At 62.4% G+C, this 108573-nt stretch carries 106 protein-coding genes, 2 tRNA genes and 1 pseudogene; 39 read left to right on the forward strand and 70 right to left on the reverse strand.

The annotated features are described in order from the left end of the window. Positions 1-107: 107 nt before the first annotated feature. Entirely contained in the window at positions 108-1235 is a 1128-nt protein-coding gene (locus QYE47_RS14095; RefSeq protein ID WP_019439126.1) for a GNAT family N-acetyltransferase, read from the reverse strand. Positions 1236-1497: 262 nt separating this feature from the next. Between QYE47_RS14095 and QYE47_RS14100 the strand changes: the two genes are divergently transcribed. Beyond that, positions 1498-2742, forward strand: a complete 1245-nt coding sequence (locus tag QYE47_RS14100; RefSeq protein WP_003254615.1) for a putative porin — start codon at positions 1498-1500, stop codon at positions 2740-2742. Positions 2743-2940: 198 nt separating this feature from the next. Here the strand turns inward: QYE47_RS14100 and QYE47_RS14105 are convergent, their stop codons facing one another. Both QYE47_RS14105 and hrpA read right to left on the reverse strand, forming a co-directional pair. Further along, entirely contained in the window at positions 2941-4062 is a 1122-nt protein-coding gene (locus QYE47_RS14105; protein WP_014590060.1) for a beta-ketoacyl-ACP synthase III, read from the reverse strand. Positions 4063-4236: 174 nt separating this feature from the next. After that, positions 4237-8142 (reverse strand): ATP-dependent RNA helicase HrpA, encoded by a 3906-nt coding sequence (gene hrpA, locus QYE47_RS14110; RefSeq protein WP_014590059.1) that lies wholly within the window; start codon positions 8140-8142, stop codon positions 4237-4239. Positions 8143-8713: 571 nt separating this feature from the next. Between hrpA and QYE47_RS14115 the strand changes: the two genes are divergently transcribed. Together QYE47_RS14115 and QYE47_RS14120 are read left to right on the forward strand one after the other, a co-directional pair. After that, positions 8714-10078 carry a glutamine synthetase family protein gene (locus QYE47_RS14115; RefSeq protein ID WP_003254618.1) on the forward strand — a complete coding sequence of 455 codons (1365 nt, stop codon included), beginning with the start codon at positions 8714-8716 and terminating at the stop codon, positions 10076-10078. Between the two features lie 24 nt (positions 10079-10102). Continuing rightward, the gene (locus QYE47_RS14120; RefSeq protein ID WP_014590058.1) at positions 10103-11410 is read left to right on the forward strand and encodes an FAD-binding oxidoreductase; all 1308 of its coding nucleotides are present in this window, start codon (positions 10103-10105) and stop codon (positions 11408-11410) included. 286 nt (positions 11411-11696) lie between these two features. On the opposite strand, the gene fadD1 is transcribed toward QYE47_RS14120, so the two are convergent. After that, a complete protein-coding gene (fadD1, locus tag QYE47_RS14125) occupies positions 11697-13394 on the reverse strand; it encodes a long-chain-fatty-acid--CoA ligase FadD1 (RefSeq protein ID WP_014590057.1) in 1698 nt (565 codons plus the stop codon). A 331-nt stretch (positions 13395-13725) separates the two neighbouring features. After that, complete coding sequence (gene fadD2 / locus QYE47_RS14130) at positions 13726-15414, reverse strand: long-chain-fatty-acid--CoA ligase FadD2 (protein WP_014590056.1); 1689 nt, start codon at positions 15412-15414, stop codon at positions 13726-13728. Between the two features lie 218 nt (positions 15415-15632). On the opposite strand from fadD2, the gene QYE47_RS14135 reads away from it, so the two are divergent. After that, on the forward strand, positions 15633-16577 hold the full coding sequence (locus QYE47_RS14135) for an alpha/beta hydrolase (protein ID WP_014590055.1): 945 nt from the start codon (positions 15633-15635) through the stop codon (positions 16575-16577). Positions 16578-16611: 34 nt separating this feature from the next. Then, positions 16612-17082 (forward strand): MaoC family dehydratase, encoded by a 471-nt coding sequence (locus QYE47_RS14140; RefSeq protein WP_003254624.1) that lies wholly within the window; start codon positions 16612-16614, stop codon positions 17080-17082. A gap of 119 nt (positions 17083-17201) precedes the next feature. On the opposite strand, the gene QYE47_RS14145 is transcribed toward QYE47_RS14140, so the two are convergent. The 5 genes from QYE47_RS14145 to QYE47_RS14165 all read right to left on the reverse strand — a co-directional run bounded on the left by QYE47_RS14145 (position 17202) and on the right by QYE47_RS14165 (position 20209). Beyond that, on the reverse strand, positions 17202-18440 hold the full coding sequence (locus tag QYE47_RS14145; protein WP_070383567.1) for an RNA polymerase sigma factor: 1239 nt from the start codon (positions 18438-18440) through the stop codon (positions 17202-17204). Then, positions 18440-18925 (reverse strand): SRPBCC family protein, encoded by a 486-nt coding sequence (locus QYE47_RS14150; RefSeq protein WP_014590053.1) that lies wholly within the window; start codon positions 18923-18925, stop codon positions 18440-18442. Before QYE47_RS14150 ends, QYE47_RS14145 begins: the two co-directional genes overlap by 1 nt. Before the next feature lie 21 nt (positions 18926-18946). Then, on the reverse strand, positions 18947-19291 hold the full coding sequence (locus QYE47_RS14155; RefSeq protein WP_014590052.1) for a YciI family protein: 345 nt from the start codon (positions 19289-19291) through the stop codon (positions 18947-18949). A gap of 44 nt (positions 19292-19335) precedes the next feature. After that, on the reverse strand, positions 19336-19761 hold the full coding sequence (locus QYE47_RS14160) for a nuclear transport factor 2 family protein (RefSeq protein ID WP_014590051.1): 426 nt from the start codon (positions 19759-19761) through the stop codon (positions 19336-19338). Positions 19762-19951: 190 nt separating this feature from the next. Further along, positions 19952-20209, reverse strand: a complete 258-nt coding sequence (locus QYE47_RS14165; RefSeq protein WP_003254632.1) for a DUF2790 domain-containing protein — start codon at positions 20207-20209, stop codon at positions 19952-19954. A gap of 318 nt (positions 20210-20527) precedes the next feature. On the opposite strand from QYE47_RS14165, the gene QYE47_RS14170 reads away from it, so the two are divergent. Further along, positions 20528-20932: a GNAT family N-acetyltransferase gene (locus QYE47_RS14170; RefSeq protein ID WP_041166860.1), complete on the forward strand. Its 405-nt coding sequence runs from the start codon at positions 20528-20530 to the stop codon at positions 20930-20932. On the opposite strand, the gene def is transcribed toward QYE47_RS14170, so the two are convergent. From def to QYE47_RS14185, 3 genes are all read right to left on the reverse strand, one after another. Next, complete coding sequence (gene def, locus QYE47_RS14175) at positions 20887-21423, reverse strand: peptide deformylase (RefSeq protein WP_014590050.1); 537 nt, start codon at positions 21421-21423, stop codon at positions 20887-20889. The genes QYE47_RS14170 and def overlap by 46 nt on opposite strands. Beyond that, positions 21423-22379: a YihY/virulence factor BrkB family protein gene (locus QYE47_RS14180; RefSeq protein ID WP_014590049.1), complete on the reverse strand. Its 957-nt coding sequence runs from the start codon at positions 22377-22379 to the stop codon at positions 21423-21425. The genes def and QYE47_RS14180 overlap by 1 nt, the downstream gene beginning before the upstream one ends. Positions 22380-22531: 152 nt before the next feature. Continuing rightward, the gene (locus QYE47_RS14185; protein ID WP_012051514.1) at positions 22532-22711 is read right to left on the reverse strand and encodes a CsbD family protein; all 180 of its coding nucleotides are present in this window, start codon (positions 22709-22711) and stop codon (positions 22532-22534) included. 235 nt (positions 22712-22946) lie between these two features. Between QYE47_RS14185 and QYE47_RS14190 the strand changes: the two genes are divergently transcribed. Next, positions 22947-23327 carry a hypothetical protein gene (locus QYE47_RS14190; protein ID WP_014590048.1) on the forward strand — a complete coding sequence of 127 codons (381 nt, stop codon included), beginning with the start codon at positions 22947-22949 and terminating at the stop codon, positions 23325-23327. A 5-nt stretch (positions 23328-23332) separates the two neighbouring features. On the opposite strand, the gene QYE47_RS14195 is transcribed toward QYE47_RS14190, so the two are convergent. Next, on the reverse strand, positions 23333-24169 hold the full coding sequence (locus QYE47_RS14195) for a S1-like domain-containing RNA-binding protein (protein WP_010955234.1): 837 nt from the start codon (positions 24167-24169) through the stop codon (positions 23333-23335). 130 nt (positions 24170-24299) lie between these two features. Here QYE47_RS14195 and QYE47_RS14200 point away from each other — a divergent pair, with 130 nt between their 5' ends. Beyond that, positions 24300-25160: a DUF6279 family lipoprotein gene (locus tag QYE47_RS14200; protein ID WP_070383566.1), complete on the forward strand. Its 861-nt coding sequence runs from the start codon at positions 24300-24302 to the stop codon at positions 25158-25160. A 19-nt stretch (positions 25161-25179) separates the two neighbouring features. Here the strand turns inward: QYE47_RS14200 and aceK are convergent, their stop codons facing one another. Continuing rightward, positions 25180-26895, reverse strand: a complete 1716-nt coding sequence (aceK, locus tag QYE47_RS14205; RefSeq protein WP_070383565.1) for a bifunctional isocitrate dehydrogenase kinase/phosphatase — start codon at positions 26893-26895, stop codon at positions 25180-25182. Between the two features lie 205 nt (positions 26896-27100). On the opposite strand from aceK, the gene QYE47_RS14210 reads away from it, so the two are divergent. Together QYE47_RS14210 and QYE47_RS14215 are read left to right on the forward strand one after the other, a co-directional pair. Then, the gene (locus QYE47_RS14210) at positions 27101-27976 is read left to right on the forward strand and encodes a DMT family transporter (RefSeq protein ID WP_019436819.1); all 876 of its coding nucleotides are present in this window, start codon (positions 27101-27103) and stop codon (positions 27974-27976) included. Positions 27977-27989: 13 nt separating this feature from the next. Next, positions 27990-28448 carry a DUF4265 domain-containing protein gene (locus QYE47_RS14215; RefSeq protein ID WP_019436818.1) on the forward strand — a complete coding sequence of 153 codons (459 nt, stop codon included), beginning with the start codon at positions 27990-27992 and terminating at the stop codon, positions 28446-28448. A 3-nt stretch (positions 28449-28451) separates the two neighbouring features. Here the strand turns inward: QYE47_RS14215 and QYE47_RS14220 are convergent, their stop codons facing one another. The 4 genes from QYE47_RS14220 to cysK form a co-directional block, all read right to left on the reverse strand. Further along, on the reverse strand, positions 28452-29333 hold the full coding sequence (locus QYE47_RS14220; RefSeq protein WP_070383564.1) for a DMT family transporter: 882 nt from the start codon (positions 29331-29333) through the stop codon (positions 28452-28454). A gap of 116 nt (positions 29334-29449) precedes the next feature. After that, positions 29450-29611, reverse strand: coding sequence for a hypothetical protein (locus tag QYE47_RS14225; RefSeq protein ID WP_154070663.1), 162 nt, complete (start codon positions 29609-29611; stop codon positions 29450-29452). A gap of 156 nt (positions 29612-29767) precedes the next feature. Beyond that, a complete protein-coding gene (locus QYE47_RS14230; RefSeq protein ID WP_014590045.1) occupies positions 29768-30703 on the reverse strand; it encodes an aspartyl/asparaginyl beta-hydroxylase domain-containing protein in 936 nt (311 codons plus the stop codon). A gap of 173 nt (positions 30704-30876) precedes the next feature. Then, on the reverse strand, positions 30877-31851 hold the full coding sequence (gene cysK / locus QYE47_RS14235; protein WP_070383563.1) for a cysteine synthase A: 975 nt from the start codon (positions 31849-31851) through the stop codon (positions 30877-30879). 133 nt (positions 31852-31984) lie between these two features. Between cysK and QYE47_RS14240 the strand changes: the two genes are divergently transcribed. From QYE47_RS14240 to QYE47_RS14250, 3 genes are all read left to right on the forward strand, one after another. Then, positions 31985-33058, forward strand: coding sequence for a DUF748 domain-containing protein (locus tag QYE47_RS14240; protein ID WP_070383562.1), 1074 nt, complete (start codon positions 31985-31987; stop codon positions 33056-33058). Between the two features lie 201 nt (positions 33059-33259). Next, the gene (locus tag QYE47_RS14245) at positions 33260-34105 is read left to right on the forward strand and encodes a MoxR family ATPase (protein ID WP_003254658.1); all 846 of its coding nucleotides are present in this window, start codon (positions 33260-33262) and stop codon (positions 34103-34105) included. Between the two features lie 13 nt (positions 34106-34118). After that, positions 34119-35297 (forward strand): VWA domain-containing protein, encoded by a 1179-nt coding sequence (locus QYE47_RS14250; RefSeq protein WP_010955243.1) that lies wholly within the window; start codon positions 34119-34121, stop codon positions 35295-35297. 66 nt (positions 35298-35363) lie between these two features. Here the strand turns inward: QYE47_RS14250 and QYE47_RS14255 are convergent, their stop codons facing one another. From QYE47_RS14255 to QYE47_RS14270, 4 genes are read right to left on the reverse strand one after another with little or no spacing between them, the layout of a single operon-like run. Further along, on the reverse strand, positions 35364-36281 hold the full coding sequence (locus QYE47_RS14255; protein WP_014590042.1) for a biotin-dependent carboxyltransferase family protein: 918 nt from the start codon (positions 36279-36281) through the stop codon (positions 35364-35366). Then, positions 36278-36964: a 5-oxoprolinase subunit PxpB gene (gene pxpB, locus QYE47_RS14260; RefSeq protein WP_014590041.1), complete on the reverse strand. Its 687-nt coding sequence runs from the start codon at positions 36962-36964 to the stop codon at positions 36278-36280. The genes QYE47_RS14255 and pxpB overlap by 4 nt, the downstream gene beginning before the upstream one ends. Then, positions 36964-37740 carry a 5-oxoprolinase subunit PxpA gene (locus QYE47_RS14265; protein ID WP_019436814.1) on the reverse strand — a complete coding sequence of 259 codons (777 nt, stop codon included), beginning with the start codon at positions 37738-37740 and terminating at the stop codon, positions 36964-36966. Before QYE47_RS14265 ends, pxpB begins: the two co-directional genes overlap by 1 nt. Positions 37741-37749: 9 nt before the next feature. Then, positions 37750-39036, reverse strand: coding sequence for an MFS transporter (locus tag QYE47_RS14270; protein ID WP_010955247.1), 1287 nt, complete (start codon positions 39034-39036; stop codon positions 37750-37752). Between the two features lie 130 nt (positions 39037-39166). Between QYE47_RS14270 and QYE47_RS14275 the strand changes: the two genes are divergently transcribed. Continuing rightward, positions 39167-40078 (forward strand): LysR family transcriptional regulator, encoded by a 912-nt coding sequence (locus QYE47_RS14275; RefSeq protein ID WP_041167130.1) that lies wholly within the window; start codon positions 39167-39169, stop codon positions 40076-40078. 134 nt (positions 40079-40212) lie between these two features. Here the strand turns inward: QYE47_RS14275 and QYE47_RS14280 are convergent, their stop codons facing one another. Genes QYE47_RS14280 through QYE47_RS14290 form a run of 3 tightly spaced genes read right to left on the reverse strand, consistent with a single transcriptional unit; the run spans position 40213 to position 42029 of the window. Continuing rightward, positions 40213-40734 (reverse strand): DUF2937 family protein, encoded by a 522-nt coding sequence (locus QYE47_RS14280; RefSeq protein ID WP_014590038.1) that lies wholly within the window; start codon positions 40732-40734, stop codon positions 40213-40215. A 9-nt stretch (positions 40735-40743) separates the two neighbouring features. Continuing rightward, complete coding sequence (locus QYE47_RS14285) at positions 40744-41517, reverse strand: class II glutamine amidotransferase (protein WP_014590037.1); 774 nt, start codon at positions 41515-41517, stop codon at positions 40744-40746. 14 nt (positions 41518-41531) lie between these two features. After that, a complete protein-coding gene (locus tag QYE47_RS14290) occupies positions 41532-42029 on the reverse strand; it encodes a hypothetical protein (protein ID WP_019436812.1) in 498 nt (165 codons plus the stop codon). A gap of 199 nt (positions 42030-42228) precedes the next feature. Here QYE47_RS14290 and QYE47_RS14295 point away from each other — a divergent pair, with 199 nt between their 5' ends. After that, the gene (locus QYE47_RS14295; protein ID WP_019436811.1) at positions 42229-44271 is read left to right on the forward strand and encodes a S9 family peptidase; all 2043 of its coding nucleotides are present in this window, start codon (positions 42229-42231) and stop codon (positions 44269-44271) included. A 196-nt stretch (positions 44272-44467) separates the two neighbouring features. Here the strand turns inward: QYE47_RS14295 and QYE47_RS14300 are convergent, their stop codons facing one another. Then, complete coding sequence (locus QYE47_RS14300) at positions 44468-44746, reverse strand: hypothetical protein (protein ID WP_019436810.1); 279 nt, start codon at positions 44744-44746, stop codon at positions 44468-44470. A gap of 132 nt (positions 44747-44878) precedes the next feature. Here QYE47_RS14300 and QYE47_RS14305 point away from each other — a divergent pair, with 132 nt between their 5' ends. Both QYE47_RS14305 and QYE47_RS14310 read left to right on the forward strand, forming a co-directional pair. Continuing rightward, on the forward strand, positions 44879-45250 hold the full coding sequence (locus tag QYE47_RS14305) for a YajD family HNH nuclease (RefSeq protein WP_003254676.1): 372 nt from the start codon (positions 44879-44881) through the stop codon (positions 45248-45250). A gap of 71 nt (positions 45251-45321) precedes the next feature. After that, positions 45322-45792: an RNA methyltransferase gene (locus QYE47_RS14310; protein ID WP_070383561.1), complete on the forward strand. Its 471-nt coding sequence runs from the start codon at positions 45322-45324 to the stop codon at positions 45790-45792. 64 nt (positions 45793-45856) lie between these two features. Here QYE47_RS14310 and QYE47_RS14315 read toward each other — a convergent pair whose 3' ends face one another. Genes QYE47_RS14315 through QYE47_RS14325 form a run of 3 tightly spaced genes read right to left on the reverse strand, consistent with a single transcriptional unit; the run spans position 45857 to position 47777 of the window. Continuing rightward, the gene (locus tag QYE47_RS14315) at positions 45857-46075 is read right to left on the reverse strand and encodes an aldehyde dehydrogenase family protein (protein WP_110159592.1); all 219 of its coding nucleotides are present in this window, start codon (positions 46073-46075) and stop codon (positions 45857-45859) included. Positions 46076-46077: 2 nt separating this feature from the next. Continuing rightward, positions 46078-47286, reverse strand: a complete 1209-nt coding sequence (locus QYE47_RS14320) for a hypothetical protein (protein WP_014590032.1) — start codon at positions 47284-47286, stop codon at positions 46078-46080. Positions 47287-47327: 41 nt separating this feature from the next. After that, complete coding sequence (locus tag QYE47_RS14325) at positions 47328-47777, reverse strand: YcgN family cysteine cluster protein (protein ID WP_070383560.1); 450 nt, start codon at positions 47775-47777, stop codon at positions 47328-47330. 145 nt (positions 47778-47922) lie between these two features. Between QYE47_RS14325 and QYE47_RS14330 the strand changes: the two genes are divergently transcribed. Further along, positions 47923-48516 carry a nitroreductase family protein gene (locus QYE47_RS14330; RefSeq protein WP_014590030.1) on the forward strand — a complete coding sequence of 198 codons (594 nt, stop codon included), beginning with the start codon at positions 47923-47925 and terminating at the stop codon, positions 48514-48516. A gap of 114 nt (positions 48517-48630) precedes the next feature. Here QYE47_RS14330 and QYE47_RS14335 read toward each other — a convergent pair whose 3' ends face one another. From QYE47_RS14335 to QYE47_RS14350, 4 genes are all read right to left on the reverse strand, one after another. After that, positions 48631-49563, reverse strand: a complete 933-nt coding sequence (locus QYE47_RS14335; protein WP_019436808.1) for a D-2-hydroxyacid dehydrogenase — start codon at positions 49561-49563, stop codon at positions 48631-48633. A gap of 2 nt (positions 49564-49565) precedes the next feature. Then, positions 49566-49859, reverse strand: coding sequence for a YcgL domain-containing protein (locus QYE47_RS14340; protein WP_003254683.1), 294 nt, complete (start codon positions 49857-49859; stop codon positions 49566-49568). Continuing rightward, positions 49856-50989, reverse strand: a complete 1134-nt coding sequence (rnd, locus tag QYE47_RS14345; protein ID WP_014590028.1) for a ribonuclease D — start codon at positions 50987-50989, stop codon at positions 49856-49858. The genes QYE47_RS14340 and rnd overlap by 4 nt, the downstream gene beginning before the upstream one ends. Positions 50990-51178: 189 nt before the next feature. Continuing rightward, positions 51179-52816 carry a phosphoethanolamine transferase gene (locus tag QYE47_RS14350; protein WP_070383559.1) on the reverse strand — a complete coding sequence of 546 codons (1638 nt, stop codon included), beginning with the start codon at positions 52814-52816 and terminating at the stop codon, positions 51179-51181. Positions 52817-53068: 252 nt separating this feature from the next. Between QYE47_RS14350 and QYE47_RS14355 the strand changes: the two genes are divergently transcribed. Then, positions 53069-53305: a YdcH family protein gene (locus QYE47_RS14355; RefSeq protein ID WP_014590026.1), complete on the forward strand. Its 237-nt coding sequence runs from the start codon at positions 53069-53071 to the stop codon at positions 53303-53305. A gap of 226 nt (positions 53306-53531) precedes the next feature. On the opposite strand, the gene QYE47_RS14360 is transcribed toward QYE47_RS14355, so the two are convergent. Next, positions 53532-54713, reverse strand: coding sequence for a PLP-dependent aspartate aminotransferase family protein (locus tag QYE47_RS14360; RefSeq protein WP_070383558.1), 1182 nt, complete (start codon positions 54711-54713; stop codon positions 53532-53534). A 92-nt stretch (positions 54714-54805) separates the two neighbouring features. Between QYE47_RS14360 and QYE47_RS14365 the strand changes: the two genes are divergently transcribed. Then, entirely contained in the window at positions 54806-55267 is a 462-nt protein-coding gene (locus QYE47_RS14365) for an Lrp/AsnC family transcriptional regulator (RefSeq protein ID WP_014590024.1), read from the forward strand. Positions 55268-55371: 104 nt separating this feature from the next. Here the strand turns inward: QYE47_RS14365 and QYE47_RS14370 are convergent, their stop codons facing one another. Further along, complete coding sequence (locus tag QYE47_RS14370) at positions 55372-57702, reverse strand: FdhF/YdeP family oxidoreductase (RefSeq protein ID WP_070383557.1); 2331 nt, start codon at positions 57700-57702, stop codon at positions 55372-55374. Positions 57703-57924: 222 nt separating this feature from the next. Between QYE47_RS14370 and moaA the strand changes: the two genes are divergently transcribed. Together moaA and QYE47_RS14380 are read left to right on the forward strand one after the other, a co-directional pair. Further along, positions 57925-58929 carry a GTP 3',8-cyclase MoaA gene (moaA, locus tag QYE47_RS14375; RefSeq protein WP_003254695.1) on the forward strand — a complete coding sequence of 335 codons (1005 nt, stop codon included), beginning with the start codon at positions 57925-57927 and terminating at the stop codon, positions 58927-58929. 20 nt (positions 58930-58949) lie between these two features. Continuing rightward, a complete protein-coding gene (locus tag QYE47_RS14380) occupies positions 58950-59849 on the forward strand; it encodes a bestrophin family protein (RefSeq protein WP_070383556.1) in 900 nt (299 codons plus the stop codon). Positions 59850-59895: 46 nt separating this feature from the next. On the opposite strand, the gene moaB is transcribed toward QYE47_RS14380, so the two are convergent. Next, complete coding sequence (moaB, locus tag QYE47_RS14385; RefSeq protein WP_003254698.1) at positions 59896-60414, reverse strand: molybdenum cofactor biosynthesis protein B; 519 nt, start codon at positions 60412-60414, stop codon at positions 59896-59898. 141 nt (positions 60415-60555) lie between these two features. Between moaB and QYE47_RS14390 the strand changes: the two genes are divergently transcribed. After that, positions 60556-61443, forward strand: coding sequence for a LysR family transcriptional regulator (locus tag QYE47_RS14390; protein WP_014590020.1), 888 nt, complete (start codon positions 60556-60558; stop codon positions 61441-61443). On the opposite strand, the gene QYE47_RS14395 is transcribed toward QYE47_RS14390, so the two are convergent. Further along, positions 61431-62213, reverse strand: a complete 783-nt coding sequence (locus QYE47_RS14395; RefSeq protein ID WP_003254703.1) for an AraC family transcriptional regulator — start codon at positions 62211-62213, stop codon at positions 61431-61433. The genes QYE47_RS14390 and QYE47_RS14395 overlap by 13 nt on opposite strands. 377 nt (positions 62214-62590) lie before the next feature. Here QYE47_RS14395 and QYE47_RS14400 point away from each other — a divergent pair, with 377 nt between their 5' ends. From QYE47_RS14400 to QYE47_RS14420, 5 genes are all read left to right on the forward strand, one after another. After that, on the forward strand, positions 62591-64204 hold the full coding sequence (locus QYE47_RS14400) for an APC family permease (protein WP_014590018.1): 1614 nt from the start codon (positions 62591-62593) through the stop codon (positions 64202-64204). A 23-nt stretch (positions 64205-64227) separates the two neighbouring features. Then, on the forward strand, positions 64228-65154 hold the full coding sequence (locus QYE47_RS14405; protein WP_070383555.1) for a 4-hydroxyproline epimerase: 927 nt from the start codon (positions 64228-64230) through the stop codon (positions 65152-65154). Positions 65155-65200: 46 nt separating this feature from the next. Beyond that, positions 65201-66148, forward strand: a complete 948-nt coding sequence (locus tag QYE47_RS14410) for a dihydrodipicolinate synthase family protein (protein ID WP_003254709.1) — start codon at positions 65201-65203, stop codon at positions 66146-66148. Positions 66149-66299: 151 nt separating this feature from the next. Next, positions 66300-67877 carry an aldehyde dehydrogenase (NADP(+)) gene (locus QYE47_RS14415; protein ID WP_070383554.1) on the forward strand — a complete coding sequence of 526 codons (1578 nt, stop codon included), beginning with the start codon at positions 66300-66302 and terminating at the stop codon, positions 67875-67877. 2 nt (positions 67878-67879) lie between these two features. Beyond that, positions 67880-69127 carry an FAD-binding oxidoreductase gene (locus tag QYE47_RS14420; RefSeq protein WP_070383553.1) on the forward strand — a complete coding sequence of 416 codons (1248 nt, stop codon included), beginning with the start codon at positions 67880-67882 and terminating at the stop codon, positions 69125-69127. A 123-nt stretch (positions 69128-69250) separates the two neighbouring features. Here the strand turns inward: QYE47_RS14420 and xenA are convergent, their stop codons facing one another. Continuing rightward, on the reverse strand, positions 69251-70342 hold the full coding sequence (xenA, locus tag QYE47_RS14425) for a xenobiotic reductase XenA (RefSeq protein ID WP_010952388.1): 1092 nt from the start codon (positions 70340-70342) through the stop codon (positions 69251-69253). 49 nt (positions 70343-70391) lie between these two features. On the opposite strand from xenA, the gene QYE47_RS14430 reads away from it, so the two are divergent. Beyond that, positions 70392-70727 (forward strand): helix-turn-helix transcriptional regulator, encoded by a 336-nt coding sequence (locus QYE47_RS14430; RefSeq protein WP_041166859.1) that lies wholly within the window; start codon positions 70392-70394, stop codon positions 70725-70727. 131 nt (positions 70728-70858) lie between these two features. Here QYE47_RS14430 and mqo read toward each other — a convergent pair whose 3' ends face one another. Next, complete coding sequence (gene mqo / locus QYE47_RS14435; RefSeq protein ID WP_014590013.1) at positions 70859-72496, reverse strand: malate dehydrogenase (quinone); 1638 nt, start codon at positions 72494-72496, stop codon at positions 70859-70861. 328 nt (positions 72497-72824) lie between these two features. Next, a complete protein-coding gene (locus QYE47_RS14440; protein WP_003254720.1) occupies positions 72825-73016 on the reverse strand; it encodes a YhfL family protein in 192 nt (63 codons plus the stop codon). A gap of 190 nt (positions 73017-73206) precedes the next feature. On the opposite strand from QYE47_RS14440, the gene QYE47_RS14445 reads away from it, so the two are divergent. After that, on the forward strand, positions 73207-73824 hold the full coding sequence (locus QYE47_RS14445; RefSeq protein WP_301159092.1) for a LysE family transporter: 618 nt from the start codon (positions 73207-73209) through the stop codon (positions 73822-73824). Between the two features lie 99 nt (positions 73825-73923). Here the strand turns inward: QYE47_RS14445 and QYE47_RS14450 are convergent, their stop codons facing one another. From QYE47_RS14450 to QYE47_RS14460, 3 genes are read right to left on the reverse strand one after another with little or no spacing between them, the layout of a single operon-like run. Next, positions 73924-75132: a hypothetical protein gene (locus tag QYE47_RS14450; protein WP_014590011.1), complete on the reverse strand. Its 1209-nt coding sequence runs from the start codon at positions 75130-75132 to the stop codon at positions 73924-73926. Positions 75133-75142: 10 nt separating this feature from the next. Continuing rightward, positions 75143-77044, reverse strand: a complete 1902-nt coding sequence (locus tag QYE47_RS14455; protein WP_014590010.1) for a hypothetical protein — start codon at positions 77042-77044, stop codon at positions 75143-75145. A gap of 8 nt (positions 77045-77052) precedes the next feature. Further along, a complete protein-coding gene (locus QYE47_RS14460; RefSeq protein ID WP_003254727.1) occupies positions 77053-77913 on the reverse strand; it encodes an SH3 domain-containing protein in 861 nt (286 codons plus the stop codon). Between the two features lie 646 nt (positions 77914-78559). On the opposite strand from QYE47_RS14460, the gene QYE47_RS14465 reads away from it, so the two are divergent. Then, positions 78560-78817 (forward strand): hypothetical protein, encoded by a 258-nt coding sequence (locus tag QYE47_RS14465; RefSeq protein ID WP_054889139.1) that lies wholly within the window; start codon positions 78560-78562, stop codon positions 78815-78817. Positions 78818-78953: 136 nt separating this feature from the next. Continuing rightward, the gene (locus QYE47_RS14470) at positions 78954-79226 is read left to right on the forward strand and encodes a DUF3077 domain-containing protein (protein ID WP_012051485.1); all 273 of its coding nucleotides are present in this window, start codon (positions 78954-78956) and stop codon (positions 79224-79226) included. Between the two features lie 53 nt (positions 79227-79279). On the opposite strand, the gene QYE47_RS14475 is transcribed toward QYE47_RS14470, so the two are convergent. The 5 genes from QYE47_RS14475 to dapA all read right to left on the reverse strand — a co-directional run bounded on the left by QYE47_RS14475 (position 79280) and on the right by dapA (position 82985). Then, positions 79280-79369 (reverse strand) — tRNA-Ser (locus QYE47_RS14475). Between the two features lie 91 nt (positions 79370-79460). After that, positions 79461-80171 carry a phosphoribosylaminoimidazolesuccinocarboxamide synthase gene (purC, locus tag QYE47_RS14480; RefSeq protein WP_003254733.1) on the reverse strand — a complete coding sequence of 237 codons (711 nt, stop codon included), beginning with the start codon at positions 80169-80171 and terminating at the stop codon, positions 79461-79463. 30 nt (positions 80172-80201) lie between these two features. Beyond that, positions 80202-80960, reverse strand: coding sequence for an MBL fold metallo-hydrolase (locus QYE47_RS14485; protein ID WP_070383552.1), 759 nt, complete (start codon positions 80958-80960; stop codon positions 80202-80204). Beyond that, positions 80961-82082: an outer membrane protein assembly factor BamC gene (gene bamC, locus QYE47_RS14490; protein ID WP_070383551.1), complete on the reverse strand. Its 1122-nt coding sequence runs from the start codon at positions 82080-82082 to the stop codon at positions 80961-80963. A gap of 15 nt (positions 82083-82097) precedes the next feature. After that, a complete protein-coding gene (dapA, locus tag QYE47_RS14495; RefSeq protein ID WP_003254739.1) occupies positions 82098-82985 on the reverse strand; it encodes a 4-hydroxy-tetrahydrodipicolinate synthase in 888 nt (295 codons plus the stop codon). Positions 82986-83244: 259 nt separating this feature from the next. On the opposite strand from dapA, the gene QYE47_RS14500 reads away from it, so the two are divergent. Beyond that, a complete protein-coding gene (locus QYE47_RS14500) occupies positions 83245-83805 on the forward strand; it encodes a glycine cleavage system protein R (protein ID WP_003254741.1) in 561 nt (186 codons plus the stop codon). 11 nt (positions 83806-83816) lie between these two features. Next, the gene (locus QYE47_RS14505) at positions 83817-84290 is read left to right on the forward strand and encodes a peroxiredoxin (protein ID WP_003254742.1); all 474 of its coding nucleotides are present in this window, start codon (positions 83817-83819) and stop codon (positions 84288-84290) included. Between the two features lie 98 nt (positions 84291-84388). Here QYE47_RS14505 and QYE47_RS14510 read toward each other — a convergent pair whose 3' ends face one another. Continuing rightward, positions 84389-85459 (reverse strand): AI-2E family transporter, encoded by a 1071-nt coding sequence (locus tag QYE47_RS14510; protein ID WP_003254744.1) that lies wholly within the window; start codon positions 85457-85459, stop codon positions 84389-84391. A gap of 20 nt (positions 85460-85479) precedes the next feature. Then, entirely contained in the window at positions 85480-85719 is a 240-nt protein-coding gene (locus QYE47_RS14515; protein WP_003254745.1) for a sulfurtransferase TusA family protein, read from the reverse strand. Positions 85720-85841: 122 nt separating this feature from the next. Here QYE47_RS14515 and QYE47_RS14520 point away from each other — a divergent pair, with 122 nt between their 5' ends. Then, positions 85842-87278 (forward strand): M48 family metalloprotease, encoded by a 1437-nt coding sequence (locus QYE47_RS14520; protein ID WP_014590004.1) that lies wholly within the window; start codon positions 85842-85844, stop codon positions 87276-87278. A gap of 108 nt (positions 87279-87386) precedes the next feature. Here the strand turns inward: QYE47_RS14520 and nadA are convergent, their stop codons facing one another. Next, positions 87387-88445: a quinolinate synthase NadA gene (gene nadA, locus QYE47_RS14525; protein ID WP_014590003.1), complete on the reverse strand. Its 1059-nt coding sequence runs from the start codon at positions 88443-88445 to the stop codon at positions 87387-87389. A 273-nt stretch (positions 88446-88718) separates the two neighbouring features. Further along, positions 88719-90227, reverse strand: coding sequence for a YdgA family protein (locus QYE47_RS14530; protein WP_026031963.1), 1509 nt, complete (start codon positions 90225-90227; stop codon positions 88719-88721). A 446-nt stretch (positions 90228-90673) separates the two neighbouring features. Here QYE47_RS14530 and QYE47_RS14535 point away from each other — a divergent pair, with 446 nt between their 5' ends. From QYE47_RS14535 to QYE47_RS14545, 3 genes and pseudogenes are all read left to right on the forward strand, one after another. Further along, positions 90674-92026: an APC family permease gene (locus QYE47_RS14535; protein WP_010952372.1), complete on the forward strand. Its 1353-nt coding sequence runs from the start codon at positions 90674-90676 to the stop codon at positions 92024-92026. A 66-nt stretch (positions 92027-92092) separates the two neighbouring features. Continuing rightward, a pseudogene (gene mcpU / locus QYE47_RS14540) lies at positions 92093-94158 on the forward strand (methyl-accepting chemotaxis protein McpU). A gap of 142 nt (positions 94159-94300) precedes the next feature. Beyond that, complete coding sequence (locus QYE47_RS14545) at positions 94301-95260, forward strand: cation diffusion facilitator family transporter (protein WP_014589999.1); 960 nt, start codon at positions 94301-94303, stop codon at positions 95258-95260. A 96-nt stretch (positions 95261-95356) separates the two neighbouring features. On the opposite strand, the gene QYE47_RS14550 is transcribed toward QYE47_RS14545, so the two are convergent. The 17 genes from QYE47_RS14550 to QYE47_RS14630 form a co-directional block, all read right to left on the reverse strand. Then, positions 95357-95432 (reverse strand) — tRNA-Lys (locus QYE47_RS14550). A gap of 60 nt (positions 95433-95492) precedes the next feature. Further along, positions 95493-96185: a 7-cyano-7-deazaguanine synthase QueC gene (gene queC / locus QYE47_RS14555; RefSeq protein ID WP_076403786.1), complete on the reverse strand. Its 693-nt coding sequence runs from the start codon at positions 96183-96185 to the stop codon at positions 95493-95495. Next, positions 96185-96832: a 7-carboxy-7-deazaguanine synthase QueE gene (gene queE / locus QYE47_RS14560; RefSeq protein ID WP_003254753.1), complete on the reverse strand. Its 648-nt coding sequence runs from the start codon at positions 96830-96832 to the stop codon at positions 96185-96187. The genes queC and queE overlap by 1 nt, the downstream gene beginning before the upstream one ends. Positions 96833-97000: 168 nt before the next feature. Further along, a complete protein-coding gene (gene ybgF, locus QYE47_RS14565; RefSeq protein ID WP_003254754.1) occupies positions 97001-97807 on the reverse strand; it encodes a tol-pal system protein YbgF in 807 nt (268 codons plus the stop codon). A 6-nt stretch (positions 97808-97813) separates the two neighbouring features. Continuing rightward, positions 97814-98314, reverse strand: coding sequence for a peptidoglycan-associated lipoprotein Pal (pal, locus tag QYE47_RS14570; RefSeq protein ID WP_003254755.1), 501 nt, complete (start codon positions 98312-98314; stop codon positions 97814-97816). A 54-nt stretch (positions 98315-98368) separates the two neighbouring features. Further along, a complete protein-coding gene (gene tolB, locus QYE47_RS14575; RefSeq protein ID WP_012051477.1) occupies positions 98369-99640 on the reverse strand; it encodes a Tol-Pal system beta propeller repeat protein TolB in 1272 nt (423 codons plus the stop codon). A gap of 26 nt (positions 99641-99666) precedes the next feature. Beyond that, positions 99667-100761, reverse strand: a complete 1095-nt coding sequence (gene tolA / locus QYE47_RS14580) for a cell envelope integrity protein TolA (protein WP_070383550.1) — start codon at positions 100759-100761, stop codon at positions 99667-99669. Further along, complete coding sequence (tolR, locus tag QYE47_RS14585) at positions 100761-101213, reverse strand: protein TolR (protein ID WP_003254760.1); 453 nt, start codon at positions 101211-101213, stop codon at positions 100761-100763. The genes tolA and tolR overlap by 1 nt, the downstream gene beginning before the upstream one ends. 14 nt (positions 101214-101227) lie before the next feature. After that, the gene (gene tolQ / locus QYE47_RS14590; RefSeq protein WP_010952367.1) at positions 101228-101923 is read right to left on the reverse strand and encodes a protein TolQ; all 696 of its coding nucleotides are present in this window, start codon (positions 101921-101923) and stop codon (positions 101228-101230) included. 2 nt (positions 101924-101925) lie between these two features. Next, entirely contained in the window at positions 101926-102378 is a 453-nt protein-coding gene (gene ybgC, locus QYE47_RS14595; RefSeq protein WP_003254764.1) for a tol-pal system-associated acyl-CoA thioesterase, read from the reverse strand. A 125-nt stretch (positions 102379-102503) separates the two neighbouring features. Next, positions 102504-103550, reverse strand: coding sequence for a Holliday junction branch migration DNA helicase RuvB (ruvB, locus tag QYE47_RS14600; protein WP_003254766.1), 1047 nt, complete (start codon positions 103548-103550; stop codon positions 102504-102506). Beyond that, positions 103547-104164, reverse strand: coding sequence for a Holliday junction branch migration protein RuvA (ruvA, locus tag QYE47_RS14605; protein ID WP_003254768.1), 618 nt, complete (start codon positions 104162-104164; stop codon positions 103547-103549). Before ruvA ends, ruvB begins: the two co-directional genes overlap by 4 nt. 109 nt (positions 104165-104273) lie before the next feature. Continuing rightward, positions 104274-104798 (reverse strand): crossover junction endodeoxyribonuclease RuvC, encoded by a 525-nt coding sequence (gene ruvC / locus QYE47_RS14610; protein ID WP_003254769.1) that lies wholly within the window; start codon positions 104796-104798, stop codon positions 104274-104276. Positions 104799-104983: 185 nt separating this feature from the next. Then, positions 104984-105730, reverse strand: coding sequence for a YebC/PmpR family DNA-binding transcriptional regulator (locus QYE47_RS14615; RefSeq protein ID WP_014589996.1), 747 nt, complete (start codon positions 105728-105730; stop codon positions 104984-104986). A 114-nt stretch (positions 105731-105844) separates the two neighbouring features. After that, positions 105845-107620 (reverse strand): aspartate--tRNA ligase, encoded by a 1776-nt coding sequence (gene aspS / locus QYE47_RS14620; protein WP_301159093.1) that lies wholly within the window; start codon positions 107618-107620, stop codon positions 105845-105847. Between the two features lie 93 nt (positions 107621-107713). Further along, positions 107714-107935 (reverse strand): FmdB family zinc ribbon protein, encoded by a 222-nt coding sequence (locus QYE47_RS14625; RefSeq protein WP_003254776.1) that lies wholly within the window; start codon positions 107933-107935, stop codon positions 107714-107716. A gap of 94 nt (positions 107936-108029) precedes the next feature. Continuing rightward, positions 108030-108359 (reverse strand): ribbon-helix-helix domain-containing protein, encoded by a 330-nt coding sequence (locus QYE47_RS14630; RefSeq protein WP_014589995.1) that lies wholly within the window; start codon positions 108357-108359, stop codon positions 108030-108032. Between the two features lie 29 nt (positions 108360-108388). Here QYE47_RS14630 and QYE47_RS14635 point away from each other — a divergent pair. Beyond that, positions 108389-108573, forward strand: a 185-nt coding sequence (locus tag QYE47_RS14635) for a hypothetical protein (protein WP_301159094.1), incomplete at its 3' end; no start/stop codon positions are given.

Raw genomic sequence — 108573 nt, forward strand, 5'->3', positions numbered from 1 at the left:
GACACCTGCGCGGCCTTTTCGCGGGTAAACCCGCCCCTACAACGATAGCGAACCTGTGTAGGAGCGGGTTTACCCGCGAAAAGGCCAGCACAGGCAACACAGATCTCTCAGTCCCGGCGGTAGGGCAACATCCCCCGCGCCTCCTCGGCATACCCCTTGACCCCTTCCCGTTCCTGCAGCAGAAAATCCTCCACCGCCCGCCGCAACCCCGGGTGCAGCAGGTAATGCCACGACCGCGTCAACACCGGCTCAAACCCGCGTATCAATTTGTGCTCGCCCTGTGCCCCGGCATCGAAACGCTGGTAACCCTCGGCAATGGCAAAGTCCATGCCCTGGTAGAAACACGTCTCGAAATGCAGCCGATCGAACTCATCGAGGCAGCCCCAATAGCGGCCAAACAGGCTGTCGCCACCCACCAGGCTCAGGGCCATGGCCACATCTCGACCACCCTGGCGAGCCATTACCACGCGCACCGCCTCGGGCATGCGCTCGGCCAGCAGACTGAAAAAATCGCGCGTCAGGTAAGGGGCACGACGGCGCACCGCATAGGTGTTGGCATAGCACAGAAAGACGAAATCCCACTGTGCCTCGTCCAGTTCATCACCGCGGTACCAGCGGAAGTCGATACCCTGCCCCGCCACCTGCTCGCGCTCCTTGCGCATCTGCTTGCGCTTGCGCGAGCTGAGGCTGTCGAGAAAGTCCTGGAAGTCGCGATACCCCCGGTTTTGCCAGTGAAACTGGCAACCCAGGCGTTCCATCCACCCAGGCAGGCCCGCCAACTGCGCGTCCAGCGCCGGGTCGGTGAAGTTGATGTGCGCTCCGGAAAGCCCACCCTTGCCCAAATACTCCGGCAGGGCCTGCAGCATCAACAAACCGTCAGCCGGATCGGCCGCCAGCAGCCGTGGGCCGCTGACCGGACTGAACGGCACAGCGCCAAGCAGTTTTGGGTAGTAGGCGATACCAGCCCGCTCACAAGCATCGGCCCAACCATGATCGAACACATACTCGCCAAACGAGTGCCACTTGCGGTACGCGGGCAACAGCGCTCGTACCTGTCCGTCACGCTCCAGCACCAGGTGCTCGGCGGCCCAGCCAGTGTTGCGCGCCACGCTGCCGCTGTCCTCCATTGCACTGAGAAAAGCATGGCGCAGGAAGGGTTGGCCGGCTGGCACAAGGGCATCCCAGGTGGCCGTCGAAAGATCACGCAGGTGGGCAAGGCTGTACAGGCTGGTCACGTTTTCGGCTCGCTGTCTGAAGACCGTCAGTATCCCCAAGGAAGGCCCGTCGCTCAAATGACGAACGCCGGGTGGGTCCTTCAATACTCAATTACTTAACAACAGTGCCACTAATCAGACATTAATCTGTCATTGGCCCCCGCAATACTTGCGCCTGTTTTCCGGAACCCTAGAACCTGTCTATTCAGGCCCTTTCCGAAGACATGCCAACGCAGGGGCAGGCGCTTGAGCCTCCCCCATTTTTTTCAGTAGGGAGAACCTTATGCGTCTTGTTTCCACACTTACCGGAGTAAGCCTCACCGGCATGATGCTGGCCCTGAGTGCCCCGGCCAGTGCTGCTGTCGACGCCAAGCTGCTCGAAATGCTCCGCGCCAATGGCTCGATCAATCAGGCGCAGTACAACGAACTGCAGGGCGACCTGGCAAAAGAAACCAAGGAAAAGGCCGACCAGAAAGCTCAGTCCGAACGCATGAGCTCCTTTGAACAAAAAGTGGCATGGGCCGCCAAGACCCAGATCAAGGGTGACGTGCGCCTGCGCTACGAAGACGTCAACGTCGACGATCCGAACAGCAGCAGCGGCAACCAGGACCGCCAGCGAGTACGTGCCCGTGTCGGTTTCTACAGCGAGATCAACCCGCAGGTCGACGCTGGGGTCCGTATCGCCACTGGCAGCAGCGCTGACCGACGTTCGACCAACCAGAGCTTCGACAACTACTTCGACAAGAAGTCGCTGTGGGTCGACCTGGCCTACCTCGACTGGCACCCGACTGCAGTCCCTAACCTGCACCTGATTGGCGGCAAGATGCAACAGCCTTGGGTGAGCATGGGCGACATCATCTGGGATAGCGACATCAACCCGGAAGGTGTGGCGGCCACTTACAAGGCTGACCTGGGCGGGGCCGAAGTGTTTGCCAGCGCCGGTCAGTACACCTTGAAGGACAACGTCGATGGTGACGGCGTCCAGTACAAGCACGATGCACAGGTCTACCACGGCCAATTGGGTGCCAAGTTCGCGCCGGCCGACGTGCTCAAGCTCACCGTGGGTGCCAGCATCTATGGTTACGACAACGACAAGGAAGCAGCCATCCTGCAGTCGTTCGGCAACACCACCAACGAGTTCAATCTGGTGGAAGGCTTTGGCCAGATCGACTTCACTGGCTTGGCCATTCCGTTGTCGGCCTATGGCCAGTACGTTAAGAACACCGACAGCACCGACGGCGAAGATCAGGCCTGGCTGGCTGGCCTGAAAACCAAAATGGGTGCCTGGAGCCTGGACTACAACTACCGCGATGTGCAGCGTAACGCGGTGGTCAGCCTGTTCACCGATTCGGACTTCGGCAACGGCTACACCGGTTCGCGTGGTCACAAGTTCAAGGTCGGTTACGAAATCGACAAGAACTTCTCCCTGGGTGCTGCCTACCTGATGGCCAAGACCGACCTGTCGCAGTTGCCGAACAGCAATGCTGACGTCGACACCCTGCAGGTAGATCTGGAAGCCAAGTTCTAAGCGACACCCTGCTCTGCTTCACCTGAAGCGGGAAACGCCGACCCCATCCGGCGTTTCCCGCTTTTTTGCCTGTGTGAAATGCGCCGGCCCCTTCGCGGGCTTGCCCGCTCCCACAGAATCACCACAGACCTTGAGAACTGTGCTGTACCTGTGGGAGCGGGCAAGCCCGCGAAGAGGCCGTAACAGGCGCCTGATGAATCAGCGCTTGCGCAGAATCACGCTACCAATCGAATACCCCGCACCAAACGAGCTCAACACGCCCAACGAGCCTTTGGCCAGGTCATCCTGGTACAGGTGGAAGGCAATCACCGACCCCGCCGAGCTGGTATTGGCGTAACGGTCCAGAATCACCGGTGCCTCTTCCTCGGCCACTTCACGCCCCACCAGTTTCTTGACGATCAACTGGTTCATGCTGAGGTTGGCCTGGTGCAGCCAGAAGCGCTTCACGTCGCCCGGTTGCAGCCCATTCTCCTGCAGGTGTTCACCGATCAGTTCGGCCACCTTCGGGCACACCTCGCGGAACACCTTGCGGCCTTCCTGGATGAACAGCTTGTCCGCAGCGCCTTCACCCTCTTCCGCCGCACGGTTGAGGAAGCCGAAGTTGTTGCGGATGTTGTTGGAGAACTCAGTCCAGAGCTTGCTGCTGACGATGTCGAACTGGTGCGCCGAAGTGGCCTGGTCGGCACGCTCCAGCAACACGGCGGTGGCGGCATCGCCAAAAATGAAATGGCTGTCGCGGTCACGGAAGTTGAGGTGGCCGGTGCACACTTCGGGGTTGACCATCAGCACCGCCCGCGCCTGGCCCAGCGCTACGCTGTTGGCGGCGGTCTGGATACCGAAGGTGGCCGACGAGCAGGCCACGTTCATGTCGAAGGCAAAGCCCTGGACACCCAGTGCCTGTTGCACTTCGATGGCGATGGCCGGGTAAGGGCGCTGCAAGTTGGAGCAGGCGACGATCACCCCGTCGACATCGGCCGCCGTTCGGCCTGCGCGCTCCAGGGCCTGGCGGGCAGCGGCCACGGCCATTTCACACAGCACCGACGGTTCATCGTTGCTGCGCTCGGGCAGGCGCGGCTTCATGCGCTGCGGGTCGAGGATACCGGCCTTGTCCATGACAAAGCGGCTCTTGATGCCCGAGGCCTTTTCGATAAACGCCGCGTCGGAGAGCGGCGCCGCCTCGACTTCACCGCGCTCGATGGCGGCAGCGTTGTCCTGGTTGAACTGCTGCGACCAGGCGTTGAAGGAAGCCACCAGCTCTTCGTTGGAAATGCTCTGGGCCGGGGTGTACAGGCCGGTGCCGCTGATCACGACGTTATGCACGGTCGTTCCTCTGGTCAAAGGCCATCGCCACAGGGCGCTGGCTGGAAACATGACAGGTTAATGGCACTTTAGTGCCAATTCAGGGGCATACGTTTACCCCTGCGCGGCGGGCTTATCCGCCAAGGGCCGCAAAGCGGCCCCAAACGCCCCAAAGTTTGCCACAAATAATGGAGGTTAGCCTTCCACCTGACTCCATTGTTTGCTCAATCGCTTGTCAGAAATCGGCACCTTGGTCCCCAACTGCTGGGCAAACAGCGATACGCGATATTCTTCCAGCCACCAGCGGTACACAGTCAGTTGCTCATCGCGCTTGCCTTCCTGGGCATGCTTGTCGGCACGGGCCTTGTACTGCGCCCACAGGTTGGCCAATTCGCCGCTCCACACCCGGTCCTTCTGTACTTGCGAGCCGAGTTTTTCGAGGCGCAATTCAACCGCCTTGAGATAACGCGGCAACTCCTTGAACCACACCCCAGGCGTTTCGCGTACGAAGCCCGGGTACACCAGGTTGCCTAGCTGCTGCTTGATGTCGTTCAGTGCCACCGCTTGGCTCAGGTCGATCTTGCCCTTGAAGCGTTTCTGCAGACCATGCCACAGCTTCAGCACTTCCAAGGTCTGCCTTGCCAGGCGCTCGGCATGCTCGGCCCAGCTGCCGCGCTTGCGTTCAGCCAGCGCGGCCAAGGCCGCGCCATCACGTGGCAACGGTTGTTCGCCTTCAAGGATGCAACTGTCCAGGCTGGCCAGCAGAATGTCTTCGACCAGCGCCTCGACCCGCCCCATTTCACGGTACAGCAGGCCCAGCTCGGTCAGCCCCGGCAGCTTGCCGCGCAGGAACTTGGCCGGCTCGGCCAGTTGCTGCAGCAACAGCCGTTGCAAGGCGCGGCGGTGCTGAAACTCGGCTTCGGCCTGGGTCGAGAAGCGCCCTTCACGCACAGTGCCGTTGTCTTCCACCAGTGCCGGGTACACGGTCATCGACAGGCCGGCGATCTTCTGCTGGGCGGTCTGCTTCACTTCGCTGAAGGCCTTGGCCTGCACCGGCTGCTCACCCTTGGCGTCACGTGGCACGGCCAGGGCAGCCTGACTGGCGGCAGCAAAGCGCGCGGTCAGCTCCGCCAGGTCGCGGCCTTCGCCAAGGAACTTGCCCTGGCCATCGACCACTTCGATGTTCATGCGCAGGTGGCCCTCGACCTGGTTGACCGACTCGTCCCAGGCCTCGTCCGACACACGTGCACCGGTCATGCGCAGCAGTTCCTGGCCCAGGGCCTGTGGCAGCGCCCCTTGGCCGAAGGTCATGCGCGCCAGCGAAGCCTTGACGAAGTCTGGCACCGGGACAAAGTTCTTGCGCAGGGCCTTGGGCAGGTTGCGCACCAGCGCCACGCACTTGGCCTCCAGCAGGCCCGGCACCAGCCACTCCAGGCGCTCGCCCGGCAGGCTCGGCAACAGCGGCGCCGGCACCCGCACCGTCACACCATCGCGGGGGTGGCCGGGCTCGAAGTGGTAGCTCAGCGGCAGGCGCAAATCGCCCACCTGCATACTGTCGGGGTACTGTGCGGCGGTCACTTCGCTGGCCTCGCGGGCCAGCACGTCCTCCTCGCGCATGATCAGCAGGTTGGCGTCCTTCTGGCTGCCCATGCGGTACCAACTGTCGAAGGTCGCCGTCTGGTGGATTTCCGCCGGCAGGCGCGCTTCGTAGAAAGCGTACAGCGTTTCTTCGTCAGCCAGAATGTCACGCCGGCGAGCCTTGGCTTCCAGCTCGTCCAGCTCTTCAAGCAGGCGTTTGTTGGCCGCCAGGCACTTGGCCCGCGACTGGATTTCGCCACCCACCAGGCCTTCACGGATAAACAGCTCGCGCGAGGTTGCCGGGTCGATCGGGCCGTAGTGCACCGGCCGACGGCCGACCAGGATCAGCCCGTAGAGCGTGATCTGCTCGTAGGCCACCACCTGCCCGCGCTTCTTCTCCCAGTGCGGCTCGAAATGGTTTTTCTTGATCAGGTGGCCGGCCAGCGGCTCGATCCAGTCCGGCTCGATCTTGGCCACCATGCGCGCATACAGCTTGGTGGTTTCGACCAGCTCGGCAGCCATGACCCACTGCGGGCGCTTGCGCCCCAGGCCCGACGATGGATGCACCCAGAAACGCCGCTGGCGGGCGCCCTGGTAGTCGCCCTCTTCGGTCTTCTGGCCAATCTGGCTGAGCAGCCCGCTGAGGATTGCCTTGTGCATCTTCTGGTAATCGGTCGGTTCCTTGTTCACCGTCAGCTGCAGGTCACGGCAAATCAGCGCCAACTGACGATGAGCATCGCGCCACTCGCGCAGCCGCAAGTAGTTCAGGAACTGCTTGCGGCACCAGTTGCGCAGCGGGTTGGCAGTCAGCGCCTGACGTTGTTCCTCGAAGCCGCGCCACAGGTTGACCAACGCAGCGAAGTCCGAGTCCACGTCCTTCCACTGTGCGTGCGCCTGATCGGCGGCCTGCTGGCGTTCTGGAGGGCGTTCACGCGGGTCCTGCACCGACAGCGCACTGGTGACGATCAGCACTTCCTGCAGGCTGCCCAGGCGCGCGCCTTCAAGCAGCATGCGGCCCAGCCGCGGGTCGATCGGCAAGCGCGCCAGCTGGCGGCCAATTGGCGTCAGCTGGTTCTCGCGGTTAACCGCCGAAAGCTCCTGCAACAGGTTGAAGCCGTCGCTGATGGCTTTGCCATCCGGCGGCTCGATGAACGGGAAGGCATCGATTGCGCCCAGGCGCAGGTGCAACATCTGCAGGATCACCGCCGCCAGGTTGGTGCGCAGAATCTCCGGGTCGGTAAACGCTGGCCGGCTGTTGAAGTCCTCTTCGCTGTAGAGACGCACGCAAATGCCCGGCTCGACCCGGCCGCAACGGCCTTTACGCTGGTTGGCACTGGCCTGTGACACCGCCTCGATCGGCAGGCGCTGGACCTTGGCGCGGTAGCTGTAGCGGCTGATGCGCGCGGTCCCGGTGTCAATCACATAGCGGATGCCAGGCACGGTCAGCGAGGTTTCGGCGACGTTGGTGGCCAGCACCACGCGGCGCCCGGTGTGCGGTTGGAAGATACGCTGCTGCTCAGCCGGCGACAGGCGCGCGTACAGCGGCAAAATCTCGGTATGGCGCAGTTGCGCCTTGCGCAGGATCTCGGCGGCATCACGGATTTCCCGCTCGCCCGGCAGGAAGATCAGCACATCGCCCGGCCCCTTGCCCTCGCTACGCTCGTGCTGCGCCAGCTCGTCGAGGGTGGCAAGGATGGCCTGATCGACGGTGAGGTCGTCCTCGATCTGGTTGCCCTCTTCGTCCTGTTCGCTGGTCAGCGGGCGGTACCAGGTGTCCACCGGGAAGGTGCGCCCGGACACCTCGATGATCGGCGCACCGTCGAAGTGCCTGGAGAAGCGCTCCAGGTCGATGGTGGCCGAGGTGATGATCAGCTTCAGGTCCGGTCGACGATGCAGCAACGTTTTCAGGTAGCCGAGCAGAAAGTCGATGTTCAGGCTGCGCTCGTGCGCTTCGTCGACGATGATCGTGTCGTAGCGTTCAAGGAAGCGGTCGTGCTGGGTTTCGGCCAGGAGGATGCCGTCGGTCATCAGCTTGACCAAGGTATTGGAATCGCTCTGGTCTTCGAAACGCACCTGATAGCCGACCAGCGCGCCCAAGGGCGTGCCCAGCTCTTCGGCGACTCGCGCGGCCACGCTACGCGCTGCGATCCTGCGTGGCTGGGTATGGGCGATCAACCCATGGCTGCCACGGCCAAGTTCCAGGCAGATTTTCGGCAACTGGGTCGTCTTGCCAGAGCCGGTCTCGCCGGCGATCACCAACACCTGGTTTTCGGCCAGGGCCTTCTTGATTTCGTCACGCTTGGCGGCGATGGGCAGGTTGTCGTCGTAGCGTACGGTCGGCACGCTCTGCTGACGCGCGGTGACCTGGGCGCAGGAGGCCTGGACCTTCTCCACCCACTGCGCCAGCTTCGCCTCGTCGGGGCGCTTGCGCAGTTCGTGCAGTTGCCGGCGCAGGCGATGGCGGTCGGCAATCATGGCGTGGTCGAGGTTTTGCAGCAGTTTGTCGATGGCGTGGTCAGTCATGGGGCTTTTTAATGATGCAGGTGAGCCTGCTTTTTCATGATCGGCATTCGGAAAGTCGGGCGATTGTCGCAGATTTGCGGATTCTCTGCTGCTTGCACGCTCACTGTGGGAGCGGCCTTGTGTCGCGATAGGGCCGCAAAGCGGCCCCAGCAATTTCTGAGTGGTCGCTGATGGCCGGGGTCCGCTACGCGGCCCTTTCGCGACGCAAGGCCACTCCACATTGACCGTGATGCTTTCAACACGAATGTTTAGCCAAGTGCGATGTAAAGGTTGCCATTCACTGCTTTAATCAACCTTACGCCGCATGTGAGTATCAAAGGCATGACTCCCGCCCAGCCCATCGCCCCACCGTCGTCCCGCCCTTCGCTCCCGAAGGCCCGGAGCCGTGCCGGGGAAAATCCGCTGGTCCACATCATCCTTGCCTTCTGGGCCTTGTGGCACTGCCGTCACGCGCGCCCACCGGACACCTCGCTCACGCCATTGTGACCACACCCGGCCACCGTCTGGCCGTTTGACTCAACTGGGCCGCCTGCTTGCGCGGTGGCCCTGCGCGCCTATGAGCGAATTGATCATGCACTTTGCCCCTGTAGAGCAGGCTACCCGTTTTCTGGCCGACAACCCCGATATCGAGCTGTTCGAACTGTTCATCCTCGACGCCAACGGTGTGCCACGCGGCAAGCTGTTGCACCGCGAGGAACTGCTGGCCGTGTACCAGACAGGCCGGCCACTGCCCAGCACCATCCTTGGCCTGACCCTCAATGGCGACGACGTGGAAAACTCCGGCCTGGTGTGGGACGTAGGCGATATCGACTGCCGTGCCTACCCGCTTGACGGCAGCCTGGTGCGGCTGCCCTGGCGACGGGTGCCAACCGCTGCAGTGCAGGTGAGCATGCACCCCAGCGAGGGGCTGCCGGCCAGCATCGCTGACCCACGCCATGTGCTGCTGCGCACCATCGAAGCGTTGAAGGCCGATGGTTACCACCCGGTGATGGCCTGCGAGCTGGAGTTCTACCTGCTTGACCAGCAGCGTGATGCCCAGGGCCGCCCGCAACCGGCACTGGACAACGATGGCGGTCGCCCACGCAGCACCCAGGTCTATGGCCTGCGCGAACTGGAGCAGATCGAACCGTTCCTCGCCGACCTGTACGCTGCCTGCAAGGCCCAGGGCATCCCGGCGCGCACGGCCATTTCCGAGTACGCCCCGGGCCAGGTGGAAATCACCCTGGAGCATGGCGATGCGCTGCAGGCGATGGACCAGGCGGTGCGCTACAAGCGCCTGGTAAAAGGTGTGGCCCATGCCCACGGCATGCAGGCCTGCTTCATGGCCAAGCCATTTGCCCAACTGGCCGGCACCGGCATGCACATGCACCTGAGCCTGGCCGACAGCGCCGGCAACAACCTGTTCGCCAGCGAAGACAAGGCCGGTACCCCGCTGCTGCGCCAGGCCGTGGCCGGCATGCTGCGGCACCTGCGCGACTCGCTGTTGCTGTTCTGCCCCAACGCCAACTCGTACCGACGTTTCCAGGCCAACAGCTATGCGCCCCTGGCGCCAACCTGGGGCGTGGACAACCGCACCGTGAGCCTGCGTGTGCCAGGAGGCCCTGCCAACAGTCGCCATGTGGAGCACCGCATCTGTGGCGCAGATGCCAACCCTTACCTGGCTGCAGCGGCGATCCTTGCTGCCAGCCACCGCGGCATCCGCGAACAGCTTGACCCAGGTGCCCCCGTTGAAGGCAACGGTTACGCTCAGGCCACCGAACACCTGCCCACCGACTGGCTGACCACCCTCGACGCCCTGCAACATTCCGAATGGGCCCGTGAAGCATTGGGCGAAGACTTCCTTGGCGTGTACCTGAAGGTCAAGCGCGCCGAGTACCGCCAGTTCATGGCTGAAGTCAGCGAACAGGACTGGCGCTGGTACCTGCACCAGGCCTGAGCCCCTACAAAACAAGGAACACCCATGAACGCAGCATTGAACAACGGCCCGGCAAAGCGCGCGCCGTCCTATTACAGCGCCACCCTCAACGACCACAGCGAGTACCCGCAACTCAAAGGCACGGTGCAGGTGGATGTGGCGATCATCGGCGGTGGCTTTACGGGCGTGGCCACGGCGGTTGAACTGGCCGAGCGCGGCCTGAAGGTCGCCATCGTCGAAACCAACCGTATCGGCTGGGGCGCCAGCGGTCGCAACGGCGGCCAGGTCACCGGCAGCCTGTCGGGCGACGAGGCCATGCGCTCGCAGATGCGCAACCACTTGGGCGCCGAAGTGGACGATTTCATCTGGCACTTGCGCTGGCGCGGGCACCAGGTGATCGAACAGCGCGTGGCGCGCTATGGCATCGATTGCGACCTCAAGCGTGGCCATCTGCATGCAGCCATGAAGCCTTCGCACATGAACGAACTGCGTGCGTTCGAGGCCGAAGCACAGCGCCGCGGCATGGGCGAGCAGGTGCAACTGCTCGATCGCGCTGCAGTGGCCGAGCATCTGCAAAGCCCGCTTTATCTGGGTGCGTTGAAGAACCTGCGCAACCTGCACCTGCACCCACTCAACCTGTGCCTGGGGGAAGCCCGTGCCGCGCATGGCCTGGGTGCACTGATATTCGAAAATTCCGAAGTGCTGGACATCGTCCATGGCCCGCGCCCGGCGGTGGTTACCGCCCACGGCCGGGTCGAGGCACGCCAGGTGATGTTGGCCGGCGATGTGTATCACAAGCTCGAAAAGCGCCAGCTCAAGGGCAAGATCTTCCCGGCCATGGGCGGTATCGTCACCACCGCGCCGCTGGGTGAGCTGGCCGAGCAGATCAACCCGCAGGACCTGGCGGTGTACGACTGCCGCTTCGTCCTCGACTACTACCGCCTGACGGCCGACAAGCGCCTGCTGTTCGGCGGCGGCGCCAACTACTCAGGCAAGGATTCACGCGACATCGAAGGCGAATTGCGCCCCTGCATCGAACGCACCTTCCCGGCATTGAAGGGGGTGCCGATCGAGTTCCAGTGGAGCTGCGCCATGGGCATCGTGGTCAACCGCATCCCGCAGCTGGGCAAGCTGTCGGACAACGTGTGGTACTGCCAGGGTTACTCGGGGCACGGTATTGCCACCAGCCACATCATGGGCGAGATCATGGCCGAAGCGTTGACCGGGACGCTGGAGAAGTTCGACACCTTCGCCCAGTGCAAGCATGTGCGGGTGCCGATGGGAGACTTGCTGGGGAACCCGCTGCTGGCGGCGGGGATGTGGTATTACCAGATGCTCGAGAAGCTGCGCTGAGTTGCGCGGGTGTAGGAGCGGGTTTACCCGCGAAAGGGCCGGCCCTGCTGGCCAATCTCCACCCGCCATTCACCGTTTTCGCCACTACCGTATTCGCGGGTAAACCCGCGCCTACAGGGGCTCACAATGTCTGAAGACGGCGCCGCATCTTATTGTGGGGCCTCATGTCGCGAAAGGGGCGCCTAGCGCCCCCAGCCATCGTTGCATTACCGCCGAAATCCCAGGGCCGCGTCGCGGCCCTTTCGCGACACGAGGCCGCTCCCACACTGAGCGTGCAGGCCTGTGGTCAGGCGATCTTCTTCAAGCCTTGCTTCTTGAGCTCTTCATCACGCAGTTCGCGGCGCAGGATCTTGCCCACGTTGGTGGTAGGCAGCGAATCGCGGAACTCGATGTGGCGCGGTACCTTGTAGCCGGTAACGTTGGCGCGCATGTGCTCCATCACCTGCTCCTTGGTCACGGTCATGCCCGGCTTGACCACGATGAAGACCTTGATCACTTCACCCGACTTCTCGTCCGGCACACCGATGGCTGCGCACTGCAGCACGCCCGGCAAGGCCGCCAACACGTCTTCCAGCTCGTTGGGGTACACGTTGAAGCCCGAGACCAGGATCATGTCTTTCTTGCGGTCGACGATGCGCATGTAGCCGTCCGCCTGGATCACGGCGATGTCACCGGTCTTCAGCCAGCCTTCGCTGTCGAGAATCTCGGCCGTGGCGTCTTCACGCTGCCAGTAGCCCTTCATCACCTGCGGGCCCTTGACACACAGCTCGCCCACTTCGCCAAGCGGCAGCTCATTGCCGGCATCGTCGATGACCTTGCACAGGGTCGACGGCACCGGAATACCGATGGTGCCCACCTGGTTCGCTTCCGACGGGTTCACCGCCGCCACCGGGCTGGTTTCGGTCATGCCGTAGCCTTCGCAGATGGCGCAACCGGTAACGGCCTTCCAGCGCTCGGCCACGCTTAGCTGCAAGGCCATGCCGCCCGACAGGGTGATTTTCAGCGCCGAGAAATCCAGGGCTCGGAACGCCTCGTTATTGCACAGGGCAACGAACAGGGTGTTGAGGCCCACAAAGCCGCTGAACTTCCACTTGCCCAGTTCCTTGACCATCGCCGGCAAGTCTCGCGGGTTGCTGATCAGCACGTTGTGGTTGCCGATCAGCATCATCGCCATGCAATGGAAGGTAAACGCATAGATGTGGTACAGCGGCAGCGGGGTGATGAGGATTTCGCAGCCTTCGTGCAGGTTGGAGCCCATCAGTGCCCGGCACTGCAGCATGTTGGCCACCAGGTTGCGGTGGGTCAGCATGGCGCCTTTGGCCACACCGGTGGTACCGCCGGTGTACTGCAGCACCGCCACGTCGTTGGCCTGCGGGTTGGCTTCGGTCACTGGCTGGCCCTTGCCCAGCGCCAGGGCGTCATTGAAACGCACAGCCTGTGGCAGGTTGTAGGCCGGCACCATCTTCTTCACGTACTTGATCACGCTGTTGATCAGCAGGCGCTTGAGTGGCGGCAGCAGGTCGGCCACTTCAGTGACGATAACGTGCCTGACCTTGGTTTTGGGCACCACTTTCTCGGCCAGGTGGGCCATGTTGGCCAGGCACACCAGGGCCTTGGCACCCGAGTCGTTGAACTGGTGTTCCATCTCCCGCGCGGTGTACAGCGGGTTGGTGTTGACCACGATCAGCCCGGCACGCATGGCACCGAAGACCGCGACCGGGTATTGCAGGACATTGGGCAGTTGCACGGCAATGCGGTCACCCGGCTTGAGGTCGGTATGCTGTTGCAGCCAGGCGGCAAACGCCCCCGACAACGCATACAACTCGCCATAAGTGATAGTCTTGCCCAGGTTGCTAAAGGCCGGTTTGTCGGCAAAGCGTTGGCAGGATTGCTTGAGTACTGCCTGGATATTGGGGAATTCGTCAGGATTGATTTCCGCCGTAATCCCGGCTGGGTACTTATCCTTCCAAAAATTTTCGATCATGGAAGCCCACTCCTTCAGCAACAGCGAAGTTCGATTCACGCGTCGATGCGCTTATTATTGATATGAGATGACGGTTCGTTGCAAACCGGATCATCTGGAAGCGGGCCGAGAGTAACAGCTTTGTCTGGGGTCGCCTAGAGGCCAAAACAGGCCTCTCGGTCACAAAAATGACTCAATGAACAATACAGGTCATTTTTAGAGTAATTATCCAAAATGTCGCAGATAAGGCTGTATATGGCCTGTTAGAGCGGTTTGAGGCGTTCGCGGGTAAACCCGCTCCTACATTGGGCGGTGTAGGAGCGGGTTTACCCGCGAAGAAGCCATCCCGGTATCACGCTATATCGCGCAACTCCCGCCGCAAAATCTTGCCCACCGGCGTCATGGGCAACGATTCACGCAGCACGATGTGCTTGGGTACTTTGTAGCCAGTGAAGTTGGCCTTGCAGTAGGCCTTCAGCTCATCAACGCTCAGCCCCCCCTCGCGCGGCACCACGAACAGCTTGACCGCCTCGCCGGAACGCTCGTCCGGCACGCCGATAGCCGCACAGTTGGCGACCTTGGGGTGCCCCATCACCACATCCTCGATTTCGTTGGGGTAAACATTGAAGCCCGAGACGATGATCATGTCCTTCTTGCGGTCGACAATGCGGGTGAAGCCGTCCGGGTCGATCACCGCGATATCACCGGTCTTGAACCAGCCTTCTGCATCCAGTGCCTGGGCCGTTGCCTCGGGCTGCTGCCAGTACCCCTTCATGACCTGCGGGCCTTTGATGCAAAGCTCGCCCCGCTCGCCCAGCGGCAGTTCGTTGCCGTCATCATCGATGACCTTGAACGCAGTACCCGCCACGGGGATGCCCACCGTCCCCAGACGCGCCAGCTGGCCGTATGGGTTGGTGCTGGCTACCGGCGAGGTTTCTGTCAGGCCGTAGCCTTCAACGATACGGCACCCGGTAAGGTTTTCCCAACGCTCGGCGGTCGCTTTGACCAGCGCTGTGCCACCAGAGTTGGTGACCTTCAGCGCCGAGAAGTCCAGCTGACGGAAACCCGGGTGGTCCATCAGTGCGACAAACAGGGTATTGAGGCCCAGCAAGGCAGAGAAACGCCACTTGCCCAGTTCCTTGATGAAGCCGGGAATATCCCGCGGGTTGGTAATCAGCACGTTATGGTTGCCGGTGACCATCATGCACATGCAATTCGCGGTGAAGGCATAGATGTGGTACAGCGGCAGCGGCGCGATCATCACTTCCTGGCCGTCCTTCAGCAGCTTCTGCCCATCGGGGCCGTGCTGCGAGAAGCAGGCCAGCACCTGCAGCATGTTGGCCACCAGGTTGCCATGGGTGAGCATGGCGCCCTTGGCCAGGCCGGTGGTGCCGCCGGTGTACTGCAGCACGGCGATGTCATCGAGGTTCAGCGACACCGGTTTGGGCGACAGCCCGCGGCCCTCGCGCAGCACCTGCTTGAACGGCACCGCCTGGGGCAACTGGTAGGCCGGCACCATCTTCTTCAACTTGTCGACCACGGTGTTGACCAGCCAGCCCTTGGCGGCCGGCAGCAGGTCGCCCATCTTTGCCTCGATCAGGTACTCGATACCGGTATCGGGCAGCACCTCCTGCACGCGCTTGCCGAACATGTTCAGGTACACCAGCGCACGCGCGCCACTGTCCTTGAACTGGTGGCGCATCTCGCGCTCGGTGTACAGCGGATTGGTATTGACCACGATCAGCCCGGCGCGCATGGCACCGAATACGGCGATGGGGTACTGCAGCACATTGGGCATCTGCACGGCAATGCGCTCACCCGGTTTGAGGTCGGTGTGCTGCTGCAACCAGGCAGCGAAGGCTGCCGAATGGCGCTCCAGTTCCGCGTAGCTGAGGGTCACGCCCAGGTTGCTGAACGCCGGGCGGTCGGCAAAGCGCTTGCAGGAGCGCTCGAACACCTCGACGACCGAGGCGTAGGCATTGATGTCGATGGTAGAAGGCACGCCTGCCGGGCGCTTGTCATTCCAGAAGTCGGCTTGCATTTATTATTGTTCCTCTGCCTGGACCTGCACTGCGTCCTTTAGTCCTTTACCTGACCGCCTGCTGGCGAAAAGGCGTTGATTCGACGTTAGCAGGTAAACCCAAGGTGGCATATACGCCAAGTGCCGCCATTAACATTGTGAATCTTATTTGTGCCCCTCCTGCAATCCGGCCGGTTGTGCATACACTGTTCGGGTAACCGCGCGCACAAGGACCCGCCATGCCTCACGATGCCTTCTGGCTGCCCGCCAGTGAGCACTGCAGCCTGTACGTACACCAATGGCTGCCGGCCACACCGGTAAAGGCCGTGGTGCTGCTGGCCCATGGCATGGCCGAGCATGCCGGGCGCTACCACCGTCTGGGCCAGGCCCTGAGCGAGGCCGGCTTTGCCCTGTTCGCTGCCGATCAGCGTGGCCACGGGCGCACTGCCGAACTGGGCAGTCTCGGCCTGTTTGCCCGTCATCATGGCTGGAATGCCGTGGTCAATGACCTGGGGTGTGTGGCCCAGCACATCGGCCAGCAGTTCCCGTGCACGCCGCTGTTCCTGTTCGGCCACAGCATGGGCAGCTACATCGCCCAGGCTTACCTGCTGCATCACAGTGGCAGCCTGCACGGGGCGATCCTCAGCGGCTCCAACTATCAACCGGCCGTGCTGTACCGCTTTGCGCGGCTGATTGCCCGGCTGGAGTCCTGGCGCCAGGGGCCACTGGGCAAGAGTGCACTGATCGAATGGTTGTCCTTCGGTTCGTTCAACAACGCCTTCAAGCCCAACCGCACGGCCTTCGACTGGCTCAGCCGCGACCCGGGCGAGGTCGATCAGTACGTGAATGACCCGTTGTGCGGCTTTCGCTGCACCAACCAGTTGTGGCTCGATCTGCTGCAAGGCTTGGCGCAGATCAGTCAGCCGGGTAACCTCGCGCAGATCGATCCCAACCTGCCGATGCTGGTGATCGGCGGTGAATGTGATCCGGTCAGTGCCGGCAAGCGTCTCACCCATCTGGCCGACGCCCTGCGCGCGACCGGCAACCGACATGTACAGCTGCGCATCTATCCTGAGGCGCGGCATGAAGTACTCAACGAAACCAACCGTGGCGAGGTCATCGCCGATATTCTCGGCTGGCTGGAACAGGCGCTGGCCCTTGGCCGCCCTGCGCGCAGTGAATGATAGCCGCCCTCGCCCAACGCTTAAGGAAGCATCGATGTCCCAGGTCACCAACACGCCTTACGAAGCCCTCGAAGTCGGCCAGAAGGCCGAGTACAAGAAGTCCGTTGAAGAACGCGACATCCAACTGTTCGCTGCGATGTCCGGTGACCACAACCCGGTTCATCTGGATGCCGAGTTCGCCGCCAAGAGCATGTTCCGCGAACGTATTGCCCATGGCATGTTCAGCGGCGCGCTGATCAGTGCTGCAGTGGCCTGCACCCTCCCTGGCCCTGGCACCATCTACCTGGGCCAGCAGATGAGCTTCCAGAAACCGGTGAAAATCGGCGACACCCTGACCGTGCGCCTGGAAATCCTCGAGAAGCTGCCCAAGTTCAAGGTGCGCATCGCCACCAATGTGTACAACCAGAACGACGAGCTGGTGGTCGCGGGTGAAGCCGAGATCCTGGCGCCGCGCAAGCAGCAGACCGTCGAGCTGGTGTCGCCGCCGAATTTCGTGGCGAGCTGAGGTGTGATGCAGCCAGCATCTTCTTCAAGGCTGCTCTCCTGGGTAACCCGCTAACGCGTTGATTTGGCAGGCATCCTGTGGGAGCGGGCTTGCCCGCCAAGAGGCCGGCACACCTCACATCATTCGATAGCCTGCAAACGCCGCTCGATATACCGCCGCTCAGGCGCCTGCCGGGTCAAGGCCAGCGCCTGCCGCCAGGCCGCCCGCGCCTCTTCCACCTGTCCCAGCTGGCAATGCAACTCGGCGCGTGCCGCATGTGCCACGTGATAGTCCAGCAACTCCCCCCGTGCCAGAATCCCTTCGACTTCCCGCAAGCCAGCCTCCGGCCCATCCCGCTTCGCCAGCGCCACCGCCCGGTTAAGCGCCACCACCGCTGATGGCCAATACCGCTGCAACACGTCATACAGCCCGACGATCTCTCCCCAGTCCGTCTCTTCAGCCGTCACCGCTTCGGCATGCACGGCAGCAATCGCCGCCTGGATGGTATAGGCCCCGAATGCACGGCTCTGCAGGGCCTGGCGCACCAGAGCACAGCCCTCGGCAATGAACTGCCGGTCCCACAAGCTACGGTCCTGCTGCTCCAGAACCACCAAATCGCCTTTGCCATCGATGCGCGCCCGCTGCCGGGACGCCTGCAACAACATCAACGCCAGCAGGCCGACCGCCTCCGGGTCGGGCAGCAACTGCACCAGCAACCGCGCCAGGCGAATGGCTTCATCGCTCAGCGCCTGCTGCAGCAGTGTCTCGCCCGATGACGCCGAATAGCCCTCGTTGAACACCAGGTAGATCACCCGCAACACACTTTCCAGGCGCTCGGGCAGTTCACTCAGCTCCGGTACCTGGTACGGTATGCCCGCGTCACGGATCTTGGCCTTGGCGCGCACAATACGCTGGGCGATGGTGGCCGGGCTTTGCAGAAAGGCGCGGGCGATCTGCTCGGTCGTCAGGTCGCAGACTTCGCGAAGCGTCAATGGCACCTGAGCGTCGGCCGACAGGGCCGGATGGCAACAGGTGAAGATCAGCCGCAGGCGGTCATCCACCAGCAGCTCTTCTTCACTGGGATCCTGCGCCTGGTCATCCAGCAGCATGCTCAAGTCCGCCTGGGAGCGGTCGAAGCGGACGCGCCGGCGCAGCGCGTCGATGGCCTTGAAGCGCCCGACAGAAACCAGCCACGCTCGCGGGTTGGCGGGAATACCGTCGCGTTGCCAGCGTTCGACGGCAATGAAGAAGGCATCATGCATGGCCTCCTCGGCCAGGTCGAAATCACCCAGCAAGCGGATCAGTGTCGCCAGTATGCGCCGCGACTCCTGCCGATACACAGCCTCGACTTCGGCGCGCACCTTGGCCAGTGCGGCCATCAGTCGGGCATCCGCTGGGTCACCACCTCCACCAGGCGGTCCAGGCTTTCTCCCCAGCCTTGGTGGAAGCCCATTTCTTCATGGGCCCGGCAGTCGGTGGCATTCCAGTGCCAGGCCCGGGCGGTGTAGCGGGTTTTGCCCTGTTCCTCGTCAAAGCTGATCACGGCGGTCATGAAGGCCTTGTCCGACGGTACCCAACCGGGGCCGAAGGCATCAGTGAACACCAGCCGGCGTGGCGCGGCAATTTCCAGAAAAACGCCCTGGTTGGGGTACTCGCTGCCATCCGGCGCCCGCATCAAGGTGCGAAACAGGCCACCGGCCCACAGCTGCATTTCACACTCCGGGGTGGTCATGCCGTGCGGCCCCCACCACTGCATCAGCCACTGAGGTTCGGTCCAGGCGCGAAATACCTTGGCCGGTGGGGCGTCGATCAGGCGGCTGATGGATAACTCGTGTTGCGCCTGGGCAATGGGGGCAAGGCTCATGCTGATTGTTCTCCTTGGCTGTCAGGGTTGCAGCTCACGCACCGGTCGCACCTCGACACTGCCGACCCGCGCGGCAGGGATGCCTTTGGCGATATTCAGCGCTTCGTTTAGGTCGCGGGCCTCCACCAGGTAAAAGCCGGCCAGTTGCTCCTTGGTTTCGGCGAACGGGCCGTCGGTCAGGCTCATGTGTCCGTTGCGCATGCGTACCGTGGTGGCCGTCTGCACCGGCTTCAGCGCCTCGGCCGCCAGCATGCGCCCGGAACCCTGAATGGCTTCGGCGTAGGCCATGCATTCGGCGTCTGCCGGGCTGTCGGGCAGGCTGTGCAACAGCCCCTCGTCACAATAGACCAGGCACAGGTATTTCATGGTCGCCTCCAGGGTATTGGCAAAGTGCGTTTGGCGATAACGGCTCAGGGCTTGAGATCGAACAGGGCTTTTTGCGTTTCCATATCGAAAGGCGCCGACCAGTGTTCGTGAATTACCTGCCACTGGCCGCCTTGACGACGATAGCCCACCGTGGCGCGCATGAAGCCGCACTGGCTTTCGTCGTCGCCCGGGCCGCAGCGGTTCAGCCAATGGGCCAGGGCCAGATCGCCAGCGGCGTGCACGGTGAGTTGGGCAAGTTCGAACACCATGGGGCCGGGACACATGCCCATGCACATTTCCCAGTGCGCCGTGTAGGCTGACTTGCCTTTGAATTGCAGAGCCTGGATGGCATCGAAGGCGACGATATCGTCGGCGTAGGGGGCGATGATGCCCGGGATGTCGCGATCGCGCACGGCTTGCATCCAGCGCTCGATCAATTGACGGATTTCGGATTCGGCTGCGGTGCTCATCGGGGTACCTCCGAAAGATCATAGGGGTGGGGCACGGTGTGAAGCGTGCCTTCAGCTATGGTCGAACGGTAAGCGGAGGATTCGACAGGCGGGGGAAATTATTCTGTATTGGCGGAGCACCTGTGAGATCGCATCAGGGCTAGCAAGTGCCCGCCACAGCGTTTTCAGACCCTGTGGCGGGCACCGCCAGTCAACCCTGCTGGCAACCTTCACCCATGGCCCGGTACTGAATGGTGTGCACCTGGCCCTGATGGTCTTCATAGGTCATGGTCGCAGGTACCACTTCGCAGACATTGGGGATGGTCGACAGGTTGATCACCCGCTTGATGTCCAGGTTCATCGAGTAGTCATACTGCTGAGCCACAGGCTCGCTGGAGACGGGTTTGGCCTCATCGGCGAGGGCGAACGAGGACATACCGACCAATGCAAGAATCAGTAATGGTTTCATGTGGTTTTGCCTTTTGAGCGTTCAAGCTGATCGATTGACTTCTATTGCCGTATCCGGCGCGGAGAAGTTGTCATCTAGGGTCTAGATGGCACGAAGTACCGATCCCGCTTCGTACTGCCAGGGGGGATGAACAAAATTCTACTCCCGGCCAGTAATAGTTGAACCCCGGAGTCGGATATTCACCCTTGCCGGTTTTGCAACAATCTGCGACAAAGTGGCCGCAAATCATTAGGCCAGAGCCTCTGGCCACGTTTCAGGGTAGGACTCGCCATTTCTGAAAAATTGTCCTGTACGACGCTTTCGGACACAGAACGCCGTTTGCTGGACCACTTCTACCGCCAGCACAGCTCACGCATGCGCGCTGCAAGCGACGCCGAACTTTGGGTAGCACGGGCCCCTGGCATCATCGCCGGGCTGAGCCTGAGTGCGGTGGGTGAGGGATTCTGGCTGACGGGCCTGTTCGTCGCCCCGCAGCGGCGCAACCAAGGGGTGGCTGCACGGTTGGTCGAGGCAGCGCTGGCGCAGGTTGACGGGCCCGTCTGGCTGTTCTGTCATCCCGACCTGACGCCCTTCTACCAGCGCCTGGGTTTCGACCTGGCCCAACAGCTGCCAGAACCCCTGGCCAGCCGCCTGCAACGCTATCAGCGCAACAAACGCCTGGTAGCCCTGCAGCGAGGTCAGTCGTCGCTGGCCTCAAGCCCAGGGAACAGCACCTCGGTGTAGCCGAACCTGGCAAAGTCCTGGATGCGCGAGGGGTATAGCCGGCCGATCAAGTGGTCGCACTCGTGTTGCACCACCCGCGCATGGAAGCCATCGGCAAAGCGGTTGATCGGGCTGCCCTGGGGGTCGATCCCTTGGTAGCAGATATGCTTGAAGCGCGGCACCACGCCGCGCAAACCAGGCACCGACAGACACCCCTCCCAGCCGTCCTCGACCTCGCTGGAGGTCGGGGTGATGACCGGATTCAGCAGAATGGTCTGCGGCACCGCCTCGGCATCGGGGTATCGCTCGCTGCGCTCGAAGCCGAAGATCACCAACTGCAGGTCGATGCCGACCTGCGGGGCGGCCAGGCCCACACCGCCGACGTGACGCATGGTTTCGAACATGTCGTCGATCAATTGCTGCAGTTCGGCACTGCCAAGCATGTGCTCGGGCACTGGCGGAGCGATGCGCAGCAGGCGTTCGTCGCCCATCTTGAGAATGTCACGGATCATCAGGGGTTCGGCTCGACGCTATGAGGCTTGCTCGGGTTCGGGTGCTCGTGACCCAGTACAGTCAAGGTTTCCTTGGGTTTTTCCCCGTCGAAGTCTTTCTCGCCCGGGTTCTTGCCTTCGGCTGACATGTGCTCGATCACCGCATTCATTTCGGCGCCGAGCAGCAGCACGGCAGCCGAAATATAGAAATACAGCAACAGCACGATGATTGCACCAATGCTGCCGTACATGGCGTTGTAGTCGGCAAAGGTCTTCACGTAGTAGGCAAAGCCCAGTGAGGCCACGATCCACACTACAACCGCCAGCACCGAGCCCGGGGTGATGAAGCGAAACTGCTGTTCCACATCAGGCATCACGTAATAGATCAGGGCCACTGCCACCATCAGCAGAATGATGATCACCGGCCAGCGCAGGATGGTCCACAGTGTGACGATGAACTCCTGCATGCCGATCTGGGCAGCTATCCATTCCATCACCTGCGGGCCGAGCACCATCAGCGCTGCGGCCGCCAGCAGCATGCCAGCCAGGCCCACGGTGTAGAAAATGGAAAGCGGGATACGCTTCCACACCGGGCGACCTTCGGGCACATCGTAAGCGGCGTTCATGGCGCTCATCATCAGGCGCACGCCGGCGGAGGCGGTCCACAGGGCGATCACGATACCCACCGACAGCAGCCCACCCTTGGATTGTTGCAACTGGTCGATCACCGGATTCACCTGCTCCAGCGCCTGGGGCGGCAATACCAGTTCCGATTGCAGACGCAGCCAGGAGAAAAAGTCCGGCAAGTGCAGGAAACCGATCAGGGCAATCAGGAACAACAGGAAGGGAAATAGCGAGAACAGCGCCTGGTAGGCCAGCGCTGAGGCATAGGTGGACATCTCGTCGTCGAGGAATTCCTTGACGGTGCGAACCAGCACGCGGTGCAGGGGCAAGCCGCGCAGGTCGGGGAAAATCATAGCGTCTCCTTTCGCCGCTTGATCGTTACACAGGCAAGTCTAATAGACCCTGTCCGTGCTGTGCTGCTCCCGGCCGTGGTTGAAGAATTTGCTTGCCAATAGTGCGGGTCTCTTCGCGGGTTCGCCCGAGAAGAGACCCGCACCGCCTCAAGTCAAGGTTTCTTCACCGCATCCTTCACATTGCCCTTGACCTGCTGCGCCTCGCCTTTGAGCTCCTGCGCCTTGCCTTCGGCCCGCAGCTTGTCGTTGTCGGTCACCTTGCCAACACCCTGTTTCACGTTGCCGATCGCTTCGTTGGCCAAGCCTTTCGCTTTGTCTTTAGTACCGCTCATGGCAAAACTCCTGCAAATGGAGACACGTGAACCGTGTCGACAGAAGGTTGACCCAACGCCTGGGCCAGGAGTTTCAACGGATTTCCCGGCCAGAAGCCGAACGGTAAAACTGCAGGCGAATACCGTCCAAGCCCGCGAAGAGGCCGGCACTGGCACCGCAAGTCACAAACCTTGCTCCGCCCCGTGCCACCCCTCACAATGCAGGCCTTCATAGCGTCAACGCGCAGGAACCTGCATGAAACTCGACAAACCCGCCGCCATCGCCCGGCGCAACGAAGCACTGGCACGGCCGGTGCTGACCAGCAGCAATACTCTGTTCGCCACTCTGGACAGCAAACGCAACCTGTGGTGGTTCGAAGTGCCAGTGGCACTGCTGGGCAAGGGCCAGGCCGACTGGGTCAACCTGCTGCTGCACACGCCGGAAAGCGATGAGCTGCAGCACCTGAAGGTGCCCACCAATTTCCTCAAGGCTCACCTTGAGCAAATGGAAGTGCGCAAGCCTGGCAAGCGCCGCTCCACCATCAGCCTGGCCCTCAGCGCCGACCGTGACTCGCTGCTGCGCGACACCCGTCCGGGTGGCGAGCAGCTGGACTTCCGCAACTTCGTACAGGCGTAAGGCCGTCAGGCTTTCTCGATGCGATCGTCATGGATGACGATCAGGCCCTGCTTGAACAACCCGCCAATGGCCTTCTTGAAGTTGCCCTTGCTGACGTTGAACAGCTTGCTGATCAACGCAGGGTCACTCTTGTCGCACACCCCCAACACCCCGCCTTCGGCTTCCAGGCGCGCCATGATCTGCTCTTGCAGGGTGTCCGCCAGGGCGGCGCCTACCGGCTGCAGGCTCAGTGAAATCTTGCCGTCCTGGCGCACTTCCTTGATGAAGCCCTTCTCGTGCATGCCCGAGCGCAAGAACTTGAACACCTCGTTCTTGTGGATCAGGCCCCAGTGGCGGTTGTTGATGATGGCCTTGAAGCCCATCGGCGTCTCGCCGGCCACCAACAGCTCGACCGGCTGGCCAACCTTGTAGTCGGCCGGGGTGACATCGAGGTAGCGGTCCAGGCGCGACGTGGCAGTGATCCGGCGGGTGCGCTTGTCGAGGTACACGTGCACCACGCAGTAATCACCGATCTTCAGAGGCCGTGCCTCTTCCGAGTACGGCATCAGCAGGTCCTTGGACAGGCCCCAGTCCAGGAAGATACCGGCACCGTTGATGTCCTTGACCTTCAGGCTGGCGAACTCGCCAACCTGCACCTTGGGCTTCTCGGTGGTGGCGATCAGCTGGTCTTCGCTGTCCAGGTAGATGAACACGTTCAACCAGTCATCGACTTCGGTCTCGGCGTTTTTCGGGATATAGCGCCCGGGCAGCAGTATTTCGCCATCGGCGCCGCCGTCCAGGTACAGACCGAAGTCCACGTGTTTCACGATTTGCAAACTGTTGTAACGCCCAAGCAGAGCCATTTCCGATGATCCTCAAGACAAGGCGGCTATTCTACACCTGAAGCCACCACATGGCCCGACCACTCATGCAGTGGAACCGCCAGGCCGCTCTTGCATCTACCTTCTGACCAGCCTGAGGAAGGAACAGCACATGCCGCTACGCCTGCCCAAAGCCCTGCTTATCGCCATCGGCTTCGCCCTGGCCTTGGCCGCCTGCAGCCGCATCGACCTGGCCTATCGCAACCTCGACCGCCTGGTGCCGTGGTCGCTGAGCGACTACCTGGACATGAACCGCGAGCAAAGGGCGCTGCTGGACGATCGGTTGCGCGAGCACCTGGCCTGGCATTGCAAGACTCAACTGCCCGGCTACCTCGACTGGCTCGACCGGCTACGTGAGATGGTCGCCGACGACCAGGTCACCGACCAGGCCCTGCAGCAGAGCACCCGCGAGGTCCGTGAGGCAATTGGTCGAGTGGCCGAGGAAATCACCCCTTCGGCCACCGAACTGCTGCGCGGCATGAGCGACAACCAGGTAGCGCAGATGCGTGAAGCCTTCCGCGATGACATCAGTGAACGGCAGAAGCAGTATGTGGATACGCCATTGCCGAAGCAGATGGCCCGCCGTAGCGAACGCATGGAAAAACGCCTGACGCCATGGTTTGGCGAGTTGACGGCGGTACAGAAGCAACGCATCCAGACCTGGTCTCAAGCGCTGGGTGACCAGAACCGTGAATGGATCGCCAACCGTGCCCACTGGCAGCAGCAATTACTGTTGGCAATGAACCAGCGCAACGACTCCAGCTTCCAACCGCGCCTGGCGACCTTGTTGCAACGCAAGGAGAGTTTGTGGACACCCGAATACCGGGCGGCATATCAGAATGCCGAGCAGCAGGCACGCAGCCTGCTGGTGGACCTGGTGCGACAAAGCACCCCGCAGCAGCGGAGATTCCTGCAGGAACGGCTGGGCAAGGTGCGGACCCATTTGAGCGAGATGAAGTGTTTGAAGGAGTGACAGGCCTGTTCGCGCTGACTCACCGGGCCTTGCGCCGATACGGAAACACATCGATCACTTTCCCTTCACTTATCGCCGCCTGCAGCCCCTTCCAGTAATCCGCGTCATACAGTTCCCCATGCAAGCGGCTGAACAACCGCCGCTGGCCCATATCGGCAAACAGAAACGGCGGAAACTCTTCGGGAAACACATCATGCGGCCCGATCGAGTACCACGGCTCGCCCGACATTTCGTCCTCCGGGTAACGCGGTGGCGGGATGTGGCGGAAATTCACCTCGGTCAGAAAGCTGATTTCGTCATAGTCGTAAAACACTACCCGGCCATGACGGGTCACACCAAAGTTCTTCAGCAACATGTCGCCGGGGAAGATGTTCGCCGCCGCCAACTGCTTGATGGCCAGGCCGTAGTCCTCCAGCGCCTCCAGCACCTGGCCCTCGGTGGCCTGCTCCAGGTACAGGTTCAACGGCGTCATGCGCCGCTCGGTCCAACAGTGGCGAATCAGCACCGTGTCGCCCTCCAGCGCCACCGTCGACGGTGCCACCTCCAGCAACTCGGCCAGGCAATCCGGCTCGAACTTGCTGCGCGGAAAGCGAAAATCGGCAAACTCCTGGGTGTCGGCCATACGCCCCACCCGGTCGACGCTCTTCACCAGCCGGTACTTGTCGATCACCGTGGCGCGGTCCACGGTTTTCGATGGCGAGAAGCGGTCCTTGATGATCTTGAACACCGTATTGAAGCCGGGCAAGGTGAACACGCTCATGACCATGCCCCGTACCCCTGGCGCCATGACAAAGCGGTCATCACTGCTGGCCAGGTGGTTGATCAGTGCGCGGTAGAACTCCGACTTGCCCTGCTTGTAGAACCCGATCGAGGTATACAGCTCGGCAATGTGCTTGCCCGGCAGGATGCGCTTGAGGAAATTGACGAACTCGGCGGGCACCGGGACATCGGCCATGAAGTAAGAGCGGGTGAACGAAAAGATGATCGACACCTCGGCCTCGTCGGTAATCAGCGCATCGGCCTCGATGCCGTGGCCCTCGCGGTGCAGCAAGGGAATCACCAACGGCCACTGCTCATCGCTGTTGTACAGGCGGCCGACCAGATAGGCCCCCTTGTTGCGGTAAAGCACGGGTACAAAAAGCTCCACGGCCAGCGCCGGGTCCTTGCACACCCAGTCGGGCAGGCATTCGCGCAGTTGTTCTTCCAGCCGCGCCAGGTCGCCTTCCAGGTCGCCATAAGGCATGTCGAACGGGTAATCGGCGAACACCGCACGCAGCAAGTTCCTGAGACTGCCGTCAAGCCGATAGGTGCGGGTTTGCGCGGCGCGCTCGCGGCCGCGCATGGAAGGCCGGGTAGTGTGGATGAACATGCAGCCGTCGCTGATCAGGTCATGGCTGAACAGGCTGCAAAACAGCGAGTTGTACCAGGTCTCTGCCAACTCGTCGTCCAGGCGGGGGTCAATCAGGTGGATATAGGCGTTTTTCACCAGAGGCCACTGTTCCACGTCCAGCAGCACCTCTGCGGCAAAGGCCTGGCGCAGCCAACCGTTGACTTCGGCGACTTTCTCTTCATAGAGATTGATGCGGGCAGCGGCGGCCTGCTGAATATCCTGCCAACGCGCCTGCTCGAAGCGCTGGCGAGCACCAAGGGTGATGCGCTGGAAATGATCGCGGTAGTCGTCGAAGCCGGCGAGGATCATCCGGGCGATTTCGACAGCGGGCCAGGGCTGGGACATGCGTGGTGCCTCGGAGCTGGGATTGAGTACAGAGCTTAGCCGCCCTTGGCTTCATGGGTTACTGCCATTGAAGGCCAGAGCTGTAGTTGCAGCTGCCTTGCCCAGAGCCCCGCAGCCCCAAGAGGAATTACACAGCAAGAAAGCACAAGAATCCCCCCGCCCCCTGGCGTACACTCGCGCCCCTGCCTTACCTCCGGAGACCGTTGTGAGCCCCATCGCCCTAGCCCGCCTGCTGACCCTTGCCGCCGTCTGGGGAGCGAGTTTCCTGTTCATGCGCATCATCGCCCCCGAACTGGGTACGGTGCCGACCGCGTTCTTCCGGGTCTCCATCGCCTGCCTGGGCCTGATCGTGATACTGGCCGCCGCCCGTGTGCGCTGGGACTTCCAGGGCAAGCTCGGCGCGTGCCTGGTGCTGGGCATGATCAACTCCGGCATCCCCGCCACCTTCTACTCGGTGGCGGCCCAGGTGCTGCCGGCCGGCTATTCGGCAATCTTCAACGCCACCACCCCGTTGATGGGCGTGCTGGTCGGCGTACTGTTCTTCCGCGAGCCAATGACCCTGGCCAAACTCTGCGGCATCTTCCTTGGCCTGTTCGGCGTCGGCATCCTTAGCGGCGCCGGCCCGGTGGCACTGGACATGGCCCTGCTGCAAGGCGCCCTCGCCTGCCTGGCGGCCACCACCTGCTACGGCTTTGCCGGGTTCCTCGCCCGCCGCTGGATCAGTGGCCTGGACAGCCGTCTTTCCGCGCTGGGCAGCATGCTCGGCGCAACGCTCATGCTGACCCCGCTGTTCGGCTGGAGCGCACTCACCCAACCACCCGCCAGCTGGGGGGGCTGGGAGGTGTGGTTGTCGTTGCTGGGGCTGGGTTTGCTGTGCACCGCCTTTGCCTACATCCTGTACTTCCGCCTACTGGCCGAGATCGGACCGGTCAAAGCCAGTACCGTGACCTTCCTGATCCCGGTATTCGGCGTATTGTGGGGGGCATGGCTGCTGGATGAGCCGTTGTCGATGGCGCACCTATACGGCGGCCTGCTGATTGGCCTGGCCTTGTGGCTGGTGCTGCGCCCGGCGCGCAGCTGAAGCGGAGTACGGCATGAACAGCGCGTACAAAAAGGTCCTGTTCCGCCTGGAACAGGACGAGAACGGCTACCCACCGGCCTCGGTCGAGGGCCTGTGGGCCAAGGCTGTGGAAGGCGGCTATGCCATCGACAACATACCCTTCCATGTCTATGGCATCGCCCCGGGCGACGTGATCGACACTCGCGAGGAAGCAGGCGAAACCTGGTTCGCAGAACTGCGCCACAGCAGCGGCAGCTCGGTGTTCCGGGTGGTCGTCAAACCACCGGAAACCCTCGACCAGGTACGCGCAGCATTGCTGGATTTCGGCTGCGCCTGTGAAACCGAACAAGCAGTGAAGATGTTGGCGGTCGAGGTCCCGCCGCAACGCTCGCTCGATACCCTGCTCTACTACCTGCTCACCCAGCGCGAAGCCGGCCTGCTGGACTTCGAGGAAGGCGTGTTGCGCCACGCCATCCCCGAAGAGTTCCGCTAGGGCCTACGCTTCCGCCAGGCCCGCGGCGGGCTTGCGAAACACGAACAGCAGCCCTACCACGATCAGCCCCATGCCCAGCAGGCTGAGCGGTGCCAGGCGGTTACCGAAGATCAGCAAGTCCATCACCGCAGTCACTGCCGGCACCAGGTAGAACAGGCTGGTGACATTGACCAGGTTGCCCTTGGCGATCAGCCGGTACAGCAGCAAGGTTGCCAGCAGCGAGACCACCAGGCCCATCCACAGCAGCGCACCGACGAAGCTGCCGGTCCACTCGACATGAAGCGGTTGCAGAGGTGCGAACAGCGCGCACATGGCAAAGCCGGCCAGGTACTGCAGCGGCAGTGTGCCCATGGGGTTGTCGGTAATGCGCTTCTGCAGGATCGAGCCAAAGGTCATGCTGACCAGCGCCAGCAGGGCGAACAGCATGCCCGCCAGCGATACCCCGCCCAGGTTGATGCCCTGGTAGACCACCATGATCAAGCCGCCCAACCCCAAACCCAGGCCGAACAAACGGCTCCAGGAGCGCTGGCGTTCCATCAGCACCACGGTGAGGATCGGTTGTACCCCCATCACCGTGGCCATGACACCGGGGGTGACATGGGTATCAAGCGCCAACAGATAAAAGATCTGATAGGCACCGAGCAGCACACACCCTGTACCAAGGGCGCGCAGAATGCTCCCGCGAGTACGCGGCCAGCGCAGCCCTAGCAACGGGCCGATCAGCAACAGGCCAGCCAGGGCCAGCGCCGAGCGCAACAGCAGGAAGGCGAACGGGCTGGCATGCGCCAGGCCGAGCTTGGAGACGATCGCCCCGCTGCTCCACAGCAGGACGAACAGGCAGGTAGTGGCCGCAGAGGCCACGGACGTTTTGGTAAAGACAGACATGAATTGCCACCTGATAGTAGGCAGATAAGCCAAACGGACGGCGTGCGCTTCAACGTGAGCAGTGGCCGACCGTGTTCAGTAGGTTGCGCGTGTGAAGGGGTACGGCAAGAAGCCGATCAGCCCAGCACGACCACGCAATGAGGCGGAGCTACGCCGCCTACGACGCCACTGACAGGTGGTGGGGAGTGACAGATCATGACCGGCTGCTGGCTACCACGCACGACCATGCCCGCGACTGGCGCGATGGCAAAGCGTGTGGTGGAAGGGATGGCGGGCATGACAGGGTTCTTTGCAGAAGTGAATGTTCTGGAATATAGCGAGTGATTCTTCGCAGCACAACCCCGCTTCCACGCGCGCGCCCTCGTCCTTGAAGGATGAGGCGCACAGGTGGCAGCGGGCTGGCCCCGCAAAGATGCCGGTTAGACCAGAAAAAATCAGAACAACCAGCGATACAACAGATACGCCACCACCACCGCCAGTACCGGCCGCAGCACGCGGTAAGCCTTGGGGTTGGCGCGCTTGAACTGCTTCACGTGGTTGCTGATCCTGTTGCTGAAGCGCTTGCTCCAGGCGTACGCCTGGTTGATCCCGCCCACGCGCTCGTCGTCGGTGTTCTGCGGCGCGGTGGCGCGGCCGAGGAAGGCACTGACCTTACGGTTGATGCGCGTCATCAGCGGGCTACTCAGCGGGCGCTCGATGTCGCAGAACAGGATCACGCGGGTAACGTCGGTTTCGTTCTTGACCCAGTGCACGTAGGTTTCGTCGAACATCACGTCTTCGCCATCACGCCAGGCGTACTGCTCACCGTCCACGTAGATGCGGCATGCGTCGGAGTTGGGCGTGGACAGCCCCAGGTGATAACGCAGCGAGCCTGCGAACGGGTCGCGGTGCGGGTTCAGGTGGCTGCCGCCGGGCAGCAGGGCAAACATTGCGCCCTTGACATTGGGGATGCGGCTGACCAGCTCGACAGTGCGCGGGCACAGGGTTTGCGCCGAAGGCAGAGGTTTGTCGTACCACTTCAGGTAAAAGCGCTTCCAGCCCTTCTTGAAGAACGAACCGAAGCCGGCGTCGTTATCTTTCTCAGCGGCACGGATATAGCCTTCGTCGAACAGGCGCATGGCCTCTTCGCGGATTTCCTGCCAGTTGTCCTTCAATACGTCCAGCTCGGGGAAGCGCTGGCGATCCAGGTAGGGCTTGGACGGCACGCCGGAAAACAGGTACATCAACGCGTTGTAGGGGGCGAACAGCGCCGAATGGTTGACGAACTGGCGCAACACCGGCAAGCGGGCCTTGCCACGCAAGTGCACGAACAGCACGCTGCCGAAAAACACCAGCAAGACACCCGCCTTGGCTGCAAAGGAAAAGGTCATGCTTTCACTCCTTGAGGAAGAGTCAGGGCTGCGCTGCCTGCTCTCCAGAAAATCATCCTGCCATCATAAACCGATCCCGCCGCGGTAAAAACAACCCGGGCGGGATCGCATTCATGAAGATTTTGCAATAAACCAGGCCGCCGATTGTTGCGCCGGATCAGCGGCAAGGCCGATTACTGCTGGTTTTCCTGCTCGCTGAACATGTCGCTGAACAGCATGCTCGACAAATATCGCTCGCCCGAATCGGGCAGGATTACGACGATGGTCTTACCCTGCATTTCCGGTTTTTCGGCCAGGCGCACAGCTGCCGCCATTGCCGCACCGCAGGAAATACCACAAAGGATGCCCTCTTCCTGCATCAGGCGAATCGCCATGGCCTTGGACTCTTCGTCGGTCACCGTCACCACTTGGTCGACGATCGACAGGTCGAGGTTTTTCGGCACGAAGCCAGCGCCGATGCCCTGGATTTTGTGCGGGCTGGGCTTGAGTTCTTCGCCGGCCAGGGTCTGGCTGATCAGCGGCGATGCCACAGGCTCCACTGCCACCGACAGGATGGCCTTGCCCTGGGTATGTTTGATGTAACGCGACACGCCAGTAATGGTACCGCCAGTGCCGACGCCCGCCACCAGCACGTCGATGGTGCCGTCCGTGTCGTTCCAGATCTCAGGGCCGGTGGTTTTCTCGTGAATGGCCGGGTTGGCCGGGTTTTCGAACTGGCCCGGCAGGAAGTACTGCTCCGGGTCGGAGGCAACGATTTCGTTGGCCTTCTCGATGGCGCCCTTCATGCCCTTGGCCGGATCGGTCAATACCAGCTCGGCGCCTAGTGCCTTCAGCACCTTGCGGCGCTCCAGGCTCATCGAGGCAGGCATGGTCAGCATCAGCTTGTAGCCGCGGGCGGCGGCGACGAAAGCCAGGCCGATACCGGTGTTGCCCGAGGTGGGCTCGACGATGGTCATGCCCGGTTTGAGCTTGCCGCTGCTCTCGGCGTCCCAGACCATGTTCGCGCCAATGCGGCATTTGACCGAGTACCCGGGGTTGCGCCCTTCGATCTTGGCCAGAATGGTCACACCGCGCGGGGCGATGCGGTTGATCTGCACCAGCGGCGTGTTACCGATGGAGTGGGCGTTGTCTGCAAAGATACGGCTCATGGCAGGGGTCCTTGGCATGAAAAAGCAGGGAAATGCCTCAAGGGTAAGCCTGCGGGGGTGGCCCGTAAAGCCTGTTCGAACTCAGCCCGGCACGTTGCGGTCAACCGCACATCCCGCCCTTGGAGACAGCCTCATGAAAGCCCGCTATCGCTGGCCGCTGGTCGGCATGGCCAGCCTGATCGTGCTGCTGGTGGCGCTGCACCTGGCCCTGCCCTACCTGGTGCGCGACTACCTCAACGACAAGCTGGCCGACATGGGTGACTACCGCGGCCAGGTAGCCGACGTGGACCTGGCCTGGTGGCGCGGTGCCTATCAGATAAACGGGCTGAAAATCGTCAAGACCACCGGCAAGGTGCCCGTACCGTTTCTCGACGCACCACTGATCGACCTCTCGGTGAGCTGGCATTCGTTGTGGTACGACAAGGCAGTGGTGGCGGAGGTGACCTTCGTGCATCCCGAGCTGAATTTTGTCGACGGTGGTAGCAAACAGGCGTCGCAGACCGGCCAAGGGACCGACTGGCGCCAGCAGCTGGAAAAACTCCTGCCCATCACCCTCAACGAAGTGCGTATCGACAATGGTGTGCTGACGTTCCGCAACTTCAATTCCAAGCCACCGGTCGACCTCAAGGCCACCCGGTTGAACGCCAGCATCCGCAACCTGACCAACGTGCGCGACCAGCAAGGCCGTCGCGATGCAAGTTTCGAGGGTACGGCGCTCATCGCGGGGGATGCGAAGGTAGAAAGCCGTGCCACCTTCGACCCTTTCAGTGATTTCGACGACTTCGAATTCAGGCTTCGCGCCACCGGCATCGAGCTGCGCAAACTGAATGACTTTGCCAGCGCCTACGGCAAATTCGACTTCAATGCTGGGCACGGTGACGTGGTCATCGAGGCCCAGGCAGAAAACGGCCGGCTGAACGGCTACATAAAACCGCTGCTGCGCGATGTCGACGTGTTCGACTGGCAACAGGACGTCGAGGAAAAGGACAAGGGTTTCTTCCGCTCGGTGTGGGAGGCACTGGTGGGTGCGACCGAGACGGTGCTGAAGAACCAGCCGAAAAACCAGTTCGCCACTCGGGTGGAACTCAGCGGCAGTGTGCGCAAGCAGGATGTCAGTGCCTTCGAGGCATTCTTGCAGATCCTGCGCAACGGGTTTGTCCAGGCATTCAATGCGCGCTATGAGCGACCAGCCCCGAAGTCTGACTGAGACAGCGTGACGGGGCATTCAGGGACTGAATACCCGGTCTGCGTTTGCAGCCGCCTGGCCCCGCGTTATAGTCGGAAACAAATCCAGATTATGTGCTGCCTGTTCGGGCCTCTTCGCGGGTAAACCCGCTCCTACAACCTAATTAGGCGCGGGTTTACCCGCGAAGAGGCCCGCAAAGCCCTAAACAGAGGACAACCCCCCATGAAGTTCGAAGGCACCCGCGACTACGTCGCCACAGACGACCTGAAACTGGCGGTAAACGCGGCCATTACCCTCGAACGCCCGCTGTTGGTCAAGGGCGAACCGGGCACCGGCAAAACCATGCTCGCCGAGCAGTTGGCGGCCTCGTTCGGGGCGCGCCTGATCACCTGGCACATCAAATCCACCACCAAGGCCCACCAGGGGCTCTATGAGTACGACGCGGTCAGCCGCCTGCGCGACTCGCAGCTGGGCGTGGACAAGGTGCACGATGTGCGCAACTACCTGAAAAAGGGCAAGCTCTGGGAGGCCTTCGAGGCCGACGAGCGGGTCATCCTGCTGATCGACGAAATCGACAAGGCCGATATCGAATTCCCCAACGACCTGCTGCAAGAACTCGACAAGATGGAGTTCTACGTCTACGAAATCGACGAGACCATCAAGGCCAAACAGCGTCCGATCATCATCATTACCTCGAACAACGAAAAAGAGCTGCCGGACGCCTTCCTGCGCCGCTGCTTCTTCCACTACATCGCCTTCCCCGACCGCACTACCCTGCAGCAGATTGTCGACGTGCACTACCCGAACATCAGCCAGTCGCTGGTCAGCGAGGCGCTGGATGTGTTCTTCGACGTGCGCAAGGTGCCGGGCCTGAAGAAAAAGCCGTCCACCTCCGAGCTGGTCGACTGGCTCAAGCTGCTGATGGCCGACAACATCGGTGAAGCGGTGCTGCGCGAACGCGATCCGACCAAGGCCATCCCGCCGCTGGCCGGTGCGCTGGTAAAAAACGAGCAGGATGTACAACTGCTCGAGCGCCTGGCCTTCATGAGCCGGCGCGGCAACCGCTGACAGGAGCAGGGCCATGCTGCTCAATCTGTTCAATGAGATGCGTGCGGCCAAGGTGCCGGTTTCGGTGCGTGAACTGCTCGACCTGCACCAGGCCTTGCAAAAGCGCGTGGTGTTCGCCGACATGGACGAGTTCTACTACCTCGCCCGCGCCATCCTGGTGAAGGATGAACGCCACTTCGACAAGTTCGACCGTGCCTTCGCAGCCTATTTCAAGGGCCTGGAAAACCTTGACCGGCACATTGAGGCACTGATCCCAGAAGACTGGCTGCGCAAGGAATTCGAGCGCTCGCTGACCGATGAAGAACGCGCGCAGATCCAGTCGCTCGGCGGCCTGGACAAGCTTATCGAGGCCTTCAAGCAGCGCCTCGAAGAGCAGAAGGAACGCCACGCTGGCGGCAACAAGTGGATTGGTACCGGCGGCACCAGCCCATTCGGCTCGGGCGGCTTCAACCCCGAGGGCATCCGCGTTGGTGAGGCCGGCAAGCGCCAGGGCAAGGCGGTAAAAGTCTGGGACCAACGCGAGTACAAGAACCTCGACGACCAGGTCGAGCTTGGCACCCGCAACATCAAGCTGGCCCTGCGCCGGCTGCGCAAGTTCGCCCGCGAAGGCGCCGCCGAAGAGCTGGACATCGACGGCACCATCGACCACACCGCGCGTGATGCCGGGTTGCTGAACATCCAGATGCGCCCCGAGCGGCGCAACACCGTGAAGCTGCTGTTGCTGTTCGACATTGGCGGTTCGATGGATGCCCACGTCAAAGTCTGCGAAGAGCTGTTCTCGGCCTGCAAGACCGAGTTCAAGCACCTGGAGTATTACTATTTCCACAATTGCGTTTATGAGTCGGTGTGGAAGAACAACCTGCGCCGCACGTCCGAACGTTTTTCCACCTTCGACCTGCTGCACAAGTACGGCGATGACTACAAGGTGGTGTTCGTCGGTGACGCGGCCATGGCGCCCTACGAGATCACCCAGCCGGGTGGCAGCGTGGAGCACTGGAACGAAGAAGCCGGGTATGTGTGGATCCAGCGTTTCATGGAAAAGTTCAGGAAGGTCATCTGGATCAACCCGTACCCCAAGCAGGCCTGGGAGTACACCGCCTCGACCCATCTGGTGCGCGACCTGATCGAGGACAAGATGTATCCGCTGACCCTGCAAGGGTTGGAGGACGGGATGCGCTACCTGTCCAAGTAACATCGCCGTCAAGGCATGCACAGCACGTGTGTAGGAGCGGGTTCACCCGCGAAGAGGCCGCCCGCTCTACCGCCAACGGTTCAGGTAATCCTGCTGCTCTCGCCAGGCCTCGTCCTGCACCACCGCCCTGAACCGCACCACCGCCCCCGGCATGCACTGCGCCAGTTGCGCCAGCGCCAGCGGCGTCAGCGCGCCCAGCCGCGGGTACCCACCAATGGTCTGCCGGTCATTGAGCAATACGATCGGCTGCCCGTCCGGCGGCACCTGTACCGCCCCCAGCGGGATCCCTTCGGAGATCATCGGCGCGCCTTGGTACACCAGCTGCGGCCCTAACAACCGGATGCCCATGCGGTCGGCCCGGCTGTCCAGCGTCCACTCCCGGTTGAATGCCTCGAACAAGCTGGTACCGCTGAATTCACCGATCTGCGCGCCCATCACCAGGTCCAGCACCGGCTTTTGGGCGAACTGCGGGCACAACGCTTGCGGCACTTCGCGCAGGGGGGCATTGCCACCGGTAAAAGCCAATGCCTGGTGTTTAGCCAGCGCAGCACCCTGGCCATCGATGCCACCCAGTGCTTCACGTACCACGGTGGCACAGCTGCCCAGTACATCCTCGCCCAGAAATCCACCCGGTGCCGCCAAATACGCCCGCACACCGACTTTGGGCTGCTTCAGGGTCAAGCGCTGCCCCTTGGCCAGGGCAAAGCTGCGCCATGGCGCCAGGGGCTGATCATCGACACACGCATCCAGGTCGGCACCGGCCAGGGCCAGCACGCAATCCTGTTCGGCCACCACGCAAAAACCACCCAGCGCCACCTCGACCACCGGCGCCCCCAACGGGTTGCCCAGCAGCCAGTTGGCCCAGTGCATCGCCACCCAGTCCAGCGCCCCGCCCTGGGTCACGCCAAGGTGGCGCACGCCAAAGCGCCCGGCATCCTGTAACTGGCACAACGGCGTACTGGCCTCGATCATCAACTGCTTCATCCCTGCGCCTCCACATCACCACCCATGGCCAGGAATTCGCTGCGCGAAACCGGCACGAAGCGCACACGGTCACCGGGTTGCAAGAGGCTGTAACCCTCACGTTCACGGTCGAACAACCGCACCGGGGTGCGCCCGATCAGGTTCCAGCCACCCGGCGATACTGCCGGGTAGGCCGCCGTCTGGCGCTCGGCAATACCCACGCTGCCCGCCGCCACGCGCTTGCGCGGGGTACTCAGACGAGGGCTGGCCAGGCGCTCGTCGACCAGGCCCATGAAGCCGAAACCAGGCGCGAAGCCCAGGGCAAACACCGGGTAATCACGTTCACCGTGCAAGCGAACAATCTCGGCTTCACTCAAGCCGCTGCGTGCCGCCAGCACAGGCAGCTCGGGGCCGACACTGACGTCATACCACACCGGGATCTCGTGTCGGCGGCCGCCACTGCCGGTGTCAGGCTGCAAGCCCTCCAGCGCCTGAGCGATTCGCGCCCTGGCTTCGCCTGGCGGCAGGGCAGACTGCACCATCAGCGTGGTATAGGACGGCACCAGGTCCAGCAAATGCTCGCCGAACGCCGCGCTCAAGCACCGGCTGGCGGCGAGCATCCATGGCATGTTGGCCTCATCGATACGGTCGAACAGGCGTACCATCAGGCTGTCGATGGCGACCACTTCGATTCGCGGCTTCATCACACCTCCAGCCCATCGAGGGCTTGGCGAATCTGCCGCACCGCCGCCACCGAACTGTCGTTGTCGCCATGCACGCAGAGGGTGCTGGCGGCAAGCTGCAAGGCACTGCCATCGTCAGCCAATAGCGTTTCGCCTCGGGCCAGACGCACCGCCTGCTCCACCACCCGCGCCGGGTCGTGATGCACCGCACCCGGCAGGCGCCGCGACAGCAGATGGCCGCTGGCGGTGTATGCGCGGTCTGCGAACGCCTCGAACCACAGCGGCACGCCGATTTCATCGCCCAGTGCCTGGGCGGCACGGTTGTCGGCGGTGGCCATCAGCATCAATGGCAGGTTGCTGTCATAGGCCGCTACGGCCTCCAGCACGGTACGCAACTTGAGCGGGTCGGCCATCATGTCGTTGTACAGCGCGCCATGCGGCTTCACATAGGCCACGCGACCACCCAGCACTTTGCAGATGCCATCCAGCGCACCGATCTGATAATGCAGCAGGTCACGGACTTCTTCCGGGCTGCAGGCCATGGAGCGGCGGCCGAAGCCGACCAGGTCCGGGTAGGCCGGATGAGCGCCAATAGTCACCCCGTGCTCCAGCGCCAGGGCCACGGTGCGGCGCATGATGCCGGGGTCGCCGGCGTGGTAGCCGCAGGCGATGTTGGCGCAATCGATGTAAGGCATGACCTCGGCATCCAGGCCCATGCGCCAGCTGCCAAAACTCTCGCCCATGTCGCAATTGAGTAGCAGGCGTTCCACCACGCAGTCTCCCTTGTCGTTGTGCATATGCCTACCTTACCGCGCCTGCAGCTGTTTGCCGCGTGTTTCCGGCAAGCTCAAGGCCGCCACGATCACAATGCCGTAGGACACCGCAGAAAACACGCCGATGCCCAAACCCAGCGGAACGTTCTGGCCGAGCATGCCAATCATCAACGGAAACAGCGCGGCAATGACCTTGCCGATGTTGTAACAGAAGCCCTGCCCCGAACCCCGAATGCGCGTGGGGAACAGTTCGGTCAGAAACGCCCCCATGCCGCTGAAGATGCCCGAGGCGAAGAAGCCCAACGGGAGGCCCAGCCACAGCATCACGCCATCGCTGACCGGCATCTGCGTGTACAACAGCACAATGACGAAAGAGCCCACGGCGAACAGGATGAAGTTCTTCTTGCGCCCCAGCAGGTCGGACAGATAAGCACTGACCACATAGCCCATGTACGAGCCGACGATCACCATGGCCAGATAGCCACCCGTGCCCAGCACACTCAGGCCGCGTTCGTTCTTCAGGAAGGTTGGCAGCCACGAGGTGATGGCGTAGTAACCGCCGAGCGCGCCGGTGGTCAGCAGGGATGCCCGCACGGTGGTCCAGAGCATGCCCGGGGCGAAGATTTCGTAGAAGCGCGAAGGTGCCTCGGCGTTTTCCACTGCCTTGGCCTTACGATAGACCTCAGGGTCCTTGACCAGGCGGCGAACGAAGATCACGAAGATTGCCGGTACCAGCCCCAGCAGGAACAACGCACGCCAGGCCTGCTCTGCCGGCAGCCAGGAGAACAGCAGCGCATAGAGGATGGCCGTGAGGCCCCAGCCGATTGCCCAGCCGGACTGCACCATGCCCACCGCCTTGCCGCGGTCCTGGGCGCGGATCACCTCGCCGATCAACACTGCACCGGCGGTCCACTCGCCACCGAAGCCAAAGCCCATCAGGGTTCGGGCAATCAGCAATTGCTCGTAGTTCTGAGCGAAGCCACACAGGAAGGTGAAGAAGGCGAACCACAACACCGTCAGTTGCAGGGTACGCACCCGGCCGATGCGGTCGGAGAGGATACCGGCCACCCAGCCTCCTACAGCCGAGGCGATCAGCGTGCTGGTGTGGATCAACCCGGCTTCAGTGGTGGTGATACCCCACAGCATGATCAGCGTAGGGATGACGAAACTGAGCATCTGTGTGTCCATGCCGTCCAGGCCATAGCCAATCTTGCAACTCCAGAAGGTACGTCGTTGCTGTTTGTCGATGTCGCGGTACCAGGCGAAAGGCCCGGACGAAGGGAGGGTACTGACCTGCTGCTGCACGCCGGTGGGGTTCATGGATGCCTCGGCTTGTTGGTATTGTTTTATGGGCGACATGAAGCGTCGCGGCCTGGACGCCATTGTTCAGAGGCCGCCTCGCCTGCGTCCAACGAAAAAAACCGCCGGTCTGGAACAAGAAAAACTGATCATGAACCTTCGCTTCCTCGAAACCTTCGTCTGGGTCGCCCGGCTCAAGAGCTTCCGCCTGACGGCAGAAAAGCTGTTCACCACCCAGGCTTCGGTATCCAGCCGCATTGCCGCACTGGAGGCCGACCTGGGCGTGAAACTGCTGCTGCGCGACTCCCGCGGCGTCAGCCTGACCCCGGAAGGCGGCAAGGTGCTGGAATACGCCGAACGCATGCTGGAAACCGCCAAGGCCATGAAGCAGTCGCTGGACAGCGACCGGGCCAAGGTCGGGCGCATTCGCATCGGGGTGATGGATACTGTGATCCACACCTGGATGAGCGCGCTGGTGGCGGAGCTGACCGAGCGCTACCCGCAGGTGGAAATCGAACTGGTGGCCGACACCGCGCTGAACTTGCGCGAGCAGCTGCAGAAGGGCTTTCTGGACGTGATTTTGCAGACCGACTTGCTGCGCGAGCAATCGATCCGCAGCCTAGACCTGGCGCGCTACCCAATGGGCTGGGTGGTGGCCGCAGGCGCCCACCAGCACCGGGACTATGCGTCGCTGGCCGAACTTGGGCGCGAGCGCATCATCACCTTCTCGAAGAATTCACGGCCGCACCAGGAGGTGCTGAGCTTGCTGCAGGCTGCGGGGGCAGAGTCACCACGGTTGAATTGTGTGAACTCGGTGGCGGCGATTACCCGGCTGTTGCGCGACGGCTTTGGCATTGGCGCGCTACCGCCGGCGCTGGTGGATGCCGAGTTGGGCCGGGGCGAGCTGGTGCTGCTGGAAGGGTTGCAGCCGCCGCCGAGCCTTGAGCTGGTGGTGGCGTGGCAGACCGGGGTGGCGTTGGTCGATGAGGTGGTTGGGGTTTGCCGGCAGGTGTTGGAGCGGTATGCGCGGGATGTGGGGGGGCAGCGGATTGTGCTGGTCTGACCAACAGTCTTTGCCTGTACCGGCCCTTTCGCGGGCTCGCCCGCTCCCACAGGATCATCACAGGCCTGGCGGGCCAGGTTGTACCTGGGGGAGCGGGCAAGCCCGCGAAAGGGCCGGTACAGGTACAGCAGAACTTAGCGCCAGCTCTCTTTCACCACCCTGCGCCGCCCGCCCAGGATCAGCCAGCCAATCCCCAACAACAGGCTTTCGACCACAAAGGCCAGCACAAAACCGGCACCCACACCCCAGCCAATCGCCTCGGGCACCAGCAGAATCTGGTAGCTGTAGCCATTGAGGGTTTCTTCACGTAACTGCGGGTCGGCCTGTACCAGCACATGCCAGGTACGCTCGGCCCATGACCCTTGCAGCACCTGCCATTCGTTTTCCAGCAATTCGTTGCGGATCATCAGGCTTTCGATGCTGTTGGCGTCACTGTTGAACACCGGATCGTCGCTGCTGCGGTAGTGCTGCAGCAGCGCCTGCAAGTCGCCCTTGAAAAAGCGCTCGGCCGTTTGCCGGAACCCATCGAGCGCCTCGCGCGATTCGAACAGGTGCGCCTCGACCCGCAGGCTATAGTCCTTGACCAGCCCCGGGACCTGGATACCGGCCAGCAGGCCGAAGGTGAACAACAGCAATCGCAGGTAACTTCTGAACATGCAGCGTCCTTAGCTCTGGCCGTGCGCCACGCACTCTCCGTGCCGCCACAGGGCCCACTGACCCGGCGCGTAGCGGTGCCAGGTCTCGTTCTCGGTCAGGGCCTCGGTGGCAATCACCGTGACCACGTCGTTGGGGGTGGTTTCGGTATGAAAATCGACGATCAGGTCGACATCCTTCAACCGTGCGGCACCGAATGGCGCACGGCGGGTAATGTGCACCAGCTTGGTCGAGCAAAAGCAGAACAGCCAGTCGCCATCGCTGAGCATGCAGTTGAACACGCCCTGACCACGGTAGCCGGCACAGGCATCGACCAGCACTGGCAGCAGCTGTTCCACCGGCACCGGTTCGGGGAAGGCGCTGCGGATGCGGTTGAGCAGGTCGCAGAAGGCCGCTTCGCTGTCGGTGTCGCCCACTGGCCGGTAGAAACTGGCCAGGCCCTTGAAGTCACCCAACTGGCCGTTGTGCGCGAAGCACCAGTTGCGGCCCCACATTTCCCGCACGAACGGGTGGGTATTGGACAGGCACACCCTGCCGACGTTGGCCTGACGGATATGACCGATCACCACTTCGCTTTTGATCGGGTAGCGCTGCACGAGGTTGGCCACTTCCGACTCGCTGCTCGCGGCCGGGTCCTGGAACAGGCGCAGGCCGCGGCCTTCGTAAAAGCCAATCCCCCAGCCGTCACGGTGCGGGCCGGTACGCCCGCCCCGCTGCATCAGGCCGGTGAAGCTGAAAACGATGTCGGTAGGGACGTTGGCACTCATGCCCAGCAGTTCGCACATAGGCGTGTCTCCGTTTACAGACGAGGCTCGACCCGGCCTGTGCCACGCGCAGCGGCTGGCGGCAAGTCGTCACGGTAACGGTCGCTACGCTCGGCAGCCAGCGGCGCCTGGGTGCCGAGCTGGTCATCCTCGGCCCGCTGACGCCTGGCGGCGGCTTCGGCCTGCTCACGGCGTGCGTGCGCGCGCTTTTCCAGCGGCCAGCGCAGCAGCACGAAGAGGAAGTAAAGGCCGAAGGCGATCATGCCGTACATGGCGAAGTCGGACACAGCGCGCCAGGCGTTGTTGCCGACCTTGAAAGCGACATCCAGCGCAGTGATGGCGATTGCAGGGGCGAAGCTGTCCTTGACCGGGTCGACGATGGTCGGGGTCAGCAGCAGCACCGCCAGCACCACCCGTAGCGGTTCGCGCAGCCAGCGCCACATCCAGCCGGTGAGCTTGAAGCCCACCAGCAGGCACCCTAAGGCGGCTACTGCGTACAAGCCCCAGGCGAAGGTGTAGTCGTTCTCGGTCATGGTGTTCGTGCAAGCCAGGCAAAGAGATGCCTATGATAAACACTTTTCCGGGCGCAGACAGTGTTTGCCTGTGCCGGCCTCTTCGCGGGTAAACCCGCTCCTACACGATCTGCGACGGACTTGGGAACGGTGCGACCCTGTAGGAGCGGGTTTACCCGCGAAGAGGCCGGCACAGGCAACGCCAATCAAGAGACCTTCAATGCCAACCAAGCCCCAACCCCCGATTGCCCAAGCCGACCAGGCCACCGACCCGTATGCCTGGCTGCAACAGCGCGATACCCCCGAGGTACTCGCTTACCTGCAAGCTGAAAACGCCTACCAGGAAGCCTGCCTGGCCGACCAGGCACCGTTGCGTGAGCGACTGTTCGAAGAAATCAAGGGCCGCATCCTGGAGACCGACCTGTCATTGCCGGCGCCTTGGGGCCCCTACCTGTACTACACCCGTACCACCGCCGGTGACGAATACCCGCGTCACTACCGCTGCCCACGTCCGGCCGACGACTCGAACACCGTCGATGAAAGCCAGGAGCAACTGCTGCTCGACCCCAACGTCCTGGCCAACGGCGGCTTCCTCTCCCTCGGCGCGTTCAACATCAGCCCTGACCACCGCCTGCTGGCCTACAGCCTCGACACCAGCGGCGACGAAATCTATACCCTGTACGTCAAAGACCTGACCAGTGGCCGTGTCACTACCCTGCCCTTCGACGACTGCGACGGTAGCCTGACCTGGGCCAACGACAGCCAGACGCTATTCTTCGCAGAACTGGACGACACCCACCGCCCATGGCGCCTGCGTCGCCACACCTTGGGCACAGACGCCGCACACACCGTGTTCGAAGAGCCGGACGGGCGTTTCTTTCTGCACTGCTACCGCACCAGTTCCGAGCGCCAGCTGGTGCTGCTGCTGAACAGCAAGACCACCAGTGAGGCCTGGGTACTGGACGCCGAAACCCCGCAGGCGCCGTTCACCTGCCTGGCGCCGCGCGTCGAAGGCCACGAATACTTCCCCGACCACGGCCAACTCGACGGCCAGTGGCGCTGGTTCATCCGCACCAACCAGGATGGCATCAACTTCGCCCTGTACCACGCACCAGTCGCGCCAGTGCCAAGCCGCGAACAGTGGCAGGTGCTGGTGGCGCACCGCGATGCGGTCATGCTCGAAGGCCTCAGCCTGAACACCGGCGCCCTCACCCTGAGCCTGCGCGAAGGCGGCCTGCCGATCATCGAAGTACGCCCGCAGGGCTTGCCGGCCTACCGCGTCGACTTGCCAGACGCCGCCTACAACCTTTACGTGCAGGACAGCCTGGAATTTGCCAGCACTCGCATACGCTTGCGCTACGAAGCACTCAACCGCCCGGCCCAGGTGCGCCAGCTGGCGTTGCCCACGGGCGCCCAGGTGGTGCTCAAGCAAACCCCGGTGCTGGGTGCATTCGATGCCGATGACTATGTCAGTGAGCGCCTGTGGGCAACCGCAGCGGACGGCACCCAGGTGCCGATCAGCCTGGTACGCCGCCGCCAGGACCTGGGCAAGACGGTGCCACTGTACCTGTACGGCTATGGCGCCTATGGCGAAAGCCTCGACCCCTGGTTCTCACATGCGCGCCTGAGCCTGCTGGAGCGCGGCGTGGCCTTCGCCATCGCCCACGTGCGTGGTGGTGGCGAACTGGGGGAGGCCTGGTACCGTGCCGGCAAGCAGGAGCACAAGCACAACACGTTCAGCGACTTCATCGCCTGCGCCGAGCACCTGATCAGCCAGGGCGTGACTGCCGCCGACCGCCTGGCCATCAGTGGTGGCAGCGCCGGCGGCCTGCTGATCGGCGCGGTGCTCAACCTGCGCCCTGAGCTGTTCCGCTGCGCCATTGCCGAAGTGCCATTCGTCGACGTGCTCAACACCATGCTCGACCCGGAGCTGCCGCTGACCGTGACCGAGTACGACGAATGGGGCAACCCTGAGGAGCCGGAGGTGTATGAACGGATCAAGGCTTATGCGCCGTACGAGAATCTGAAAGCGCAGGCCTACCCGGCGATGCTGGTGGTGGCGGGCTACAACGACAGCCGCGTGCAGTATTGGGAGGCAGCCAAATGGGTGGCGAAGTTGCGCACACTCAAGACTGACAACAACCTGCTGCTGCTCAAGACCGAGATGGGGGCTGGGCATGGCGGGATGAGCGGGCGGTACCAAGGGTTGAAGGATGTGGCCCTGGAGTATGCGTTCGTATTTGGCGAGCTGGGTATCCTTTGAGAGAGCTGGGGGCGCGTTGCGCCCCTTTCGCGACACAAGGCCGCTCCCACAAGACAGTGGACTACACCCCAGATGTTGGACATCTGTCCATCTTCTGGGGTGCAGTCCACAGCGCGGAATCCAGTCCAACCTGTGGGAGCGGCCTTGCGTCGCGATGGGCTGCAAAGCAGCCCCAAACGCCCCCAGCTACCGCCCGTCAATCATCCTCCACAACCGGCTTCGGCGGGTCCTGCCGCAACCCGGGCAATGGCTGATCCTTCGGCGGGCCGGGCACTGGCATCGGCGGCAACAAGGGCGCCCCCGGCTGGCTGTCATAAGCCTTGGGCGGCGTACTCGGGGTAATCTGCGGGTATGGCGTAGGCGTCGGCGTACCGGGCGCGGCGGGTACTGGCGGCGTGAGCCTGGGTGGCGGGCTGGCAGCTTCTGCCAGGGGCAGGCCAGCCATCACCAGAGCGGCGAGGATCGCGTGAAACATCAGCAACCTCCTGTCGGGAACCTTTCTACAGGCTACGCCTAAATCAACGCTTTCGCCTGTCCGCCGGACCTGCAAGCGCGCTAGACTCAATGGCATAACCGTCACCTGCCTGATCAGAACAAAGGAAACACCATGAGCTCCACCTCTTCTGCCGCCGCTACCGCGCGCCTCGACCGCATCCTGGCCGATGCCAAGCGCGACAAGGAAATGGGCTACCGCGACAAGGCCCTGAGAATGTACCCGCACGTGTGCGGTCGCTGCGCCCGCGAGTTCGCTGGCAAGCGCCTGAGCGAGCTGACCGTGCATCACCGTGACCACAACCACGACAACAATCCTCAGGACGGCTCCAACTGGGAGCTGCTGTGCCTGTACTGCCACGACAACGAACACTCGCGCTACACCGACCAGCAGTACTTCAGTGAAGGCTCCACCAGCACCCCGAGCATTGCCAAGGCTACGCACAACCCGTTTGCCGGGCTGGCGGGCATGCTGAAGAAAGACTGACCATCGATTCGCCCCCCGCTGCTACCGGGCAGCCCGTATAATCGCGCTTTTTTCGCGAAGGGCCCCGGTACGTGGCAAACAAACGATACAGCTGCATCGGCCTGTTCAACCCCAAGTCGGCAGAAAACGTCGGCTCTGTGATGCGCGCAGCGGGCTGCTATGGCGTCAATTCGGTGTTCTACACGGGCAAACGCTATGAACGCGCACGTGACTTCGTCACCGACACCAAGCGCGTGCACTACGACATCCCGCTGATCGGCATCGACGACCTAAAGCGCATTATCCCGCTGGGCTGCACGCCCGTGGCGGTAGAACTGGTGGACGGAGCGCGACCATTGCCGGATTACACCCATCCGGACCGGGCCATTTACATCTTCGGGCCAGAGGATGGTTCGTTGAGCGAAGAGGTGCGGGGATGGTGTGAAGAGACTATCTACATCCCGACCGAGGGCTGCATGAACCTGGCAGCGACGGTGAATGTGGTGCTGTATGACCGCATGGCCAAGGGGCTGAATACCCGTTCGGGGCCCAAGTTCAAATAGAAAGGCCGCCACTGCGGCAACAGGACAGACCTGCCAACACAGGGCGACCGAGTGCTGAGCTCCGTCAGAACAGCACCGAAACCGGGCCGAACATTGCCTCGACAAACCATGGGTTGTCGCAATCAACGTTGCCGACGATGGTTGGCTGCACGCTCCCCCTCCTCGGTTTCGCCCCGTGAACAATGCTGAGTTTCTGCTCCGCGGTGTATTCCGGGTACGACTTGATACGCTTGAAATGCGACTTGCAGACGATGCCGCCCTGCCGATTGTCAGGCGCAGGGATGCCTAGTGCAGCACCTTGCTCTGCAGCACATCGGAACGCCGCCCCAGCACGTTCTCGCTGATCTGTACGAAGTCTTCAGTACTGACGCTGGGCAGGCGCATCAGCCCACGTACCACATCGTCCAACGAACGTTTGGCCTGGGTGTGAATGCGGATTTCCTTGTCCAGCGCTTGCAACAGCATCACGCCGCGGGCCACCTGGGCCGGGCTTGCGCGTTCACCCTTGAGCCGGTTGACCTTGGCGCCCTGCTTGCTCAGACGCGCCTGCCAGACCTGGTAGCGGTCATCACTCATCCCGCCCGAGCGGCGTAGCAATTCGTTGGCGTAATAATCGGTCAGGCTCTCTACCAGCCAGTCACTGCCGTCACGCCCGTGAATCTGCGCGAACAGTTGCACCAATTCGCGCAGCAACGGGCTATTGCCGTTTTCGCTGACCATGGGCCGGGCACTGTTCAGGTACAACGAGCCCTGCGCAGCCATAGCCCCTCGCCACATGCCGTCACGCGCCCCGACCAACAGCAGCTTGGGCGGGTTACGCGGGAACACAGCTTGTAGTTGTGGCCAGACGAATGTGAGCAAGGTCAGGCTGTCCATGCGCCGCATGCCCTGCCCCACCGGCGCGGCCACGGTCACTTCGGTCTCGCCCAGGCGGGCGCGGCGGCTGCCCAGGTCGCCGGCAAGCATCCAGCCGGTCGGGCGATCGAACAGGCGCGACACGTTGTCGATGCGAAACTTCCCCTTGCCGATGCGCGGCCAGGACGTTTCGATGCTCTTCCAGCCCTCGGGCAGGTCGAAAGCCAGGCGCGCCACCAGCTCGGTACCATCCTGCTGGTCGAGGCGCGCAGGGGGTATCAGCTGGTCGCCGAGGAACAGTGCCCAGTGCGGGGTGACACGTGATGAATAGGCGCCGCTGGCCAGCTTCTGGTCCAGCTGCACGCGGTAGCTAAGGCTGGTCTTGCCGGCCGCTGGCTGCCATATGCCACGCTGCCCCTTCAGCTGCCATTGCCCATCAGCCTGGAAGCCGCTGTAGGCCCCAGCCTTGCCCAGGTCGAAGTCCAGGCTGCGCACGGCGCTGCCTTCAGCCAATGTAACGCGGACCTCGGCCTGGCCACTGGCAGGCAGAAGGCGCACCTGGTAGTCGAGGTCGACCTTTTTCGCCCAGGCCGGCGAACTGGCCATCAGGCCCAACAGCAACAACAGCTGGCAACGCATACAGAAACTCCTTGTTTCCCCGAGGCAGCGGGCCGCGCCGGTCAGCTGGCGCGAAAGATCAGGTGGTCTTCCCAGTCGTCTTCGTGCACATCGTGTTCACTGAGCATACGCCCCGACTGGGAAATGCGCTGTTCATGAACCTGTTGCCGGTCGCCACAGACCAGGTGGTGCCAGGCAGGCAAATCCTTGCCCTCACTGACCAGACGGTAACCGCAGGTACTCGGCAGCCACTTGAACTGATCGGCCTTGCCCGGGGTAAGCTGGATGCAGTCTGGCACTTGGGCGAAGCGGTTGGGGTAGTCGCTGCACTGGCACGTATCAAGGTCCAGCAATTTGCAGGCGATGCGCGTGTAATAGACGCTGTTGTCGTCTTCGTCCTCGAGCTTTTGCAGGCAGCACAGGCCGCAGCCATCGCACAGCGACTCCCACTCTTGCTGGCTGAGCTCTTCGAGGGTCTTGCGCCGCCAGAACGGCGCGTTTTCAGCGATCATCACACAGGGTTCCTGCCTTCATCTTGGGGGCCACGGCGCGCGGCGGCGCCAGTCTAGAGCCTGGCCTTCGGCAAATCCAGACCGCTTGTCAGTCGCGACGGCACGCAGTAGCGTGCGCTTTTCCCGTCCGTTTGCAGGAGCCGCCATGAGCGCCAACCCCCGCATTGCCGATTACGCCATCAACGAGCAGTTCATCAACCGCTGGTCGCCACGCGCCTTCACCGCCGAGCCGATCAGCGAAGAAACCCTGCTGAGCTTCCTCGAAGCCGCCCGCTGGGCACCTTCGGCCTATAACTCGCAGCCTTGGCGCTTCCTGTATGCCCGCCGCGACACGCCGAACTGGGAGCGTTACCTGAGCCTGCTGGTGCCCTTCAATCGCAGCTGGGCGCAACAGGCGTCGGCGCTGGTGCTGGTCATTTCCAAGACCACGTTCGCGGCCCCGGGCGCTACGGAAGAAAAACCGGCGCTGTGGCACACCTTCGACACGGGCTCTGCCTGGGGGCATCTGGCCCTGCAGGCCAGCATCAGCGGCTGGCATACCCATGGCATGGCCGGCTTCGATCAGGACCTGGCACGTCAGGAACTGAAGATTCCCGAGGGTTACGTACTGCATGCCATGGTGGCGATCGGCAAGCTGGGGGACAAGGCCAGCCTGGATGAAGCCCTGCAGGCGCGTGAAGTGCCGAGCCCGCGCAAGCCGCTGAGCGAGCTGGCTGCTGAAGGCGATTTCAGTCTGTAAGGTTTGTGTTGGCAGTGCTGGCCTCTTCGCGGGCAAGCCCGCTCCTACGGGGGGTATCACCACCCTGAGCTGGAGCGGGCTTACCCGCGAAGAGGCCGGTACAGGCCACAGCGATCAGTAGCCCCGGGCGAAATCGACTTCACCCCGCAACCCCTGCCCCGCTTCATAAGCCCGCACATTCTCGACAAACAAGCGCACCATCGCTGTCGGCGAAGTGGGCGCCGAGCTGTGCCCGGTCAGCAGCAAGCCCCAGGCGGTCCAGAACGGGTGTTGCTTGGGCAACGGCTCCTGGCGGCACACATCGATCACCGCACCGGCCAGATGGCCCTCTTTCAACGCCTCGACCAGGTCGGCATCGACCACCGCCACACCACGTCCGGCATTGATGAACAAGGCCGAGGGCTGGAAGCATTTGAACAGCGCGGCGTCATACAGGTCATGAGTCGCCGGGGTATCCGGCAGCAGATTCAGCACATAGTCGACCTGGCCGACCATGCGCGGCAGGTCGGCCAGCGCCGCCACCTCGACGAACGGGGCCTGTTCACGGGCGCTGCTGGCAACCCCGTACAGCTCCACACCAAACGGCTGCAGGAACTCGGCCACACGCTGACCAATGTCGCCTACACCCACAATGAGGACCTTGCGCCCTTCCAGGCTGCGCCCCGGGCGTTCATCCCAGCGCCGCTCGACCTGGCTGACCAGGCGTGACAGCACCTCACGCTCATGGCCTAGCATATAGGTGAGCATGTACTCAGCCATTACCTGCCCAAAGATGCCTACTGCGCGGCTCAGGCGGTAATCACGCGGCAGGCCATCGGCCAGCAACGGCGTGATACCGGCCCATGTCGACTGTATCCAGCCAGGCTTGTGGCCTTGGCGCAGCAGACTGGCCAGCAAGTCCGGCTGGCCCAGCCACACCGGGCACTGCGGTGCCTGGCGGGCCAGTTCGGCAGAGTCGCCGCTGGTCAGCACTTCCACTTCTGGCGCGGCTGCGCGCAAAAGCCCGGCGTATCGAGCATGGTCATGCTCAGCGATCAGTACACGCATGGTCAGACGGGGTCGTTACGGCGCAGCAGCTCTTCGGGCAGGTGCTCGATGTACTCATCTTCCAGCGGCGGCATCTGCAGGTGGTAGCCTTGGCTTTCGAGGTTCTCCAGCACCTTGGTGATGTCCTCGCGGGCCAGCTTGCGCTCAGGGCTGAGCACCAGGTCGAAAGCGTGCACGGGGGTGCCGAAGAACGGCAGCAGGCCTTCAGGCACGCGCTCCAGGCCGTCAGCCTTGAGCACATACAGGTACATTTCGTTCTTGCGTGGGCTCTTGTAGATCGAGCAAATGCGTTTCATCGGGTTTCTCCGGCGCCTGCCAGGTTGTCCAGCAGGGCCTGGCCCATGCGCTCGCGGCGCCAGCCGCGCAGCGAATCGGGCAGTTGATAAGGGCCATTGGGGTATCCGCTCTTGAGCAGCGCCTCCAGGGCTTTCTTGCGCAGCATCAGCTCGGGCGCAATCCCCAAGCGCTCGCCTTCGGCCTGGCCGATGGCACGCAGCTGCTTGAGAAGGCCGGCAGCCTCGATCGGCAGCGGCTCGGGCAAGGGCGCTGGCCATTGCTCGGCCGGCAGGCTGGCGGCGCGCTTGATCAGCTGAATGAGGAACTCACCGTCCTGACGAATGGTGCGCGGGTGCATCTCGTCGATCTTGGCCAAGGCCGACAGGTTGTTCGGCTGGCTTTTGGCCATTGGCCACAGCGAGTGCTCCTTGAGGATACGATTACGCGGCACATCGCGGTTGCGCGCTTCGCGCTCGCGCCAGGCGCACAGCTCACGTAGCACTGCCAGTTGTTGAGGCGCCAGCTTCCAGGCCAGCTTGACGTCGCGGTAAAGGCTTTCAGGCTCGACTTCACGGCGCAACGCAGCCACCAGCTCGGCGCCGTCTTCCAGCACCCAGGCATACTTGTCGTCACTCAACCGCGGACGCAGCACGCTGAACAGCTCGGCCAGGTGCACGGCATCTTCGGCAGCGTAGCTGACCTGGGTTTCCGAGAGCGGGCGTTGCAGCCAGTCGGAGCGGGTTTCGCCTTTGGGCAATTCGATGCCCAGCACTTCCTGCACCAGCCGCGAATAGCCCATGGAGAAGCCCAGGTTCAGGTAACCGGCGGCCAGCTGAGTGTCGAACAGCGGCTGAGGCAGCTTGCCGGTCAGGCGCAGCAGCACTTCAAGGTCTTCGCTGCAGGCGTGCAGCACCTTGACCACACCGCTGTCTTCCAGCAGGTCGGCCAAGGGTTGCCAGTTGCCGATCAGCAGCGGGTCGATCAGAAAGGCGCGTTGGCCGTCGCCGATCTGAATCAGCCCGGCTTTCGGGTAGAAGGTGTCGACCCGCATGAATTCGGTGTCGACGGCGACGAAGGGCAGCTGGTGCCAGTCGCGGCAGTGTTCGGCCAGGCTCTGGTCGTCACGGATCCAGTGAATTTCGATGGCCACAAGGCTCTCCCACTAACATTGGCGCGCAGTATATACGGCGCGGGCACTACGGGTGAAACTGTCCCGCTTTTCGGGGGCAGTCCACCCTGTGGGAGCGGGCGCGCCCGCGAATGAAGGCAACACGGTGTATGGCCCGGGCTTGCCCGCTCCCACAGGGATCGCGCAAGCTTGCATGACACCCGACTGGCTTCAGCGCTTGGCCGCCAGCCAAGGCCGGCAACTGGCGAACATGTCCAGCGACTGTTGGTAGAGCTCGGTATGTACCTGCAACAGGCCAAGCATCGAGTGGAACAGGTTGTCCTGGGACAGCGGGGCATCGCTGAGCCGTGCCAGGCAGTCGGTATCGACGCCGAAGTCCTCCTTGTAGCTGTCGGAGAACCAGGTCAGCAGCGGCACGTGCTTCTGCGGCTCGGGAGCGATGGCGTAGGGCGTGCCGTGCAGGAACAGGTTGTACTCGCCCAGCGACTCGCCGTGGTCGGACAGGTAGATCATCGCGGTATCGACCTTGTCTTGCTTGCTGCGCAGGGTATTGATTAGCGAGGCCAGCACCTTGTCGGTATAGGCCAGGGTGTTGTCGTATCCGTTGATGATTTGCTCCTCGCTGCACTGGTTCAACGCGTTGCTCTGGCACACCGGGGTGAAGCGCTCGCCATCACTGGGGTAGCGCTTGAAGTACTCTGGGCCGTGGCTGCCCATCTGGTGCAGCACCAGCACGGTGTCCTTGTCGAGGTTGTCGATCAACGCGTCCAGGCCTTGCAGCAGGATCTGGTCATGGCATTCGCCATCGGCGCACAGCTGCGGGTCCTTGAGGTTGCTGACGTCGATGAACTGCACGCGATCGCAGGTGCCTTTGCAGCCCGACTGGTTGTCACGCCACTGCACGGCCAGGCCGGCACGCTGCAGGATGTCCAACAGCCCTTCGCGGTTCTTCGCTACGCGGGCGTCGTAGTCCTTGCGCTTCATGCCCGAGAACATGCAAGGCACCGAAACCGCCGTTTCCGTACCGCACGAGTGCACGTCGGAAAACGCCAGCAGGCCCTGCTCCCTGGCGAGATTGGGCGTGGTATCGCGGTCATAGCCCAGCACACCGAAATGGTCTGCCCGGGCACTTTCCCCGACCACCAGCACGGTCAGCGACTTGCGCTCATGTTTTTGCCAGGCCGCATCACGCTTGGCATCTTCGCCATAATGCTGGAACGGGCGCGAGGCCGTACCGACACGCTCGTCGACATAACTGATGGAGGCCCCGACGATATTGCTGGGGGTGAGCATCAGACGCAGTTCATGGTGATTGCGAAACAGCGACGACAGCCCTTGATAATTGACCAACGCGACCGAGCCGATGGTCATTACACAGGCACCACTGACCACCAACTTGCCCAGCAGCTCGCGGTGCCAAGGGCGGTAGGCGATCTGCGCCTTCCACAGCAGCACCGATGGCAGCACACCCAGCAGCAGGATATACGCGGCAAACTTGAACGACATCAAGTCGCGCACTTCCGCAACATTGGTCTCGGCCATATTACGGAACATGCCGGCGTCAATAAGTACGCCGTACTGGTTCATGAAGTAAGCCACGCCCGCGCCACTTATGAACAACACGATAAGTACCGGCTTCAATACATACCGGAAGGCAATTAACGTGAGTATGAGATTGAAGGCGAAGAGCATCAGCACAGCAAACGCCAGACTCAGCCACAACCCCGACAGGCCGGCAGGAACCGCCGCTTGCAGATGCTCCCAGAGGAACATGTTGAAGCCGATCAGCAGGTAAAGACTGGCCAGCAGCGTGACCCATTCAGTCCGCAGGGATTTGAAGTTGAGCATTAGCGTTCGCAATCAAGAGTGATTATCAACCCCAGACCAGATGGCACTGTGGGAAAGTTGGCCGAACTCTAGAAAGTACGTCATCAATTTTTTGTGAAAAAGTTGGTAACAATTTCGTGAGGGCGCGTCTTCTACCAATTATCTCAAAACCATTCAGCTGCCATTCAGCCTGGACCGCCGTCACAAGCCTGCGCAAAGACAGCTATCCTCAATGGTCAGGACCTTACCGACAACCCTGACAGAGGTGAAGAAATGCCAGTTCCGCACGATCTGCTCGCTGACCTGCACGTTACCGCTGATGCATTCCAGGCACTCATGGAGAAGGATCAGGACCTGCACAAACTGCACAAGGAGTACAACGCCAAGGACAAGGAGGTGGTAGCCGCCGAAGGCAACGGCACCAACGACGAAGCCGTCAACCGCCTGCGCAAGGAAAGGTTGCTGATCAAGGACAAGATCGAACGGATCATTCATCCGCCCAAATCCTGACAGGCATCTATTGAATCCACCGGCCTCTTCGCGGGCAAGCCCGCTCCTACACCGATGCGCAGACCGTCGTAGGAGCGGGTTCACCCGCGAAAGGGCCGGGCCTGCTGGCCAATGCCCCTGGCCGGTCACCGTTGCAGCCGCCACCGTATTCGCGGGTAAACCCGCTCCTACATCGATGCGCAGACCGTCGTAGGAGCGGGCTAGCCCGCGAAGAGGCCAACAGCCCTTACACAGCAACCAGCGCTTTCAACGCCCCATCCAGGTCCTCGATCAGGTCACGGTAATCCTCGATCCCTACCGACAACCGCAGCAGGTTTTCGCTGATCCCCATCACCGCTTTCTGCTCTGGGCTCAGTGAGCAGTGCGACATGCTCCAGGAGTGGTTGATCATGCTCTCCACCCCGCCCAGCGAGTCGGCCAGCACAAAAATCTGCAGCGCCTCCACCAGGCGGTTGAGCGCGGCGCGGTCGCCTTTCACTTTCATCGCCACCACCGCCCCGCCACTGCGCATCTGGCGTTTGCACAGTTCATGCTGCGGGTGGCTTTCCAGCCCCGGGTAATACACCTGCTCGACCTGCGCGTGACCTTCCAGGAAGCGCGCCACCTGCAGGGCATTGGCACACTGGCGCTCCATGCGCACATCCAGGGTCTTCAGACCGCGCAGAGCCAGGTAGCAGTCGAACGGCCCCTGCACTGCACCAATCGCCATGCTGATACGGCGCAGGCGTGCCAGCAACGCATCGTTGGCCGCCACCACCACACCGCCGGTGAGGTCGGAGTGGCCACCTATGTACTTGCTGGCCGAGTGCATCACCAAGTCCACGCCCAGGGTGATCGGGCGCTGGTTCCACGGCGAGCAGAAGGTGTTGTCGATGCAGGTGAGGATGCCCTTGGCCTTGGCCAGGTCGCACACCGCCTTGATGTCGACCAGGTGCAGCAACGGGTTGGTCGGCGACTCGATCCAGATCAGCTGGGTTTCCGGCTTGATCGCAGCCGCTACGGCTTCAAGGTCGTTGAGATCGACATAGGTGGTGGTCAGCCCAGAGGTGCGGCTGCGGTAATCTTCCATGATGCGGAATGTGCCACCGTACACGCCGTTCATCACCACCACGTGGGCATCCTTGGGCAGCAGCTCAAGCACGGTTGCGGTGGCATTGACTCCCGAGGCGCAGGCCACAGCGCCCACGCCTTCTTCCAGGGCAGCGACACAGGTTTCGTAGGCATGCCGGGTGGGGTTGCCGACGCGGCTGTAGGAATATTCCGGCTTATCGTCCAGGCTGCGCTTGGTGAACGAACTGGCGGTGACGATGGCCGGAAAAATGGCGTTATCGGCAACGCTGAACTGCTCGCCGGCGTGAATGGTACGGGTGGCGAAATTGCGCGGCTTGTCGGACATGGTCAGGCCCATTGGCAGAATGAAAGCTGCAACTATCGCACAACCCAAATCGTCTGGCCTTGGGGTAATCTGTGAAATATTTTTCTGCACGGCCAGCGCGCGATATGGACAGTTTCGACCAGCACATTCTTACCCTGCTACAGCGTGATGCCTCGATCTCGCTGAAGGACCTGGCCGAGGCCGTCAACCTGTCCACCACACCGTGCTGGAAGCGGGTCAAGCGCCTGGAGGAAGAGGGCTACATCCTCGGCCGCGTCGCCCTGCTGGACCCCGAACGGCTGGGGTTGGGGCTTACCGTGTTCGTCCAGCTCAAGACCCAGCGCCACGACAGCGCATGGCTGGAGCAGTTTGCTGCGACCGTGACCGGGTTCGAGGAAGTGATGGAGTGCTACCGCATGTCCGGGGACTGGGACTACATGCTGCGGGTGGTGGTAGGTGATATTGCGGCGTATGACCGGTTCTACAAAAAGCTGATTACCCGTACCGATGGGCTATCGAACATCACCTCCAGTTTTGCCATGGAGCAGATGAAGTACACCACGGCTTACCCGGTGCATCGCGCCTGACTGGTGCTGGATTCTTCGCGCCCCCCAGGATCACCTCAACCTCAAGCGCTGTGAGGTCCCGTAGGAGCGGGTTCACCCGCGAAGGGGCCCGTACAGGCCCCCCATCAATCCGAGGCCAACACCGCCGCAATGCGGTTTCCCACCTTGGCTTTCACGACCTTGATCGCGACAAATTTCGAGGTCGGGGTATAGGTCCCCTCACCATAACTTTCCAGCGGTACCAACGGGTTGGTTTCCGGGTAATACGCCGCCGCCTGCCCCTCGGGCACGTCATACGCCACCAGGCGGAAGCCCGACACCCGCCGCTCCACGCCATCCTCCCACAGCGACACAAGGTCCACCTGCTCACCCGGTTCGAAGCCCAGACGACGGATGTCCGCCTCATTGACGAACACCACTTCACGCAGGCCGAACACCCCACGGTAACGGTCGTCCAGGCCATACAGGGTGGTGTTGTACTGGTCGTGCGAACGCAGGGTCTGCAAAATCAGGTCGGGCTTGTCACCACGGGCCAGTACCTTGGCGTTGACCAGTTCCTCGGGCAGCGCGTGGGGCATGAAGCGGGCTTTGCCCGTGGCCGTGCGGAAGTTGCGATCGGCGGCATTGTTGCCAAGGTGGAACCCGCCGGGGCTGTTCAAGCGTTCATTGAAACCGGTAAAGCCCGGAATCACGTCAGCGATCATGTCGCGAATGCGGTTGTAATCGGCCACCGCGTACTCCCAATCGATCGGCTGGTTGCCCAGCGTCGCCTTGGCCATACCGGCAATGATCCACGGTTCCGAGCGCATATGCGGCGAGCGCGGGCGCAACTGGCCGTGGGAGATGTGCACCATGCTGAACGTGTCCTCCACGGTCACGCCTTGCGGCCCTTCGGCCTGCAGGTCGATTTCGGTACGGCCCAGGCACGGCAGGATCAGCCCATCGCGGCCGGTGACCAGGTGCGAGCGGTTGAGCTTGGTGGAAATTTGCACGGTCAACGCGCAGTTCTGCAGCGCCGCGTGGGTGCGCGCGGTGTCCGGGGTGGCTTGGGCAAAGTTGCCGCCCAGGCCGATGAACACCTTGGCCCGCCCCTCTTCCATAGCCTTGATCGCCAATACCGCGTTGTGCCCATGGGTACGCGGCACACTGAACTGGAAGCGTTGTTCGATGGCATCGAGTAGCGCCGCCGACGGCTTCTCGTCAATGCCCATGGTACGGTCACCCTGCACGTTGCTGTGGCCACGCACCGGCGACAGGCCTGCGCCGGGTTTGCCGACGTTGCCGCGCAGCAGCTGCAGGTTGACGATTTCCTGCACGGTCGGCACCGAATGGCGGTGCTGGGTGACGCCCATGGCCCAGCACATGATGACCCGCTCGGCCTTGCGATACATGCGTGCGGCCAGCTCGATCTCGGCCAGGGTCAAGCCCGACTGTTTGACGATGTGCTCCCAGGACGTGGCGTCCACCGCCGCCAGGTAATCGTCGACGCCGCTGGTGTGCTCGGCGATGAAGGCATGGTCGAATACCGCCGGCTCGCCTTTGGCCTGTGCCTCGCGCTCCCATTGCAACAAGTACTTGGCAATACCGCGCATTGCCGCCATGTCCCCACCCAAGGCCGGGCGGAAGTAGGCGCTGGAGGTCGGCTCGGAGCCATTGCTGAGCATTTCGAACGGGTGCTGCGGGTGCTGGAAGCGCTCGAGGCCTCGCTCTTTCAGCGGGTTGAAGCAGACGACCTGAGCACCACGCTTGACCGCTTCGCGCAGGGGTTCGAGCATGCGCGGGTGGTTGGTGCCGGGGTTCTGCCCGATGACGAATATCGCGTCGGCCAGCTCCAGATCGTGGAACACCACGGTGCCCTTGCCCACCCCGAGGGTTTCCGACATGCCCGCGCCGCTGGCTTCATGGCACATGTTCGAGCAATCCGGAAAGTTGTTGGTGCCGTAGGCACGTACGAACAGCTGGTAAAGGAACGCCGCCTCGTTGCTGGCCCGGCCCGAGGTGTAGAATTCGGCCTCATCCGGCGACCGCAGCGCACGCAGGTGCCTGGCGACCAGCTCGAAGGCCTCCTGCCAGGTAGTTTCGACATAGTGGTCGGTGGCGGCGTCGTAGCGCATCGGGTGGGTGAGGCGGCCCTGGTATTCAAGCCAGTAGTCGGTCTGCTCCTTCAGCGCGCTGACGCTGTATCTGGCGAAGAAAGCCGGGTCGACCGAGCGGCCGGTGGCTTCCCAGTTGACCGCCTTGGCGCCGTTTTCGCAGAACTTGACCATGTCGCTTTCCGGCGACTCGCCCCAGGCACAGCCGGGGCAGTCGAAGCCGCCGTTCTGGTTGGTCTTGAGCATGGCCCGCAGGTTCTTGAAGGCGTTGTCGCTGCCCAGCCAGCTCTTGGTCACGCTTTTGAGCGCCCCCCAGCCGGCAGCGGCGCCCTTGTAGTCCCTGATGTGTTCGTCCTGGCTCATGCGATGAATCCTCACGCTTCGATGCTTTTTTCCAGCCTATGGAGCGTGAGAAGGGGCGTCCAATCGAAAGATCTTACGGCGTGATAAGCGGTTTCGATCATGGCTGCCAGATGCTGCACCAAGCGATAGAGGCCATCGATCAACCGGTCAGGCAAAGCAATTTGACGCCCTTGCGGCCAGGTTATAGCTTGGAGTCATGTCCCAACCCATTCGAGTGCGAACGTGGAACAGAACAGCCGGGCCCTGATCGACGGCTTCAACCGGAAAATCGACTACCTGCGGATGTCGGTCACCGACCGCTGTGACTTCCGTTGCGTGTACTGCATGGCCGAAGACATGCAGTTTCTGCCGCGCCAGCAAATCCTCAGCCTCGAAGAACTGTTCCAGGTGGCCGAGCGCTTCGTCGCGCTGGGCACCCGAAAGATCCGCCTGACGGGTGGCGAGCCACTGGTACGCCAGGGCATCGTCGACCTGTGCGGGCGCATCGCCGCCCTGCCCGGCCTGCGCGAGCTGTGCCTGACCAGCAACGGCTCGCAACTTGGGCGCCTGGCTCAGCCGCTGTTCGACGCCGGGGTGACACGCCTGAACATCAGCCTGGATAGCCTGGATGCCGACCGTTTCAAGCAGCTGACCCGCACCGGCGACCTTGCCCAGGTAATCGCCGGCATCGACGCCGCACGCCAGGCCGGTTTCAAGCGCACCAAGCTCAACTGCGTGGTACTCAAAGGCCGCAACGACCATGAACTGGTCGATCTGGTGCGCTTTGCCATCGAACGCGAGCTGGACATCACCTTCATCGAGGAAATGCCGCTGGGGGTGATAAGCGAGCATGAACGCGGCGAATCGTTCTGCTCCAGCGATGAAGTTCGGGCACGCCTGGCCGAGCAGTTCACGCTGGTCGAATCGACCGAGTCGTCCATGGGGCCGGCCCGCTACTGGCGCCTGGCCGAAGCCGCGAACACCCGGGTCGGCTTCATTTCCCCGCACAGCCACAACTTCTGCGCCACCTGCAACCGCGTGCGCCTTACCGTCGAAGGCCGCCTGCTGCTGTGCCTGGGCAACGAACACTCGGTAGACCTCAAGCACGTGCTGCGCGCCCACCCTGGCAACCCCGAACGCCTGGAAAAGGCCATTCGCGACTCGCTGCACCTCAAGCCCTATCGCCATCACTTCGAAGTCGGTGGCGATGTGCAGATCCTGCGCTTCATGAACATGACCGGCGGCTGAGCAGCCGTCTCTGGATTTCCATGATCGTCCCCCCCTCCACCGATGTGTTGCGCGTGTTGTTCACCCTCAAGGGGTCGATCGTCAAACGCATTGCCCTGCGGTGCCTGATGGTGACACTGCTGGCCGCGCTGATCGTGCTGGTCGAGCGGCATTACCCGGCGTATTTCTACCCGGTCAGCGCCACGCCGTTCACCTTGCTGGGCCTGTCGCTGTCGATCTTCATGAGCTTTCGCAACAACGCGTGCTATGACCGTTGGTGGGAGGGGCGCAAGGCCTGGGGCAAACTGATTATCGAAACCCGCTCGTTCGTGCGGGAAAGCGTGGCGATTGCCGACGAAACACTGCGCACCGAACTGCTGCGCAACCTGTGTGGTTTCGCTCATGCACTCAATGCCCGGCTGCGTAACGAGGACGAACGGGCAGCTGCCAGACCGTGGCTGGCCCGGCCCGATGCGATCAGCCCGCACAATGTGTGCGACGGCATCCTGCGTGAAATCGGCGAACACTGTTCACGGTTGGCCACACAGCAACAGATCAGCGAATGGCGCTACAACCTGCTGGAGCAACGCCTGGCGGGCCTGACCGAAGTGCAAGCCACCTGCGAGCGGATCAAGGGCACACCCTTGCCGTTCCCCTACACGCTGCTGCTGCACCGTACCATCTACATTTTCTGCCTGCTGCTCCCGTTTGCCCTGGCCGAGCCACTGGGCTGGCTGGCACCGCTGTTCACCACCATCGTGGGGTACACGTTCTTCGGGCTGGATGCGATCGGCAACGAGCTGGAAGACCCGTTCGGGCGCGATGAAAACGACCTGCCGACCGATGCCATGGTGCGGACTGTGGAGCGCGATGTGCTGGCCGGATTGGGGGAACAGCAGCTGCCTCCCGCCTTGTTGCCGGTGGGGTATGTGTTGAGCTGACGGTGGGTGGTTGCCTGTTCTGGCCTCTTCGCGGGTAAACCCGCTCCTACATCGGCAACAGGTGTTTGACGAAGTTGCATGGCCGGTGCCGTGCATCCAGCTGCTCGGCCAGAATGCCTTCCCAGGCGGTGCGGCAGGCTCCGGTCGAGCCCGGCAGGCAACACACCAACGTGCGGTTGGACAACCCGGCCAACGCCCGGCTCTGCACGGTCGAGCTGCCAATATCGAGAATCGACAATGCCCGGAACAACTCGCCAAACCCATCGATACGCTTGTCCAGCAGGCACTCGACCGCTTCCGGCGTGCTGTCGCGCCCGGTAAAGCCGGTACCGCCAGTGATCAGCACCACCTGGACCTGTTCATCGGCAATCCAGCTGGCCACCTGAGCGCGGATCTTGTACAGGTCGTCCTTGAGCAGCGCTCGCGCCACCAGCCGGTGACCGACCTCGACCGAGCGGTTGGCCAGCAGCGCGCCGGAAGTATCGTTATCGTAGGTACGGGTGTCGCTGACAGTCAGCACGGCGATGTTCAGCGGTACGAAGACCGCATCAAGTTGGACGCGCACGGTGAAGCTCCTTGAAGGGCATTTTCACCACGCTAGAGGCATACCCCCAGAGGCGTCCAATCGATATGACGTACCGGCCGATCAATGACATCTATCGCAGACGTGGGTTAAGGTCTGCATAACCAGACGCCAGGCACTTCCATGGACATCAAGCAGCTCAAGTTCCTCATCGCCCTCGACCAGACCCGCCACTTCGGCCAGGCGGCGGCGCTGTGCCATATCACCCAGCCGACGCTGTCCATGCGCCTGCGCAACCTGGAAGACGAACTGGACCTGGTGCTGGTCAAGCGGGGCCAGCGCTTCGAAGGTTTCACCGAGGCCGGCGAGCGCATCCTGGCCTGGGCCCGCACCCTGCTCGCTGCCCATGACGGCCTGCAGGCCGAGGCTGCCAGTTGCCGTGGCCAGGTGGTCGGCAGCCTGCGCCTGGGCACGGTGCCGCTGGCCAGTTTCAACCCCATGCACCTGCTGCTGCCCCTGCGCGAAAAATACCCCGAACTGCACTTTCAGCTCAGCTCGCTGAGCTCGGAACAGGTCATCGACGGCCTCAGCCGCAACCAGCTCGACCTGGGTATCTGCTACCTGGACCAGGTCAACACCAGCTTCTTCGAAGTGATCGAACTCGGCACCACCACCATGGGCCTGCTGCACGATACGCGGCACTTCCAGTTCGCCAGCGACCGGCTGCGCTGGGACGAGCTCGGCGATATTCCGCTGGGGCTGCTGAGCAAAGGCATGCACTACCGCCAGTCGCTGGACCTGAGCTTCCGCAGCCGTGGTCTGGAGCCCAATGCGGTGCTTGAGAGCGACTCGAGCTTCCAGCTCATCCAGGCCATCAACACCGGCATATGCTGCGCGATCATGCCACTGAACTGCGGCCTGGAAGACCTCAGCGAGCACCTGCGCATCGTACCGGTGGCCGACGCCGCCATCCACAGCCCGGTCGGGCTGCTGCTGCGCCGCAGCGAGCCACGCTCGGCGATTGCCGAGCAATGCTTTACCGAGGCCCGGGGGCTGTTTCAGGCCACCTGATCGGCGGTAGCCTGGCGATACTGGCGTGGCGTAAAGCCGGTCAGTTGCTTGAACTGGCGGCTGAAGGCGCTGTGGTCAGTGTAGCCGCAGCGCATCGCCACTTCAGTGATCGGCAGCTCCGAATGCAGCAGGCGATGGGCATGCTCCAGGCGTGCCTTGTGGATCATCTGCCGGGGCGTGAGGTGGAACACCCGCTTGCAATAGCGCTCCAGCTGGGCCACGGAAATACCGGCGATGCGGGTCAGCTCGCCCATGCTGATCGGCTGATGGAAATGCTGGCGGATGTGCTCGTCCACCGCGGCCAGGCGTTGATAGGCGGGGTGGCTGTCGGCAGCTGACTGCAGGTCGACCGAAATACCGACCAGGCCGATGATCTCGCCCGCCTGGTTGTACAGCGGGCGCTTGTGGGTCAGGCACCAGCCGGGCTCACGGCTGCCGTACAGGTGCAGCTCCAGTTGGTCCTCCAGCACCATCCCTTCCTTGAGCACCCGGCGGTCCTGCTCGGTGTAGCCGGGGCCCAGCTGTGCCGGGAACACTTCGGCGCTGGTCTTGCCCAGCAGCGGTTGCAAGCGCTTGAGGCCGCAGCGCTGGACCAAGGTGTTGTTGGCCAGCACGTAGCGGGCGGCCGGGTCCTTGATGAAGATTGCGGCGTTGGGGATGGCGTCGAGCATCGGCAGCAGCAGCGATACACCGGCGAGCAGGGCCTCGAGGGTGGCGGGGCGGTGCTGGTCGAGGGACTGGTAGAGGGTTGCCAGGGGGGCGTCGGTCATCTGTCGGTTCTCTGCTGGCTGGGCCGGCCCCTTCGCGGGTGAACCCGCTCCTACAGGGCCCGCACAGATTTTGAGTTCTGCGCCGTACCTGTAGGGGCGGGTTCACCCGCGAAAGGGCCGGCACTAGCACTGCATCTCTCAAACCCTTATCCGGTATGGCTTTGAGCCTATCCCCCCGCTTTGCGCCTTACCACTGTTTTTCTGCAACTGTGCCGATTTCGTCATCCCCCTTGCAGAAAACCATCAAGAACCGCCGCCCCGACCGGTTCACTCTATGCCCCACGCAAGCCGCCCAAGTCCTACAAGAGCGCGGCCCCAAAAGCCGCATCTCGTGACATCAGACCTGCCTATCCAATAACCAACAAAAAGGCGAACCCATGTCAGGCAAATTCAAAAAACAGTTATCACTGCTGGACCTCACCTTCATCGGCCTAGGGGCCATTTTCGGCTCCGGCTGGCTGTTCGCCGCCAGCCACGTGTCGGCCATCGCCGGCCCGGCCGGCATCCTCTCCTGGTTTCTCGGCGGGTTCGCCGTACTGCTGCTGGGTATCGTCTACTGCGAGCTGGGCGCCGCCCTGCCACGTGCCGGCGGCGTGGTGCGCTACCCGGTTTACTCGCACGGCCCACTGCTCGGCTACCTGATGGGTTTCATCACCCTGATCGCCTTTTCCAGCCTGATCGCCATCGAAGTGGTCGCCTCACGCCAATACGCCGCCGCCTGGTTCCCCGGGCTAACCAAGGCCGGCTCCAGCGACCCAACCGTGCTCGGCTGGCTGGTGCAGTTCGCCCTGCTGGGGCTGTTCTTCTTCCTCAACTACCGCAGCGTGAAAACTTTCGCCAAGGCCAACAACCTGGTCAGCGTGTTCAAGTTCATCGTGCCGCTGCTGGTGATCGGCGTGCTGTTCACCTTCTTCAAACCGGAAAACTTCGAGGTCCAGGGCTTTGCCCCGTTCGGCCTGTCCGGGGTGGAAATGGCGGTATCCGCCGGTGGCATCATCTTCGCCTACCTGGGCCTGACGCCGATCATCTCGGTGGCCAGCGAGGTCAAGAACCCGCAGCGCACCATCCCGATTGCGCTGATTCTTTCGGTGTTGCTGTCCACCGCGATCTACGCCTTGCTGCAACTGGCCTTCCTCGGCAGCGTGCCGACCGAAATGCTGGCCAACGGCTGGGCCAACGTGACCAAGGAACTGGCCCTGCCCTACCGTGACATCGCCCTGGCGCTGGGTGTGGGCTGGCTCGCCTACCTGGTGGTGGCCGACGCAGTGATCTCGCCAAGCGGCTGCGGCAACATCTACATGAACGCCACCCCGCGCGTGATCTATGGCTGGGCGCAGACCGGCACCTTCTTCAAGTACTTCACCCGCATCGATGCAGAATCCGGCATCCCGCGCCCGGCCCTGTGGCTGACGTTTGGCCTGTCGGTGTTCTGGACCCTGCCGTTCCCGTCGTGGGAAGCGCTGATCAACGTGGTATCCGCCGCCTTGGTGCTGAGCTACGCCGTGGCCCCGGTGAGCGTCGCAGCCCTGCGCCGCAATGCACCACACATGCCGCGCCCGTTCCGGGTCAAGGGCATGGCTGTGCTCGGCCCGCTGTCGTTCATCATCGCTGCGCTGATCGTGTACTGGTCGGGCTGGAAAACCGTGTCGTGGCTGCTGGCCCTGCAGATCGTGATGTTCGTGCTGTACCTGCTGTGCAGCCGTTTCGTACCCACCCAGCACCTGTCGCTGGCTCAGCAAGTTCGCTCGTCGGCCTGGCTGATCGGCTTCTACGCGGTGACCATCCTGCTGTCGTGGCTGGGCAGCTTCGGCGGCCTGGGCGTCATCGGCCACCCATTCGACACCGTGGTCGTGGCGGCCTGCGCACTGGGCATCTACTACTGGGGCGCGGCCACGGGTGTGCCTGCCCACCTGGTGCGCCTGGAAGGCGACGACGAAAGCGAAGCCTGCGCTGAAACCACTACCGGCCGCCCTGTCGCCGTCGCTTCCTGATTTTTTACGCAAGGGACAAGCCCATGAAACAGATTCACGTCATCGACTCCCACACGGGTGGCGAACCCACCCGCCTGGTGATGAAGGGGTTTCCGCAACTGCGGGGCCGAAGCATGGCCGAACAGCGTGACGAACTGCGCGAACTGCACGACCGGTGGCGCCGCGCCTGCCTGCTGGAGCCACGCGGCAACGATGTGCTGGTTGGCGCACTGTACTGCCCGCCAGTGTCGGCCGACGCCACCTGCGGGGTGATCTTCTTCAACAACGCCGGTTACCTGAACATGTGCGGCCACGGCACCATCGGCCTGGTCGCCTCGTTGCAGTACCTGGGCCTGATCGCACCGGGTGTGCACAAGATCGACACCCCGGTCGGCCAGGTCAGCGCCACCCTGCATGACGACGGCGCCATCACCATCGGCAACGTGCCCTCCTACCGCTACCGCCAACAGGTTGCGGTGGACGTGCCCGACCATGGCGTGGTGCACGGCGACATCGCCTGGGGCGGCAACTGGTTCTTCCTCGTTGCCGAACACGGCCAGCGCATCGAGCTGGATAACCGCGAGGTGTTGACCGAGTACGCCTGGGCCATGCTCAAGGCGCTCGAAGCACAAGGCATCACCGGCGAGAACGGCGCGCCCATCGACCATGTCGAGCTGTTCGCCGACGACGCCAACGCCGACAGCCGCAACTTCGTGATGTGCCCCGGCAAGGCCTACGACCGCTCGCCGTGCGGCACTGGCACCAGCGCCAAGCTGGCCTGCCTGGCTGCCGACGGCAAGCTTGCCGAAGGCCAGACCTGGGTGCAGGCCAGCATCACCGGCAGCCAGTTTCACGGCCATTACGAGCGCGAAGGCGAGCGTATTCGACCGTTCATCACCGGCCGCGCCCACATGACCGCCGACAGCACCCTGCTGATCGACGAACAGGACCCGTTCGCCTGGGGCATCTGAGCCCCCGGCCTTTTGACCAAACCCAATTTCGCCAGGAGTAACAACAATGACCAACAACATTTTCACCGGCACCATGCCCGCCCTGATGACCCCATGCACCGCCGAGCGCAAGCCGGACTTCGACGCCTTGGTACGCAAGGGCCGCGAACTGATCGAAGCCGGCATGAGCGCGGTGGTGTACTGCGGCTCGATGGGTGACTGGCCGCTGCTGACCGAGGCCGAGCGCCAGGAAGGCGTGGCGCGCCTGGTGGCGGCCGGTATCCCGACCATCGTTGGCACGGGCGCGGTGAACACTCGTGAGGCAGTTTCGCATGCTGCACACGCCGCCAAGGTTGGCGCCGCCGGCCTGATGGTCATCCCCCGCGTGCTCAGCCGCGGTGCTTCGCTGATCGCCCAGAAGCACCATTTCTCGGCGATCCTCGCTGCCGCACCGAAACTGCCGGCGGTGATCTACAACAGCCCTTACTACGGCTTTGCCACCCGCGCAGACCTGTTCTTCGAACTGCGCAGCGCGTTCCCCAACCTGATCGGCTTCAAGGAGTTCGGCGGTGGCGCCGACCTGCGCTACGCCGCCGAACACATCACCTCCAAGGATGACGATGTCACCCTGATGGTCGGTGTCGACACCCAGGTGGTGCATGGCTTCGTCAACTGCAACGCCACTGGCGCCATCACCGGTATCGGCAACGCGCTGCCGCGCGAAGTGCTGCAACTGGTGAGCCTGAGCAAACAGGCCGCCAAAGGCGACGCCCGTGCCCGGCGCCTGGCGCGCGAGCTGGAAGCGGCGCTGGCGGTGCTGTCGTCGTTCGATGAAGGCTGCGACCTGGTGTTGTATTACAAGCACTTGATGGTGCTGAACGGCGACACCGAGTACAGCCTGCACTTCAACGAGACCGACGTCCTGACCGACGCCCAGCGCAACTATGCCGAACAGCAGTACGCGCTGTTCCGCAGCTGGTACGCCAGCTGGTCGGCTGAGCAGAACATCGCCTGAGCAGCCACTGCTCTACCTGTGGGAGCGGGCATGCCCGCGAATCAGGCGACCCGGTGCATGACACCGGCTTCGCCGATGTTCGCGGGTGAACCCGCTCCTACAGGGGTCGTAATCCCCCCATGCATCTGCATTAGATTTCCAAGGAGGCTACATGCCCCTCACAGGCAACCTGCTGATCGGCCAGAGGCCGGTAACCGGCACCCGCGACGCCATCCGTGCCATCGACCCAGCCACCGGTCAGACGTTGGAGCCGGCCTACCTCGGCGGCACCGGCGAACACGTGGCCCAGGCCTGCGCGCTGGCCTGGGCGGCATTCGATGCCTACCGCGAAACCTCGCTCGAACAACGAGCAGACTTCCTTGAAGCCATCGCCACACAGATCGAGGCCCTCGGCGATGCCCTGGTCGACCGCGCCGTGATCGAAACCGGCCTGCCCAAGGCGCGCATTCAGGGTGAGCGTGGTCGTACCTGCACCCAGCTACGCACCTTTGCCCGTGTAGTGCGGGCCGGCGAATGGCTGGACGTGCGGGTCGACAGCGCCCTGCCTGAGCGCCAGCCCCTCCCCCGCGCTGATCTGCGCCAGCGCCAGGTGGCCCTGGGGCCAGTCGCCGTGTTCGGCGCCAGCAATTTCCCGCTGGCCTTCTCGGTGGCCGGTGGTGACACCGCGTCGGCATTGGCCGCTGGCTGCCCAGTGGTGGTCAAGGCCCACAGTGCCCACCCCGGCACCAGTGAGCTGGTCGGCCAGGCAGTGGCGCAAGCAGTGAAGCAGTGCGGCTTACCGGAGGGCGTGTTCTCGCTGCTTTATGGCTCGGGCCGTGAAGTGGGCATTGCCCTGGTCAGCGACCCGCGCATCAAGGCCGTCGGTTTCACCGGCTCGCGCAGCGGTGGCATGGCACTGTGCCAAGCCGCCCAGGCGCGCCCGGAGCCCATCCCGGTGTATGCCGAAATGAGTTCGATCAACCCGGTGTTTCTGTTCGACGCCGCCCTGCAGGCCCGTGCCGAAGCACTGGCCCAAGGTTTCGTCGCCTCGCTGACCCAGGGCGCCGGCCAGTTCTGCACCAACCCTGGCCTGGTAATCGCCCGGCAGGGGCCGGCACTGCAGCGGTTCATCACCGCAGCCGCCGGGTACGTGCAGCAGGCCGCCGCCCAAACCATGCTCACCCCTGGCATTTTCAGTGCCTACCAGGCCGGTATCTCAGCCCTGGCAGACAACCCCTGTGCCCAGGCCATCGCCAGTGGCCAAGCCGGTCAGGGCCCCAATCAGTGCCAGGCACAGCTGTTCGTGACCCAGGCCGAAGCGTTTCTCGCCGACCCGGCGTTGCAGGCTGAAGTGTTCGGTGCAGCGTCGCTGGTCGTTGCCTGCACCGACGATGAGCAGGTCCGCCAGGTTGCCGAACACCTGGAAGGTCAGCTGACCGCCACCCTGCAACTGGACGAGGCCGACATCGACAGCGCCCGCGCCCTGCTCCCCACCCTTGAGCGCAAAGCCGGGCGCATTCTGGTCAATGGCTGGCCAACGGGCGTCGAGGTGTGCGATGCCATGGTCCACGGCGGGCCGTTCCCGGCCACTTCCGATGCCCGCACCACCTCGGTGGGCACCGCGGCGATCCTGCGTTTCCTGCGCCCGGTTTGTTATCAGGACTTCCCCGATGCGCTGCTGCCGCAGGCATTGAAACATGGCAACCCGCTGCAACTGCGGCGCCTGCTTGATGGTAAACGGGAAGACTGAGCATGGTCGAAACCGCTGAAACCGATATCGCCGTGGTGGGCGCCGGCATTGTCGGCGTCGCCTGTGCCCTGCAATTGGCCCGCCAGGGCCATCGGGTAACGCTGGTCGACCGCCAGGCGCCCGGCCTGGGCGCGTCCTTCGGCAATGCCGGGCACCTGGCAACCGAGCAAGTGTTCCCGATTGCCGACCTGGCGATCCTCAAGCGCCTGCCTCGCATGCTGCTTGACCCGATGGGCCCGCTGCGCATGGACTGGAAATACCTGCCCAAGGCCATGCCGTGGTTCACCCGGCTGCTGCTCAACCTGCGCCCGGCGCCCTTCCAGCGCAGCGTGGCGGGCATCCGCACGTTGAACGAAGGCAGCCTGGGCGCCTGGCAACGGCTGTTGGGCTCGATCGGGCGCAATGAATTGTTTCAAGAGGATGGTTCGTTGCTGGTGTTCGAGAAGCCGGAGTCACGCCAGGCGCTGGAGGCGTTGCGCACACGCATGCAACAGCAGGCGGTGCCGGTGGACTTCTGGTCCGCCGAAACCGTGCGCGAAGCGGCGCCGCAACTCAGCCCGTCACTGTTGGGCGGCCTGTTCTTCCCGCGCACGGGGCACTTCATCGACCCTTATCGGGTGGTGTGCGAATTGTTCGAAGCGGCCAAGGCCTGCGGGGTGCGCTTTGTCCAGGCGCAGGTCGATGGCGGGCAGTTGCACAGTGCCGGCGTGAGCCTTGCCAGCGACCGGGGCACGCTCAAAGCCCGCCAGGTGCTTGTCAGCTGTGGCGCCCATTCTGCGAAACTGACCGCCGCGCTGACAGGCAAGCGGGTGCCGCTGGATACCGAACGCGGCTATCACCTGATGTTGCCGGGTGAGCACCAGCGCCTGCCGTTTGCAGTCACCTCGCTTGAGCGAAAATTCATCATGACGCCCATGGCCGAAGGCTTGCGCCTGGCTGGCACAGTGGAGTTCGCCGGGCTGCGGGCACCTCCGAGCATGCAGCGGGCTTGGCAGTTGCACCGGTTGAGCAAGGGGTTGTTCCGGCACGACTTGAGCGCCGAAGGGGCAACGCCGTGGATGGGTTTCAGGCCTTCGTTGCCAGACTCATTGCCAGTGATCGACAGGGTGTGCGATGGGCGGGTGCTGTTGGCGTTTGGGCATCAGCACCTGGGGTTGACCCAGGCGGCGGTGACGGCGGAATGGGTGGGGCGGTTGGCTGAGCAGGCTGGTGGGCCTGAGATGGGTGCATACCGACTGGATCGGTTTTAGCCTCTACCGGCCCATTCGCGGGCAAGCCCGCTCCCACAGAGAGGGAGCAGCATCTGAAATCTGTGGTGTCTCTGTGCGAGCGGGCTTGCCCGCGAATGGGCTGCAAAGCAGCCCCTCCAAGCCTCAGCGGTAACGCTCGAGCCAGTGCGCATAAGGCGCCGGCAAGGTCCAGGACGCTTTTTCCACCCCCAGCTCCTTGGCCGCAAAGTAAGCCCAGTGCGGGTCGGCCAGGTGCGCGCGCCCTACCGAAACCAGATCCAGCTGGTTGGCCTGCAATGCGGCCTCCGCCAACTGCGGCGTACCAAAGCCCCACGCCGACGTCACGGGCAGCTTCGCTTCGCGGCGCACACGCTCGGCAATCGGCCCCATGAACGCTGGGCCCCAGGGAATGTTGGTGTCGGGAATGGTGAAGCCGACACTCACGCTCAGCAGGTCGAGCCCACCGGCTTTGAAGCGGCGGGCCAGTTCGATCGACTCTTCCAGGGTCTGCTCATCGCGGCCATCGTATTCCAACACACCAAAGCGCGCGGTCAGCGGCAGGTTCTCCGGCCACACTTCGCGCACGGCAGCCAGTGTTTCCAGCAGGAAGCGGCTGCGGTTGTCGAAGCTGCCACCGTAGGCATCGGTGCGCTTGTTGGAATGCTCGGAGAAGAAGCTCTGGCCCAGGTAGCCATGGGCAAAGTGCAGTTCTATCCACTCGAAGCCGGCATCACGCGCACGGCGGGCGGCATCGACGAAGTCCTGCTTGACCCGGGCGATATCGTCCAGCGTCATTTCCCGTGGCACTTTCGGCAGGTGCGCGCCAAAGGCAATGGCAGACGGGGCAATGGTCTCCCAGCCGCGCGCGTCGTCGGCGGCAATGTGGTCGTCACCCTCCCACGGGCGGTTGGCGCTGGCCTTGCGCCCGGCGTGGGCGATCTGGATACCCGGCACCGAACCGGCAGCCTTGATGGCCTGCACCACCGGAACGAACGCCTGAGCGTGGGCATCGCTCCAGATCCCGGCGCAACCGGGGGTGATACGCCCTTCCGGGGCCACAGCAGTGGCTTCGACCACCAGCAAGCCGGCACCACCACGGGCCAGGCCGGCCAAGTGTACGTGGTGCCAGTCGTTGATCATGCCGTCTTCGGCCATGTACTGGCACATCGGCGGAATGGCGATACGGTTACGCAGGGTGACGTCTTTGAGGGTGTAGGGTTCGAACAGTGCGGACATGGGAAACTCCGGGTTCAGTTGAATACTGTTGTTCGATCATAATCGAACTATGGCAATTAATGGAACCCCCGTTATCATGTCAATCATGCGAGCCTATAAACATCCCAACCCCGAAGACCTCATCCTTGAACGCCTGCTCTATGCGCTCAGCGACCCCGTGCGCCTGGAAATCGTCCGCCACCTGGCCGGTGTGGCCGAGGCCAGCTGTGGCGAGCTGGACGGAGGCAGGCCGAAGTCGAGCATGTCTCACCACTTCCGTGTGTTGCGTGATGCAGGGCTGGTGCAAACCCGCAATGTGGGGACGACCCATATGAATTCGCTGCGTAGCGAGATGCTGGATAAACGGTTCCCGGGGTTGCTGGAGTGCATCCTGCGCCAGCAGTGATACCTGGGCAGGCCTCTTCGCGGGTGAACCCGCTCCTACAGGGATGGCGATAAACCTGAGGGTTGCGCTGTGTTTGGCAACAAAAAAGCCACGAGGTCTCCCCCGTGGCTTTCTTTCACAACAATGGCCGTTTACAGCGCCATGTCGTTCTCAGGCTTGCTCTCGACCGGCTTGCTTGCCGCGCCACCGAATTCAACGCTGGCGTCGATCACCGGCGGTTTACCCAGTTGCAGCACTTCAGCGGTGTAGTTCCACTCTTTCTGGGTGGCCGCTGCCGAGTCGTTCAGCTTGGTGCCGTAGCTCGGCACGATTTCCTTGATCTTGGCCTGCCACTCTGGGGTAGCGACCTTCTCCTTGAACACTGTTTCCAGCACGTGCAGCATGATCGGCGCAGCAGTCGAAGCACCCGGCGAGGCACCCAGCAGGCCAGCGATGGTGCGGTCTTCGGACGCCACCACTTCAGTGCCCAGCTTCAGCACACCGCCCTTCTCGGCATCACGCTTGATGATCTGCACACGCTGACCGGCCTGCCACAGGCGCCATTCTTCTTTCTTGGCGTTCGGGAAGTAGGTGCGCAGGGCTTCGAAGCGATCATCGTCAGACAGCATCAGCTGACCAGCGAGGTACTCGACCAGTGGGTACTGCTCGATACCGACCTTGGTCATCGGCCACACGTTGTGGGTGGTGGTGCTGCTCAGCAGGTCCAGGTACGAGCCGTTCTTCAGGAACTTGGTCGAGAAGGTGGCGAACGGGCCAAACAGGATCACGCGCTTGCCATCCAGCACACGGGTGTCCAGGTGCGGGACCGACATGGGTGGCGCACCGGTCGAGGCAATGCCGTAGGCCTTGGCCATGTGCTGCATGGCCACGGTCGGGTTCTCGGTCACGAGGAACGAACCGCCCACCGGGAAACCTGCGTATTCCTTGGCTTCCGGAATACCCGACTTCTGCAGCAGCTTCAGCGCGCCGCCGCCGGCACCGATGAACAGGAACTTGGCGTCGGTGGCCGACTCGGTACCGTCCTTCAGGTTCTTGTATTCGACGTGCCAGGAGCCGTCCTTGTTGCGGCTGATGTCCTGCACTTCGCTGGACAGCTTCAGCTCGAAACCTTTCTGGGTCTGCAGGTGGCCAACGAACTGGCGGGTGATCTCACCAAAGTTGACGTCGGTGCCGATCGGCGTCCAGGTCACGGCCAGCTTCTGGTTCGGGTCGCGGCCCTCCATCATCAGCGGGACCCACTTGGCAATCTGCGCGTGGTCCTCGGAGTACTGCATCGGGCGGAACAGCGGGCTGGCCTGCAGTGCGTCGTAGCGCTTCTTGAGGAACTTGATGTTGTCATCGCCCCACACGAAGCTCATGTGCGGGGTGGTGTTGATGAACGAGTGCGGGTTCTTCAATACGCCCTGGCGTACTTGCCACGACCAGAACTGGCGGGAAATCTGGAAGGCTTCGTTGATTTCGATGGCCTTGGAGATGTTGACGTTGCCGTCCTTGTCTTCCGGGGTGTAGTTCAGCTCGGCCAGCGCGGAGTGGCCGGTACCGGCGTTGTTCCAGCCGTTGGAGCTTTCTTCGGCCACGCCATCCAGGCGCTCGACCATTTCCATCGACCAGCTTGGCTCCAGCTCGTGCAGCCACACGGCCAGGGTGGAGCTCATGATGCCGCCGCCGACCAGCAGCACGTCTACTTTCTTGGTTTCTGTAGCGTGCGCTTGCATGACGCTTGCAGCGACCGCCAGACCCAGCAAGGTCTTGCCAGCTTTCTTGAACATTGATCAATTCCAGTCAGGAGAACAGAGTGAGGGCCTGTGGCTGGCCCCGGTAAAGCGTGTTCTTCAGCGCAGGCTTTTTGTTGATCATTGTTCAGCAGCCAGAGAACCAGAAAACGGCTCGGCCTTTGGTCGAATTGACCGACAAGGCTGAATCGTTTTTCCGATTGTATCTGAAATGCCAGCACAAACAAATTGCAGGCCGGAGCGTCAAGGCGACCGGTTGCCCCAGCGGCAGTTTGTCACGTCAAAAACAAAAAACCCCCGGCCATGTGCATGACCGGGGGCCTTGGATCACGCCGCAAGCGTCGCGATCAGGGTACCGCCAAGATTACTGCTGCTGAGGCAGTTTATCGATCGGGCCGCAGCCACCGATGATCTTGGAGATGGAAACCGAAGGGTGGAACAGGTAGTCGTAGGTGCAGTTTTTCGGTTGGTTGTAAACCTGGCCAGTGCAACCCGACAGCAGGGCAACACCCGAAACGACGGCAACGGCAACGGTGGCCTTGAACAGCTTTTTCATTACTCAGTCCTTTAAATGAATCATCTTCGACCATCGTCTGATGGCCGCGGAATCATACAGACTCCAGGCATTGGATCCAAGCCGCACTTGGCACAGGTTCTTTGCAACTGTGCAACAACAGGTTGAAAAGCGCGCCTTTGGCGACGATAGTTCAGCGCACTGCCTTCGCAATGCCCAACAGGAACTCACCATGCTTGGCGTCACCGACTACGGCGCATTCGTCATCGCCTTCCTTATTCTTCTAGCCATCCCCGGCCCGGGCAATTTCGCCCTGATCACCGCCACCGGCAAGGGCGGTATCAAGGCAGGCCTGGCCGCGACCTGTGGCGTGATCGTGGGTGACCAGGTGCTGCTGTGGCTGGCGGTAGCCGGTGTCGCCACCCTGCTGGCCACCTACCCTGCCGCCTTTCATGTGGTGCAGTGGGCGGGGGCTGCATACCTGGCCTATTTGGGCCTGCGCATGCTGCTGAGCAAACCCGGTGGTGCAGCACACACCTGCCGCACGGACAACGGCCAGTACCTGCGCCAGACCATGATGATCACCCTGCTCAACCCCAAGGCGATCATGTTCTACATGGCGTTTTTCCCGCTGTTCGTCGACCCGGTGAAGCACCAAGGGCTGGTGACGTTCGGTTTCATGGCGGCGACAGTGGCGGTGGTGACCTTCCTGTATGGGCTGATTGCCGTGGTGCTGACCCATCAACTGGCCGAGCGCATGCGCGCCAGCCCGCGGATTGCCAATATGTTCGAGCGGCTGGCGGGGGCTTGCCTGGTGGGATTCGGCATCAAACTGGCGGCGATGCGCTGATCCCACGCCCGACAGGGTCCGGGTACGCCTGACAGCAACCCTAAAAAAGCCCCGGCAACTCCTGGTTCCCGAGGGCTTGTTCACTCAGCCATTACCCAGTCAATTGGTTTCCAGCTGATACGCCTTGCTCACGAACAACGCCGCAAACAGGCTCTTGCCTTCCTTGAAGGTGTACTGCTCTTCGAACATGCCGTCTTCGACCAGCTTCTGCCCGATGGCGCATTCCGAGTCGCTGTGGTTCTTGGCCTTGGCGCCAAAGTCACTGCTCCACGACGACAGCCCAACCTCCTGGCAGAAGGCTGCGAACTTTGCCTTGGGGACTTGCTGCTGGTATTCGCTGAAAGCCTCTTTCAGCGATTTGAAGCCGCTGTAGCTCACCGAGTAGTTCTCGACCTTGGCCTTGCGGGCAAAGCCGCTCACCGCTTCAGCCAACACTGCCTGGCCGGAGTACGGGCTGTATGCCCCGATCAGCATCGCGCTCAGGGCACTTTTGAGCTGGGTTTCGACATCGTCCAGCTCCGGCAGCGTCTGGAAGTCGGCCTTGCGCACGATCTCTCCCACCTTGGAGCCGTCGTTGCGGTGGGTGACCACGAACGTCATCGAGCCTTCGCCATCGCTGGAGCGCTTGATGGTGAAGTCCAGGTCGACCGTGGTACCAAAGTCACCGGTGCTGCTGACCAGAAACGCGCCAGTCACTGGCTGGCGCACCGCCATGTTGGCGCCCCAGGTGAAGTTCGACGGGGCGGCCCGACCATTGGCGGCCAGCTCGGCACGTGGCTGGACCTCGTCGCTGACATCAGCCACCAGCACGACTTCGGCACCCTTGCTGGCAACGTAAGGGTTGCCCATCTGCATGCCCAGCAACTGGATATGAATGCTGCCATCCTTGCTGTCTCCGTCATGGGCCAGCTTCAGCGCATCAGCCTTCAGGTACACCCCGGCCACATTGCGGCTGACATTGAGCTGGTACTTGGCCCAGCCCGCCAGGCCTTCCTCAGCCGAACCACCCTGTACGGACTCCATCAAGCCCGACAGGCCGCGCATGAACTGCTGGGCGCCATTGGTCTGCGCCGCCGCCACGCGGATCTCCGGGTCGGCTACCGTCAGGTTGCCGGAAAACGCCGAGTAGGAAATGTCTCCCTCAGACAGCACATCCTCAAGGAAATAGCGCTCCTTGAAGTCGTCGTAGTAGGCCAGCGCAGCCTTCTTGCCCGAGCTGGAGACCATCGCATAGCCACCACCGAGCACCAGCACCGCTGTGGCCACACCGCCAATCAGCAGCTGCTTCTTGTTCATCTGTTTGATCATGGTGTTTGCCTCACTGGACCATGGCGGAAGCGTTGTTCCAGTCGTTCACGTACTGTTGGGAGACCTCGGGGGTCCAGCTGAAATCGATACCGGCGTTGGGGAATTCCTTGGCCAGCACGGCGCCGAACGACACGCGGTCGGCACAGTGGTCCTGCTTGCAGGCCTCGGGTTCACCGGCGCTGTAGGCACGGTAGGTAGGCACGGCGCGGCCGTCGTCCAGCGGGTAGTACGGCGTGGCGTTGGCCACCTGGGTCACGTACCAGCCTTCGCTGTATTCCTCGTCCGCAACCAGGCGGCCGTTGCTCGGGAAGTCGATGCTGTAGAAGTCACCTTTCTTGCCGGTGACGTGCACCATCATTGGCACCACGCTGGCCGAGGTCGCAGGGTTTTGCTGCTCCAGTGGCGAAGCGAAGCGCACCTTGATACCCGCCATCTGCGCCAACGCCTCGGTTTCACGCCCCTTGAAGTCGCTCATGCCGTCCTGCAACTGCTGGTAACGCTCCAGCACACGGGTGTGCACGCGGGCCAGTTCCTGTTGGCGCTGACGCTGCTCACGCACACGCTGCTGCTCACGCTGTACCGCCCAGTTGGCTCCGTCGCGCACATCGAAAAACAGGCCTTGGCGGTTGATGCCGATGCGGTTGCGGGTAATCTTCTGCGCGTCGTTGCCCCAGATGTTGTTCGAGATCGCCGACAGGTCTTTGACGATGAACAGGTTGGCCACATCGGTGGTGGTCGGCGAGGTGGTCTTGATCAGGTCGAAGATTTCCAGCGCAGCTTCCTTGTACTTGACCGCGTCCAGGGCAAACGACTCGTCCGGGGTGACCGCGACGTAGTAAGGGTCGCTGCCGAACGGGCGGAGCACGCCGTAGCTGGAGCGGGTGAACGTCAGGTACACCTTCATCTGCCGGCCTGGGATCTCACCGACCAGGAACGCGGCCTGGTCAGCTTGCGGCGTGAGATAAGAAACGGCCTTGTCCTTTACCGCAGGCTCAAGGTGCTTGTTGAAGATCAAACCACTCGGGTGAGCATAAACGCGGGTCCAGTTATCACCCCGGTAGGTACCCACAGCCTTCCAGCTGATTTTGTCGAAGCTGCCTTCACCAAAGCCGGACGCCGGGCACGGCATGGCCGGGGTGGTGCCGAACGACAGGGTGTCGCCATCGCCGATGATCGAGGTACTGAGCACCCATTTGCAGCCGGTGCCGTCCGTTACCTGCATCAGGTTGCGGTTTTCCAGGACCACCGAGCGACCAAAGTCCGAAGTGGGGGCTGCGGCGACTGCTGTGGCAGGTGCCGGAGCGGGCGGCACAACAGGGGCTGCTGCCGGGGCTTCGGGGGTTGGGGCTGGCTCTGCAGCTACGGCTGGCGCGGGCGCGGGGGCCGGAGCGGGTTTTGCCTGCGCAGGTGCGGCTTCGACTACTGCCGGGGCCGCTGCAGCAGCAGGAGCTGGGGCTGGGGCCGGAGCAGGTGCCGGTGTCGGTGCAGCAGCAGCCGGTGCTTCTGGCTGCGCAGGTGCCGGAGCAGGTGCAGCTGCTGCTGCCGCCGGCGCCGGGGCGGCAGTGGCGGGCGCAGCAGCCAGGGTCACCAGCCCCAGGTTGCTGGCATTGCCCGAGCCGCTGGCGTACAGGTTGCCCTTGGCATCGACCGCCTTCCAGCTCACCTTGGCGGTCGAGCAGTCCTTGGCGAACACGAACGGCAGCTTGGTCAGCAGGCCTGACAGCAGTTCCTGGTTATCCCAGGCCGGGCGGGTAATGGTCAGGTCGACCTGGGGTTTGCACCAGGTGGAGGCATCCCCGGGCACTTCAACCTTGATGTTGTCTTTCTTGGAAAAGGCCAGCTCGTGAGCGAACGCCTGCGGTACCAGACCACAAGCGCCGATCACAGCCAGCGCGAGCGCGTGCTTTTTCATGGAGTTCCTCAGATCAGTTCCCAGGTGCCGTTGGCTTGTTTGCAGAAGGTGTTCTGCTCTTGTTCGGTCTGGCCGCTTTGCGATTTCAGGCTGACGGTGACCGGGCGGCAGGCCGCTTCGGCGGCAACTGTCTGGGTCGGCAGCGACTGCACCGAGTCCAGGTCGAAGCCTTGGGTTTCCTTGCTGGCGGCAACGTCCAGCTCGTCCAGGTTGACGGCTGGCGTTACACGCTTGGCGACCGCTTGTGCCTTGGGCTCTACGTAGTTCTTGTGCACATAGCCCACGGTCACACCCTTGCGGCCGACCAGAATCCAGTCACCGGTGGAGCCCACGGCGGTGAATTCGGTGTGGTTCTTCAGGCTGCCGACCTTCTCGCCAGCCTGGTTAGGCGCGGCGCGCACGTTGAGGTTGTCGCTGATGGTCACATACGGCTCGTTGATCAGCTTCATCGACGGCACCGCCTGGATCTTCGGCGCGCGCTTGACCTCGACCTGCTTGGTCTTGGTGTATTCCTTGCCCGGCACGATCTGCGCGGTGGCGCCGGAGTGGTCGGACTTCCAGGTCACTGGCTGGGCACTGGCAGTGGTTTGCTGCTGGCTCAGCACTTCCTGCGTACGCAGCGCCAGGGCTTGCTGGTCCTTTTCATCGAGCATGTGGCCGATGCGGTTGCCCACGTAGGCGCCAATGCCACCTGCGATCAGCGCGGCGGCGATCTTGCCGTTGCCACTGCCCATGGTCGAGCCGATGGCCACACCGGCCAGGCCACCGATCACGGTGCCCGCTTGCTCTTTGCTGATCCCGAGCTGTGCACAGGCCGTGGTAGAGGCGATGGCGACCGCCAGAAGGGACGCGACGAATTTCTTACGCAAGTGGAGCACTCCATTTTCGGTGGGGCGCACAGCCGCGTACCGCAGCCAATGGTTGGCGGCAGCATTCAAAGTTGTGCGGGGTTTTCAGAAAGTGTGCAGCACTGGCCGCAGACGACAATTCAGCCGTCCAGCGAGGGGCGCAGGGGGAGACCAGTACGGCGCAAAGCATCCAACGAATCCATGTCAGGAAGAGTTCATCGCCCAGCGCGCGTAATCATTACGGCGTGTGGCCTGGGCGTGAGTGGCGTATCAGAGCGCCGCATTGTAGCCCAAGGTGCCATTGTCAGTTCAAGACAAAATGTTGCAGGAAGCCTGTCTGATTGATTAGTAGAAATCCGTCCTACAACTTCCACTCAGAATTATCCCCTTCCTTGTAGGGCGTTTCCCAAACATACTGCCAACCCGCTCAAACGGTTGCGACGGATTCGGTCGCGCTCTAGTCTCGGCTCGTCGTTGCAAAATCAACGGCCGGCTTTGACAGGCCGACGATTTCCCGCACACGTGCACTGTTTATGGCGGCTGTACGTGGGGCACCTTCGTGTGCGCCGAGTTACTCCGGGATCCTCGGTCTGTCAACCCATGTACAGCTGCCACCCTCTTGTTTGACAGCAAGCTTGCGGCAGCTCCAATGATCCTGGAGATGTTTATGCGCAAGATGGTCCCTGATCCACCCCTCGATACCACCCAGTTCCTGCAAGACACCCTGGTCCAGTCCTCAGAGTACGTACTCTGCGCCCTGTCCGTGGCCCGCCAATCCGTGCAACTCAAACCCACCGCCCACAGCTCGATCGTGATGCAGGCCGTGATCCATGAAATGGAAGCGGTACAGGGGCTGGTCGAGTCGGCGTTGATGCAGTTGCAGATGCGGCCGCATTTACCCACAGAGCCTCACACCTTGCATTAGCAGGTCAGGCCTCTTCGCGGGCACGCCCGCTCCCACAGGGTCACCACAGCCGTCATGCACTGCACAGCACCTGTGGGAGCGGGCATGCCCGCGAAGAGGCCAGCCCAGGCAACCCAGAATCCAGGGAAACAAAACAATGCCCACCGACAACACAACAGAACCCACCACAGTCGGCAAGACCTGCTTCTACCAAGGCGAAAACAACACCCACCCGCTGTTCCGCATCGAACCCGGCATCCCCTGCCAGGACGCCCGCGAACAGGCCTCCGAACTGATGGGTTACGTGCGCGACCTGATCATCACCGGCCTGATGGACGGCGACCAGAAACTGATCTGGGCCTCGCATTACCTGAGCGCGATGGCCAAGGCGCTGCTGGATGATGCTGAGTTGGGGATGATGAAAAAGTAAGGCGCAACGAAAAAGCCCCCGAAAGCTTTCGCTCCCAGGGGCTTGATCTTGTATGGCGGAGAGATAGGGATTTGAACCCTAGGTACTGTTGCCAGTACAACGGATTTCGAATCCGTCCCGTTCGACCACTCCGGCATCTCTCCAATGCCGCGCATCATACCAGCGTTCTTTTAAAACGCAAATCTTTTTTTCAAAAAAACCGCGTGGTATCAGGCGCTTGCGTGAACGTGCCGCTTACAGCGGCACGCCCAGGCGCTTGGCAACTTCTTCGTAGGCTTCGATCACGTCGCCCAGGCCCTGGCGGAAGCGGTCCTTGTCCATCTTCTTGCGGGTTTCTTTGTCCCACAGGCGGCAGCCGTCCGGGCTGAACTCGTCGCCCAGCACGATCTGGCCGTGGAATACGCCGAACTCCAGCTTGAAGTCGACCAGCAGCAGGCCGGCGTCATCGAACAGCTTGCTCAGCACTTCGTTGACCTTCAACGACAGCTTCTTCATTTCCACCAGTTGCTCGGCGGTGCCCCAGCCGAACGCAACAACGTGGGATTCGTTGATGAAGGGGTCGCCCTTCTCGTCGTTCTTCAGGAACAGCTCGAAGGTGGACGGCTCCAGCTTGATGCCCTCCTCCACGCCCAGGCGCTTGACCAGGCTGCCGGCAGCGTAGTTGCGCACCACGCACTCGACCGGGATCATGTCCAGCTTCTTCACCAGGCACTCGTTGTCGCCCAGCAGCTTGTCGAACTGGGTCGGCACGCCGGCTTCTTCCAGTTTCTGCATGATGAAGGCGTTGAACTTGTTGTTCACCATGCCTTTGCGGTCGAGCTGTTCGATACGCTTGCCGTCGAACGCCGAAGTGTCGTTACGGAACAGCAGGATCAAGCGGTCGGCGTCGTCGGTCTTGTAAACCGATTTGGCCTTGCCGCGGTAAAGTTCTTCGCGTTTTTCCATGATTGGGCTCCGCTTGCTTGAGGTGTTGGGCTAGGCGATTTCGCGCCAGTCGAGCCCGTGTTCCTGATTCGCCACCTGGAGCCAGTCCGGGTCGCACCCAAGGGTGTCGACGAAGCACTGGCGGGCCAAGTGTGGCAGGTTGTTCTTGCTACTGAGGTGGGCCAGCACCAGGTGTTGCAGGTTACTCCAGCCCAACTCGTGCACCAGGCGCGCGGCCTGGTGATTGTTCAAATGCCCTTGCATGCCACCCACCCGCTGCTTCAAAAAGGCCGGATAGTGACCGCGTGCCAGCAGGTCGCGGCAGTGGTTGGCCTCGATCAGCAATGCATTCAGGCCTTGGTAACGCTCCAACAGCAGCGCGTCGTACGAGCCCAGGTCAGTGAGCATGCCAAAACGCCGCTGACCATCGCTGACCACGTACTGCAATGGCTCGTAAGCGTCGTGCTCGACCCGCGCCGCGGTCACTTCCAGGCTGCCGATGCGCAGGCTTTGGCCACACGCGAGAAAACCGGCCACCTCTACCGGCTTGCGCATGCCGCGCAAGGTCCCTTGGCTGAGGTAGACCGGTACATTGTAGCGCCGCGACAGCAAGCCGACCCCATGCACGTGGTCGGCATGTTCGTGGGTGACCAGCACTGCACTGAGCTGAGCTGCAGAAACCCCGAGCAACGCCAGGCGCCGCTCGGTTTCACGCAGGGAAAAACCGCAATCGACCAGGATGAACGTGTCACCACTGGCGATCAGCGTGCCGTTCCCTTGGCTGCCGCTTCCGAGTACCGCGAAGCGCACTTAGCCCAGGTGGTCCTGAATGGCGCTCAGCACGCGGCGGGCGACATCGGCCGGAGCCACGGTGTTGATGTTTTTCTCGACCGTGACCTGCACGCTCTCACCCACCTTGCTCAGGCGAACCTGGTAACGCTCGGCACGGGCTTCACGCTCTTCCTTGGTCGGCTCGCTGCCGAACAGGCGGCTGAAGAAGCCAGGCTGGTTCTGCTTGTCGTCAGGTTTTTCAGACAGGTTGATGTAGTACAGGCCCAGGCTGCGGTTGATGTCTTCAACACGCCATTCGCCACCCTGCTCCAGGGCACGGCCCACACCAGACCAGGCGCGGTCCAGGTCGGAGCCCAAGTACAGTACCGGGTTGCCGCTGCCGTCTTCGCTCAGGCTGACGCGGCTTGGTGCGTCGAAATCGCGCGCGGCCAGCAGCGACACCGAACCGCCCTTCTCGGCGCTGCGGTTCATGCTGGCAAGCATTTCGTCGACCAGCAGGGCATCGGTGCCGGTATTGCTGGAGGTGGACGGGAACGCAGGCTCGGCAGTGCTGCCCGCCGGGCGCTCGACGCTGACCACATACACTTCGGAGGTGTTGCGCTGCACGCCAGGCTCCATGCGCACACGTACACGCACTTCGCTGTCACCGCTGCTGGCAGTGCTGGCCAGACGCTGGCCAAGCGATGCCGACAGTTCATCGAAACGCTGCCAGGTGGTATTGAACTCACCAGTCTGCGGGCGCTCTTCAGCAATGCGGAAGCCGTTGTCCTCGAAGAATTGCCGGGCTACCGGCCACACCTCGGCTGGCGAATGCTGGGCCAGCACCCAACGGCTGCTGCCGCTGCGCTGCAGGCTGTAGTCGGTGACCTGGGCGGCACCGCCGGTCAGCGGTTGCGGGCGAGGCACTTCGAACTCACCAGTGACGTTATCGTCAGCGACGTTACGCGGAATCGGCAGCAGCGGGTCAAGGCGTTTGACGTTGCTGGCGTCCGGCGGCAGCTGCATCGGCGCGGTCGGGTGCGCCTGCAGGTAGTCACTGCCGCGGTCGCGGAAATAGCCATCCTCGCCCCACAGCCAGCCACACCCGCTGGTGCTGGAGATAATCAGGGCAAGGGCGGAAAGACCAGCCAGTCGCTTCATGCGGTGTACTTCCTCTTAAACCAGTACGCCGGACTGGCGCAAGGCAGTACGGACTTTTTCGTGGCAGCCTTCGCTCAGCCAGGTCAGGGGCAGGCGAATACCTTTTTGCATCAGGCCCATTTCGACGAGCGCCCATTTCACCGGGATCGGGTTGGACTCGCAGAACAGGTCTTTGTGCAGCGGCATGAGTTTTTCGTTGATTGCGCGGGCCTTCTCGGCATTGCCCTCAAGGGCGGCCTCGCACAGGTCCGCCATTTCGCGCGGAGCGACGTTGGCGGTGACGGAGATGTTGCCCTTGCCGCCCATCAGGATCAGCTCGACGGCAGTCGGGTCGTCGCCGGACATGACGATGAAGTCCTTGCTGACGCCATCGAGAATGGCCTTGGCGCGGGCCAGGTCGCCCGTGGCTTCCTTGATGCCGATGATGTTCGGCACGGTCGACAGTCGGATCACGGTCTCGGCCTGCATGTCGCAGGAGGTACGGCCGGGAACGTTGTAGAGGATCTGCGGGATGTCGACGGCTTCGGCAATGTGCTTGAAGTGCTGGTACAGGCCTTCTTGCGTCGGCTTGTTGTAGTACGGCACAACCAGCAGGCAGGCGTCGGCGCCAGCATTCTTGGCGTTCTGGGTCAGGTGCACGGCTTCGGCGGTGGAGTTGGCACCGGTGCCGGCGATGACCGGAATCGGTTTGGCGCTGCGTTTGACGCGCTCGACCACGTGCTTGATGACCAGGATGTGTTCTTCGACATCCAGCGTGGCCGACTCACCGGTGGTGCCGACAGCGACGATCGCATGGGTGCCGTTTTCCAGGTGGAAGTCTACAAGTTTGTCGAGGCTGCCCCAGTCAACACGCCCTTGTGCATCCATGGGTGTGACCAATGCCACCATACTGCCCGCAATCATGTAACTGCTCCTGCCGGAAAAAGAGAGCGGTAATGGTACTGGGGGCATCGACCTTGCACAAGCGAAGCAGGCGGGTGGAGCATTCCCCTCGGCGGCTTATTTCGCTACCCTTGGCCCTTTGATCGGTGCAGCGCGGCCCGCCGGGCCGTCGACCTTGCTCCCCGCCAGCGTCCAAGACCTCGCATGCGAGCCCCGGGCCCTGCCGACAGGAGGCTTTTGCCCGTCCTGTGCCGACCGCTCATCGCTTTAGGAATGCTGCATGTCCACCCCCACCGTCCGCGAACAATTCCTTGTCATCAGTGCCTTGGGCCCGAACCCCATGGAGCTGGCCAACGTCCTCAGCCGCGCTGCCTTCGAAAACCGCTGCGCGGTGGTCACCTCGCGCCTGAGCCGCCACGGCGAGACCAGCGCCCTGGTGCTGCAGGTGGGCGGCAGCTGGGACGCCCTGGCACGTCTCGAATCCACCCTGCCAGGTTTGGGCAAGAAGCACGGCCTGACCCTCGACGTGGTCCGCAGCGCGGACCAGGAAGTGCGCCCGCAGGCCCTTCCGTATGTGGCCTACGTCAGCGCTGCCTACCGCCCGGACATCATCAACGAGCTGTGCCAGTTCTTCCTTGACCACCGCGTCGAGCTGGAAGCCATGACCTGCGACACCTACCTGGCGCCGCAAACCGGTAGCAGCATGCTCAACGCCCAGTTCACCGTGATTCTGCCGGCCGGCACGCAGATCAGCTGGCTACGCGACCAGTTCCTGGACTTTGCCGATGCCCTGAACCTCGACGCACTGATCGAGCCTTGGCGTCCCCAGAACCCAATGTAAGGAAACCGATCATGGCTGTAGCACTCGACCAACCTGTCGCCGACTTCCAGGCCCAGGCCACCAGCGGGCAAACCGTCAGCCTTGCCGAACTCAAGGGCCAGCAGGTGGTGGTGTACTTCTACCCCAAGGACAGCACCCCAGGCTGCACCACTGAGGGCCAGGGCTTCCGCGACCAGCACGACGCCTTCGCCGCGGCCAACACCGTGGTATTCGGTGTGTCGCGTGATGGCATCAAGTCGCACGAGAACTTCAAGGCCAAGCAAGGCTTCCCGTTCGAGCTGATCAGCGACAAGGACGAGGCCCTGTGCCAGCTGTTCGACGTGATCAAGCTGAAGAAGCTGTATGGCAAGGAATACATGGGCGTTGACCGCAGCACTTTCCTGATCGACAAGGACGGGGTGCTGCGCCAGGAATGGCGTGGCGTGAAGGTGCCCGGGCATGTGGATGCCGTATTGGCGGCCGCCCAAGCCTTGAACAAGGCTTGAAATTGAATGGGGCTGCCTTGCAGCCCTTCGCGGGCACGCCCGCTCCCAATGGAACTGTGCAGGGCCCGAGAAGGGCCGCAGAGCGGCCCCAATTACATTCAAAGCATCGGTGAAACGCTAGGCTCCTGCTTGGGCCACGCATCCAGCACGGCCTTGATCAGCGTCGCCAGGGGGATGGCGAAGAATATCCCCCAAAACCCCCATAGCCCGCCAAACAGCAGCACCGCGCAGATAATCGCCACCGGGTGCAGGCTCACCGCTTCGGAGAACAGCAGCGGTACCAGCACATTGCCATCCAGCGCCTGGATGATCGCGTACACTGTCATCAGGTAGATGAACTGGTCGCCCCAGCCCCACTGGAACAGCGCAATCAGGGTCACCGGCACGGTCACGACCACCGCGCCCACGTAAGGCACCACCACCGACAACCCCACCAGCAACGCCAATAGTGCTGCGTAATTGAGGCCCAGGCTGATAAAGGCGATGTAAGTGGCAATGCCGCAGATCAGAATCTCGATACCCTTGCCACGGATGTAGTTGGCGATCTGCCGGTTCATCTCGCTGCCCACCCGGTTCAGCAAGGTGCGCTGGCGCGGCAGGTAGCCGCTGACCCAGCGGCCAATGAGTTCGCGATCCTTCAGGAAGAAGAACACCAGAATCGGCACCAGCACCAGATAGATCATGGCATTGACCAGCAGGGGCAGGCTGGACAGCGAGAAGGTCAGCGCCCATTGACCAAACTTGCCTATTTCACCGCGCACCGATTCGATGGCATGCAATACCTGCTCGTCCGACACCAGGTGCGGATAGCGCTCCGGCAGCAGCAGCAACAACGACTGCCACTTGCCGAGCATGCCCGGCAGCTCGTTGAACAGCGTGATCAGCTGGTGCCACAGCAGCGGTACCAGCACCAGCATGAACACCGCCAGTGCGCCCATGAACAAGGCGAACACCAGCATCACCGCCAGCCGTGTAGGTACGCGCACGCGCTCCAGGGCGTTGACCAGCCCCTGCATCAGAAACGCCAGCACCATGCCCGCCAGCACCGGCGCGAGCATGCCGCCCAGGGTGAGCACGGCGGTAAAAGCCAGGAACAACAGGACCGCCAGCACCACCGCTTCCTCATCGGAGAAGTAGCGCTGCACCCAGTCGCGAAGCACTTTGAACATTGACGATCCTTGGAAAAGACTCAGGCCTTGCGCAGCCAGTAAGTGTAGGTACCGGCCTCGGCCGTTTCTTGCAGCAGGGTATGACCGGCCAACTGGGCGAAAGTGCGGAAGTCGCGCTGGGAGCCTGCGTCCGTGGCGATAACCTTGAGCACCGCGCCACTGGCCAGGCGATTGAGCTCCATCTTGGCCTTGAGCAGTGGCAAAGGGCAATTCAGCCCGCTGGCGTCCAGTTCGGCGTCGCAGGTCAGGGTGTTACTCATCGCAGGGTCTCCAAAGGCATCGCCAGGGTGCTTCTTGGCATGGCTGGCTAGGATAGCGCCACTGGTCGCCAACGTGTGAGCCCGCTACAGTAGGTATCTTTGATCCGACGCGAGCTTCATGCATGAATCTACTGCGCCCTACCCTGCTGACGCTGGCCTGCCTGATGGCCCTTCCCGGCCATGCTGACGACCTGCCATCACTGGGTGATGCCAGTTCTGCGATCGTCTCGCCGCAACAGGAGCACCAACTGGGCCGTGCCTGGCTCAGCCTGCTGCGCGGCCAGGTCAATCAGCTCAACGACCCACAGCTCAAGGACTATGTCGAAACCAGCGTGTACAAGCTGGCCGAAACCAGCCAGCTGCAGGACCGGCGCCTGGAATTCATCCTGATCGACAGCCGCGAGCTGAACGCCTTTGCCGCCCCGGGTGGCATTGTAGGGGTCAACGGTGGGCTGTTCCTCAACGCCCAGACCGAGGGCGAATATGCCTCGGTACTGGCCCACGAACTGGCGCACTTGTCGCAACGCCACTTCGCGCGGGGTGTCGAGGCCCAGCAGCGTATGCAGTTGCCGATGATGGCGGCGCTGCTGGCCGGCATCGTACTGGCCGCAGGTGGCGCCGGCGATGCGGGCATCGGCATGATTGCCGGCACCCAGGCAGCGGCCATTCAGGAGCAACGGCGCTTCTCGCGCCAGAATGAACAGGAAGCCGACCGTATCGGTATCCAGAACCTGGAAAAGGCCGGCTACGATCCACGCAACATGCCGACCATGTTCGAGCGCCTGGCACGCCAGTATCGCTATGACGCCAAACCGCCGGAGTTCCTGCTGACCCACCCGGTGACCGAATCACGTATTGCCGACACCCGTAACCGCGCCGACCAAGCGCCCAAGGGTGGTATCGAAGACAGCATGCGCTACCAGCTGATCCGCGCCCGGGTGGCGCTGACCTACGAAGGCACGCCGGGGCTTGCCGCCAAGCGCTTCCGCGCCCAACTGGACGAAGACCCAAAGCTGGACGCCGCACGTTATGGCCTGGCCTTGGCACAGATCAAGGGCGGGCAATTGAACGAGGCCCGTGAAATGCTCAAGCCGCTGCTGGCCAAGGCGCCCAACGACATCACCTACAACCTGGCGCAGATCGACCTGGACATCACCAACAACCGTCTTGCCGACGCCCAGCAGCGCGCCGAACGGATGCAGGGGCTGTACCCGGGCAACTACCCGTTGAAACAGGTGCGCGCCGACCTGCTGGTGAAACAGAACAAGCCGGCTGAGGCCGAGAAGGTGTTGAACGAGCTGGTGAAGAGTCGGCCGGATGACCCGGATGTGTGGTACGACATGGCCGAGGTGCGTGGCTTGTCGGGCAATACCATTGGCTTGCACCGGGCGCGTGCCGAGTACTTCACGCTGGTCGGCGACTTTGATCAGGCAATCCAGCAGCTGGATTACGCCAAGCGCCGGGCGGGTGGGAATTTCCCGCTGGCCTCACAGATTGACCAGCGCCAGCGCGAGATCATGGAGCAGCGGCGCATGGTTCAGGAAATGATGGGGCGCTGAAGGCGATTCGCGGGCAAGCCCGCTCCCACAGGTACTCCACCGCCTTGGTAAACGGTGCAATATCTGTGGGAGCGGGCGAGCCCGCGAAGAGTATGACGCGGTCTGGCGTCAGGCATTACCAGACAGCTTCAGCCGCGCCGCCTGGGTAAAGTCCAGCATGCGATTAAGCGGCTTGATCGCCTTGGGCACCAGCGCCGGGTCAACGAAAATCTCGTTGGTGCCGTTACGCAGGCAATCCAGCACCCGCTCCAGGGTGTTCATCGCCATCCACGGGCAATGCGCACAGCTGCGGCATGCCGCGCCGTTGCCGGCGGTGGGGGCTTCGACGAATTCCTTGTCCGGGCACAGCTGCTGCATCTTGTAGAAGATGCCGCGGTCGGTGGCGACGATGAAGGTTTTGTTCGGCAGGGTCTGGGCAGCCTTGATCAGCTGGCTGGTGGAGCCCACCGCGTCGGCCAGCTCGATCACCGCTTCCGGCGACTCGGGGTGCACCAGGATCGCAGCATCCGGGTACAGTGCCTTCATGTCGGCCAACTGGCGCGACTTGAACTCTTCGTGAACGATGCAGGCACCGTCCCACAGCAGCATGTCGGCACCGGTCTGCTTCTGGATGTAACGGCCCAGGTGCTGGTCCGGGCCCCAGATGATGGTTTCGCCGTTGTCCATCAGGCTTTCGACAATTTCCAGTGCACAGCTTGAAGTCACCACCCAGTCGGCGCGTGCCTTCACCGCTGCGGACGTGTTGGCGTAGACCACCACGGTGCGCTCAGGGTGCTGGTCGCAGAAGGCCGAGAACTCTTCCACCGGGCAGCCCAGGTCGAGCGAGCAGGTGGCCTCCAGTGTCGGCATTAGCACGCGCTTTTCCGGGGTGAGGATTTTTGCCGTCTCGCCCATGAAGCGCACACCGGCCACGATGACCGTTTTGGCCGGGTGGTTCTTGCCGAAGCGGGCCATTTCCAACGAGTCGGATACACAGCCGCCGGTTTCTTCAGCCAGCGCCTGGATGACCGGGTCGCAGTAGTAATGGGCAACCAGCACGGCATTCTGGGCTTTGAGCTCGGCAGCGATGGCCGCACGGTATTCGGCCTCCTGCTCGGCTGTCAGCGGGTTGGGCTGCTTGGCGTCGAGGTGGGCCTGAACCAATAGGCGTTCGGAAATCTGGGTCATGATCGCTGGACCTGCAGGCGCGCTTGCGCGTCAAATCGAGTGTATCACCCGGCCCTGGCAGATCGGCTAAGGGCGCCGGACGGCATGCTGACCGCCACGGCCCTCTGCGGGCGCGGATTATTATCGGAGGCCGAAGGCTACAGACAATCCAGCGATTACTAAAGGGGTTTTTGTAGTGCTTGTGCGGGCCCCTTCGCGGGTGAACCCGCTCCTACACTGTGAAATCTCGTAGGAGCGGGTTTACCCGCGAAGAGGCCGCAACAGGAGAAACCATCACCCCTGCGGCGACAGGGCCCCCAGATGCGCCGCCATGAACATGGCAAATTCTTCCACGGTCATTTTTCTGCCATTGAAATCGACCATGCCATCGGCATAGTGCAGGCTGCTGACCACATCATCGCCCTGCACGGTAGCCATGCCGCTCTGCAGCGCCATCATGCCGACCATCTCCCCCGCCTGGCTCGACTGCATGGCAATCGCTTGGGCGTCGGTCTGGCCATCCAGCAACGCCTGCAAGGTCGCCAGGTCACCGATCATCGGCTTGGACAGCGACAGCTTGCCTTTCACCTCCGTGATAATCTGCTTGCTCAGCTGGTCCGGCGGCAAGTCGAAGCTGGCCGGCGCGGCGAGGTCCATCGACAGGTTGAAGCGGCTCTCGCCATTGGCGGTCTTGAACGACAGGTTTTCCACCGCCAGCTTGGGCTTGGCGGCCAGTAATTTCTGCAAGTCACCCTGGAAGCGGGCCTTTTCGGCGTCGTCCATCTGGATCTGCGGCACCGGCTGGCCAGCAGCACTGGCGGCCTCGAACTCCGGCAAGTGCGACTGGTACCACTTCGACAAGGCCTGCAGCGCCGGGGCGTTTACCGAAGTCACGCTCACCGCCATCTGCGCCTTGCCTACCGCACGGCCATCCCAGCTGATGTCGCCGACCTTGTACTCCGCGCGGCCACCTACGGTGTCCGTGCCGTCGAGGGTTTGCAAGGCGTTCTGTTCCAGGCCCTTGATCAGTAGCACCTGCTGTTTCGGCCCAAGGGTGACCTTGGTTTCGGCCAACGCCAGATCGACGTTACCGACATAGATGGCATCGTGCGCGGTGGCTGCGAGGTTACCGCCAAACGTCAGCCCTTTGAGCTCGAAGGTGGCCGGCGGCTGGTCGTCATGCACCCATTTCATCACCAGCCTGTCGGCCTGGCCTTGGAACTTCGAGGCCTTGCCCTCCTTGTCCCCACTCACTTCGAACTGCATGCCCGAGAAGTCAAGGCTGTTGCCATCCGCTTCGTCAAACTTGAGCGGCGCCAGCTGAACCTGGCTGACCACACTACCGCCGTAACCCAGGCTGGTCTGCGCGCTGATCGGGGCCTTTTCACCCGCAGCGGCGAACCATGGCGCGACGGCGTCATCCTTCTGCAGCGTGCTGTTGCTGACCGCCATTACCGGCATCAGCTTCAGTGCCCTGACCCTCGACCACGGAAACGGGCCGTGCTCGATCTGGTCGGTCATGCCCACGTCAAAATTGATCACCTCGCCCTGACCCACGTTGATGTCGCGAGCCTTGAGCCGGTACTGGGCAGTGCTGCTGAAGAGATGCTGCTCCAGCGACACACGCTCGATGCTCATGCTACCACCGGTACTGACCAGGGCCTTTTTGAGTTCGGCGTTGCTGCGTGCAAGGGCGTTGTCCAGCTCTGCCGGCAGCTGCTTGCCGGTGTACCAGGCGCCTGCGGTAGTTGCGACGGCAATGGCGATAGCCAGGCCGGAAAGGATGCCAACTGATTTCTTCATGAATAGAACCGATTGCTGTCCGTAAGGGCTTCGAAGGCGGCCAAAGGCCACGCAGAAATCGAAGAGTACCACCCCCGATTGGGCCGAGCGCTGGCCCAGGTCGAGAAATGCCATTTTTCGGACACATCCGACATCACGGTGAGGCAAGCAAATAGCTCGTTAATTTTTACGAACACAAAAATTGATCATAATCGCAAAAAAACGCGCAAAAACCGAACAAAACCCGTATTTAATCGATAGATATTTCAATTTGGCAACATCTTGTCATGTTTAACTTGACACCCACCTACCCATTGTTTTTTATTTTCACCACTTTGCGCGCCCCTCCGCGCCTTCCGCCGCTCCAACATAAAAGGTGAACAACATGGAGCCCACCCGCTCGCCCTTGCCGCATGCGCAATACACCGTGCCCGTCGTTTACGCCCAGCAGCAGGAGCCATGCCAGCATGCAGCCTGACCACAGCGCTTCCGGCAACGGCCAACTCCGCAAAACCCTGCGTCTCTGGCACGTGATCATCATCGGCCTGGCCTACCTGACCCCGATGACCGTGTTCGATACCTTCGGCATCGTCAGCGGGATTACTGCCGGGCATGTACCCAGCGCCTACATCCTGGCATTGGCCGGCATCCTGTTCACCGCAGTTAGCTATGGCACCCTGGTAAAACGCTTCCCGCAGTCGGGCTCGGCCTACACCTACACCCAGCGCGCGATCAACCCGCACGTGGGCTTCCTGGTGGGCTGGTCTTCGTTACTGGACTACCTGCTGCTACCGATGGTCAACGCACTACTGGCCAAGCTGTACCTTTCGGCCATGTTCCCGGAAGTGCCTGAGTGGATGTGGGTGGCCGGCTTCGTCACCCTGATCAGCCTGATCAACATGCGCAGCGTGAACCTGGTGGCGCACTTCAACCTGCTGTTCGTGGGTGTGCAGGTGGCGATCATCGCCGTGTTCATCTACCTGTGCGTGCGCGGCCTGGACCAGGGTGAAGGGCTGGGTACCACCTGGAGCCTGATACCGTTCGCCGACAGCCAGACCCAGTTCAGCGCCCTGGCCGCCGGTGCGACCATCCTGTGCTTCTCGTTCCTGGGCTTTGACGCGGTCACCTGCCTGTCCGAGGAAACCCGCGATCCGGCCAAGACCATTCCCCGGGCGATCTTCCTCACCGCACTGATTGGCGGTGTGGTGTTCATCACCGTGTCGTACTTCATTCAGGCCTACTTCCCGACCATGGCCCGCTTCCACGACCAGGAAGCAGCCCTGCCGGAAATTGCCCTGTACGTTGGCGGCAAGCTCTTCCAGTCGATCTTCATCGCCTGCACCGTGATCAACACCATCGCCTCGGGCCTGGCCTCGCAAACCAGCGTGTCGCGCCTGCTGTATGTAATGGGCCGCGACAACGTGATCCCGGCCAGCGTCTTCGCCCGCCTGCATTCGCGCTACAAGACGCCAGTGCTGAACATTGCCGTGGTAGGGCTGATTTCGCTGTCGGCGATCTTCTTCGACCTGGTCACCGCCACTTCCATCATCAACTTCGGCGCCCTGGTCGCGTTCAGCTTCGTCAACCTGTCGGTGATCAACCACTGCTACCTGCGCGAAGGCAACCGTAAAGGCCTGGCCAACCAGCTGAAGTACCTGGTGCTGCCGACCATCGGCTTCTGCATCATCGTCTCGCTGTGGCTGGACCTGAACGCACATTCGCTGATGTTTGGCGGTATCTGGGCTGCGCTCGGGCTGGTCTACCTGGGCTGGCTGACCAAAGCCTTCCGCGCGGCACCGCCCAACTACGTCGCCGAATGACCCTCGCTGCCAACAACGCCCGCGCCTGATCGCGGGCGTTGCATTTGTTCGAAAAGGAAAGCCCTCATGCCGCTGCGTCGCCTCTCCATCCAGTGGAAGATCACACTCCTCGCCGGCCTGTGCCTGCTGGCCATTGTCGCCTTGCTGGTAGCCACCTCGCTGACCCAGGCCCATCGCAGCGCCGCCCTGGTCACCAGGCCAACACTGCCATGCTCGAAGACAGCGCCCGCCAGCGCCTGCAGGCCCACGCCGAAACCCAGGCCTTGCGTATCCAGCGCTACTTCATGGACGCCTACCAGTATGGCAATGGCTTTGCCCGCCTGGTACACGTGCTGAAGGACCGTGGTGGTAGCGACCTGCGCGCCGAACTAACCCGCCAGGCGCGTGCCAGCCTGGCCGGCAACCCGGACGTGATCGGCCTGTACCTGGTGTTCCAGCCCAATGCCCTGGACCAGCAGGACAGCCAGTACCTAAGCCAGGACGCCATGGGCAGCAATGAGAGCGGGCGTTTCTCGCTGTACTGGTCACAACCAAGCCCCGGCACCCTGGAACTTGAAGCCATGCCGGAAACGATGCTCGGCGACACCAGCATCGGCAGCAACGGCGCGGCGAAGAATCGCTGGCTGACCTGTCCGCAGGACACCGCCAGGGCCTGTATGCTCGAACCGTACCTCGACGAGGTCAACGGCCGTCAGGTGCTGATGACCAGCATCGCTCTGCCATTGCTGGAACACGGCAAGGTAGTTGGCGTGGTCGGCCTGGACATCGGCCTGGCCAACCTGCAGCAACTGAGCGTGGACGGCCGCCGCGATCTGTTCGACGGTCAGGGCCAGGTGAGCATCGCCACCGCCGCCGGCCTGCTGGCGGGCAACAGCCGCGACGACAGCACGCTCGGTAAGCCCATGGACAAAGCGGTAGCCGACGGCCTGCTGCGCGTGGCCCACCCCTTCACGCCAATCCCTGACACAGCCCCGTGGCAGGTAGTACTGGAACTGCCGGAAAGCGTGCTGCAGGCCCCCGCCGCAGCCCTCAACCAGCGCCTTGACGCCCATAACCAGAATGCCAACCTCACCAGCCTGCTGATAGGCCTTGGCACGGCTATCGCCGGTTTGCTGCTGGTGTGGCTGACCGCGCGCGGCGTTACCCGGCCAATCCTGGCCGTGGCTGCACGCCTGGAAGACATTGCCAGTGGTGAAGGCGACCTTACCCGTCGCCTGGACTACGCCCGCCAGGATGAACTGGGCCAGCTCACCGGCTGGTTCAACCGCTTCCTCGACAAGTTGCAACCGGTCATTGCCCAGGTCAAGGGCTCGCTGCAGGAAGCCCGCGATACCGCCGACCAATCGGCTGCCATCGCCAGTCAGACCAGCAACGGCATGCAGCAACAGCATCGCGAAATCGAACAGGTGGCCACAGCGGCCAATGAAATGAGCGCCACCGCACTTGATGTCGCCCACAACGCCTCGCAGGCGGCCCAGGCCGCACGCGCCGCGGATCAGGCCAGCCAGGAAGGCTTGCAACTGGTGGACAGCACGCGCCAGGGCATCGACCGCCTGGCCGCAGGCATGAACACTGCCATGGACGAGGCACGTGCACTGGAAGACCGCAGCGGGCAAATCGGCTCGGTGCTTGAAGTGATCCGCACCATTGCCGAGCAAACCAACCTGCTGGCACTGAATGCCGCCATCGAAGCGGCCCGCGCAGGCGAAGCCGGGCGTGGCTTCGCCGTGGTTGCCGATGAGGTGCGCGGCCTGGCCCAGCGCACGCAGGTTTCGGTAGAGGAAATTCGCCAGGTCATCGAAGGCCTTCAGCAAGGTACCCAGGACGTGGTGGGGGCCATGCATGCAGGCCAACGCCAGGCCCAGGACAGCGCCGCACGCATGGAGCAGGCATTACCGGCACTGCAGCGTATTGGCGAGGCCGTGGCGGTGATCAGCGACATGAACCTGCAGATTGCCTCGGCGGCGGAAGAGCAGAGCGCGGTGGCCGAGGAAGTGAACCGTAACGTGGCCGGCATTCGAGACGTGACAGAATCACTGGCCGGGCAGGCCGATGAATCGGCACGCATCAGTCAGGCCTTGAACCGGCTGGCCAACCAGCAGCAGGCGCTGATGGAGCAGTTTCGCGTCTAGCCTGTCAGGGCCTCTTCGCGGGCACGCCCGCTCCCACAGGTTCGGCGTAACCCTAAGGGGCTGTGCAGTTCCTGTGGGAGCGGGCGTGCCCGCGAAGAGGCCCTGACAGGCACCGCACCATTGTTATTTTTGAGCACAACTTATGCCTAATCCAACCCGATCCACCTTCTTCGACATCACCAGCGAACAAGGGCTTTTACGCACCTCGATCGCCGCGACCCTGTTCATCGCCACCATCGGCATCGCCTTCGGCCTTGCCTCCGGCTCGTTCTCCATCGTCTTCGACGGTGTGTACTCGCTGGTCGACGCCAGCATGAGCGGGCTGTCGCTTGTGGTGGTCAAGCTGATCACTTCGCACACCACCAGCGTGCAGATGTCGCGCAAGCTGCGCGAGCGCTTCACCATGGGTTTCTGGCACCTGGAGCCCATGGTACTGGCGCTCAACGGCATTCTGCTCGGCGGGGTGGCCATCTACGCGCTGATCAACGCCGTCAGCAGCCTGCTGCAAGGCGGGCGCCACCTGGAGTTCGGCATTGCCATGGTCTACGCGGCGCTGACGGTGATCACCTGCGTGACCATCGCCGTCATCGAGGCCCGCGCCAACCGCAAACTGAAGTCAGACTTCGTGCGCATGGACGTCAAGGGCTGGGTGATGTCGGCCAGCATCACTGCCGCGCTGCTGATCGCCTTCTGCTTTGGCTATGCAGTACAGGGCACTTCGCTGGAATGGGTATCACCGTACATCGACCCGGCGGTGCTGGCGCTGGTGTGCCTGGTGATCGTGCCGTTGCCGATGTCGGTGGTGCGTCAGGCACTGTCCGAAATCTTCCTGGTCACCCCCGGCGACCTCAAGCTGCACGTAGATGAAGTTGCCAAGGCCTTCGTCGCTCGCCACGGCCTGCAGTCTTACCGCGCCTATGTCGCCAAGGTCGGGCGTTCGCGGGAGATTGAGCTGTATTTCATCGTGCCCAAAACCATGGCGGCGAAGACTATCGATGAATGGGATGCCTGGCGCAACGAGATTGGCGACGCGGTAGGCGGCGAAGGGCCGGACCGCTGGCTGACAGTGGTGTTCACTGGCGACCCGGAATGGGCCGAGTAATTCGTGGGCGCTCTGCGCCCCTTTTTTCCGAACACCCGTAGCGCAAACGAAAAAGCCCGCGACCATTTCTGGTAGCGGGCTCTAACGTACTGCGTATGGTGGGTCGTGTAGGATTCGAACCTACGACCAATTGGTTAAAAGCCAACTGCTCTACCAACTGAGCTAACGACCCATTTGATGGCGCGTATAATACTGATTTCTAACGAGAATTCAACACCCAATCACGATTTTTTCAAAAATACCGAGTCGGGTCTTCGATACCGGCGGCCTTGAAACCATCGGCGCGCAGGCGGCAGCTGTCGCATTTGCCACAGGCGCGGCCGTCATCGTCGGCCTGGTAGCAGGAAACGGTCAGGCTGTAGTCCACACCACGGGCCATACCCGCCTGCACAATCTGCGCCTTGCTCATGTTCTGCAGCGGCGCCTGGATGCGGAAGCCCTGCCCTTCTACGCCAGCCTTGGTCGCCAGGTTGGCCATGCGCTCGAAGGCCTCGACGAACTCGGGACGGCAATCCGGGTAGCCAGAGTAATCGACGGCGTTGACGCCAATGAAGATGTCGCGCGCTTCCAGCACTTCTGCCCAACCCAGCGCCAGCGAAAGGAACACGGTGTTGCGCGCCGGCACGTAAGTGACCGGAATGCCTTCACCCGGGGCTTCCGGCACGTCGATGCTGCTGTCGGTCAATGCCGAACCGCCGATGCCGTCGAGGTTCAGCCCAATCACCTTGTGCTCGACCACACCCAAGTCGCGGGCCACGCGGGCAGCGGCGTTCAGCTCGGCGCGATGACGCTGGCCGTAGTCGAAGCTCATGGTGTAGCAGCTGTAGCCTTCGGCCTTGGCCATGGCAACCACGGTGGCCGAGTCCAGGCCGCCGGACAACAGGATTACTGCGCGTTTTTCTGTCATGTGTACGTGCTCCTCAATCAACGTCCGGGCTCGTCGTTCCACAGCAGCTTGTGCAGCTGCAGTTGGAAGCGTACAGGCAAGTTGTCAGCAACGATCCAGTCAGCCAGGTCACTGGCGTTCACCTGATGATGGCTGGGTGAGAACAACACCTCACCGGCACGCTCTGCCAGGTTGTACTGGATCAGCTTGGATACCGCCCAGTCATAATCCTCGCGGGAACAGATGACGAACTTGACCTGGTCGTTGCGTGTCAGCTGCTCGATGTTCTCGTAGCGGTTACGGTGCGACTCTTCGGAGCCAGGGGTTTTCAGGTCGACCACACGGCTGACGCGGGTGTCGGTGCCGGCAATATCCAGCGCGCCGCTGGTCTCCAGCGACACCTCGTAACCGGCATCACACAGCCGCTGCAGCAACGGCAAGGCGTTGGGCTGGGCCAGTGGTTCGCCACCGGTGACACAGACGTAGCGCGGTTTGAAGCCGGCCACTTGTTCGAGGATCGAATCAAGGGTGCGTACGGTACCGCCACTGAAGGCATAGGCACTGTCGCAGTACTGGCAACGCAGGGGGCAACCGGTGAGGCGCACAAATACCGTGGGCAGCCCGGCCGTTCGCGTCTCACCCTGCAAAGAGTAAAAGACTTCGGTGATGCGTAATGTGTCTTGCATGATCGCCACGGGCGTGACAGCTAAACAGGCTGTCCGCCTCCGTCAGGCACTGTCGCGGACTCGACATAGCGTTATCCGCAGCAGCGTGTTTACGAAAAAAGGGCAGTGATTCTAACGAAAAAACCCGCGACTGGCGCGGGTTTCTTTCGAGAGGTACAGCGACAACGCCTAGAGCTTCTGCAGGTCACGCTGGGCCAGTTGAGCGGCAGAGGTGCCGGGGTACTGGGTGACGACCTGCTGAAGGATGCCTTTTACCTTGTCGGTATGGCCCATACGGCGCTCGACATCAGCCAGTTTGTACAGCGAATCTGGCACCTTGCTGTGCTTCGGGTACTTTTGGCTGACTTGGGCAAAGGCCTGGCTGGCGCCTTGCAGGTCACCCTTGGCCAGGTTCACTTCACCCAACCAGTATTGGGCATTACCGGCGTACTGGCTGTTGGGGTACTTGCGCAGGAAGGCGTTGAACGCCTGGCTGGCCTTGTCGAAGTCTTTCTGTTTGATCAGATCGAAAGCTGCGTCGTAATAGAGCTTCTCTTTCGCCGGATCACCGGGCTGGCTACTGCCGGCCGGTTGTTGCGCAGCAGCACCTGCTGCGGCATCGGGGGCGGCATTGGACGCACCACCACCGGAGGAATTGTCAGGGGTTGCGGCAGGCGCAGCGCCACTGTTGATGCGACGGTCCAGGTCCTGGTAACGCTCCAGGTTTTCCTGCTTCATGCGCGACACATCGTTTTGCAGCTCTTCGATGATGCCTTGCTGGCGGGAAAGCTGATCCTGCATCTGTTGCAGCTGCATGAACAGCTGGCCCTGTGCAGAGGCAGGGGCCGAAGCCCCTGACCCGGCATAGGCGCCGCTCGTGCCATAACCCGCAGGCGGATAGCTGCCTGCGTTGTCATCTACTACAGGGACCTCAGCCCAGGCCGCAAGCGGCAGGCTGAGTGCGAGGACGGTTACTACACGGCGGCACATACGCATAAGAACTTACTTACGCAGTTCTACGCGACGGTTCTGAGCCCAGGACTGCTCGTCGTTGCCGGTAGCAACTGGACGCTCTTCGCCGTAGGAAACCAGTTCCAGCTGAGCAGGGGAAACGCCCTGCAGAACCAGGTAGCGCTGAACGGCTTTCGCACGACGCTCACCCAGAGCCATGTTGTACTCGCGGGTGCCGCGCTCGTCGGTGTTACCTTCCAGAACAACACGGTTGCCGTTGGCTTTCAGGTCCTTGGCGTGAACATCCAGAGCGCGCATGGCTTCTGGCTTCAGGTCCGAGCTGTCGTATTCGAAGTAGAAGGTGGTGATTGCGCGCAGGGCGGCTTCTTCGCTCAGGGAGCCGTCAACAGCGCCAGTGTTGGCACCGTAGCCAGCGTTAGGGTCTACAGCAGCGCCTTCGCCTGCGTTGTCACCGCCCTTCGAGGAGCAACCTACAGCTACGGCCATGGCCAGAGCCAGCGCAGCAAATTTACCAAACTTCAGCATTTCCATCGTGAAACTCCTAATGAAACCCCAGTGTGTTAAGCAAAATGTATTACGCCGCAATCAGTTCAGGTAAGGGGACCAGGACGGTTCTCTGACTTCGCCTTGAGCGGTAGGAAGTGGGAGCCTCACGCGGCCGTTCAGCGACACGAGCATCAAGACTCCCCGGCCCTGCTGGCGGGTGGCGTAGATTAGCATGGTGCCGTTTGGCGCAACAGTGGGAGACTCATCAAGACTTGTTTCAGACAGAATCTTTACACTTCCGCGTTGCAAGTCCTGTGCCGCCACTTTGAAGTTGGTAAAGCCCTGTTGGCGATGAATCATTACCAGGGTCTTTTCGTCCGCCGAAAGTTTCGGGTTGGCGTTGTAGTTACCTACGAACGTTACGCGCTCGGCACCACCACCACTGACCGACTGTTTATAGATCTGCGGTTTGCCGCCACGGTCGGAAGTGAAGTAAAGGGTGTTGCCATCTTTGCCCCAGAACGGCTCGGTGTTGATACCCGGGCCTGCAGTAACACGGCTGATCTGGCGCGAGGCCACGTTCATCACGTAGATGTCCGGGTTGCCGTCCTTGGACAGTACGAACGCCAGGCGCGAGCCGTCCGGCGACCAGGCCGGCGCACCGTTCAGGCCTTCGAAGTTGGTCACCTGCTCGCGGCGGCCAGTATCGATGTTCTGCACGAAGATACGTGGGCGCTTCTGCTCGAACGAGACGTAGGCGATACGTTTGCCATCTGGCGCAAAGCGCGGCGACAGGATCGGCTCACGCGATTGCAGCAGGGTCACCGCACGCGCACCGTCGTAGTCCGAACGCTGGAGGGTGTAGCGGGTGTTGTTGGTGGAGAAACGCTCGGCCGTCACGTACAGCATGCGCGTAGAGAACGCGCCCTTGATGCCGGTGAGCTTCTCGAACGACTGGTCGGCAATGTAGTGCGCCATATCGCGCAGCTGGTCGGTGCTGCCCGCCACGCTGCCGGTCAGCACTTGCTGCTCGGTGGCGACGTTGAACAGCGCGTACTGCACCTGCAGGCGACCGCCCGACGGCACGATGCTGCCGACCATCACGTACTGTGCACCCAGCGCTTTCCAGTCACGGAAGATCACTTCGCTGGCCTGCGACGGCTGGCTGATCATGTTCTGCCGCGGAATTGGCGAGTAGTAGCCAGAGTTGCGCAGGTCGTTGCCGATGATGTCGGCGATGTCTTCAGGCAACACGCTACCGCCCTGCAGACCGAACGGTACTACCGCGATGGGCGTGGCCCGGTCGCTGCCGCTGGTAACCAGGATGTTCTTTTCTTCTGCCACCGCCATGCCTGCCACGCAGCAGAGCATGACCAGCAGTCCTCTCAGACGTTTAATCACAACGCTAGATCCTCAGGTGTAAATGTCATCTTGAACGAACGATATTGGTTGAAATCGCTCGGCTTCATACCCTGCATCTCGGTCAAACGACCAATGTTCTTCACCGCAGCCACCGCCGAACTGTCATACGGGCCGTCACCACTGGACCGGGCCACGCTGACACTGGTGATGGTACCGTCCGGCAACATGTTGATCTGCAGGACCACCGTCATGCCCTTGCGCGCGGAAGGCGGACGTGCCCAGCCCTCGGCCGCGCGCATGCGGATCAGGTCGTCGAAATCGCCGGCCACCTGGTCACCCTGCTCGTCGGCCAGCGCCTGCTGCCGCTCGGTGGTATCGGACAACAGCTCGGCCAGTGCCTGGGCTTTCTTGTCTTCTGCCGCCTTGCGGGCCGCTTCCTGTGCCTTCTTCTTCTGGGCATCTGCAGCGGCCTTTTTCTTGGCCTCTTCAGCTGCCTTCTTCTTCGCGTCCTCGGCCGCCGCTTTCTTCTTGGCGTCCTCGGCTGCCTTTTTCTTGGCGTCCTCGGCGGCTTTCTTCTTCGCCTCTTCAGCGGCCTCTTTCTTGGCCTCTTCTTCGGCTTTTTTCTTGGCTTCGTCCTCGGCCTTCTTCTTGGCGATGTCGGCCTGCTGTTTCTCGGCGGCTTTCTTCGCCTCGTCGGCCTTCTTGGCTTCGGCGGCTTTCTTGGCCTCGGCGGCCTTGGCGGCTTCAGCGGCCTTGGCAGCATCCTCGGCTTTTTTCGCCTCGGCGGCTTCGCGGGCCTCTTCGGCCTTTTGAGCGGCGTCAGCTTTCTTTTGTTCCGCGGCCTTCACGGCCTCCTGCTCGACCTTCTTCTGTTCCAGTTGCTCGACTTCGGTCTGGCGCGAAGCGGTTTTCTTCGCCTCCCCGGCAATCTTCTGATTGGTCTGGGTAGTTGCCTGGCTCTTGGACTTGAGCTGGTACAGGGTCGCCTGAACGATCGGCTTGGAAGGCGGCAGCTCCGGCGTCATGGCAAAACTGACGAACAGCAGGGCGAACACCAGCACATGCAGGCCGATGGCCCAGACACTGGGCCAGAAGTAGCTTTCCGAGGCGGATGGCTCTCGCTGTTGCATCAGGGCGCCTCGGTAATCAGGCCAACGTTACCGACACCGGCCTTCTGCAACCCGCCCATGGCACCCATGACCGCGCCATAGTCGACAGCCTTGTCGCCACGAATGAACACCTGGGTCTGCTTGCCCTGGTCACGGCCGGCAGCAATGATCTTGGTCACGGCGTCGGTCATGGCCGGCAAGGTCATGGCTTTGTCCATCTGCTTGTCGGTATCGACTTCGCTGCCGAGGTTCCAGTAATAGGTTTTATCGGCCTTGATGGAGATGGTGAGGATCTGGACGTTGTTGTCCTGCGGCAAGGCTTCGCTGGAAACCTTGGGCAGGTCGACCTTCACGCCCTGGTTGAGCATGGGCGCCGTCACCATGAAGATGACCAGCAGCACCAGCATCACGTCGATGTAGGGCACCACGTTCATCTCGGCGACGGGCTTGCGTTTGTGGCGAACTCGGGCCATGGGCTTCTACCTGATTACTCTTCGCTGGTGTGCACTTTGCGGTGCAGGATCGCCTGGAACTCGTCGGCGAAGGTGTAGTAACGGCCGATCAGTACTTCACTGCGCGCGGCGAAACGGTTGTAGGCAATAACAGCCGGGATTGCCGCGAACAGGCCGATGGCGGTAGCGATCAGTGCTTCGGCGATGCCCGGAGCAACGGTAGCCAGGGTGGCCTGCTGGGCGCTGGCCAGGCCGCGGAAGGAGTTCATGATGCCCCACACGGTGCCGAACAGGCCGATGTACGGGCTGGTCGAACCAACGGTGGCCAGGAACGGCAAGCTCTGCTCGAGTTTTTCTTCCTCGCGCGAGATGGCCACACGCATGGCACGGCCAACACCTTCCATGACGGCGTCCGGGTCAACACCCGGCTGCTGGCGCAGGCGCGAGAACTCCTTGAAACCGGCACGGAACACCTGCTCCACGCCGGAGTCCGGGTCTGGGTTGCTGCCTGCCTGGCGGTACAGCTTGGACAGGTCGATGCCCGACCAGAAGCGCTCTTCGAAGGCATCCAGCGCACGACGACCGGCGCGCAGCATGGTGCTGCGCTGGAAGATCATGATCCATGAGGTGACCGAGGCGGCCACCAGGGTCAGCATTACCAGCTGTACCACCACGCTGGCATTGCTGACCAGACTCCACATGGAGGTATGGTCGACGACGTTAGCTTCCACGCTTATTCTCCTGCATTCGATTGATTACCCGAGCCGTCCGCCGCAAAGGCGTCGCGCAGCTGGGGGGGTAGGGCTCGGGGTTTGAAAGTGTCGGCGCGCACGGCAGCCACCAGGAACTGCCCTTCGCAAAGCAGCGTTTCATCCTTTTCCCGCCAGACCTGCTGTACGAAACGCAAGCTGGCGCGATTGAGTTCAAGGACCTGCGCGGTCACCCGCAATTCGTCATCCAGCCGCGCCGGCGCGTGATAGCGCGCTTCGCTGGAATGGACCACGAACAGCAGGTTGTCTTCAGCCAGTTGCGACTGGGAAAAGCCCAGGTGCCGCAGGCGTTCGGTGCGCGCGCGCTCCATGAATTTCAGGTAGTTGACGTAATACACCACGCCGCCCGCATCGGTATCTTCGTAATAGACGCGACACCGATGTGCGAACGGTTCGAGCTGATTTTGCGCGCGCATACTCTAGTGCTTACTCCTCAGCTTGCCAATCCGCTGTGGCAACTGTTTTTTCTTCATTAATGTCTTATTGCCAGCGCACCAGGGGCATGCCAGCGGTAGGACCACAAAAAGTCGCTTTCGATCTGTCATTCATCGCCTGGCTCGGAAAAATCGCCCCCCTCCCCCAAGCGCCCGGGGATATTCAGCCCAAAGTGCAGGTAGGCATGCCGGGTGACCACGCGGCCGCGTGGCGTGCGCATGATGTAACCCTGCTGAATCAGGTACGGCTCCAGCACATCTTCGATGGTATGACGCTCTTCGCTGATGGCTGCAGCCAGGTTGTCCACGCCCACCGGGCCGCCATCGAACTTCTCGATCATGGTCAGCAGCAGGCGACGGTCGGAATGGTCGAAACCACGCTCGTCGACATCCAGCAGGTTCAGCGCCATGTCAGCCACGGCCTTGGTGATCTGGCCCTTGCCGCGTACCTCGGCATAGTCACGCACGCGGCGCAGCAGGCGGTTGGCGATGCGCGGCGTGCCACGGGCACGTCGGGCGATCTCGTAGGCACCCTGGTCTTCGATGGCCAGGCCAAGGATGTTGGCCGAGCGGCTGACGATGGTGCTCAGATCCTTGTCGTTGTAGAACTCCAGGCGCTGGACGATACCGAAGCGGTCACGCAGCGGGTTGGTCAGCATGCCAGCACGTGTAGTAGCCCCCACCAGGGTGAAGGGTGGCAGATCGAGCTTGATAGAACGGGCTGCCGGGCCTTCGCCGATCATGATGTCGAGCTGGAAGTCCTCCATGGCCGGGTACAGCACCTCCTCGACAACAGGCGACAGGCGGTGGATTTCGTCGATGAACAGCACGTCGTGCGGCTCGAGGTTGGTCAGCATGGCTGCCAAGTCGCCGGGGCGCTCGAGAATCGGCCCCGAGGTGCTCTTCACCGACACGCCCATTTCATGGGCGATGATGTTGGCCAGGGTGGTCTTGCCCAGGCCGGGCGGGCCGAAGATCAACGTGTGGTCAAGCGACTCGCCGCGGCCGCGGGCGGCCTGGATGAACAGCGCCATCTGCTCGCGCACCACCGGCTGGCCGATGTACTCGTCCAGGCTCAGCGGGCGAATCGCACGGTCCTGGACTTCTTCGCGGTCGCGGCCACTGGCGGCGATCAGGCGGTCAGCTTCGATCACTTGGAAATCATCCCTTTCAGGCTGCGGCGGATCAGCTCTTCACTGCTCAGGCCGGCCTTGTCCTTGATCGCGGCGATTGCCTTGCTGGCTTCCTGCGGCTTGTAGCCCAGCGAGACCAAGGCACTGACTGCATCGGCCTCGGCACTGGACTCGCTGGCGACCGGTAAAGGCCCATCGGACACCAGGGTGAACATGGCCGGCGAGGTTTCCCAGGCCTTGAAACGGTCCTTGAGCTCGACCAGCAAGCGCTCGGCGGTTTTCTTGCCGACGCCCGGTACGCGCACCAAGGCTGAGGTGTCCTGGGCCTGCACGCAGCGCACCAGTTCATCCACTTCCAGCCCGGACATCAGCGCCAGGGCCAGCTTCGGCCCTACGCCGTTCAGGCGAATCAGCTCGCGGAACAGCTCGCGCTCGCGCTTTTCGGCAAAGCCGTAGAGCAAGTGGGCATCTTCGCGCACGACCAGGTGGGTATGCACCGTGACGGTTTCACCCACTTTGGGCAGACGGTACAGCGTGGTCATGGGTACTTCCAGTTCGTAACCCACGCCGTTGACGTCGATAATCAGGTGAGGCGGTTGTTTTTCCGCCAGGGTGCCGCGCAAACGTCCAATCACGTTCCGATCCTTCCTCTCGGGGAGCCGGTCAAAGACCGCTCAACCCTATCAGCAAATGCAGCGGGTGAATGTATCACCCGAACAAAATGTGTATCAGCGCATGAAGCGCTTACAGACGCAAGCGCCCGCCGCGTCGCCGCGCTGTGCTCAAGCCATGCGGCACCAGGCTGGAGCGGGTGTGGGCGTGGCACAGAGCGATGGCCAGGGCATCGGAAGCGTCGATCTGCGGTTTCTGCGTCAATTTCAGCAGGTGCATGACCATCATCATCACCTGCTCCTTGTTGGCCCCACCCGTGCCGGCTACGGCCTGTTTGACCTGGGTGGCGCTGTACTCGGCGATCTCCAGGCCGGCCTCGGCGGCGGCGACGATAGCCGCGCCACGTGCCTGGCCAAGCTTGAGCGCCGAATCGGCGTTGCGGGCCATGAACACCCGTTCGATGCCCATGGTCACCGGGCCGTGCTGGGCAATGATTTCACTGACACCACGAAAAACAATCTGCAGCCGCTCGTGCAGCTCACCGCTGCCGGTGCGGATGCAGCCCGACGCCACGTACTCGCAACCACGGGCGGTCTGGCGTACCACGCCATAGCCGGTGATGCGCGAGCCGGGGTCGATACCTAGAATCAGAGTCATAAAGCCCGTCGAAAAAATGATGCATCTCTACAAACTGCGCCGGCCCTTTCGCGGGTAAACCCGCTCCTACAGGTACTGCACCACATTTGAAAGGGGCGTAATACCTGTAGGAGCGGGTTTACCCGCGAAAGGGCCGGCACAGGCGCTATCAAACGCTCAGAGTTGGCACAAAATGCCAAATCACCTTAGCCGAGGCTTTCCATGATCTCGTCGGAAATCTGGGCATTGGAATAGACGTTCTGCACGTCGTCCAGGTCTTCGAGCATGTCGATCAACTTGAGCACCTTTTCGGCACCGTCCTGGTCGAGCTCGGCACTGGTGGTCGGCTGCATGACGATTTCCGCGTCAGCGGCCTTGAAGCCTGCCTCTTCCAAGGCATTACGCACGGCATAGAAGCTGTTGAACGAGGTGAACACGTCGAACGAGCCGTCGTCGTTGGCGACCACGTCGTCGGCATCGGCCTCCATTGCCGCTTCCATCAACGCGTCCTCTTCCACGCCCGGGGCAAAGCTGATCTGGCCTTTGCGCTCGAACAGGTAGGCCACCGAACCGTCAGTACCCAGGTTGCCGCCACACTTGGTGAAGGCATGACGCACGGCCGCGGCGGTACGGTTGCGGTTGTCGGTCATGGCTTCGACCATGATCGCCACGCCACCCGGGCCGTAACCTTCGTAGCTAAGCTCTTCGACATTGTCGCTTTCATTGGTGCCAGCGCCACGGGCCACGGCGCGATCGATGATGTCGCGGCTCATGTTGGCGCCCAACGCCTTGTCCAGGGCCAGGCGAAGACGTGGGTTGGATGCCGGATCAGGGCCACCCTGCTTGGCAGCGACCGTCAGTTCACGGATCCACTTGGTGAAGACCTTGCCCCTCTTGGCATCCTGGCGCTCTTTGCGGTGCTTGATGTTCGCCCACTTGGAATGACCAGCCATAACGACTCCGAATCCTTTGAATCACAAACGGCCCCGCCCCATGACGGGGCGGGACGGGAAAAAACCTGCGTCGAAACGCAAAGGCGCATCCATGTGGATGCGCCCGAGGACTGCTTACTCGACCTTGGTCTGTTCACGCAGTCGGATGTGCAGCTCGCGCAGGGCCTTGGCGTCGACCATGCCAGGGGCCTGGGTCATGACGCATGCAGCGCTCTGGGTTTTCGGGAACGCGATCACTTCACGGATCGACTGGGCGCCGGTCATCAGCATGACCAGACGGTCCAGACCGAACGCCAGGCCACCGTGAGGCGGTGCCCCGAACTTCAGAGCGTCGAGCAGGAAGCCGAACTTCTCTTCCTGTTCTTCCGCCTCGATACCCAGCAGACGGAATACCGCCTGTTGCATCTCTTTACGGTGGATACGGATCGAACCGCCACCCAGCTCGGTACCGTTCAGCACCATGTCGTAGGCACGGGACAGGGCACTGGCCGGGTTGGCCTCGAGCTCTTCCGGGGTACACTTCGGCGCGGTGAACGGGTGGTGCAATGCAGTGAAGCTGCCGTCCTCGTTCTCTTCGAACATTGGGAAGTCGACGACCCACATCGGCGCCCACTCGCAGGTCAGCAGCTCGAAGTCGTGACCCAGACGAATACGCAGCGCACCCAGGGCTTCGCTGACCACCTTGAACTTGTCGGCACCGAAGAACACGATGTCACCGTCTACGGCGCCAACGCGGTCGAGGATGTTGTTGAGGTTGGCCTCAGGGATGTTCTTGACGATAGGCGACTGCAGGCCCTCGACGCCCTTGGCGCGCTCGTTGACCTTGATGTAGGCCAGCCCCTTGGCACCGTAGATACCGACGAACTTGGTGTACTCGTCGATTTTGCTGCGCGGCATGCTGGCACCACCTGGCAGACGCAGGGCGGTAACACGGCACTTCGGATCGTTGGCCGGGCCGGCGAACACCTTGAAGTCGACATCCTTCAACTGGTCGGCAACGTCGACCAGTTCCAGCGGAATACGCAGGTCTGGCTTGTCGGAGCCGTAGCGGCGCATGGCCTCTTCGAAGGTCATGTGCGGGAACTCGCCGAATTCCAGGTCGAGCACTTCCTTGAACAGCTTGCGGATCATGCTTTCGGTCAGGCCCATGATCTCGCTTTCATCGAGGAAACTGGTCTCGATGTCGATCTGGGTGAATTCCGGCTGACGGTCGGCACGCAGGTCTTCGTCACGGAAGCACTTGGCGATCTGGTAGTAACGGTCGAAGCCAGCGACCATCAGCAGCTGCTTGAACAGCTGTGGCGATTGCGGCAGGGCGAAGAAGCTACCGGCGTGGGTACGGCTTGGCACCAGGTAGTCGCGCGCGCCTTCCGGGGTGGCACGGGTGAGAATCGGGGTTTCGACGTCGAGGAAGCCGTTTTCGTCGAGGAAGCGACGGATGCTGCTGGTGATGCGCGAGCGCAGGCGCAGCTTGTCGGCCATTTCCGGGCGACGCAGATCGATGAAGCGGTAACGCAGGCGGGTCTCCTCGCCGACGTCGGAGTATTCGTTCAGGGGGAACGGAGGGGTTTCCGCTTCGTTGAGCACGTTCAGCTGGTAGCCGAGGATCTCGATGGCACCGGAAGCCATGTTGGCATTCACTGCACCCTCAGGACGCTTGCGGACCTTGCCGGTGATCTGCACGACGTATTCGCTGCGCACACGGTCGGCGGCAGCGAAGGTTTCGGCGCGATCCGGGTCGAACACGACCTGGGCCATGCCTTCGCGGTCACGGATGTCGAGGAAGATCACCCCGCCGTGGTCGCGGCGACGATGGACCCAGCCGCAAAGGGTGACTTCCTGGCCGTCCAGGCTCTCGTTCAGTTGGCCGCAATAATGGCTGCGCATCATGATGGTGGTTTCGCTTCTCGTGATTCGTGTATTCGGTGGAGGCCTTGGCCGCCCGGAGGGCTAATACTGCAAGACCCGGTCACAGCATTCAACTCAGTCGGCCTTGTCGCCGCCTGCCAGATTCTTTTTCGCCCCGGTCTTGAAGTCGGTTTCGTACCAACCGTTACCGCTCAGGCGAAAGCCTGGCACCGACAGCAGCTTTTTCAGTGCCGGCGCCTGACAGGCCGGGCAATCGGTCAGCGGCGCGGCGCTGATCTTCTGCAGCACTTCCATGCGGTGCTCGCAGGACGCACATTGATAGTCATAAAGGGGCATGGGTGTCTCTCGTCAACCATAACGCTGGCTGCCGGGGGGCAGCAAAAAGCGGGATTATATATGGTTAGCAAGCACTGCGCAGCCCGCCTGGCGATCAGCGCGCACTTGGCGGGTCCTGCAGCCACGCCACGCAGATTACCCGGATCAGCCCGCTGAAATTGCGCACTCCGCCCTGGCGCAGGTGCACCTCACGGTCCACGTAGGACAACACGGCACTGACCGAGCAACGGTTGGCGGCGGCGATGCGCTCAAGGATACCCCAGTAGACAGCCTCCAGGCGCAGACAGGTAGAAAAGCCGTTGAGCCGCACGGAACGTGACACCGGCTGCGTCTGCAACATATCGAAGTCCGCCTTGAACGGGTCAATACACTGTTTTCCTGGCCAGCTGCCCTGGCCAGCCCTACGCTTGCTCGCTTGCATCATGCGCCACACTTCCTCGTCACAGGTACCAGGTGACCTATGAAGCGCTGACGGGCGAGCTTAAAGCAGCGGCAAAATGTTCCTTCGCAAATACCAGATTGCCAGGCGGAGCCTGGACTGCCCCCAAGAAGTTGGACACTAATCCAACCCTTGGGGGATCTATGGGTAAGTACACCGAGCAATTCAAGCTCACAGCGATCACAGCCTACCTGGACGG

It is taken from the genome of Pseudomonas sp. 2,4-D (assembly GCF_030418155.1).
Taxonomy (GTDB): Bacteria; Pseudomonadota; Gammaproteobacteria; order Pseudomonadales; family Pseudomonadaceae; genus Aquipseudomonas; species Aquipseudomonas alloputida.

Coding starts and splice junctions, on each gene's coding strand:
- QYE47_RS14100 (WP_003254615.1), top strand. CDS start 1,498: ATGCGTCTTGTTTCCACACTTACCGGAGTAAGCCTCACCGGCATGATG.
- hrpA (WP_014590059.1), bottom strand. CDS start 8,142: ATGACTGACCACGCCATCGACAAACTGCTGCAAAACCTCGACCACGCC.
- QYE47_RS14115 (WP_003254618.1), top strand. CDS start 8,714: ATGCACTTTGCCCCTGTAGAGCAGGCTACCCGTTTTCTGGCCGACAAC.
- QYE47_RS14120 (WP_014590058.1), top strand. CDS start 10,103: ATGAACGCAGCATTGAACAACGGCCCGGCAAAGCGCGCGCCGTCCTAT.
- fadD1 (WP_014590057.1), bottom strand. CDS start 13,394: ATGATCGAAAATTTTTGGAAGGATAAGTACCCAGCCGGGATTACGGCG.
- fadD2 (WP_014590056.1), bottom strand. CDS start 15,414: ATGCAAGCCGACTTCTGGAATGACAAGCGCCCGGCAGGCGTGCCTTCT.
- QYE47_RS14135 (WP_014590055.1), top strand. CDS start 15,633: ATGCCTCACGATGCCTTCTGGCTGCCCGCCAGTGAGCACTGCAGCCTG.
- QYE47_RS14140 (WP_003254624.1), top strand. CDS start 16,612: ATGTCCCAGGTCACCAACACGCCTTACGAAGCCCTCGAAGTCGGCCAG.
- QYE47_RS14145 (WP_070383567.1), bottom strand. CDS start 18,440: ATGGCCGCACTGGCCAAGGTGCGCGCCGAAGTCGAGGCTGTGTATCGG.
- QYE47_RS14150 (WP_014590053.1), bottom strand. CDS start 18,925: ATGAGCCTTGCCCCCATTGCCCAGGCGCAACACGAGTTATCCATCAGC.
- QYE47_RS14155 (WP_014590052.1), bottom strand. CDS start 19,291: ATGAAATACCTGTGCCTGGTCTATTGTGACGAGGGGCTGTTGCACAGC.
- QYE47_RS14160 (WP_014590051.1), bottom strand. CDS start 19,761: ATGAGCACCGCAGCCGAATCCGAAATCCGTCAATTGATCGAGCGCTGG.
- QYE47_RS14165 (WP_003254632.1), bottom strand. CDS start 20,209: ATGAAACCATTACTGATTCTTGCATTGGTCGGTATGTCCTCGTTCGCC.
- def (WP_014590050.1), bottom strand. CDS start 21,423: ATGATCCGTGACATTCTCAAGATGGGCGACGAACGCCTGCTGCGCATC.
- QYE47_RS14180 (WP_014590049.1), bottom strand. CDS start 22,379: ATGATTTTCCCCGACCTGCGCGGCTTGCCCCTGCACCGCGTGCTGGTT.
- QYE47_RS14185 (WP_012051514.1), bottom strand. CDS start 22,711: ATGAGCGGTACTAAAGACAAAGCGAAAGGCTTGGCCAACGAAGCGATC.
- QYE47_RS14190 (WP_014590048.1), top strand. CDS start 22,947: ATGAAACTCGACAAACCCGCCGCCATCGCCCGGCGCAACGAAGCACTG.
- QYE47_RS14195 (WP_010955234.1), bottom strand. CDS start 24,169: ATGGCTCTGCTTGGGCGTTACAACAGTTTGCAAATCGTGAAACACGTG.
- QYE47_RS14200 (WP_070383566.1), top strand. CDS start 24,300: ATGCCGCTACGCCTGCCCAAAGCCCTGCTTATCGCCATCGGCTTCGCC.
- aceK (WP_070383565.1), bottom strand. CDS start 26,895: ATGTCCCAGCCCTGGCCCGCTGTCGAAATCGCCCGGATGATCCTCGCC.
- QYE47_RS14215 (WP_019436818.1), top strand. CDS start 27,990: ATGAACAGCGCGTACAAAAAGGTCCTGTTCCGCCTGGAACAGGACGAG.
- QYE47_RS14220 (WP_070383564.1), bottom strand. CDS start 29,333: ATGTCTGTCTTTACCAAAACGTCCGTGGCCTCTGCGGCCACTACCTGC.
- QYE47_RS14225 (WP_154070663.1), bottom strand. CDS start 29,611: ATGCCCGCCATCCCTTCCACCACACGCTTTGCCATCGCGCCAGTCGCG.
- QYE47_RS14230 (WP_014590045.1), bottom strand. CDS start 30,703: ATGACCTTTTCCTTTGCAGCCAAGGCGGGTGTCTTGCTGGTGTTTTTC.
- cysK (WP_070383563.1), bottom strand. CDS start 31,851: ATGAGCCGTATCTTTGCAGACAACGCCCACTCCATCGGTAACACGCCG.
- QYE47_RS14240 (WP_070383562.1), top strand. CDS start 31,985: ATGAAAGCCCGCTATCGCTGGCCGCTGGTCGGCATGGCCAGCCTGATC.
- QYE47_RS14245 (WP_003254658.1), top strand. CDS start 33,260: ATGAAGTTCGAAGGCACCCGCGACTACGTCGCCACAGACGACCTGAAA.
- QYE47_RS14250 (WP_010955243.1), top strand. CDS start 34,119: ATGCTGCTCAATCTGTTCAATGAGATGCGTGCGGCCAAGGTGCCGGTT.
- QYE47_RS14255 (WP_014590042.1), bottom strand. CDS start 36,281: ATGAAGCAGTTGATGATCGAGGCCAGTACGCCGTTGTGCCAGTTACAG.
- pxpB (WP_014590041.1), bottom strand. CDS start 36,964: ATGAAGCCGCGAATCGAAGTGGTCGCCATCGACAGCCTGATGGTACGC.
- QYE47_RS14265 (WP_019436814.1), bottom strand. CDS start 37,740: ATGCACAACGACAAGGGAGACTGCGTGGTGGAACGCCTGCTACTCAAT.
- QYE47_RS14270 (WP_010955247.1), bottom strand. CDS start 39,036: ATGAACCCCACCGGCGTGCAGCAGCAGGTCAGTACCCTCCCTTCGTCC.
- QYE47_RS14275 (WP_041167130.1), top strand. CDS start 39,167: ATGAACCTTCGCTTCCTCGAAACCTTCGTCTGGGTCGCCCGGCTCAAG.
- QYE47_RS14280 (WP_014590038.1), bottom strand. CDS start 40,734: ATGTTCAGAAGTTACCTGCGATTGCTGTTGTTCACCTTCGGCCTGCTG.
- QYE47_RS14285 (WP_014590037.1), bottom strand. CDS start 41,517: ATGTGCGAACTGCTGGGCATGAGTGCCAACGTCCCTACCGACATCGTT.
- QYE47_RS14290 (WP_019436812.1), bottom strand. CDS start 42,029: ATGACCGAGAACGACTACACCTTCGCCTGGGGCTTGTACGCAGTAGCC.
- QYE47_RS14295 (WP_019436811.1), top strand. CDS start 42,229: ATGCCAACCAAGCCCCAACCCCCGATTGCCCAAGCCGACCAGGCCACC.
- QYE47_RS14300 (WP_019436810.1), bottom strand. CDS start 44,746: ATGTTTCACGCGATCCTCGCCGCTCTGGTGATGGCTGGCCTGCCCCTG.
- QYE47_RS14305 (WP_003254676.1), top strand. CDS start 44,879: ATGAGCTCCACCTCTTCTGCCGCCGCTACCGCGCGCCTCGACCGCATC.
- QYE47_RS14320 (WP_014590032.1), bottom strand. CDS start 47,286: ATGCGTTGCCAGCTGTTGTTGCTGTTGGGCCTGATGGCCAGTTCGCCG.
- QYE47_RS14325 (WP_070383560.1), bottom strand. CDS start 47,777: ATGATCGCTGAAAACGCGCCGTTCTGGCGGCGCAAGACCCTCGAAGAG.
- QYE47_RS14330 (WP_014590030.1), top strand. CDS start 47,923: ATGAGCGCCAACCCCCGCATTGCCGATTACGCCATCAACGAGCAGTTC.
- QYE47_RS14335 (WP_019436808.1), bottom strand. CDS start 49,563: ATGCGTGTACTGATCGCTGAGCATGACCATGCTCGATACGCCGGGCTT.
- QYE47_RS14340 (WP_003254683.1), bottom strand. CDS start 49,859: ATGAAACGCATTTGCTCGATCTACAAGAGCCCACGCAAGAACGAAATG.
- QYE47_RS14350 (WP_070383559.1), bottom strand. CDS start 52,816: ATGCTCAACTTCAAATCCCTGCGGACTGAATGGGTCACGCTGCTGGCC.
- QYE47_RS14355 (WP_014590026.1), top strand. CDS start 53,069: ATGCCAGTTCCGCACGATCTGCTCGCTGACCTGCACGTTACCGCTGAT.
- QYE47_RS14360 (WP_070383558.1), bottom strand. CDS start 54,713: ATGGGCCTGACCATGTCCGACAAGCCGCGCAATTTCGCCACCCGTACC.
- QYE47_RS14365 (WP_014590024.1), top strand. CDS start 54,806: ATGGACAGTTTCGACCAGCACATTCTTACCCTGCTACAGCGTGATGCC.
- QYE47_RS14370 (WP_070383557.1), bottom strand. CDS start 57,702: ATGAGCCAGGACGAACACATCAGGGACTACAAGGGCGCCGCTGCCGGC.
- QYE47_RS14380 (WP_070383556.1), top strand. CDS start 58,950: ATGATCGTCCCCCCCTCCACCGATGTGTTGCGCGTGTTGTTCACCCTC.
- QYE47_RS14390 (WP_014590020.1), top strand. CDS start 60,556: ATGGACATCAAGCAGCTCAAGTTCCTCATCGCCCTCGACCAGACCCGC.
- QYE47_RS14395 (WP_003254703.1), bottom strand. CDS start 62,213: ATGACCGACGCCCCCCTGGCAACCCTCTACCAGTCCCTCGACCAGCAC.
- QYE47_RS14400 (WP_014590018.1), top strand. CDS start 62,591: ATGTCAGGCAAATTCAAAAAACAGTTATCACTGCTGGACCTCACCTTC.
- QYE47_RS14405 (WP_070383555.1), top strand. CDS start 64,228: ATGAAACAGATTCACGTCATCGACTCCCACACGGGTGGCGAACCCACC.
- QYE47_RS14410 (WP_003254709.1), top strand. CDS start 65,201: ATGACCAACAACATTTTCACCGGCACCATGCCCGCCCTGATGACCCCA.
- QYE47_RS14415 (WP_070383554.1), top strand. CDS start 66,300: ATGCCCCTCACAGGCAACCTGCTGATCGGCCAGAGGCCGGTAACCGGC.
- QYE47_RS14420 (WP_070383553.1), top strand. CDS start 67,880: ATGGTCGAAACCGCTGAAACCGATATCGCCGTGGTGGGCGCCGGCATT.
- xenA (WP_010952388.1), bottom strand. CDS start 70,342: ATGTCCGCACTGTTCGAACCCTACACCCTCAAAGACGTCACCCTGCGT.
- QYE47_RS14430 (WP_041166859.1), top strand. CDS start 70,392: ATGGCAATTAATGGAACCCCCGTTATCATGTCAATCATGCGAGCCTAT.
- mqo (WP_014590013.1), bottom strand. CDS start 72,496: ATGTTCAAGAAAGCTGGCAAGACCTTGCTGGGTCTGGCGGTCGCTGCA.
- QYE47_RS14440 (WP_003254720.1), bottom strand. CDS start 73,016: ATGAAAAAGCTGTTCAAGGCCACCGTTGCCGTTGCCGTCGTTTCGGGT.
- QYE47_RS14445 (WP_301159092.1), top strand. CDS start 73,207: ATGCTTGGCGTCACCGACTACGGCGCATTCGTCATCGCCTTCCTTATT.
- QYE47_RS14450 (WP_014590011.1), bottom strand. CDS start 75,132: ATGATCAAACAGATGAACAAGAAGCAGCTGCTGATTGGCGGTGTGGCC.
- QYE47_RS14455 (WP_014590010.1), bottom strand. CDS start 77,044: ATGAAAAAGCACGCGCTCGCGCTGGCTGTGATCGGCGCTTGTGGTCTG.
- QYE47_RS14465 (WP_054889139.1), top strand. CDS start 78,560: ATGCGCAAGATGGTCCCTGATCCACCCCTCGATACCACCCAGTTCCTG.
- QYE47_RS14470 (WP_012051485.1), top strand. CDS start 78,954: ATGCCCACCGACAACACAACAGAACCCACCACAGTCGGCAAGACCTGC.
- purC (WP_003254733.1), bottom strand. CDS start 80,171: ATGGAAAAACGCGAAGAACTTTACCGCGGCAAGGCCAAATCGGTTTAC.
- bamC (WP_070383551.1), bottom strand. CDS start 82,082: ATGAAGCGACTGGCTGGTCTTTCCGCCCTTGCCCTGATTATCTCCAGC.
- dapA (WP_003254739.1), bottom strand. CDS start 82,985: ATGATTGCGGGCAGTATGGTGGCATTGGTCACACCCATGGATGCACAA.
- QYE47_RS14500 (WP_003254741.1), top strand. CDS start 83,245: ATGTCCACCCCCACCGTCCGCGAACAATTCCTTGTCATCAGTGCCTTG.
- QYE47_RS14505 (WP_003254742.1), top strand. CDS start 83,817: ATGGCTGTAGCACTCGACCAACCTGTCGCCGACTTCCAGGCCCAGGCC.
- QYE47_RS14510 (WP_003254744.1), bottom strand. CDS start 85,459: ATGTTCAAAGTGCTTCGCGACTGGGTGCAGCGCTACTTCTCCGATGAG.
- QYE47_RS14515 (WP_003254745.1), bottom strand. CDS start 85,719: ATGAGTAACACCCTGACCTGCGACGCCGAACTGGACGCCAGCGGGCTG.
- QYE47_RS14520 (WP_014590004.1), top strand. CDS start 85,842: ATGAATCTACTGCGCCCTACCCTGCTGACGCTGGCCTGCCTGATGGCC.
- nadA (WP_014590003.1), bottom strand. CDS start 88,445: ATGACCCAGATTTCCGAACGCCTATTGGTTCAGGCCCACCTCGACGCC.
- QYE47_RS14530 (WP_026031963.1), bottom strand. CDS start 90,227: ATGAAGAAATCAGTTGGCATCCTTTCCGGCCTGGCTATCGCCATTGCC.
- QYE47_RS14535 (WP_010952372.1), top strand. CDS start 90,674: ATGCAGCCTGACCACAGCGCTTCCGGCAACGGCCAACTCCGCAAAACC.
- QYE47_RS14545 (WP_014589999.1), top strand. CDS start 94,301: ATGCCTAATCCAACCCGATCCACCTTCTTCGACATCACCAGCGAACAA.
- queE (WP_003254753.1), bottom strand. CDS start 96,832: ATGCAAGACACATTACGCATCACCGAAGTCTTTTACTCTTTGCAGGGT.
- ybgF (WP_003254754.1), bottom strand. CDS start 97,807: ATGCGTATGTGCCGCCGTGTAGTAACCGTCCTCGCACTCAGCCTGCCG.
- pal (WP_003254755.1), bottom strand. CDS start 98,314: ATGGAAATGCTGAAGTTTGGTAAATTTGCTGCGCTGGCTCTGGCCATG.
- tolB (WP_012051477.1), bottom strand. CDS start 99,640: ATGCTCTGCTGCGTGGCAGGCATGGCGGTGGCAGAAGAAAAGAACATC.
- tolA (WP_070383550.1), bottom strand. CDS start 100,761: ATGCAACAGCGAGAGCCATCCGCCTCGGAAAGCTACTTCTGGCCCAGT.
- tolR (WP_003254760.1), bottom strand. CDS start 101,213: ATGGCCCGAGTTCGCCACAAACGCAAGCCCGTCGCCGAGATGAACGTG.
- ybgC (WP_003254764.1), bottom strand. CDS start 102,378: ATGCGCGCGCAAAATCAGCTCGAACCGTTCGCACATCGGTGTCGCGTC.
- ruvC (WP_003254769.1), bottom strand. CDS start 104,798: ATGACTCTGATTCTAGGTATCGACCCCGGCTCGCGCATCACCGGCTAT.
- QYE47_RS14615 (WP_014589996.1), bottom strand. CDS start 105,730: ATGGCTGGTCATTCCAAGTGGGCGAACATCAAGCACCGCAAAGAGCGC.
- aspS (WP_301159093.1), bottom strand. CDS start 107,620: ATGATGCGCAGCCATTATTGCGGCCAACTGAACGAGAGCCTGGACGGC.
- QYE47_RS14625 (WP_003254776.1), bottom strand. CDS start 107,935: ATGCCCCTTTATGACTATCAATGTGCGTCCTGCGAGCACCGCATGGAA.
- QYE47_RS14630 (WP_014589995.1), bottom strand. CDS start 108,359: ATGATGCAAGCGAGCAAGCGTAGGGCTGGCCAGGGCAGCTGGCCAGGA.